Origin of the sequence: Roseburia sp. AM16-25 (assembly GCF_003473825.1) — a bacterium.
Classification (GTDB): domain Bacteria; phylum Bacillota; class Clostridia; order Lachnospirales; family Lachnospiraceae; genus Pararoseburia; species Pararoseburia lenta.
Genome location: NZ_QUCW01000002.1, coordinates 403,701 through 519,043, shown reverse-complemented (window position 1 = coordinate 519,043; position 115,343 = coordinate 403,701). Strand labels below are relative to the sequence as shown.

Here is a 115,343-nt window from a genome sequence, read left to right as displayed (position 1 = left end):
TTGACATCTATAAGGCATGCCGCGGCATGAAATCCATCTTAAATCTGCCATCCTACCGGCAAAAAACCATCGAATCCTTCCTTGGTATCCACCGGGAGGACAAATACTCCGGCGGCGAGTTGATCTCTGTCTACCAGTCCTACTGCAATGAGCCGGATGATGAGGCTCTGACACTTTTGAAACTACATAACTACGAAGATGTGGCTGGCATGGTCGAGATCCTGCCCATCCTATCCTATGCCCACTTAAAGGACATGCAGATAAGGATTACAGATCTCTCCCTGTCCTCCTATACCGATTATCAGGGCATACAAAATCAGGAACTCACTTTTACCGCTTCCACTTCTTTTCGTCTGCCCGCACCCCTACGTCTGCACACGGATGATTATTACATCATCTTAGAAGACGATAGCATCAAAGGCACGATTTCACTTTATCACGAGAAAATGTATCATTTCCTGCCGGATGTAAAGTCCTATGTCTACCTGCCGGAAGAAGACATGGTCATCCCCAAAGAACTGGCATCCCATATTGCCAAAGAAAAAAAGCAGAAAGCCACCCCAGCGACATGTTACATTGCCAAAGTCGACACCTATCTCATGGTGCCGGATGCTTTAGAATGCAGTGATGACATCTATTTCTTTGCCAGAGCATACAAGGATAAGAAATCTTTCATCCCTTACCAGAAATCCTATGTGGATGAGACTTTCATCGCCCGCTACATTTTCTGTCTCCTAAATTGAGTATTCTTAATACAAAAAGATCCTAACCTCCCAAAGGAAGTTAGGATCCTTATTTTATTCCTGACTTTTTTCGTAGTAGAAAGAATATCTACGCTTATAGCCCATGCCCCTGTAATCTGTCACCTGCTCTGTACTGCCGATAAAGAGGATACCGCCATCTTTGAGAGATTTTGCGAATTTCTCGTAAACCTCATTCTTGGCTTCTTCTGTAAAGTAGATCAATACATTGCGGCACACGATCATGTGGCAGTCTCTCGGATACGGATCAGATAATAAGTTGTGTTCTCTGAAATCCACGCACTTCTTGATCTGTTCCGAGATCTGGTATGAATTTCCTACCTTGGTAAAATATTTACGTTTGAACTCATCCGGCACATTGGCAATACTCTTTTCGGAATACAGACCAACCTTGGCTGTCGCGATCACCTGCTTGTCAATATCCGTTGCCGTGATCTTGATCTTGCTCAGATCTAAATGCTTGGATAAAGCCATGACCAGCGAATACGGCTCATCGCCTGTAGAACAGGCTGCTGACCAGATATGCAAATTGGTCCCGAATTTCTTAATGAGTTCCGGTACAAATTCCCGCACCAGTAAATCCCATTGTTCCGGATTACGATAAAACTCTGACACATTGATCGTCAGGAAGTTGACAAACTCCTCAAAGACGACCGGATCTGACTTCAATAACTTGACATAAGCATCATAAGATGCGCATTTGCGCTTTCGCACCAGAGAATCGATACGTCTGCGCATCTGCTTTTCTTTATAGGAACTGAGGTCGATCTTTGTCAGCGAATATACCGCTTTCTTGAAAGATTCATAATCATCCATACTTATATGTCCCCAAGTGGAAAAGAATTATTCTTCTGTCTCTTCCATTTCATTTGCTACTGCATCGATGTCAACGTCAGCGAACTCCGCATCATCAGCAGCCTTGTCTTCTTCCGGTGTTGCAAGAAGTGCTTTCATGCTCAGGCTGATCTTCTTGTCTTCCTCACGGAACTCTACGATCTTTGCTTCTACTTCCTGTCCTACAGAAAGAACATCTGAAGGCTTGTCGATGTGTTCCTTTGCGATCTGTGATACATGAAGAAGTGCATCTACACCAGGAGCAAGTTCAACGAATGCACCGAAGTCTGTCATTCTTGCAACCTTACCAGTTACAATTGTTCCTACTGCAAAACGCTCAGAAGCATCCTTCCATGGGTTCTCATCATCAAACTTCATAGAAAGTGCGATCTTCTTGTCGTTGATATCCTTGATGAATACCTTGACCTGATCTCCTACATGGAATACCTTCTTAGGGTTCTCAACTCTGCCCCAAGACATCTCAGAGATATGTAAAAGTCCGTCTGCTCCACCGAGATCGATGAATGCGCCGAAATCTGTCACGTTCTTGACAGTACCTTCTACAACATCACCAACATGGATTCTTGCGAATAATTCTTCTGCAAGTTTTTCTTTTTCAGCAACCAATAACTGTTTTCTATCACCGATAATACGTCTTCTTCTAGGATTAAACTCTGTAATAACGAATGAGATTTCCTGACCATTGTACTTGTTCAGATCCTTCTCGTAGGTGTCTGATACAAGGCTGGCTGGGATAAAGATCTTTGCTTCGTCGATAACAACGCTAAGACCACCGTTTAATACCTGTGCCACCTTAGCGGTAAGTACTTCATGATTCTCAAATGCTTCTTCCAGACGCTTGTTGCCCTTTTCAGCAGCAAGTCTCTTGTAAGAAAGTGCAACCTGTCCTTCGCCATCGTTTACCTTGATGACCATAGCGTCGATCTTGTCACCAACAGATACAAGCTGTGTCAGGTCAACGTTTGATTCGTTTGTGTATTCGCTACGATGGATGATTCCGTCTGATTTGTATCCAATGTCTACAGCGATCTCATCAGGCTTAACATTGATAACGGTACCTTCAACTACCTCTCCATTTCTTATTGTTTTAAATGATTCTTCTAACATTTGTTCAAAACTCATTTCTGACATATCTTTTGAACCTCCTCAATAATTTTGTTTGGGGTAGAAGCCCCTGCGGTAATACCTACGTTGCTAATGGATTGAAGTACCGACAAATCGAGATCTTCTTTTGTCTGTATATAGTAAGTATCTTGGCATTCTTTTTTGCATATTTCAAATAACTTCTGTGTGTTGGAACTGTGCTTGCCGCCGATCACGATCATGGCATCTACATCTCTTGCGATCATAGCCGCCTCGCTCTGGCGCTCCTCAGTAGCATTACAGATAGTATTCAAAACAAGTATATCATACCCTTTTTTTCGGATAATTTCAACTAATTCTTGAAATTTATTGTAGTTAAATGTCGTTTGTGAGACAATACAGATTTTTTCTCCAGCCAAAGCCAGATCCTCAAGATCCTGCGGCGTAGAAATAACGGCATAAGAATCGTTTGGCATCCAGCCGACGATCCCCTGTACTTCCGGGTGGCTCTCGCTTCCGACGATCAGGACGAAATAGCCTTCTTCGGCATATTTTGCCACATATCTGTGGATCTTTTGCACAAAGGGACAGGTGGCATCTACAATGGTAAAGCCTGCATTTTCCAAGTCTTCCTTGACCTTGCGTCCCACGCCGTGAGACCGGATGATGACTGTCCCCGGTTCCAGCCCATGCAGATCTTCATCCTCCGCAATGACCCGAACACCTTTTTCGGCAAGTTCCTTTACCACTTCTTCATTGTGGATGATAGGACCATAGGTATAGATAGGTCTTTCTTTTGCATCCTCGATCTGCTCATAGACCATATCCACAGCCCTTTTTACACCAAAGCAAAAACCTGCACTCTTTGCCAATGTCACCTTCATGCCATACGCTCCTTTGCAAGGTCTGTGATCTTTGCTACCACTTCCTCGATCGTCATATCCGATGAATCTACCAGAATGGCATCCTCTGCCTGTGCAAGCGGGGAAATCTCGCGATGCATATCCCGGTAATCGCGGTCTTCGATATCCTTCATGATCTCGGTCAGATCACAGGTCTGTCCCTTTTCCTGCAATTCCTGATAACGTCTCTTTGCCCTTGTCTCAACACTTGCGGTCAGATATATCTTAAGCGGTGCATCCGGCAGGACACAGGTGCCGATATCCCTGCCATCCATGATGACATCCTCACGCGCCGCCAAATCCTGTTGCAAAGACAAAAGTTTTTGACGCACACAAGGATAAACGCTTGTTACGGATGCCATATTGCCGACTTCTTCCTTACGGATCTCTGTAGATACATCTTCGCCGCACAAAAGGACCATCTGGTTGCCATCCACATAGCGCAGTGCCACGTCGATCCGGTCGCAGACTGCAGCAACCGCACTTTCTTCTTTTTCATTGACACCGTGGCGCAAAATGTAGAGTGCCATAGCACGGTACATTGCCCCGGTATCGACATAGATAAATCCCAATTCTTTTGCCACTCTCTTTGCGATCGTGCTTTTTCCGGCACCTGCCGGTCCGTCAATTGCAATATTCATACTCATAATCTTTCCACCTTTATTTTATACTGATCCCAGCCAAATATCCCGTTGACCAGGCAATTTGTAAATTGTAACCTCCGGTCAGTGCATCAAGATCCAGCAGTTCTCCGACCAGATATAGATCCTTGATCCGCTTGGATTCCATGGTTGCCGGATCGATATCCTTGACCGAAACACCGCCCTGGGTAATGATGGCTTCCTTAAAGCCCCGCGTACCGGTGATGGTAAAAGGAAATGCCTTAAAAAGTCCGACCAGACGCCTGCGCTCCTCTTTTGTGATTGCATTGACCGGTTTGTCCATGGATATCTGACTCAATTCTATCATAACCGGTATCATTTTTGCAGGTAGTAATTGCTGGAAAACTGCCTTGATATGCTGATTTGGACGTTCCGAAAATTCACGCAGCAAGCGTTCATTCAAAACTTCCTCGGAAAGCGCCGGTTTCAGATCGATATAAGCCTGGTATTCTCTCGGGAAATGCCGGCTCAATACAGAACTGGCAGATAAGACCAGAGGTCCGCTCACACCAAAATGCGTAAAAAGCATCTCACCAAAAGAATCATAAATAACTCTTTTTTCATCCTTGATCTTTAGGGAAACATTTTTTAAGGAAAGTCCCTGCATCCGCAGGATGTATTCTTCTTTCGTCGTCAGCGGCACCAGTGCCGGTCTCGGTGTGACGATTTTGTGCCCACTATTTTTTGCCATAGTATGACCATCGCCGGTCGATCCTGTCGTCGGATAAGACAGTCCGCCGGTCGCAAGGATCAGGCTGTCTGCCATGATCTTATCCCCATCTGTCAAAAGAACACCAGTCGCCTTATCATCCTCTATAAGAAGTTCACGCACCTGGGTATGCAAACGGATGCGCACGTCCTGTTCCTTCATGGCACGCTCCAGCGCACGGATGACATCAGATGCATGATCCGATACCGGAAAGGCACGGTTGCCCCTTTCTATTTTATAGGGCATGCCCTGATTTTCAAAGAAATCCATGACCGCATCATTGGAAAAGGTATAAAAGGCACTGTACAAAAACTTGGGATTGGAAACCACTGCCTGCATGATCTCTTCTAATGGCGAGGCATTGGTAAAATTGCATCTGCCCTTTCCCGTAATGTAGATCTTTTTGCCTAATTTTTCATTCTGCTCTAAGAGGGTCACCTCATGACCGCACATACCTGCCGCATAAGCCGCCATCATTCCGGCAGCGCCACCACCGATCACAAGAACCTTACTCATCCCCATCTCCTATCTTTGCATAGCGCATCTTCAACGAGTCGTCCACCTGGTCGATCTCGTCATTTTCATAGACCTGATACTCGTCCCAGATATCCTCTAAGGCTTCTAAGGTCTCTGCGACCGAATCCTGTTTTTTCATGCAAAGGGCAACGATCAGGGCATTGATCACGCTCAGCGGTGCCACCAGGGAATCCACAATAGATGCCATATCACTGCTGGCGATCAGATTACAGGAGGAATAGAGGTTCATCGGGGAATGTACGCTGTCTGTCAAGGTAATGACCTTGGCACTGCGGTTGTTGGCAAATTCCATCGCCTTTAAGGTACGCATGGAATAGCGCGGAAAACTGATGCCAATGATGACATCAGACTCATTCATATGTATCATCTGTTCAAAGATCTCACTGGAATTGTTGGTCTGCAAAAGGATGACATTATCAAACATCAGATTGAGGTAAAAAGCCAGGAAAGATGCCAGCGGTGCGCAACTGCGAATACCGATCACATAGATCTTTCTTGCATTTAAAATGGTATCAACCGCCTGTTCAAAGACATCCTCATCCATAGACTCCATGGTCTCCCGGATCTTGTCCGCATCAGAGGACAAAACAGAACTGAGTACAGCATTTTTTTCGATCCTGCCATAGGTAACTTCCATACGCTGCACGGAATTTAATTTATTGCGGACAGTCTCCTCCAATGCCTTTTGAAACTCCGGATAACCCTTGTAGCCTAAGAACATGGCAAATCGCACCACGGTAGATTCACTGACGCCGACGGTCTCACCCAATTTTGCTGCCGTAAGAAATGCCGCTTTATCATAATTGTCCGTGATGTAATTTGTCAGAAGTTTCTGACCCTTGCTCATGGACTTGTAGAGTTCGTTCATCTTTGTATTCAGATCACTTTTATTTGACATAATAACGATTCCTTCTAAACATAAAAAATCCACTGGCATGTCGCAAAACACACCAATGGATTTTATTATACTACTTTTCTTTTAAAAATTAAACTGGATAAGCACCATTTTTTGTATCAGCAACAGCCGGATCAACACCTGTCTGCTGTGCTTCACGATACTTGAAGAACTCGGTAGCAACCTTTGGGAAGAGTGCATAGGAAAGAACATCCTCATCCTGCTGCTTCCACTGCTTCATTTCTTCCTCAAACTTAGCCAGTCCCGGCTCTAAAAGATCAGCCGGACGACAAGTGATCGCCTGATCCTTCTCATCGCCAAGAACCTTTTCTACCACTTCCGGATTGAACGGACGAACGGTCTGTCCATACTTTCCGAGAAGCATATCCTTGGTCTCTTTGGTAGCAACCTTGTATCTCTCGCCCATGAGGACATTGAATACAGCCTGTGTACCAACGATCTGGGAAGAAGGTGTTACCAGTGGCGGCTCACCAAGGTCTTTACGAACACGTGGTACTTCTGCAAGTACTTCTTCGTATTTGTCTTCCTTGCCCTGCTCCTTCAACTGGGAGATCAGGTTAGAAAGCATACCACCAGGTACCTGATAACGTAAGGTGTTGATGTTTACGCCAAGTACCTTTGGATTCATAAGACCGGATGCCAATGCTTCCTCTCTCATCGGACGGAAGTAATCAGCGATCTCAGCCAGTTGGTTCTGATCTAATCCGGTATCAAACTCTGTACCCTTGAAGGTCTCAACCATAACTTCTGTTGCCGGCTGACTGGTTCCCAGTGCAAATGGAGAGATTGCGGTATCAATGATATCGCAGCCTGCCTCTACAGCCTTTAAGTAAGTCATAGAAGCAACACCGGAAGTATAGTGTGTATGCAGGTCGATCGGAAGTGAAGTTGCTTCCTTTAAGGTACGGACAAGTTCGTCAGCCTTCTGTGGAACTAAAAGTCCTGCCATATCTTTGATACACAAAGAATCAGCGCCCATATCCTCAACACGCTTTGCCATTTCTTTCCAGTAATCCAGTGTGTAAGCATCACCTAAGGTATAAGAAAGGGCAACCTGTGCATGTCCTTTTTCCTTCTTGCAGGCATCTACTGCTGTCTGTAAGTTGCGGACATCATTCAGACAGTCAAAGATACGAATGATATCAATACCATTAGCGATAGACTTCTGAACGAAATATTCTACAACATCATCCGGATAATGGCTGTATCCTAAGATGTTCTGTCCTCTGAAAAGCATCTGTAACTTCGTATTCTTGAAGCCATCACGAAGTTTTCTCAAACGCTCCCATGGATCCTCTTTCAAGAAACGCAGGGAAGCGTCGAAGGTAGCACCACCCCAGCACTCTACTGCGTGGTATCCAACCTTATCCATTTTATCAATGATTGGTAACATCTGCTCTGTCGTCATTCTGGTAGCGATCAGAGACTGATGTGCATCTCTTAATATTGTTTCTGTAATCTTTACAGGTTTTTTAACTACTTCTGCCATGTCATCCTCCTTATATTATACACCGAAAATAGCCATGAATACACCAGCGGCAACTGCTGTACCGATAACTCCGGCAACGTTTGGTCCCATTGCATGCATCAACAGGAAGTTGGTAGGATCTTCTTCTGCACCGACCTTCTGTGATACACGTGCTGCCATAGGTACTGCCGATACACCTGCGGAACCGATGAGCGGATTGATCTTGCCCTTAGTAAGGAAGCAAAGCAACTTACCAAAGAGTACACCTGCAGCGGTACCAACCGCAAAGGCAACCAGACCCAAAACAACGATCTTGATCGTTGTGATGTTCAGGAAGGCTTCTGCACTTGTAGAAGCACCTACAGAGGTTCCCAGCAAGATAACAACGATATACATAAGAGCATTGGATGCAGTCTCGGTCAACTGACGAACCACGCCTGACTCGCGGAAAAGGTTACCTAACATCAGCATACCAACCAGTGGTGCTGTGGTAGGAAGCAGTAAACATACGATAATGGTTACTACGATCGGGAATAAGATCTTTTCCAACTTGGAAACCGGACGCAGGTTCTCCATATGGATCGCACGTTCCTTTTTCGTTGTAAATAACTTCATGATCGGTGGCTGGATAATCGGCACAAGTGCCATGTAAGAATATGCCGCCACCGCGATCGGTCCCATCAGACTACTCTGTCCTAACTTACCGGCAAGGAAGATAGATGTCGGACCATCGGCACCACCAATGATGGAAACCGCTGCTGCTGCCTGATCACTGAATCCGAGCAGGATAGCCAGAAGATATGCGGTAAAGATACCGAACTGAGCTGCCGCGCCGAGCAGGAAACTGATCGGATTGGCGATCAAAGGACCGAAGTCGGTCATCGCACCAACACCAAGGAAAATAAGGGATGGCAGGATGGACCACTCGTCCAATGTATAAAAGTAATAAAGCAAACCGCCTACACCGTTAGACGTTTCCTCCGGGCTTGCAATAATATCCGGGTAGATATTAACAAGAAGCATACCGAAAGCGATCGGAACCAGAAGTAATGGCTCAAATCCCTTGCGGATAGCCAGATACAAGAACACGCATGCAACTGCGATCATGATAAAGTTCTTGTAGTCCAAATTTGCAAACGCCGTCTGGGATAGAAGGTTACTTAACGTTTCTGTAACGTAACTCATGAATTGTTCCTCCTAATAATACCTGTTGCCTGTTACTCGTTCATTGTTGCAAGCAGATCGCCTGATTCTACAGCCTGTCCTTCTGCTACATCAATTGTTGCAACCACACCATCCTTAGGTGCAACAACAGGAGTCTCCATCTTCATAACTTCAAGAACTAATACGGTATCGCCAGCCTTAACCTTTGTACCAGGAGTTGCCTCCAACTTGAATACCTTTCCGGCTGCGCCTGCTTCGATCTTGATGCTTCCGGCGCCTGTAGCAGCCTTAGGTGCTGCTGCCTTTGGTGCAGGTGCGCTTGCAGCGACCGGTGCTGCTCCTGTGCTTCCCTTTTCTTCTACAGTAACATCATAAACATTTCCATTTACAGTAATTGTATAATTCTTCATTTATAATTCCTCCTAAATTAATATCTTCTCTTGATGGAACGTACTACAAAGTCATCTGTAGAACTTCCTGTGCTTGCAGCGATTGCTGCAGCAATAACTGCGATCAATTCTGTATCATCCGTCTCCTCTGCGGCAACTGGTGCAGCCGGGGCAACCTTGACTGCCGGAGCACTTTCTTCCTTGGAGAACTTCGCCTGAATGACCGGGATCACCTTAAACGCACTGATGACCAGTGAGATCAGGATCAGGATCACAAATACGATGGAGATTGACATGACCGTATTAAGTCCTGCCTTTGCCATCGTCTCTCCCAGAGAATAAACGATCTCAACATTGATCGCTGTCGTCTCCAGACTGTTGGCGTTGATAACATAAGTAAGTTTGATGTCTCGCTTGGTATAAGAGATCGTCTCTACCGCAGAAATCGTCTTTCCTGCCTTCGTCACGCTAAAGTCCTTATATCCAACGAAATCTCCGATCTGTGGCTGTACGTCAATCCACTGTTCCATCAGATCGGCATAGATCTTACCATCATCCTGTGATGCATAGTAAGAATAGTACTGTTCGCTCTCGTTTGCATCGAGTCCTTCCAAAACTCCTGCTGTCTGCTCACATGCGCTTTGTAACTGAGTCTCAGATAAACCGTTCAGATCTACCTGACTCTTACCGCAGGAGCATAACGCGAGCATACATACTAAAGTACTGACCATTAATATGATTTTCTTTTTCATATGCTCACCTTTCTATTTTGTTCCGTGTTTCTTGTATGGGCCATCTACCCTCTTTGTAAAGAGCATCTCAAATCCGGCGATCAGATACTTTCTGGCATCTGCCGGCTCTACAATGCGATCTACATAACCACGTCTTGCCGCATTTGCCACACCGCAATTCGTGTTTGCATATTCCTCAGCCTTTGCAGCGATCACATCTGCGGAAGCATCTGCGTACATGATCTTGGCTGCAAGTTCAGCATCCATCGGTGCAACATCTGCATCAGCAAAAGCAAATACAAGATCTGCGCCGAGTGATTTTGCGTTCATGGTCACATAAGCACTACCAAGTGCCTGTCCACAGAGGAAAGAGATCTTTGGTACTGTGGCATTTGCGAATGCATATACCATCTTGCCAAGTGCCTTTGCCAGATGCTTTTCAGCACATACGGAAGCCTCGTAACCTGTTGTATTGGTAAGTGAAAGTACCGGGATATCAAAAGCATCACAGAAAGAAACGAAATCTGCTGCCTTTTCGCATCCGTCAGACGTAAGTTTGGTTCCAAGATCTACGACTTCATCACCTGCCATAGTCTCCTCACGGTTGCCTACCACGCCAACGGTAATACCGTTTAACTTGATAAAACCGGTAAGCATTTCTTTTGCAAATCCAGCCTTGGTCTCAACAAAGAGATGATTGTCTGAGATCTCCTCTGCAAAAAGTGCAAGATTTTTAACCTTGCCATCTAAGCCTTCTGCGGCACGGTTGAGATCATCCATACATTCCTCAACACAGCCTTCTTCGACATTGCATCCTGGAAGGATGGTAACGAAACGACGGATCTCTTCCATGACCTCTGCCTCATCACCGACAAAATCAACATTGCCAGCCTCTGCATACTGGAAGTCTGCGCTTGCTGTGTCAAGTTTGTCTGCACGATTGCCGGAAATAGCATCTGCAGAATTGACAAATAACTTGGCATCCTTTGTCATAAGTGCGAAATCGCTGACAGAAGTAAGTACGCTGAGTCCACCGCCACAAGAGCCGAAAACACCCATGATCTGTGGGATCACGCCGGATGCGGCAACTGCCTTTGCATAAATGGCTCCGATGCTCTCAAGTGCGTCTACAGATTCCTGTAATCTGACACCTGTGGAATCCAAAAGTCCAATGACCGGTGCTCCCATCTTCATAGCCATATCATACACAGACATGATCTTCTTTGCATGCATCTCACCAATGCTTCCGTTTAATACAGAAGCATCCTGGCTGAATACGAATACCAGATTGCCATCGATCAGACCATGTCCGATCACTACACCATCAGAAGGTGTCTGCTGCTGGTTCAGATCAAAATCTGTGTTTCTTGATGTTACCAGCGCGCCTAATTCGACAAAACTGTGCTCATCAAGTAATTCATTCATCCTCTGAATAGCAGGATTGTTTGTTACATTACTCATGCTACTTTTCCTCCATATATATAAATTCAAAATTTCTCTACCGTAATAATAACGTTTTGTCCTTCCTTTTTCAACCACTTTTGTTAATTATTTCACTATATTTTTACAAAGTTTTTTTGCTATCTTTTGTTAGAAAAACATAGCCCATTTTTTCAGGATCGCCTGGAAGAACCATGGCATATTTTTTACTGCAAGACTATCCTCCAAAAGGATGTCACAGGTATCTATGACCACATCATCCACCAGAAGTTCTGCGTTTCCGATCGCTTGAAGTCCCTTGCCCGTCGCTTCGATACTGCGCGGATAATGTAAGCGGATCGCCATGGTCTCCCAGTCTGCCAGAAGGACTTCCTTTCGCATATCCGTCAGTTGTGGCATGGCAGACTTTTGGGTTTTGAGATCATAGTCCGGGTTCTGGGCTCTTTGGAGCCTTACGCTTTGTAAGCCCTCTGCCGGATCCATGACCTTGCGCATCTGATAATAGGTCGTGGCATATTGGTAGATCTTATTGCAGTCCTGCCATTTGTAGGTCTTATTGTTTGGCCAGCCACTCGCCAGCAAGGCAATGACAAATTTCCGCCCGCCGGAAGAAAGTGAAGTCACATAGCAGTATCCGGCATCCGCGGTAAATCCTGTCTTTCCCGACAGGCAGTCAGGGTTCTGGCTCAAATAGGCGTTGTGGTTGGTACAGGAAAAGTTCCGTGTCCCCGGGATCATACTGCCATCTGCCTGCTCCGTCAGCGACGTAAAAGAATAAGCATTTGTCTGCGTGATCTCTAAAAAGCGCTCCGCCCGGGGTGACTGCCAGCTACAGTAACGCATGATAAGCGCCAGATCATGTGCCGTCGTACCATGGGTATCTTCTCCAACCGAAGCATCCAGACCGTTTGGTGTCAAAAAACAGGTATTGCTGCAGCCCAGTTCTTTTGCCTTTTCATTCATCAGGGCAGAAAAGCCCTCCACACTCCCGCCAATGTGTTCTGCGATCGCCACGGCAGAATCATTATGGGATTCCAACATAAGAGAATACAAAAGGTCTTTGAGGTAATACTGCTCGCCTTCCTCGATATTTAACTGCACATTGGGCATGGATGCCGCATAGGCAGATACCGTGACGATATCATCTTCCTTTCCGTTTTCCAGTGCCAGAATACAGGTCATGATCTTGGTCGTGCTGGCATTGGCACGCTTGCACTCACCCTCTTTTTCATAAAGCACCCTGCCGCTGTCTCCATCTAAAAGTACCGCAGACAAGGCATGGATAGAATTTGCATCGATCGTTTGCTTTTCTGCTGCGCAGATGGTTTGCGGCTGCCATAACAGGATGACAAAAAGGACAATAAAAAAAGACCGCATCTTTTTTATAAAAAGCAAGACAAAATCCTCCCAAACAGACTTTATAAAAAACTATGAGGTCTTCTTTCTTTTATGACATTTTCGGTAGAAAAACTATTCTCCGCCTACATCCAGTTTGATTTCCTGCTCAGCCTCCTGCTTAAAGGTCTCCATCTGGTCGGTCGTCGGCGTCGGCAGTTCATCAATGGAAGATACGCCAAAGGAACGTAGGAATTCTTCCGTGGTTCCAAAAAGCATCGGTCTTCCCGGTGCATCCAGACGTCCAAGTTCGGTCACCAGGGAATATTCCACCAGTTTGCTGACGGCATGATCGCTGGATACGCCTCGGATCTTTTCGATCTCCGATTTGGTGATCGGCTGCTTGTAGGCAATGATGGATAAGGTTTCCAAAAGGACATCCGTCAACACCTGCTTGCGTGGCTGCTTTGCCATGCGGATCAGGTATTCATAGAGTTCCGGCTTCGTGCACATCTGGTAAGAACCGTCCAGTTCCGTCAGTTGCACCCCGCGTCCTTCTTCTGCCCATGTTTCTTTCATATGTTCCAATGCCTTTACGACATCTTTTGTCTCTACTTCCAGTGCCTTTGCGATACGTGACGGTTCCACCGCCTCGCCAAAGGTAAAAAGAATCCCTTCTATGATGGACTCCATCTGTTTTTGATCCATAACGTCACTCCTATTCTATGCCGCGATTTTCGACTCGATCAGAATATCATCAAAGGTATGCTCCTGCGAGATCAGAATCTTTCCCGATTTCATCAATTCCAATATCGCCAAGAAAGTCACGATCACTTCCATCTTACTGCTCTGTTTTTCCAATAACTGACGAAAACTAAAGTTTTTATGCTGGCCGGCGTACTCTGACAAATAGCCCATCTTGTCCTCCAGTGATACTTCTTCCTTGCGGATCTCTCCGAATTTGGAACGGATGGGATCGATCTTGTCCTTCTGTCGTTTCAATACGGATTTAAAAATATCATTCAACTGGTTCAAGGTCAGGTCTGATACCAGTTCCTTGGTATCAATGGGCGGTGTGTATGCCAGAACCTCCTCCGGAACGGTCGGCTCTTTGTAAAAAATATGGGAGGCATCCACCTGGCAATCCTTTAATTCAAACGCCATGCATTTATATAATTTGTATTCCAGCAACTGTTGCACCAATTCTGCCCGCGGATCTTCCTCATCCTCTTCCTCGGTAGGATCTGCCGGGAGCAGCATCTTGGACTTGATATCCAGAAGTGTCGCAGCCATGACCATAAATTCACTAACGACATTCAGATCATGTTTTTGCATCTGTCGGATATATTCCATATATTGATTTGTAATCTCTACGATGGGAATATCATAAATGCTGACTTTATTCTTATCTAGCAGGTGTAAAAGAAGATCCAGAGGTCCTTCAAACACCTGTAACTTGAATTCTAATTCCATATGCCTACCTCTTCACAAAATCCTTTCTATTATACTGGGTTTTCCCATGAATTTCAAGTTTTTGGCATAGGAGACATTTCTTTTTATATACTAGGTAATAATGTAATTTCCTGAGGTATTTTATGAAATCCTATAAATCCCTCTTATGTCTGCTTCTATCGCTTCTTTTGCTCCTGCCTCTTTTTTGTATGCCCGCACTTGCAGAAGAAGCAGACGAGACGCAGGATACTGCCCTGACCTTGTCCTGTCCTTCCGCGGTTTTGATGGAAGCCTCGACCGGCTGTATCCTATACGAAAAGGATGCGGTCGCAAGACTTCCCATGGCAAGTGTGACCAAGGTCATGACCCTGCTTTTGATCTTTGAAGCCATCGAAAACGGACAGATCTCTCCGGAAACCCAGGTCAGCGTTTCGGAACACGCTGCCTCCATGGGCGGATCACAGGTCTTTTTGGAAGCCGGTGAGATACAGACCGTAGAGACACTGATCAAATGTATCAGCATCGCCTCTGCCAACGATGCAGCCGTTGCCATGGCAGAGACTGTCGCCGGCTCGGAAGAAGCCTTTGTTGCCCTTATGAACGAAAAAGCCGCCGCCCTTTCCATGGAAAACACGCATTTTGTAAACTGCTGCGGTCTGGATGACACCGACCATTACTCCTGTGCCAAGGATCTTGCCCTTTTAAGCCGCCAGTTGATCCTGCGTTTTCCAGCCATCTACGACTATTGCCAGATCTGGCAGGAAGATATTACCCATACGACCAAGAAAGGACAGACTCCTTTTACACTGACCAACACCAATAAACTGCTCAAATCCTATCCTTATGCCACAGGTCTTAAGACCGGTTCGACCAGCCTTGCCAAATTCTGTCTGTCCGCCACAGCCAGCAAAGATAATATCGATCTGATCGCTGTGATCATGGCGGCACCGACCTCCAAAGACCGTATTCGGGATGCCCAGTCGCTGTTTGCCTATGGCTTTGCCAACACTGCCATCTATCAGGACAAAACGACCGAAAAGATCCTGCAGATCCCGGTCAAAAAAGGAGTCGCCGATACCCTGCATGCAGTTGCCAAGCAGGATTTTTCCTATCTGGATCAAAAGAAGGCAGATCTCAGCCAGATCACCAGTAAACAAAACCTGCCTGAAAACCTCACGGCTCCCATCAAAAAAGGTGATACCGTCGGCTCCATCGACTATTACCTGGGTGACAAGCAGATCGGATCCATCCCGGTCGTAGCCAAGGAGTCCATTGCAGCTGCCGGTTATGGAGATATTTTACAGGAAATGTTCTGCTATTACTGCTTTGTATCCAAGAGTGTCGGCAGGTAAATGGTGCCCCAGTTGCCACCACCGTCCATATGCCCCCGCTTCGCCCGTTCATAGAGGCGGAGTTTGACATCGACCGGGCTAAGATATGGTTCCTGTTGTAAGAGCAAGGCAATGGCTCCCGTCACAACAGGAACTGACATGGAAGTGCCGGTCTTTTTTACATACCAGCCCTGCTTGCTGCAACTGGTGATATTACTTCCCGGTGCATAGATTTCTGGTTTTTTGACGCAATCCGCTGTCGGTCCGCGCCCGCTGTAATCGCTTGGAGAAAAAGTACCCTGCCGGTAATCTGCACTGCCTACCGTTATGACCTTGGGCTGGGTGCCCGGTATGGTGACACTCCCCTTACCCGGTCCATTGTTGCCTGCCGCGCATACCGTGACAATCCCTTTGTCCCAGGCGGCTTCCACTGCGCCTAACAGGTCTCTCTGCCAGTCTTTGGCAACACTTTTGATCAGACCGACCGAAATATTTAAAATGCGAATGTGGAATTTTTCCTGCATCTGCATACACCAATAAATTGCCGCGATAAAGTCCTCAATACGTCCGTCGCCCTGGTGATTTAGGACCTTTCCTATGATCAGATTGCTATGTGCCGCAATTCCGCGATACCTGCCCTTGGAACGCAGTCCGCTGCCGGAACTGATGCCCGCAATATGGGTGCCATGTCCGTAATCGTCATATAAACCCTGACGTTCCTCTACAAAGTCCCGGAACAAAACAATACGTTTTCCAAAATCAGGGTGTGCCTCCACACCGCTATCTAAAATACAAACACCAACCGGCTGGTCTCTATCCCCCAGCCGATCCATGTTTTCTTCAAATCCTATCCAATGCCTTACCTGATTCATCTGTATTTTTTCGCTTTTTTTCAGTATATGAAAAAAACTCCCATCGGTTCAAACCGATGAGAGTTCCTGGGTTTATAGATTATTTTACATCCTTGATAGAGAAGGAAATTCTTCCCATCTTGTCCTTGCCAAGACATACAACCTTAACAACATCGCCAAGGGTAAGTACATCTTCTACATGCTCGATTCTCTCTTTGGAGATCTTAGAAATGTGAACCATGCCTTCCTTGCCAGGTGCGAACTCGATGAATGCACCGAATTCTTTGATACTTACGACCTTACCGGTAAAGATCTGTCCCTGTTCAAAGTCGGTTGTGATGATCTTGATCATCTCTACGGCTTCGTCCATCTTTTCCTTGTCCGTACCGCAAACAGATACGTTACCTTCATCTGTGATGTCGATCTTAACGCCGGTACGCTCAATGATCTCATTGATGGTCTTCCCACGCTGACCTACAACATCGCCGATCTTTGCCGGATCGATCTGGATCTGGATGATCTTTGGTGCATACTTGCCAACGCTCTCTCTAGGTGCAGAGATTGCCTTTGACATACACTCATCCATGATGAAGAATCTTGCTTCTCTGGTTCTGCGGATCGCTTCTTCTACGATCGGTCTGGTCAGACCATGGATCTTGATATCCATCTGGATGGCTGTAATACCGTCTTTGGTTCCTGTAACCTTAAAGTCCATATCACCAAAGAAATCTTCCAAGCCCTGGATATCGGTAAGTACGATATAATCATCATCTATCTCTCCTGTAACAAGACCACAGGAAATACCTGCAACCATCTTCTTGATCGGTACACCGGCTGCCATAAGTGCCATACAAGATGCACAGGTAGATGCCATAGATGTAGAACCATTGGACTCAAATGTCTCAGAGACCGCACGGATCGCATATGGGAACTCCTCTGTAGAAGGAAGTACCGGGATCAAGGCTCTTTCAGCCAATGCTCCATGTCCGATCTCACGACGTCCCGGTCCACGGGATGGCTTTGTCTCGCCGACAGAGTATGATGGGAAGTTGTAATGATGCATGTAACGCTTTACGGTAATGTTCTCATCCAAACCGTCAACCTTCTGAACTTCAGAAAGCGGCGCTAAAGTAACAACGTCACAGATCTGTGTTTGTCCACGTGTAAACATAGCAGATCCATGTACTCTAGGGATCAGATCTACTTCTGCGGAAAGTGGACGGATCTGGTCGATACGTCTGCCATCCGGACGCTTGTGATCCTTCAAGATCATCTTGCGGACAGTCTTCTTCTGATACTGATATACAGCCTCACCTAAGACTTCCAGCCAATCTTCTTTATCTGCAAATGCTTCTTCAAATTTCTCGGTAACCTGACGGATATTCTCCTCACGTACCTGCTTCTGGTCTGTAAATACAGCCTCTTCCATTTCTTCCGGTGTCACGATCTTGCGCATTTCTGCGAACATCTCTTCCGGAATGGCACAAGAGGTGTAAGAATGTTTGGGCTTACCAACTTCAGCAACCATCTGGTTGATAAATGCGATGATGGTCTGGTTGACATCATGTGCCTTGTAGATAGCCTCGATCATCTTGTCTTCCGGGATCTCATTGGCACCGGCTTCGATCATGATGACCTTCTGTGCTGTAGATGCAACGGTCAGTTTCAGATCTCCGTTGTCCCACTGTGCCTGTGATGGGTTGATGATGAACTCGCCATCGACCATACCTACCTGTGTCATAGCACAAGGTCCGTCAAATGGGATATCGGAAATACAGGTTGAAATTGCTGCACCAAGCATGGCAACAAGTTCCGGACGAGCCTCCGGGTCAACACTCATGACCATGTTGTTCAAAGTAACGTCATTGCGGTAATCCTTTGGGAAAAGCGGACGCATCGGACGGTCGATCACACGTGCGGTAAGCACAGAATTCTCAGATGCCTTGCCCTCTCTCTTATTAAATCCACCAGGGATCTTTCCTACGGAATATAATTTTTCTTCAAATTCCACACTCAGTGGGAAGAAATCAATACCTTCTCTTGGCTTCTCTGATGCTGTAGCCGTTGAAAGTACGGTTGTCTCACCATACTGGATGAATGCTGCACCATTTGCCTGTGCTGCCACACGACCAACATCAACACGCAGGGTTCTTCCTGCAAGTTCCATTGTAAATGTCTTTGTCATTTCTTATCTCCTTATATTATATTTGTTAAGACAGAAACCCGAAACTACTGATAAATCCCAAGCCAGCCTGACACTTATCAGTGGTCTCGGATCATCCTCCTGTCTGATAACCGGTAACTTATGGGCAATCCCATACGAAAAATTGGGCGGAATAGAAAACTACCCCGCCCATGCAAGCAAATTATTTTCTTAAACCTAAACGCTCGATCAAAGAACGATATCTCTCGATATCAACGTCCTTAAGATATGCTAAGAGATTACGTCTCTTACCGATCATCTTTAACATACCACGTCTAGAATGGTGATCCTTTGGGTTTTCCTTTAAATGCTCGGTCAACTCCTGGATTCTTGCTGTAAGAACTGCTACCTGAACTTCCGGTGAACCTGTATCACCAGGTGTTCTAGCGTATTCTTCCATAATTGCTGTTTTCTTTTCCTTTGAAATCATGTTTCTACCTCCTAAAATTTCATACGCCTGTACTCAGCATAAGGTCGGAGTTTCCAAATACCGAATACGGGTAAAATCATACCAAAAGAGTATAACACAGGTTGTATATCCTGTAAAGATATTTATTGTATCAATCTAACAATCTTGTGCAGCAGATCGGTGATCTGTTGAAGGCACTGGAAATAATGATACCGGTACGTTCGGTGCTGGCATGCACGATCTGTCCGCCGCCGATATAAATAGCCACATGGCTGATACTCTTGCCACTGCCGTAAAATACCAGATCTCCCGGCATCAATTCGGAAGTGCTGACTCTGGTACCGTAATTTGCCTGTGCACGGGAAGAATGTGGCAGACTGTAACCGTATTTTGCAAAAATGGAAAGGACAAAACCGGAACAATCCGCACCATTGGTCAGGCTGGTGCCGCCCCAGACATAAGGATTGCCTACAAACTGGGTCGCATAGTTGACAAGATCCACACGGACATCCGATACACCCTGTCCGTATCTTGCCTCTGACATAGTCATGGCATCTGCAAGAGTCGTTGCACATGTCACATAGTCACCGCTGACATAGCCATATTCGCCATCGATATTGACCTGCACCCATCCATCGGTCTCCGATACGATCTCTAACTCCTCGCCCTCCGGCATGGTCGCTAAGATCTCAGATGTGGTATTTGGCTCTAAGCGTACACGCAAAGAGTCAGTATTGACTGTGGCAGTATAACGTGCCACCTCGTTTGCCTTGGTGATCGCTGCATCACCGGTCAGAAGATATTCGGATAAGACATAGCCTTCTACCTCACCGGAAGAAATATGTGTCCAGTCTCCCTCTGTGCCTAAGATCTCACATCCGGCGTTTTCCGGTAACTTGCCTACCATAGAAGCATCGGTTGAGGCTGCTTCTCTGATATTGATATTGCCCTCTACATTGGCTAGTCCTAAATTAGCATAGCCAAAGGTATCTAACTGTGCCGTACCGGTGGTCTCCACATCCGCATCCGATACCTGCGGCATGGCTGCCGCTTCCTCTACATTGACTGCAGCAGATGCCACGATACCTGCAGTCAATCTCTGCGACTGCATCTGTTTGTTGCTATAGCAAAAAGAAAATATAAGGCATCCTGCACATGCCACCGAAATTGCACTAATCAATCGATTCTTCACAATGTCCTCCCAAATCCAAACTGAATTTTCCAAAATTTCCACTAAAAAAACAGCAGCAAACACTGCTGTCTTTTTGCATTATAGCAAGACATATTTCATCTGTCAACAAATTTGTAACAATTATGTAACAAACTAATGATTAAAGTAAGAAAGTGCCGTTTTCTTATCCCTCTCCATCTGTGCAAAGAGTTCCTCTACGGAGTCGAACTTCTTTTCATCACGGATATGGGAAAGAAATACCACACGCGCGTCCTTTTCATAGACATCCTGATCAAAATCCAAAATATGTGTCTCGATCCCCATTTGATTTTCCCCGGTCACCGTCGGCTTGACACCAACATTGGTCACACCGTGATATATATGATGCTCGATCTCGATCTTGGTCACATAAACGCCGTTTTTCGGCAGTAACTTGTCCTCCGGCGGGATCAGATTGATCGTCGGCATCCCCATCTTGCTTCCCAGATGATAGCCATGCACGATCTCGCCCCAGACAAAGTATTCATAGCCCAGAAGTTCGTTGCCCTTTTCTATATTACCGGCAGCGATCTCTTCACGGACATAGGTAGAACTGATATCCCTGTGATCCTTTTGCAGTTTTTCCACGACCTCCAAGGTAAAACCATAGGTCTTGGAAAGTTCCTCCAGCATCTTGGCATTGCCCCGTCCCATCCTGCCAAATGAAAAGTCGGTGCCGCAGACTAAGTATTTCATGTGAAAATTCTCAACCAATAGGCGGATAAATTCTTCCGGTTCCAACTGCATGATCTCCTTTTCAAAAGAACACTGCGCCAGATAATCGATTTTTTCTTCTTCCAGAATATGTGCCCGCTCTGCATTTGTAATCAAGAGTTTGGTCATATCCTTTTTCAGACGGATCCGCGGTGATACATCAAAAGTCAGGACACAGGCTGCCAACCCCTTTTCTTTTTGCCCACGCAGTTTTTCCGTTAAAAGTTCATGCCCCTTATGTATACCGTCAAACTTACCTACCGTGACGGCTGTATTTTCTGAAATCGTCTCATTTACCAGCGAAGTAATTATCTTCATGTCGTCTCCAAAAACATCTTTTTTAGTTTGAACTGATGCTCATTTAAGTGATATATCCCAACAAATCTGCCATCTGACAGATATATGCGTACCGGATCTCCCTCATCGATCGCCTCGTCTGCCCTTGCCTGCATCTGCTCGATCGCGTTGCCGTTTACCAGTCTCTTATCTGCTTCCTCTGATGCATATACCTTGGGATAAGCAGAAAAGACCTGATCGATCGGCAGCAGGATCTGATCCAGCCGGTCTTCCTTTTTGGCTTCCTCGATCTGGGCTAAGGTCAGACTGTCTGCCAAGGCAAAAGAAGCCACCTGCGTACGCACCAGACTCTCCATACAGCCTCCGCATCCCAAAGCCTGTCCGATATCCTGACAAAGGGTACGGATATAAGTTCCCTTGGAACAATGCACTTCCATGGTAACCAGTGGCAGTGCAATATTTTTTATTCGGATCTCATAAATGGTGACCGGTCGGGGCTTTCTCTCCACCTCGATCCCTTTTCTCGCCAGATTACAGAGTTTCTGTCCTCCTACTTTAAGAGCCGAGTACATAGGCGGGACTTGCTCGATCTGCCCCACAAACTGCCCGACTGCCCGCCGGACCGCATCCTCTGTCACAGTAACAGCATGCTCCTCTAAGACCTGCCCTGTCATATCCTGCGTATCGGTAACGACCCCCAGCCGCATGACCGCCTCATAGGTCTTGTCCTTGTCTGTCAAAAGATCACAGACCTTGGTCGCCTTTCCGATACAGACCGGAAGCACCCCTGTGGCATCCGGATCCAGCGTACCGGTATGCCCTATCTTTTTTATACCAAGGATGCCGCGCATCTTCGCGACCACATCGAACGAAGTATACCCGGCTTCCTTGTAAACGTTTATAATTCCACTTTTCATATGCTACCTATTGTGCTAACTGTTCCTTGACATCCGTCACGATACCATCGATCAATGCCCATGGATCATCCCCTTCGACTGTAAAGCCTGCGGCCTTTTTATGTCCGCCGCCATGGTATTTCATAGCGATCTGTGACAGGTCGACCCGGTCTCCCTTGCAGCGTGTGCTGACCTTATAAGCCCCCGGTTCCAGACCATAAAGAAAGATCGCCACCTCGGCTTCCTTCGTCATACGGAGTTGGCTGACAATGCCGTCCAAATGCTTTGGCAGGACTGAAAATTCTGCCATTTCCTCCTGTGTGATCACAGAAGCGATACACTCTGCATCTTCATAGAGCCGGCTCTTTAAGAGTGCCTGCCCTAAGATCTTGTTCTGGGCAAAGGTCTTTTCATAAAAAGTCTTATCTACGATGGTCGGATAATCTATCCCCAGGTCCATCAGACACCCCGCAACTTCCATGGTATGACTGGAAGTACAGGAATACTGAAAGACACCGGTATCATGGATCATGCCTGTGTATATGCACTCGGCGATCTCCTTTGTGATCTTAGCCGGATCCATGCTATCGTAGACAAGTTCACTGGCAGAAGATGCATCTGCCACGATCTTATTCTTATCCGCAAATGCCTGATTACTGACATGGTGGTCAATGCAGATCGTCCTTTTTGCTGTCTCAAAAAATTTGACCGCATCCCCAAGTCTTGTCGCATCCCCACAATCTAAGACAATGCAAAGGTCAAACGACTCCTCGCTATCCTTTGCCTCCAAGATCTTGTCTGCGCCCTGTAAGAACTGAAAGATCCTTGGGATCGGCTCTAAGAACACACAGACCTTAACTTGTGGGTAATAGGTGGCGATGTAATTGTAGGTTGCCAGGCAGGAGCCCACGCAATCTCCATCCGGGCGGATATGTCCGGCGATCGCCACACTTGATACATTTTGCAGTTCCTGATCTAATTGCATAAGATCCTCCTTAGTTGCCCTGATTCAGATCATCGATCATCTTTGACATTCTGACGCCATATTCAATCGACTGATCCAAAATAAACTGAATCTCCGGTGTATTGCGCAAATTGATATTGGATGCCAAGAGTTTGCGGATATAGCCCGCAGAACTGCGCAAGCCCTCCATCGTATCAGCCTGGGCTTTTTCATCGCCCAAGACGCTGATATAGGCTTTTGCCGTCTTTAAATCCGGTGCCACCTCTACAGCCACAACACTGCAAAGGGAACTGACACGCGGATCCTTGATCTCACCGCGGATGATGTTGCTCAATTCGCGGTGAACCTCCTCATTGATCCTTGTATTTTTAATACTTCTTTTTTTCATATCCTACCTCGGTACTTCTACCATAATATATGCTTCGATCACATCATCTTCAGCGATGTCATTAAATCCGTCTAATACAAGACCACATTCAAATCCTGCCTTAACTTCCTTCACGTCATCCTTGAAACGCTTGAGTGATGCCAGATCACCTTCAAAGATCTGCTCGCCCTCACGGGATACGCGGACTTTACATCCACGCTGGAAGTAACCGTCCAAGACATAAGATCCGGCGATATTTCCGACATCAGATGCCTTGAAGATCTGACGTACCTGTGCATGACCGATAACCTTTTCCTCATAAACAGGATCCAGCATACCCTTCATGGCTGCTTCCACATCCTCGATGGCATTGTAGATGACCTTGTAAAGTCTGACGTCTACGCCTTCTCTGTCCGCGGTAGCCTTAGCCATGGCATCCGGTCTGACGTTAAATCCGATGATGATGGCATTGGATGCAGATGCTAAGATAACATCACTTTCATTGATGGCACCAACACCGCCATGAATGATCTTAACCACAACTTCGTCGTTGGAAAGTTTTACCAGAGACTGCTTCACTGCCTCGACAGACCCCTGTACGTCTGCCTTGACGATGATATTGAGTTCCTTCACATTACCGGACTGGATCTGTGAGAAGAGATCGTCTAATGACATTCTGGTCTTAGTATCTTCAATTAACTTATTCTTACTCTCGGAAATAAATGTCTCCGCAAAGTTTCTTGCTTCTTTTTCAGAATCCATGGAAACAAAGATCTCACCTGCATTCGGTACATCACTCAGTCCTAAGATTTCTACCGGTGTAGATGGTGTTGCTACCTTGACTCTGCGTCCGTTTTCATCGATCATGGCACGGACTTTACCATAAGAACTTCCGGCTGCGATCGGATCTCCCACATGCAGGGTACCCTTCTGTACCAAAACGGTTGCAACTGCACCGCGGCCCTTATCCAACTGTGCCTCAATGACAAGACCTCTTGCCGTACGCTTTGGATTTGCCTTTAATTCCAAGACTTCTGCGGTCAAAAGGATCATTTCCAGTAATTCATCGATACCTTCGTGTGTATGTGCAGATACCGGTACGAAGATGGTACTTCCGCCCCAATCTTCCGGGATCAGTTCATACTCGGATAATTCCTGCTTTACACGTTCTACATTTGCGTTTGGCTTATCGATCTTGTTGATTGCAACGATGATCTCAATGCCTGCTGCCTTTGCATGGTTGATCGCCTCAACCGTCTGTGGCATAACGCCATCATCGGCTGCAACAACCAGAATTGCAATATCGGTAGAATTGGCACCACGCATACGCATAGCGGTAAATGCCTCATGTCCCGGTGTATCTAAGAAGGTGATCTTCTGTCCATTGACTGATACCATGTAAGCACCAATGTGCTGTGTGATACCGCCTGCCTCGCGGTCTGTCACCTTAGTGTCACGGATAGCATCCAAAAGGGATGTCTTACCATGGTCAACGTGTCCCATAACGCAGACAACCGGTGGACGGGCAACCATATCTTCTTCTGACTCTTCATCCTCGCGAAGAAGTTCCTCGATCACATCTACCTTGACTTCCGGCTCACAGATGCAGTTGAACTCAAGTGCGATCTCTTCTGCCTGCTCGTAGTCGATATCCTGGTTTACGGTAACCATGATGCCCTTCATAAAGAGTTTCTTAACGATCACAGATGCCTGCACTTTCATCTTGTCAGCCAATTCCTTGATCGTAATATGCTCAGGCAGGGTCAGTGTAATGATCTCGTTCGGATCCTTTTCTGCCGGCTTTGGCTGTGGCGCCTTATTCTTCTTCTTGCCACCGTTCTTCTCCAAGTTTACATAGCGTTCCTGCTTCTTAGAGCCAAACTGATCGTGCTCATGTTTCTTTTTATTGTTGCGGTTGTTGTCGCGGCTTCCCTTTGCATTCATATCTGCAGCTGGCGCAGCCGGAGCAGCATTGTTTCTGCGGTTGTCACCGGCAAATCCACCACCGTTTGGACGGTTGCCGTTTGGTCTGTTGCCACGATTGCCGTCGTTATTGCGCGGTCTGCGGTTGTCGCCTGCGTTTACGCGGCTGCTCGGACGGTCATTTTCTGACATTTGGCGTGGACGGATCGGACGATTACCGTTTGGTCTGTCACCACGGTTGCCATTCTCACGTCTGTCCTGGCGTTCCTGTCTGTCCTGACGTTCCTTGCGCTCCAATCTCTCCTGACGTTCCTTCTCCTCCTGTACGCGGTGGGAAGGTCTGACGGTACGCTCACTCTCCGGACGGATTGTGATTCTTCCCTGTGCCGGACGTCCGGAACCGGAACGGTCACCACGATTGCCATTTTGTCTGTCACCATCCGGTCTTCTTCTCGGACGGTCACCATCACGGCGAGGTCTCTGCTGCTTGCTGTACTGGGCATTAAAGACAGCGGAAATGCTTGATTTCTTCTTCGGACGTGCATTTTCTTCCTTATGCTCTGCCTTCTTTTCCCCGGTCTTTGCCCCTTCTTTTGCAGGTTCTTCTTTTACCGCTGCCTCTTTCTTTGCTTCTGTCTTCTTCTCCGGTGCTTCTTTTACTTCTTTTTTGACCGGTTCTGCCTTTTTAAACTTCTTTTCTACGATCGCGATCGCAGCATCCTCAATGCTGTTTTGGCTCTTTACTTCTATTCCGTTTGCAGCAAGTGTTGCAACAACTTCTTTTGTTTCTACACCTAACTGTTTTGCTAATTCATATACTCTAACTTTTGCCATACTATATCCTCCATTATTCAGTTGTTATACCAATGTGATTTTCTTTTTTACAGCCTGTGCCAGATTTTCATCTGTGATCGCAACGGATGCCCGGAACTCTTTGCCGATTGCATGCCCCAGATTCTCTTTTTTGCCATAAAAAACAAGGTCGCACTCATAAAATTCACACATGTTCGTAAAACTCTTTTTGGTATTGTCAGATGCATCTTCTGCAACCAGCACCAGCCATGCCTTGCCTTCTTTGACAGCCTTTTCCACGGAAAATTCTCCGCTGACTACTTTTCCCGCTTTTGTTGCCATACCAAGCATCGCCAAAGCCTTATCCTGCATTTAGATCATCTCCTCTTCCAATCGTTTTACAATATCTTCTGGTATCTTACACTTCAATGAACGTTCCAATCCCTTATTCTTCATCGCCTTGTGAAAACATTCGATGTCTTTACAAATGTAAGCCCCTCTGCCATTGGCTCTGCCGCTGGCATCCACAAGAAAGGTATCCTCCGGTGTCTTTACCACGCGGACTAAAAGGGATTTGTCTTTCATTTCATTACATCCCACACACTTGCGCTGTGGAATTTTTTTGCCATTCATTTTATTCTTCACTTTCTGATGCTGCATCATCATCGTAGTCATCTTCTACATAATCATCTTCAGACTCGTCATACTCATCATCATAGTATTCATCGTCGTCATAATACTCATCATCATACTCGTTTTCATAATCCAAGAAATCGCCTGCTTCTCTTGCCTGCGTCTCGCTCTTGATGTCGATCTTAAATCCTGTCAGACGGGCTGCAAGTCTTGCATTCTGTCCCTCCTTACCAATGGCAAGTGACAACTGATAATCCGGAACAACAACTTTTGCTGTCTTTTCATCTGCATCTGCGATAACAGAAATGACCTTTGCCGGACTTAAGGCATGCTCAATGAGCATAGCCGGGTTTTCATTCCATTCGATGATGTCGATCTTTTCTCCGCGGAGTTCATCTACGATCGCATTGACACGGCTGCCGTTCATACCGACACATGCGCCAACCGGATCCACATTTTCATCCTCTGCCCATACAGCCATCTTTGTTCTGCTGCCTGCTTCACGCGCGATCGCCTTGATCTCTACAACGCCGTCACGTACTTCTGCGACTTCCTCTTCAAACAGACGCTTTACCAGTTCCGGGTGGGTTCTGGAAACTAAGACCTTCGGTCCTCTTGTCGTATCCTTTACTTCTAAGATCAATACCTTGATACGCTCTGTCGGCTCAAAGTGCTCACCTCTGACCTGCTCATTCTCTGCCAAGAAAGCATCGGTCTTACCAAGATTTACACTGATGTTCTTGCCGATGTAACGCTGTACGATACCGGTCACAACCGTTCTTTCCAACTGATAATACTCGTCAAATACCATCTTTCTTTCTTCTTCACGGATCTTCTGTAAGATCGTGTTCTTTGCACTCTGTGCTGCGATACGTCCAAAGTTGGTTGACTTGATCTCAACATTGACCACATCGCCGATATTGTAAGATCCGTCCATCGCCTGTGCGTCCTCCAAACTGATCTGCTCTACCGGATCTTCCACATCTTCTACAACCGTCTTGGCTGCTAAAACATGATATTCACATGTTTCCGGATTGATGTTCACGGTAATGTTATCATTCTTTCCAAAATGATTTTTGCAGGCAACCTGAAGCGAATTCTCGATCGCTTCCAAAAGGACATCTTTGCTGATATTCTTTTCAGCCTCCAACACATTTAACGCTTCTAACAATTCATTGTTCTTCATTTCTTGTTCATCCTCCTAAAATTCTTGTTATAGTACGCTAAAAATCAAATGCCAGACGGATCAATGCAATGTCTGACTTATTAAATGTAACTTCTTCATCGTCTTCGGATAGGACAGTGACACTATCATCATCATAGGCATGCAGGATACCGTAGAATTCTTTGGAACCGTCGATTGCTTTATAAGTACGGATCTCTACTTCCTGTCCCAGACTGCGTTCAAAATCCCGCGCTTTCTTGAGCGGTCGTCCCAATCCCGGTGAACTCACCTCAAAGGTATAGGCTCCCTCTACATAATCCAGTTCATCCAGCAGGACATTCATCTCTCTGCTGACCGCAACGCAGTCATCAATGGTAATACCTCCCGGTTTGTCAATATATGCCCGAAGGAAATAATCCTGACCTTCCTTGACATATTCCACGTCCACCAATTCAAAGCCTTTTTCGTCCAGAATCGGAAGGATCAATTCTTCTGTCTTCTTTTCGTACTGCTCCCTTTGTGACATGTGTCCACCACCTTTCTTTTTTTAAAAAATTGAGAGTGGACAAAATGTCCACTCTCAATTCTAGCAACATATCTACTTGCGCTCAACAGTTCGTAGGGGAATCGAACCCCTGATTCCGCCGTGAGAGGGCGGCGTCTTAACCGCTTGACCAACGAACCATGATGTCTTGTTACCGCATCGCGACAACAAGACAATGATATATCAAATACTCTTCCTCGTCAAGTACTTTTTTCAATTTTTTTGAAAAAATTGAAATTCAAGAAAATTCTTAGTCTTCATAGCCGTTTGGATTGTTCTTCTGCCATCTCCAGGAGTCTGCACACATTTCCTTGATACCATACTTTGCAGTCCATCCAAGTTCTTCCTTTGCCTTGGTCGCATCGGAATAACAGGTTGCGATATCGCCGGCTCTTCTCGGCTTGATCACATAAGGGATCTTGACGCCGGTCGCCTCCTCAAAGTTCTTTACAATATCCAGAACGCTATAGCCGACACCCGTACCCAGATTGTAGATACAAAGTCCGGCCTTCTCCTCGATCTTCTTTAATGCCTTGACATGACCGATCGCAAGATCGACTACATGGATGTAGTCTCTGACACCGGTACCATCCGGTGTATCATAGTCGTTACCGAAAACGCCAAGTTCTTTCAACTTACCAACTGCCACCTGTGTGATATATGGCATGAGGTTGTTCGGGATACCGTTTGGATTTTCACCCATGGTTCCGCTTGGATGCGCACCGATCGGATTAAAATAACGAAGTAAGATCACATTCCACTCCGGATCTGCCTTTTGCATATCGGTAAGGATCTGCTCCAACATAGACTTTGTCCATCCGTATGGGTTGGTACACTGTCCCTTTGGGCACTCCTCTGTGATCGGGATCTGTGCAGGATTGCCGTAAACTGTTGCAGATGATGAAAAGATGATGTTCTTTACGCCATGCTGTCTCATCACATCCACCAGTGTTAATGTTCCTGCGATATTGTTGTTATAATATTCCCAAGGCTTCTCAACAGATTCACCTACCGCCTTTAAGCCGGCAAAATGAATACATGAGTCGATCTGCTCCTTGTCCATGATCTCATTTAAGATGTCACGATCCAAGATGTCTCCCTTGTAGAAAGTAACCTCTTTGCCTGTGATCGCCTTAACACGATCCAATGACTTTTCACTGGCATTGGATAAGTTATCCAAAACAACCACGTCATATCCTGCCTGCAAAAGTTCTACACAAGTATGACTTCCAATGTAGCCTGCACCACCGGTAACTAAAATTGCCATCTGTCATTCCTCCTAATTAAAATATTCTTCACTCACCAAAGGGCATTATAGCATAAGTGCCTTTATAAAAAAACCTTTATTTGGTTAAAAAATTGACAAAAAAGGACTCCGAATACGTTCGGAGTCCTGCATTATCTTTAGGCAACCTTTGTCTTTGCCAATTCAACTAATTCAGCAAATGCTGCTGCGTCATTTACAGCCATCTCTGCTAACATCTTGCGGTTCATTTCAACACCTGCAAGTTTCAGTCCATACATGAACTTGCTGTAAGAAAGACCATGGATTCTTGCTGCTGCGTTGATACGAGCGATCCAGAGCTGACGCATCTGTCTCTTTCTCTGCTTTCTACCAGCATAAGAACTTGTAAGTGCTCTCATTACTGACTGCTTTGCTACACGATACTGCTTAGATCTAGCACCTCTGTAGCCCTTTGCCATCTTTAATACTCTATTATGCTTCTTCTTAGCGTTCATTCCGCCTTTAATTCTTGCCATTTTGATATCCTCCTTAACCTATTTATTAGCAGTAAGGTAAAACCTTCTTCATATTCTTAACATTTGTAGCATCTGTCATTGCTGCTTTTCTAAGATTTCTCTTTCTCTTAGTTGTCTTCTTGGTTAAGATATGGCTCTTGTAAGCTTTATTTCTCTTTAACTTTCCTGTTCCTGTTGTAGAAAAACGCTTTGCAGCTGCTCTTTTTGTCTTAATTTTTGGCATGTTATTTTCCTCCTTAAATTATCTCTTTTCTGCCAACACCATGCTGATGCTTCTGCCTTCTTGCTTTGGTGCTTTCTCCACTACTGCCATATCTTCGACTTCCTTTGCAAAGTCATCTAAGATATGTTTACTCTGTGCGATATGCGCCATCTCACGACCACGGAAACGAAGTGTGATCTTTACCTTATTGCCCTTGGAAAGGAACTTCTTGGCTGCATTGACCTTTGTGTTCAGATCGTTGGTATCAATATTCGGTGACAGGCGGATCTCTTTGACTTCAACTGTCTTCTGCTTCTTCTTCGCTTCTTTTTCCTTGCGTGCAAGTTCGTAACGATACTTACCGTAATCAATGATCTTGCATACCGGTGGCTTAGCATTCGGGGCAATCTTGACAAGATCAAGTTCTGCTTCCTCTGCCAATTTCATTGCTTCTCTTGCTGACATAATGCCAAGCTGTTCTCCGTTTGAACCAATCAGACGAATTTCTCTGTCTCTGATCTGCTCGTTAATCATTAAATCGCTAATGGTCTTATACCTCCAGATTAAAATAAAAAAAGTGGATAGACAGACTATCCACAATCAAACTCACAACACTTCAAAAAGTCGGAATATAAACGCTGAGTCACCTCTGTGCTCAGGTGAGAGTGGATACTCTACTTTGTTTTCACAACATTGGTACTTTATCACAGATTCTATGGGGCGTCAATACTTTTTTCGGATTTTCTGCTAAATTCGCACAAAAGGAAAACGACAGAAATCCTGTCGTCTTCCCCCTTGTCCTTAGACCTTGCCTGTCTCTTGTTTTAATTCATCACAGGCGACTCTGAATATGTTTCCGAATTCACCAGAAGACTCCCTTCTTCTAGTATGCCATATCAGTCGTCCTTGTCCGGAATCTTCGGAACCGGAATACTCGACTACCGCCGATACCTTAAAATACTCATCTAAACCGATTGCTTTGATCCCCTCCTCGGTGCATATTTTAAGTGGTTCCTAAGTATCCTCTTAAATACTTGTATATACCATACCATGCTTTTGTACCTTGTGCAAGGCAAAAGCACTATATATTGTGTTTTTCGGACAATTTTGTACAATTTAAATCTAAAAATAAAATCTTAGGCTTCATGTTCTTCTTCATCAAAGGCCCAGATCGGTATAAAGCGTCTGCCTTTCCAAACTGTGGTCTCCTCCTTCGCTCCTTCCATTGCCTCACGACAGAATGTCATCTGGGCGCCGATCGCCTGTTTGCCGCGTCGGCTCATCTTTGCATAAGTGCCATCCGGAAGCATGGCATATGCCTTTAAATTATCGCGCAGGAGAACATCTAAGATATGCTTGATCCGATCCTTGATCACATCATCTTCCACCGGAAATACGATCTCCACACGCCGATCCAGATTTCTAGGCATCCAGTCCGCACTTCCCATATATATATCTTCCTGTCCATTATTATAGAAATAAAAGATACGGCTATGTTCCAAAAAAGTCCCCACGATCGAGGTCACATGGATATGTTCGCTTACGCCCGGTATCCCGGTACGAAGGCAGCAGATTCCGCGGATCACCAGGTAGATCTCTACACCGACAGAGGATGCCTCGTATAATTTTTCAATGATCTGCCGGTCGCACAAGGAATTCATCTTGGCAACGATATATGCCTCTTTTCCTTCCTTGGCATGAGCGATCTCCCGATCGATCAGGGCGATAAAGCGGTCACGCAGCCAGATCGGTGCCACGACCAGTTTATTCCATCTTGCCGGCTCCGAATAACCGGATAACATGTTAAAGACAGCCGTTGCGTCTTCTCCATAATTTTCATTGCAGGTAAAGATACCGCAATCTGTGTAAAGTTTGGCGGTCGAGTCATTGTAATTGCCGGTACCAAGATGCACATAACGTGTGATGGCATCCTCTTCCCTGCGGACGACCAGTGCGATCTTACAATGGGTCTTTAAGCCCACCAGTCCATAGATAACATGACAGCCCGCCTTCTCTAACTTTTGTGCCCAGACAATATTGTTTTCCTCGTCAAAACGTGCCTTTAATTCTACCAAGACCGTGACCTGCTTTCCGTTTTCCGCCGCCTTGGCAAGCGCTGCGATGATCGGTGAATTGCCACTGACACGATACAGGGTCTGCTTGATGGCAAGTACATCCGGGTCAACTGCTGCCTGCTTGATAAAATCAACGACCGGATCAAAGGTCTCATAGGGATGGGTCAGGAAAATATCTCCTTTTTTGATCTCGTCAAAAATGCTCTCTCCCGGAAGGATTCTTGGATTTTTCTGCGGTACAAAAAGTTTCTCCCGCAGATCATCACAGCCGGACAGCCCATACATCTTCATCAAGAAGGTAAGATCCAAAGGTCCTGCGATCTCATAGACATCCTTACCGCTAACAGCCAGTTGTTCTTTTAAGACCTGCAAAAGGCGTTTATCCGCCTTATGTTCGATCTCCAGGCGGATCACCTCACCCCACTGCCTTTTGACAAGCTGCTTCTGGATCTCTTTTAAAAGATCGCTCGCCTCATCCTCATCAAAGGACAGATCAGCATTTCGCATGATACGATAAGGATAGGCACACACAAGGTCATAGTTCAAAAAGAGTTGTGCCATATTCTTTTCTATGATCTGTTCCAAGAGTGTAAAAGTATAACGGTCGTCCTCGCCCGGGATCGGCACCAGTCGTGGCAGAACAGACGGCACCTGCACGGTAGCAAATTCCAGTTCCTGCTTACTTCCCTGCTGTAATTTTGAATTTGGATGCTTGGACTTGATGAGTGCCGCAATATTTAAGGACTTGTTGCGCACCAGAGGAAAAGGCCGGGAAGCATCTACCGCCATAGGGGTCAGCACCGGATAGACATGCTCCATAAAGTATTTATCTACATAGGTTGCCTGCTTTTCGTTGAGTTCCTCATAAGCGCCTATGATCCGAATGCCCTCCTTGCGCAGAATCGGCATTAGGGAACGATTGTAGGTGTTGTACTGCTTTTCAACAAGCGCATGGACTTCCTTTCCTATTGCACACAACTGTTCCGTTGGATCCATGCCGGCAATATCTTTTTTGGTATAGCCTGCATGCTCCATGTCCTTTAAGGAAGCAACACGTACCATAAAGAACTCATCCAGATTGGAAGATGTGATGCTGACAAATTTCAGGCGATCCAGAATCGGTATCTCCTTATCCTTTGCCTCGTTTAGTACACGGTGCTCAAATTTGATCCAACTCAATTCTCGGTTATCATAATATTTTGGATTTTTGAATTCTTCTGCCTTGCTCATTTTTTGATCCCCCTCTATTCAAACACGCGCAATTCCCGCAAGATCGGACGGATGGAAAATACACTTTCAAAGAAGTCTGCCTTTTCTTCAAACATGCCTTTTTCCAATGCGATGGAATCCGTCGCCTCAATGGTGATGTGCAAACGATTGCCCCGCACCGCCATCTTGATGTTCTTGAACTTCTGCCTGTGGCTGCGGTCGAGCGCATTAGCCACTTTTAAGATAGCAAGCAGTTTGACGATCGTCATATACTCATCCACGCTAAAACGATCCGCCATGCTGTCATAAGATTCCAGACTTTTACGGTTCAAAGATACGACCGTAGCAACCATCTCACGTTCCTTGTGGGATAGACCCAGGATCTCCGATGACATGATAATGATATAGGAACAATCGGACGCATCCGAGATACTGATGTATTTTCCACAGTCATGCAAGATCGCGACCAGACGCATCAATAATCTTTGCCTTTTATCCAGCCCGTGAAACTTCTTTGTCGCATCAAAGATCTGGGTCGAGATCTTATCCAGTGCCTTTAAGTGCGGCTGGTAACTGCCGTAGCGCTTGGCGATCGACCATGCCGCAGAGATGATATCCTGGTCAAAGTCATGTTCTACCTGCAGATAATGTTTTGGTGCAAAATAGTGATATGCCATACCGTCATTGACAGATACGCCCGGCACATAGACATATTTTGCCGGCAGTTTTTCTGCAATGGCATGATGCAGCATCAAAAAGGGTTCGATCAGTTCCTCATGATCGTTTAAGACATCAAATTCCCGGATGATGCTCTGCAAGGTCTTATCCCGCATATTCTCCAGAAGTTCCATGTAATGCTCCATCCTGATCGGTTCCCTGGTCGCATCATCTACGGCGCGTTCCATCAAAGTCGATACATGGTCGCCTAAGATGATCAAATATTTTAACTTGACATCCTGCATATGCATGGTGACAAAGGCATCCAGTTCCTTATACATCATCTGAGCGATCTGCTCTTTATGGTTGGTCATATAGGATAAACGTTTCATATTCTCGCTCATGATGACCGTTCCCAAACCGATATGCTGTGTCGTTCTGACCTTTCCATGATAAAAGAGAGTGATCTGTAAACTGGCACCGCCGATATCCACGATTGCTGCACTCTCCGATACCATGGCATCAAAATTATCCTGGGATGCCACCGCGCGATAACTCATAAACCTATGCTCGGAATTGCTGAGCGCCAGCACCTTCATACCGGTGCGCAGTTTGATCTGTTCCATGGCAAAGAGGCGGTTGTCTGCCGCCGTAAAGGTAGAGCCGGCATAGATCTGATAGTCCTCCGTCAGCCGATACAGGGCAAGGGTGCGTTTCATATCTTCCAGCACATTGCAGATCCTATCTACAGTCTCCTTTTTCAACTGACCGCTGGCATAGATATCCTGTGCCGTATCGATCGGTGTACGCAGGCAATCCAGTTCCTTCAAGCGTTTCTTTTGTGTGATCTGAAATACTTTCAGAATAATCTCATAAGATCCAATATAGATCGATGCATATAACTTCATAATATCCCCCTTTACATAATCTCCACCTTAACATATCCATGTAAAATCCCCATAAAATTTTTGAAAAATCTAATTTTCCTTTGCAAAAGACTGGTAATTTCCCAAAATGCGGAAAGAAGATGTCTCCTCCTTTAAGCCCCGCAGAGCATTGACGACCGCTTCCTGTCTCAGATTCCCCTCAAAATCGATAAAGAATTGGTAGCCCCAGGAGCCGCCCTTGCTCGGACGGGATTCGATACGGGTCAGGTTGATCCCATTAAAGATAAAATGTGACATGATGCGATACAAGGCACCAGCCTCATCATCCGGGAGTGCAAAGCACAGGCTGACCTTATCCGCAGATTGCAGATAGGTCTTATCCTTTGCCACAATGATAAAGCGTGTCTCATTTTCTTTATTATCCTGAATGGCTTGGTCTAAAACATCCAGATCATAAATACCGGCATTATGTATGCCTGCAATGGCAGCCTGGTTTTTCAGACCGTCCTCTTTGACCTTCTGGGCTGCAAGGGCTGTATTCTTCAATGCCTTGCGCTCCATTTTTGCATGGTCATCCAGATAGTCCGCACACTGCATCAGGGCTTGTGGATGGGAATATACCACGGTAATATCCTCGATCTTTGCCCCCTTGACACCTAAGAGTGCATGGTCGATCTTAATGATCTGTTCGCCCACGATCGTCACGTCATATTCCATCAAAAGATCATAATTTTCCGCCACAATACCGGCGGATGAGTTTTCGATCGGCAGGACCGCATAATCCACGTATCCGCTCTGGATCGCCTCCATAGCATCCCGCCAGGTCGCTACTGCCTCACCCGGACATTCCTTGCCAAAGAACTGTTGCATTGCCATCTGGGCATAAGCCCCTTCGACTCCCTGATAAACGATCCGCTTATCCTTGGCATCCAGAGCATCGATCGCCCGAAATCCCAACGGCTCGATCTGTCCTGCTTCCGCTAACATCTGGTATTGCTTTTTGCGGCTGGTCGACATGATCTGTTCAAAAAGTTCGACCACGCCCTGCTTTAAAAATTCATCCGGCACCAGCCCCGCCAAGGTCTTTAATTTGTCATCCTCGCGTGCCTTGTCATAGACATTTTTATGGTTGGCGATCTTGTATTCTGCCACTTCCGCAGCAAGTCCCATTCTCTGTTCATACAACGATACGATCTGACGGTCAATCGCGTCAATATCACATCGGATCTCACTTAAATCTTTCATGTAATTCCTCTCATAATCATCTCTTTTTATAAATAGGAAAATCCGTGGAATTTCCTAAACTGCTTCATCCTACGCCGTAAAGTCAAAGAAGGATAACTGGTTGGATTCCGGCAGATCCGAAATAATATCCAGATCGGATAAAAGTTCAATGATCGATTTACTTACCTTGCCACGCTCCCGCAGGTCATCCTTGGATAAGAACTTGCCGCCACTGGCTGCAATGGCAAGCGACTCTGCCGCCTTGTCTCCCATGCCGTCGATCGAGTTGAAAGGCGGTAATAATTTACCGTCGACGATCTGGAAATATCTGGCATCTGACTTATACAGATCCAGTGGTAAAAATTCAAAACCTCGCGCATACATTTCCTGTACGATACGCATATCACGGAGAGTTCCTTCTTCTTTTGCCGACAACTTGTCTTTTTTCTTGTATTCTGCAATATAAAATTCCAGTTTATCCTTGCCCTGACACATGAGTTCATAACTGAAGGATGTCGCGCGGATACTAAAGAATGCCGCGTAGTAGGCCAGAGGATAAAAGACCTTACAATAGGCGATACGCCATGCCATCATAACGTATGCCGCCGCATGTGCCTTCGGGAACATATATTTGATCTTTTCACAGGACCAGGTGTACCATTCCGGCACGCCATGATCCAGCATATCCTGTTTCCACTCCGGCCACTGCTTGCATTTGCCCTTGGCAATGATACCCTTTCTGGTCTTTTCCATGATATCAAAGGCTTCCGCACTATCCAGTCCCATATGGATCAAATAGGTCATGATATCATCACGCGTACAGATACAGGTAGAAATCGTAGCCGTACCATTTTCGATCAAAGTCTGGGCATTACCCAGCCAAACGTCCGTACCATGGGACAAGCCGGAAATACGGATCAGATCCGTAAACTCCTGCGGCTTTGCATCCCGGAGCATCCCCATGGCAAAATCGGTACCAAACTCAGGGATACCCAGCGTTCCCATCGGACAGCCGTTCAACTCCTCCGGTGTGACCCCAAGGGCTGAGGTATTTTTAAAGAGTGACATGACCGTCTTATCATCCAGCGGAATCTCCTGCGCATGCAGTCCGGTCAGATCTTCCAACATACGGATCATGGTCGGATCATCGTGTCCCAGAATATCCAGTTTCAAAAGGTTGGCATCGATGGAGTGATAATCAAAGTGGGTCGTAATGATGTCGGATGTCATATCGTTTGCCGGGTGCTGGACCGGTGTAAAGGAAAAAATGTCCTCTCCTACCGGAAGTACGATGATACCGCCCGGATGCTGTCCGGTCGTTCTTCGCACGCCCACACAACCCTGTACGATACGGTCGATCTCACAATTTCTCTTGTGTATGCCACGTTCTTCATAATAATTCTTGATGTAACCAAAAGCGGTCTTATCAGCAAGCGTACCAATCGTACCTGCCTTAAAGGTCTGGCCTTCCCCAAAGATAACCTCGGTGTATTTATGCGCCTTTGACTGATAATCCCCGGAGAAGTTCAGATCGATATCCGGCTCCTTATTTCCCTTAAATCCCAGGAAAGTTTCAAACGGAATATCAAATCCCTCTTTTTTCAGATCCTTGCCACAGACCGGACACTTGCGGTCCGGCATATCACAACCTGCACGCCCGGAATAAGCCTTGACCTCTTCGGAATCAAAATCAACAAAATGACAATATTCACACAGATAATGCGGACTGAGCGGATTTACCTCGGTAATACCTGCCATGGTGGCGACAAAGGAAGATCCTACCGATCCACGGGAACCTACCAGATAGCCGTCCTCATTGGACTTCCACACCAGTTTCTGTGCGATGATATACATCACGGCATAACCATTGCCGATGATAGATTTGAGTTCTCTTTCCAGTCTCTCTTCTACGACAGGCGGCAGATCATCGCCATAGAGCGCATGCGCCCTATCATAGCAGATCTTTCTCAGCATGCCGTCTGAGTTTTCAATGACCGGTGGACATTTGTCCGGTCGCACCGGCGAGATCGGCTCACACATATCGGCGATCCGGTTGGTGTTGGTGATAACGACTTCCTCCGCCTTGGCAGAACCAAGATAGGAAAACTCCTCCAACATCTCCTCGGTAGTACGCAGATACAAAGGTGCCTGATCGTCGGCATCCGAAAAGCCCTTGCCAGCCATAATGATACGGCGATATACTTCATCCTGCGGATCCAGAAAATGCACATCACAGGTTGCAACAACCGGCTTTTTAAAGATTTCTCCTAAGGAGACAATCCTGCGGTTGATATTGCGCAGGTCTTCTTCGCTCTTGATCAGTCCGTCATCCTTACGGAGCATAAAGGCATTGTTTCCGATCGGCTGGATCTCCAGATAATCATAGAAATTCACGATACGCGTGATCTCTTCTTCCGGTCGGCTGTTTAGGATGGCGCGGTATAATTCTCCCGCCTCACATGCCGAGCCGATGATCAGACCCTCCCGATATTTCTGCAACTGGCTCTTTGGGATCTTTGGTCTTCTGTAATAATACTGTAAGTGTGACATGGAGATCAAACGATAGAGATTGATACGTCCAATGTCATTTTTTGCTAAGACGATACAGTGGTAAGACGGCATCTTGCGAATGGTCTCATCAGATGCCATACCGTCCTTGTTGACATCATCCAGTGTCTCAAAGCCACGGTCTTTTAACATTTCCAAGAACTTGACGTAGATCTCTGCGGTACAGCCCGCATCATCTACTGCCCTATGATGGTGTTCCAAAGATACACCCACTGCCTTTGCCACATTGTCCAGTTTGAACTTGCTGAGTGACGGAAGCAGATAACGCGCCAGAGCCACCGTATCCACATAGGTAAAGTCACATGGCAGTCCCAGTCGTTCGCAATTTGCCTTGATAAAACTCATATCAAAGTCTGCATTATGGGCAACCATGATAGCACCCTCGCAAAAATCCATAAAACGTGGCAGGATCTTTGTAATATCCTCCGCATCAATGACATCCTCATCACGGATGCTGGTCAGTTCGGTAATACGGAAAGGAATTGGTTCTTTCGGATTGACAAACTCGGAAAAACGTTCCGTGATCTGCCCGCCAACGACCTTGACCGCTCCGATCTCTATGATGTTATTATTTTTTGCATGAAATCCTGTCGTCTCCAAGTCAAAGACCACATAGGTATCATCCAGACTCTGGTTCTTGGAATCCGTCACAATACCCTTGGTATCATCCACCAGATAGATCTCACAGCCATAGATCACCTTGAAGTCCGTATCCAGATCATGCACGGTATGGTCTGCATCCGGGAAAGCCTGTACGGCTCCATGGTCGGTAATTGCGATCGCCTGATGTCCCCAACCGGCTGCCCGCTTGATGATATCCTTGACATCCGATACCCCATCCATATCACTCATCTTGGTATGGCAGTGTAACTCTACACGCTTATCCGGGGCATGATCATGACGGGAAGTCGTAAAGTCCGGGATACGCATAATGCCAAAGACCGAACTCATGGTAAGGTCATGGTCAAATTTATCGATCATCGGTGCGCCTTTTAACTTGATAAAAGCACCGTTCTTGATTTCCTGACAGACCTCGTCCACCTGATCATTTGCCACAAAGATCTTGCTGACGATCGTATCCGTAAAGTCCGTGATGGCAAACATTAAAATAGTACGCTCATTGCGGATCTCTCGACTTTCAAAACTGATGATCTGTCCGCGGATGGTTACCTCTCCGATCTCACCGGAAATCTCCTGAATTGGAATCGGTTCATCATCAAATTCACGCCCATAAATAACATCCGGATTGTTGGATTTTTTCGCTGCAAAGCCACCGCGTCTGCCACCGCCTTTGCCAAAGGACTTCTTTTCGTTTCCGACATCTTTGCCGGCAGGACTGGCTGGCTTCTCGCTGCCGGTATCCTGCTCGCCTTCCTCTGCATTCAGCAGTTCCTTCTGCTGCTGGCGCATGCGGTTTTGTCTTGTAATCTCCGCGATCTGGTTGTCGATCAGTATCTGTGAATTTTCACGATACTTGCTTGCAACCGGTTCTTTATAGGAAAAATCAATGATGAGTTTCTGCCCGCAGCGCTGACAAAAGATCTTATCTAAGATATCGTGCAGTTCCTGCTCATAGCCATGTGCGATGACCGTATCTTCCAGAGTGACCAGAAGATGATCCTCTGAAAAGGTAAAATCCGCTTTTTTGAATACGCCAAATAAAAGGGCACTATAGGCATTGATCTCCTCTAAAATACTGTCCTTATAAATATCGTATAATTTTTCCGGCGTATATAATGCAGATAATGAAAAAGACTCTATGATATGTATCGTTACATTTTCTTTTGCAAAGCACTGTTTCTTGATCGCATCTTCCATCTTCCAGATACGGCGCTTGGGAACAAGGGAATCACAATGAAGGTAAATACGAATGGCACTTCTGTCCCGGTTCGTACTTACCTTCTGAATCATTGCTCCCTGCATGATCTGCATTAAGTCATTATCTAATTGTAAGGATGGAAAAACTTCCTGAAAACTTTTATCCAATCTGCTTCACTCCAACTAAGGGGCTACTCGCCCCAATGATCTAATTCGTATTTTAATGCCGGGAGTAATTCTTCTTCCGGCATTTTCTTGACTACCTGACCATGTTTGATCAAAAGGACTTCGCCAATGCCCCCCGCAACACCAAGGTCTGCCTCTTTTGCCTCGCCCGGTCCGTTGACCACACAGCCCATGACGGCAACCTTGATATCCAAAGGATAACCTGCCACAAGATTTTCTACGCGGTTCGCCAGTCCGATCAGATCGATCTGTGTACGTCCACAAGTCGGACAGGATACGACCTCAATGCCGCCCTTGCGCAGCCCCAGAGTGCGCAGGATCAACTTGGCAGACTTGATCTCCTCGATCGGATCTCCGGTCAGAGAAACGCGGATGGTATCGCCAATGCCCTGGTGTAAGATCAGTCCCAGACCGATCGATGACTTGATGTTGCCACTGGTCAGTGTCCCCGATTCCGTGATACCGACATGGAGCGGATAATCCGTCTGGCTGGAGATCAGTTCATGTGCCTTGACACACATGAGAACATCAGATGATTTGATGCTGATGACCAGATTATCATAGCCCAGATCCTCGATGATATGCACCTTATCCAGTGCGCTCTCCACAATGCCTTCCGCCGTAACGCCGTGGTATTTTTCTACCAGTTCTTTTTCCAGGGAACCACTGTTTACCCCAACACGAATCGGGATGTTGCGCTCTTTTGCCACATCCACGACTGCCTTGATACGATCCAGTGACCCAATGTTGCCTGGATTGATACGGATCTTGTCCGCACCATGCTCCATGGCTGCGATCGCAAGACGATAGTCAAAATGAATGTCTGCAACGACCGGGATCTCCACCTGCTTTTTTATTTCTTCCAAAGCACATGCCGCTTCCATAGTCGGAACAGCACAACGGATAATATCACAGCCCGCCTGTGTCAACTGCCGGATCTGTGCGACTGTTGCATCGACATCTTCTGTTTTTGTATTGGTCATAGACTGGATCAGTATCGGATTGCCTCCACCGATCACACGATCTCCAATATGGATCTCTTTTGTTATCTTTCGCTCCATCGCAAAAACCTCCTAGACGAACAATTTCTGAATATCGTTAAACATGACGACGACCATCAATACCATAAGCAGCATAAAGCCGACTAGATGGATCCTTCCCTCGATCTCCTCATTCATCTGCCTGCCTCGGATAGCCTCGATCAAAAAGAAGAGAAGCCGTCCGCCATCCAGTGCCGGGATCGGGAGAAGGTTCATCACGCCCAGATTGGCGGATAAGAGGATGGCAATATTGATCATATTCATGGCAACATAAAAAGCACCGGAAGATACGGACTCGTCATAGGTATCGCCGATCGTCTTGACGATCCCAACCGGACCGGACATATCATTTACAGATAACTGCCCTGTCACCAGCATTTTCAGACTCTCAAAAGTCGCATAGATCTGGTATTTCATCTCGTAAAATCCATAGGCAAGTGTCGTCGGTATGTTGCCCTTGATCCTGGTGTAGTCCCCCTGTAAGCCCAAGAGGTATCTGCCCGCTTCCTCGTTATACTGCGGAGTTACCTGAACACTATATTCCTTACCGTCTCTTTCATAAGTCACATCCATGGTCTTTCCCGGATGAAAAAAGGAATAAACACTGATCTCCTGATAGAAATGAACACGGTAACCGTCCAGCGCAAGAATGGTATCTCCAGCCGCAAGTCCCTCTTCTTCTGCGGATGAGCCTTCCATGACACCGGCAAGTTTCGGCACATCATAGCCGATAGCCCCGATCAAAATAACAGACAGAACATATGCCAGAATAAAGTTAAAGAAAGGTCCTGCCGCTACAATCGCCGCCCTCTGCCAAAGGGGCTTATGGTTAAAAGCACGGTCATCCTGACTGTCCTCGTCCTCACCCTCCATCATACAGGCTCCGCCAAAAGGCAGAAGTTTTAAGGAGTATGTTGTCTCTCCCTTGGTAAAATGAAGGAGTGTCGGTCCAAGTCCCAGACAGAATTCATTGACCTTGACATCGCATTTCTTGGCAACCAGAAAATGCCCCAATTCATGAAATATTATGATAAAACTAAAAATGATAATTGCAAGAATAATACTCAATTTACCACCGACTCTCTATATATTCATAGGTTGCTGCTTCTGTATCTAAGATCTCCTCCAAGGTCGGATCTTCCTTGTAGTAAATTTCTTCCATGCTGGCTGCAATGATCTCCGGTATCTCGATAAAGGAGATCTTGCCGTCCAGGAACTTGGCTACCGCACGCTCATTTGCCGCATTAAAGACAGTCGGCACATTGCCGCCGGCATCTAATGCATCATATGCAAGGGACAGACCATAAAATGTCTCGCGATCCGGTCTTTCAAAAGTCAGACTGCCTATCTTGAAAAGATCCAGTTCCTCTGCATAAAGCATACGACGATTTGGATAAAATAATGCATAAAGAATTGGAAGTCGCATATCCGGTGTTCCCATCTGTCCGATCACAGCACCATCTTCATACATGACTGCGGAATGTAAAATACTCTGCGGATGTACGACGACCTCGATCTGGGAAGGCTTTACACCAAAGAGCCACTTTGCCTCCATGACCTCCAGTCCCTTGTTGACCATGGTTGCAGAATCAATGGTGATCTTCTTTCCCATGCTCCAATTCGGGTGCTTTAGGGCATCTTCTAATGTCACATGTTCCAATTCCTCGTATGTCTTTCCACGGAAAGGTCCGCCGGATGCTGTCAGTAAGATCTTTTTGATCTTATTGTGTGCATTGCCCTGCAAAGACTGGAAAATGGCACTGTGTTCACTGTCGACCGGCAAAATAGATACTCCGCATTTTTTTGCCAAAGGCATAATAATATGACCAGCCGTTACCAGGGTCTCTTTATTGGCAAGTGCAATATCCTTTCCTGCCTCGATCGCCGCGATCGTCGGACGGATGCCAAGCATGCCAACGATAGCCGTCACTAAGATCTCGGATGCCGGATGAGTCGCTACTGCCAAAAGTCCGTCCATGCCGGATACAACAGAGATCTCTGTGTCCTTTAAATTTTCTTTTAATTCTTTGGCACACGCCTGGTCCCAGACCGCAACCAAAGTCGGCCGATACTTTCTTGCCTGCTTTTCCAGTAAAGTAATATTGCTGCCAGCCGCAAGGGCTACCACCTGTAAGTCTTCTTTATTTTGATCTACAATATCCAGTGTCTGAGTTCCGATCGAACCCGTGGAACCAAGAATTGCAATATTTTTCATCTTATCTTCTCCTACAAAACTCTTGATGCTAAAAAGAATATGATCGGTGCGGTAATGATCACGCTGTCAAAACGATCCAAAATACCGCCATGTCCCGGGATCAGTTTTCCATAGTCCTTGATATCGTAATTACGTTTGATCGCAGAAGCCGCCAGATCTCCCACCATAGAGATCAACGCTCCAATGGCAGAAACGCCTGCCAAGAGCCAGACTTCTGTCATCGTAATGCCGAGTTGGCTGCGGAAGATCGATACATAAAGTGCAGTTAAAAGTGCGGCTCCAACCACACCGCCCACGGCACCTTCTACAGATTTCTTCGGGCTTAAGACCGGTGACATCTTGTGCTTTCCGAAAAGCATACCCACGCAGTAAGCACAGGTATCACTTCCCCAGGAACAGAGAAAGATCAGCCATACCAGATACTCTCCACCGTCCAACATTCTGGTCTGGTAAATAAAGGAAAGCATCATTGCCACATAAAACAGGGCGAAAAAACAAGCCATGATCTGATCTGCCTTATATTTGGGGTAAGAGAACACATAGACCGCCAAAAGCAGGATCAAAAACAGCATAGGCAGGATCATAGGATCCGTAAAAAAGCCAAAATATAAATTCAGATAAAAAGCAATGGCTGCCAGATAGCCAACGACTGCCGCCAATGACTTTTCCATTTGAAATACACGGTATAACTCAAACATACCAATGAGGGAAATGATCCCCATAACAGAAAGCAGGACATTGCCCCCTGTGATAATTACTACCAGGGCGATCGCAACCAATACGATACCACTGATCAATCTAGTCTTAAACATTGTAAAACCTCTTAAACCTTTCCATATCTTCGATCTCTATTTTCATATGCTTCCACAGCTTTTCTTAATTCCTCTCCATGGAAATCCGGCCATGCGACCGGAGTAAAATAGAATTCTGCATACGCTAACTGCCACAATAAGTAATTGGATAAGCGCTGCTCTCCACTGGTGCGGATCATCAGATCCGGGTCCGGCAGGTCCGCGGTATCCAGATATTTGCTGACAGTATCCTCACTAATGGCATCAGCATCTAATTTATGTTCTTCTACATCCTGATACATCCGCTTGATGCCACGGACGATCTCATCCCGGCTACCGTAATTGATAGCGATGGTCAGGTTGAGTCCGGTATAGGATGCGGATTCTTTTTCCAAAAGGCAGATCTTTTCCTGCATGGATGGATCGAGTCTTGAAATATCCCCGATCACGCGGATACGCATATTATTCTTCTTTGCTGTCTTTAAACAGTTCTTCAAATACTGGTTCAGCAGATTCATCAGGGCTGTAACCTCTTCCTTGGAGCGGTTCCAGTTCTCTGTCGAAAACGCATAGAGAGTCAGGTACTCGATTCCCATATTGTATGCTTCCTCGCAGACAACCTCTACATTTTTTGCTCCTGCGGTGTGTCCTGCCGTCCTCGGCAGACCTTTCGCCTTTGCCCATCTGCCATTTCCATCTAAAATAATGGCAACATGTCTTGGAACACTCATATTGTCTCCTTTCTGCTTGTAAAAAAAGGACACTTACGCAAGTGTCCCCTTTTCGTCAAAAGACTATACCGTTAAGATCTCCTGTGTCTTAGCCTCAATGGCCTTGTCCACTTCAGCAATATACTTGTCTGTAAGCTTTTGTGCCTGATTTTCCAATTCTTTTACTTCATCTTCAGACACATCTGCTTCCTTGCCATATTTCTTAAAGGAATCATTTGCATCTCTACGGATATTGCGGATAGCAACCTTGGCATTTTCGCCATGCTTCTTGACATCCTTTGCCAATTCCTTACGACGTTCCTCTGTCAGTTCCGGGAATACCAGACGGATGACCTTACCATCGTTGGTCGGGTTCAGTCCAAGATCTGCAACTAAGATCGCCTTCTCAATATCCTTTAACAAAGAAGACTCCCAAGGCTGGATCTGGATCATACGTGCTTCCGGCACACTGATATTTGCCACCTGCTGTAATGGTGTTGGTGAACCGTAATAGTCAACTACGACCTTGTCTAAAACATGAGGATTGGCTCTACCAGCACGAATGGTGGTGTACTCCTCAAGCAGATTGTTGTAAGACTTTTGCATCTTATCTTCAAATACTTTTAATTTTTCGTCCATCATTATCCTCCATTATACGGTCACTTTTGTGCCGTTAAAGTCGCCTGAGATTGCTTTTACAATACTATTTTCTTCCTGTAATGCAAAAACATACATTGGCATTTTATTTTCCATACACATGATAGAAGCCGTCAGATCTACCACTGCAAGTTTCTGGTCGATCACATCCTGAATCGGCAGGACATCATAACGCTTGGCATTTGGATTGGTCTTTGGATCACTGTCATACACACCATCCACTGCCTTTGCAAGCAGGATCACATCTGCCTCGATCTCGATCGCACGCAAAACGGTCGCTGTATCTGTAGAGAAATACGGATGTCCCGTACCACCTGCAAAAAATGCTACCTTTCCTGCTTTGAAGCATGCATTGGCTGCATCCTTAGAAAACAAGGTTGTAAAAGCACCACAGGTAAATGGTGTCAGTACCTCGGTATCCATCCCAACATAACGGAAGATCTCAGATACATAGATACAGTTCATGATCGTTGCAAGCATACCGATCTGGTCTGCCTTAGTACGGTCGATCGTCTCTGAAGTACGTCCACGCCAGAAATTACCGCCACCGATCACGATACCGACTTCTGTACCGGCATCTACCAACTGCTTGACCTGCTTGGCCACCTGAATACAGGTTGCCTCATCAAATCCAGTCTTCTTCTCACCTGCTAAGGCTTCGCCACTTAATTTTAATAAAACTCTCTTCATCGTTCTACCTTCTTATCTCTTATGCAAACAAGCCTTCTACATCAACATCTGCATAGCACTGTGAACAGAAACCTTCGATAACAGCACCATTGTTGATCTGAACAGAACGTGACTTGATATTACCCATAACAACTGCGGAAGTATCTACAACAACCGGTCCCTGCACATCGATATCACCCTTTACGGCTCCGGCGATAACGGCTGATGTTGCTGTGATATTGCCAATGATAACAGAACCAACACCGATCTTGGCTGTACCGGATGTATTGACCTCTCCCTCGATCTTGGCTGCATCTGCAAAGAACTCAGAAGATGTGCTGTTTCCATGAACGACACCGGTAACAACCAACTTGCCGTTGCAGGTAATGTTGCCTTCGATGCCACCCTTGACATCTACAGAACCGGTAGACTCGATATCACCCTTGATGGTCATGCCTGCGGTGATCACTGCTGTCTCATCATCAACAGGTGTGCTCGGTGCTACGACCGGATTTGGTGTCACATTGACTGCTGGTGCCACCTCGCGAACTGGCTCATTTACTACTTCTCTTGTTTCCATTGTCACTGTATCCTCCACTGTGTTTTCTTGTTTTGCTGTAGCCGGTGCCGCCTCTTCCGGTGTGCCGTCTACTCTCTTTGTAACCTGCTCCAATAAACCGTCCAGTTTTGACAATTCGGATTGCACATCGATCTCTTCATCCAATGTATCTGTTGCAGTGTCTTCTGTATCTAATTCCTCTGCTCCAGGGACAAGATCGTTGACTGCCTCTGAAAAGTCATCCTTAAAATCCTTGAAAAATCCCATTTTCATTCCTCCGTATATTATTGTTGGATACTGACATGTTGTATGACCGTTGTATCCTCATCAATCGGTAAAAGCATGGCTCCGGATTGCTGTAATGCCTCAATCATTGCCGGTAAAGCCTGTACCGTTGTTGTCTTTGCTGTTGCATCATGTAATAAAACAACCGACGTTTTGTATTTTACCACATCCGACATGACATTTTCAACTAATTCATCTGCAGTAAATGCATGTGATGTTGCATCACCGCTGGAAACATTCCAGTCGAAATAAGTAATCCCCTGATCATTCAGATAAGAAATAAATTCTGACATATCGGTATTGCTGACTTTATTGCTGCTGCCACCCGGAAATCTGTAATATCTGCACTCCACTCCAGTCGTGTCATAGATCAGATTCTGGATGCGCTCAAAGTCATTTTGAAAGGCCTCCTTGGATGCATAAATATCATTGTATTTGTGTGAATAAGAATGCATAGCGATCGTATGTCCCTCGTCTACGATACGCTTGTAGGCTGCCTTTGATGCCTCGTCTTCTTTGCCTGTCACAAAAAAGGTTGCCTTGACGTTATAGTCATCCAGAACATCCAAAATTGCATTGGTATTATCACTTGGTCCGTCATCAAAGGTCAGATAGACCTTATGCAGATCTTCTGCAGTCGCCAAATTTTCTTTGTCTGATGTATTCTGGGTCAGTTTTATATCTGCCGTATCCGATGCACTCTGGTTGACCTTGGCTGATACTGCCGTGGACGAATCGTAGTCCCCGGTCAGGATGTTGATCTGCTTTTGCAGTGATACAACCTTGGCGCAAAGAATACAGGTGATCACGATCGAAAGGATCATCCAGACAGAGATCACGGTAATGATCCCTATTCTGATATGTTGCACACGCTTTCTGCGATTCCTTTGCTCTTTCAGGACTTTATGTTCCTGTTCGCTCATATTAGTTTTCTCCGTCTTCTTTTTCTTCCAGTTTGAACCTGCTGACTACGCCGGTCAGTTCTCTTGCGATGACATCCTCTTTCTCTGCCATCTCAGAAACATTGTCCACATGATCTGCCACAACTACAACCTTTTCCGTCATATTGCCGCTGACCTCTGTGGTATCCTGCGTCGCTTCTGCAATGCTCTGTACTGCGGCAGTGACCTCCTGCATGATCTGCTTGATATTGTCTGACATATTGGAGATATTTTCTGCCGTACGTTCGATGGATGCTGCATCCTCGCCGTATTGCTTTGCCACCTCTACAAAATTGCTGTAATCCGGTGTAACATCATTTACCACAAAGCCCAGCATATTTTGTGCATCCTTGGTCAGGGAATCAAAGGCATTCTGTACCTGTGAGATCGTATTCTGGATCTGTCCGACAGCCTCTGCCGTGCTGGTTGCCAAAGATCCTATCTCTGATGCAACGACGGCAAATCCCTTACCTGCCTCTCCGGCGCGGGCTGCTTCAATAGATGCATTTAAGGATAAGAGGTTGATCTGCTCTGCAATTTCAGAAATGACATTTGCCATTTCCTCGATACTGCTGACAACCTTTGCATTCTCAATACTCTCAGCCAGACGTTCTTCAAATTGCTTTGCCAATGTGCTTGCTGACTCAAAGGACTTGCGGCTGGTCTCGCCGACCTCTTTGGCACGTCCACGGATCTCCTGTGCCATTGCCGTACTGTTCTGCGTCTCTTCGGTCAAAAGATTGACATTAGAAAGCACTTCTTCGGTAGAAGCATTGACTTCCTCTGTCGCAGCACTGGTCGTCATCATCGCATTGTTGACTTCTTCTATATTCTTCTTGATCTCTGCAAAGTTCTCGGATAATTCAGTCGTAGCACTACGCAACTTCGTACTTGCTTCGTCAATATCTGTCGCATGCTCCGCAATATTGCTGATTACGTCTTTGTTGCTGTCATACATGGCATTCAAAGAGCCTCCCATGATGCCAAGTTCATCCTGGGTCTTTACCTGTATCGGATCCACGGTAAAGTCACCTTCTGCCAAAGAACCCGCAAAGGCTTTGACACGGTTCAGTCCCTTGGAAATGGAATTAACACTGAAAATAATAACCAGGGCTACCACGATCAGGGCAACAATACAGATACCAAACAGTTTTGCCAAAAGTTGCATGATCGGCTGGGTCAGTTCAGAGTTCGGCATAGTGATAATCAGTATCCATCCTGTAGCATCCACACGGGAATAATACAGATTGATCTGTCCGTCACTGCCTTTATAACTTGTCTCTCCACTATCACCGGCTAAGATCTTTTCTGCTGCCTTTGCCAGTGCCGGCGCATCCTTGTCCTCTGTGATCACAACGCTATTCTGAATCTTGTCACCCGCTGCACCGCCGATATAGACCCCCTCTGCGGTAAGGAGCATGCCCCTGCCTGCATCGCCTACTTTTATATTGTCAATCAATGTCGTGATCGCATCCAACTGGATATCTACGGTCACACAGCCGATAAACTGATCATTGACTAAGATCGGCATCGCACAGGTCGACATAATACTATCAGAAGTTTCATCATAATAAGGATCGGTAAATACCGGTTCGGTAGACGCCTTGGCAAGTTCGTAATATTCCTGGGCGAAATAATTGTATTCCGCATTGCTGTAATCATAGGTCGTCGCCAACTGGTCGCCATCCTTATATACATAAGGTCCCATATACTCAGCATCTGCCTGGTAAGCATAAGGCTCAAACCAGAGTCCACTGCCGGATACCATATCATTGTCCTGAATCAGTTCTCCTAACATCTTCTCATAGGTATCCATCGATGTCGTCTGGTAGGTAGTCGCTACCACACGAGAGATCGACTGTGCCATAGAAGAAACTGTGTGCAGATCTTCGCCCATGACGCCGCTCTGCGCAGACAACTCCTCCTGCATCCTGCTGTCGATCTGGTCGTTTATGATATCACGACTGGAAAAACCGATGACGGCTGTCAAAAGAAGCATTGCCAGAATCACAACCGGCAAAATAACAACTAACATTTTTGTCCCGATCTTCTTAAATTTCATAGAGACTTCCTCCGTAAAAATATATAATATTTCACGTTTATTCTATCATAATTTTTCAGGATGTATATACTGATTCTGCATAATTTCTACATTTTTCGTCTATTTTCGACAACTAAAAAAATATCAGTCGCATCTCATTTGAGAACTGACCGATATTTTTTGATCTTTTAAAGAAAAAGCACCACGATTGGAATGGTAATGATGGAAAAAAGTGTCGTCATCAAAACGCCCTTGCTGCATATGTCCTCTTCTTCTGTCTTTCCGCCATATTCCCGGACGATCATGGCAATAATACTGCCCGACGGCATGGCAAGCATAAGGATAAAGATAGCAAAAAGCATGGTATCCCTCTTGAGTGGGCGCAGCAGAATGGCGCAAAGAATTGGGATGACCAAAAGTTTGATAGCACTAAAAATATAAAGTTTTACATGCCCGAAGATCTCTTTCCAAGGCATCTGCGCAATGGATATGCCAATGATGATCATGGAAAACGGAATCACGGCATTGCCGACATAATCAAAGAAGGTCACGGCTCCCTGCGGGATGTTTGGATGGAATACAAAAATCAGTATGGCAAAAACAGCAGAGACCGTCCCCGGATTGATCATCTCTTTGACTGCATTTTTCCGCTCCTCTTTTGGCAGACTTCTCTGGGCAAAAGCGATCCCCAGCGTATAGATTAAAATATTATAGATCAGGATATAAAAGGTAATATAGATCACACAGCCATTTCCAAAAATGGAACGTAACACCGGAATGCCCATAAATCCTACATTAGAAAAGATCAGCATCAACTGGTAACGATTTTCCATCTTCCCCACCCGCAAGACTTTAGCGATCGGAAAAGAAAGTCCGATCAAAAGCACAAAATAAAGGAAGATATAGAAAAGATTTTCCAGCAAGAGGTCTTTTTTTGCCACGACTGTCTTATCTAAGACGCCATTGATCAAGAGTGCAGGATTTAGGATGTTGACCAGTAACTTTGACAAACGGTCGGACGTATCCTGCGTCACCCAGTTCACCTTATATGCATAAAATCCGATAAAGATCATGGCAAACAATGCCAGCATCTGTTGTAAAACAACAAAAAAATCCATCTTTTTTCCTACTTTCCTTTCGTCCATGCCCCGCTGTCATCGGAAATACCAAATTTTGCCGGGTCAAATACCGGGCGCTTTTTCTCTTTTTTCTGTACTTCGTAATCTTTTAAAATGGCAGAAGCCTGTTTGGATAACAATAAAATGGCAATGATATTTGCCCATGCCATCAGTCCATAACCGATATCTCCCAACGCCCACATGGCATCTGCGCTGACCAGACACCCCATAAAGGATGCCAGCACAAAGATCATGCGGCATAAGGTGATGGCACGCTCGTTGCCCCCGGTCAGATAACGGATATTCGCCTCAGCCTGGTAACAATAGCCTGTCATGGAGGTAAAGACAAACAAAACGATAATAACCGCTAAAAGTTTACCACTCCAGGAACCATAAGAAGACATCAGGGCGTGCTGGGTCCACTTGATTCCAGCCTCTATGCCTCCGGTCTGGTCTAAGAGCAGGTTTCCCGCGCCGTCCGTCACATCATAAGTACCGGTCAAAAGGATGATCAGTGCCGTAGATGTACCGACCAGAAGGGTATCTACATAGATGGAAAATGCCTGCACCAATCCCTGCTTTGCCGGGTGGGAACACTCTGCCGCTGCCGATACGATGGCGCCACAGCCCATCCCCGCCTCATTGGAATAAATGCCGCGCTTGACACCCCAGGCAATAGCTGATCCCAGGATACCGCCAAACAAAGGCTGTAAACCAAAGGCTGACTGAAAGATCATGGCAAAAGTTGCCGGAACCCTTGTGATATTCATGCCTAGAATGACGATGGCAAGCCCCATATAGATGGCGCACATCAGGGGTGCCAAAAGTTCTGCGATCCTTGCAATGCGCTTGATACTGCCAAAGACAACAATCGCAAGCACAATACAGCAGATGACACCGACAATGACTTTATCAACCGAAAAAGCCTCCTCAAAAACCGTTACCAAAGAGTTGATCTGGACTCCCGGCATCAAAACGCCCGGTCCCAAGAATGCGACCACGGCAAAAAGAATGGCATAAGGCTTGCATTTTAAGCCACGTTCTATGTAATATGCCGGACCGCCGACAAACTCACCACCGGCATGGCGCACTTTATATGCCTGCGCCAGCGTCGATTCCGTAAATGCAGATGCCGCGCCGATAATGGCAATGATCCACATCCAGAAGATCGCGCCCGGACCGCCATAAAAAATTGCCGATGCAACACCGGCAATATTTCCCATCCCTACTCTTGCTCCAACAGTGGTTGCAAATGCCTGAAAAGGCGTGATGCCATTTCCGTCTTCCTCGCCGTTTTTAAGGACACGGCCCATCTCTTTTAAAAGACGCAGTTGCGGAAAACGCATACGCAATGATAAAAAGAGCCCCACGCCCAGACACAGTGCCACCAAAAGCATACTCCAGATGGCATCATCCATCCGGGTAACGATTGCAGAAAATCTATCCATCTTTTTTTATTCCTAACCTAATAATTTTTCGATCATAAGCGGGTCAAAGACGACCTGCTTCTTCTGATCCACCTCAATCTGATACAGGGCATTTGCGGCGATATGTTCTGCCGCCTGTTCCAGATCACGAATACCTGAGGTATTGGCGTAAAGTTCGATCACCTTATCCAGCGCTTCCTCAGACAAGACACATTCCTCCTGCCGCATGCCGATACGATTTAATACTTTTGGCAGTGCAAAACGTGAGAAAATGATCTTCTTTTCTTCGTCGGTGTAGTCCGGGATCTCGATCACGGCAAAGCGCGACATCAATGGTGCACTGATCTGATCTTTGTCGTTTGCCGTTGCGATCGGATAGACGCCATTGGTCGGGATCATACATTCCATGTAATTGTCGGTAAAGCCCAGATTATCCAAAAGGGTCAAAAGCACATCTGCCGGATTGCCGTTGCCCTTGCCGGATGCCGCCTTATCCAACTCGTTGATGATAAATACCAGATTGGATTCTCCTGCCATGGAAAAGGCATCCATGATGATACCCGGTTTTGCGTTGGCATAAATGCGGGAACTTCCGGTCAACTGCTCCGGATCATTGATGGAAGACATATCCAGTGTCGTCCAAGGCATGCGAAGGATCCTTGCCACAGCATAGGCGATCTGGGATTTTCCCGTACCTGCCGGTCCGATCAGAAGCAACCCATAGGCAGGCAGTGTATGGGTACGGTTGATCTGGATGATCGTCTCGATAATTCTTTGTTTTACCCGCTCCATCCCATACAATTCTTCATCCAGAATACGTCTGGCTTCTACCGGATCGATGGCTTCAAAATATTGGTTCTTCCATTGAATATTCATCATAATGGAAAGAGCGCGCTGCGCGTGTCTGCGCTCCTCTGGTGAGACTTCATGGGATTTGGCAACTGCCAGATTTCTCCTTGCCCAAAGCCGGATATGATCCGGCAGGGTCTTGCCCGCACAGGTCATAAAATCCGTGATGCTCTGGATGCTGGTCAGTTTCATATCATCCCCGGACTCATCCATCTCATCATCCTCAGTCAGATCTACCGGTGCCTGACTTGCAAAAAGCCTCTCCATCATAAACTGTAAAAAACCGTCCTCCGCAGATAACTTGGTGCCACCACCAAAAGCCATTTCGCGAATGCGGTAAACTGCATAGCCCTCGGTCGTATTGACTCCCGATAACTGCACCTGTATGTGGTTTTCTCCCAGCCATTTTAAAAGGCTTACAAAACGGGCATCCACGCGCAGAATATCGGCATTTATCGTCATCCCATCCACATCAAAGGCAAAGGCTGTCTGCGTATTCTGGTTCAGAAACGTACCGTTGGAATGATGCTTCCACTCCTGTCTGCTATGATCGAGGATCAGAATCGGATGCTTTTCATCCGCGTACGGTTCATTGGATGAAAAGACCGTATAGGTGCTTTCACGTTTCTTCTCCTCTTTTGGTTTATCTACAAAATCAAACACTGGCATGTGTTTTTCCTCCTTGCTTATCTTATGTCTGCAATAATTATTTTATTATAGCACAAAATAGAAGGATCATGCTCGCTTTGTACCATATCTGCCAAAAATTTTGTAAGTACTATTTTTCAGATATTTTCCATATATCTTCTTTATGATATTTTCTTTGCATGGCAAAAGTATGCTCTGTTCAATATTATTTTCTGAATATTTAACCCACATAAAAATAACCCCTACGAACAGTGTCACCACCATTCGTAAGGGTTAAAATCATTTCAATATTTAAGAAAAGATCCGATTATGCGTTCATCTGTGCAGCAACTTCTGCAGCAAAATCTTCTTCCTTCTTCTCGATTCCTTCGCCTGTCTCGAAACGAACAAATCCTTTGATCTTGATGTTAGCGTTGTTAGCCTTAGCAACTTCATCTACATACTTAGAAACGATCTGCTTGCCATCTTCAGCCTTAACATATACCTGATCAAGAAGTACAACTTCTTTTAATTCCTTGTTGATACGTCCCTTGATCATACCTTCGATAACCTTCTCAGGCTTCTGAGACTCCTTAGGATCGTTAGCGATCTGTGCACGAAGGATCTCTTCTTCGTGAGCAAGATATTCATCACTTACTTCAGATCTGTCTGTGTACTTAGGATTTAATGCTGCAACCTGCATAGCAAGGTTTCTAGCCATTTCCTTTACAGCATCGTTGATAACGTCTGTCTCAACGTCAACAAGAACACCAATCTTACCACCCATGTGAACATAGTCAGCAACAAAACCGTTGTTCTCTTCTACCTGAGCGAAACGACGAATCTTTAAGTTCTCGCCGATAACAGCAATCTGGCTTGCAAGTTCTTCGTTTACAGTCTTTGTTGTATCAAGAGACCATGTCTCAGCCAGAAATCCTTCGATATCTGTAGCCTTTGTATCCATTGCCTGCGCAGCAACCTGTGCTACATAGTTCTGGAACTTCTCGTTCTTAGCAACGAAATCTGTCTCAGAGTTTACTTCTACGGCGACTGCCTTCTTTGCATCATCAGATACCTTTAATGCAACGATACCTTCTGCTGCGATACGACCAGCCTTCTTCTCAGCCTTTGCAAGACCTTTCTTTGCAAGGTACTCTACTGCAGCGTCCATGTCGCCATCAGTCTCGCCAAGTGCCTTCTTACAATCCATCATACCTGCGCCTGTAAGTTCGCGCAGTTCCTTAACCATAGCTGCTGTAATAGCCATTGTCATGTCCTCCAAATAATAAAATTATGCTTCTTCGTTCTCTTCTACTTCTTCTGCGTTATCTACATCAACAGTTCCCTGCTTTGCTTCGATAACAGCATCAGCCATCTTACCAACGATAAGTTTTACGGCACGGATAGCATCGTCGTTACCCGGGATCACATAATCAAGTTCATCCGGATCACAGTTTGTATCTGCAATACCGATAAGTGGAATACCAAGGGCATGTGCTTCCTGTACGCAGATTCTTTCCTTCTTAGGATCTACGATAAAGATAGCATCTGGGATTCTTCCCATATCCTTGATACCACCAAGGTTCTTCTGTAACTTCTCTAATTCCTTCTTGAGGTTTGTAACTTCCTTCTTAGGAAGAACATCAAATGTTCCATCTTCAGCCATTGCTTCGATCTCTTTTAATCTTGCAATTCTGCTCTCGATTGTCTTGAAGTTTGTAAGCATACCTCCAAGCCATCTCTCGTTTACATAGTACATACCGCAACGCTCAGCTTCCTGCTTGATCGCATCCTGTGCCTGCTTCTTTGTACCAACAAAAAGAATTGTTCCACCCTGCTCTGCAATATCAAATACTGCATCGTAAGCTTCATCTACTTTACCTACAGACTTCTGCAAGTCAATGATATAGATACCATTTCTCTCTGTGTAGATGTAAGGAGCCATTTTAGGGTTCCATCTTCTTGTCTGATGTCCGAAATGAACACCTGCCTCTAATAACTGCTTCATTGAAATAACACTCATTTTCTTACCTCCTGGTTATTTACTTCCACATAATTCATCTTGGTAAAAGACCCGTATTTTGGGCACCGATCTACCAATCCTTATGTGTGATTAATTTTGAGCCGTTGACAATTATATCACAGCCCCCATGGCATTGCAAGGACTTTTTCTACTGTGCCTGCTTGGTCGTCAGCAATTCTCCGATCTCAAGAAAAGTGGCTCCCTCCGGGATCTGATAGGTCCCCGGCAAAAGTTGATTGTCCAGATCCTGGTCTGAAAGATAGAGATCAAACGACTTGGCATTATCGACAAGTCCTACCTCCTGCAAATGCTGTGCGATCGTAGCCGATGTATCGCCGGATGCGATCGTAAATTCTATGACATTCTTTTGACCGCCATCTTCTGATGTCGTCGCATCATCCGTATTGCTGTCACTTGCATCGGCATCATCCTTTTGATCCTTTGCTGTCTTTGTATCTTTTTTATCTGCACTGTCGCTATCATCCGCCGGCATTTCCATGCCCAGTGCCTCTGCCTTTTGCATGATCTCATCATCCGAAAGCGTCGGCTTATAAACGGCAAATGCGATCGTAAAGATCAGGGTCGTCAGGATCACGCCAATTCCGGCTCCCCGTAAATAATATTTAAACCTCATGTGCCTGCTCCTCACCAAACAATCCCAAGACCAGTTTGACCTCGCCCAGACCTCTGCCCAACTGCTTGGCGATCTCCACCTCACTCATGCCTTCTTTATACATAGAAAGGATCTGTGCATTCTTCTTGGGTTCCGTCGTCTGTTCTTTTTCATCCTCTGTGACTACCTGTGAACGGAAAGCATCTTCTAAAGAAGTCTGCTTTTCTTCCTGCGACGCCATTTCTTCCTCTAGGGTCTCTGCCTCCGCGTCCATAGAAACACCGGTCACCTGCAACTTGTCATCCAGTGTCTCCTCCATCTGTGCGACCGCAGACTGCATCAGGGTCAGTTCCTTCATGAGTTCTGTCACCCGCTCCTGCTTGTCATTTAGCATATCGTACAAAAAGACGATCTCATCATGCGACTTGTTCATGGATGTAAGCACCGTATCCGAATACTCGCTGATGGCTAAGATCTTTTCATTGGTCTCCTTTTCTCCGCCACGCTCGATCTGTGCCACGGCATCCTCGACCTTATCCTGGATCTTTTCATCGATCTGTGCCGAAGCGTCCTGCATTCTGGCATCCAAGATCACTTTGATCTCCTGCTCGCTCATTTTCTTCATTTCTTCCAGATCTGCTTTCGATAACTTTTCCGAAACAAAAAAACTACCGATCAGGCAGACCATGCCAATCACGATCATGGCAATCTGTAACCCTGTCATTTCCTGTGCTCCTTATATCTTGATATCAAACGAAGGCTGTCCCGTCTTGATGCGCACGACACCATCGCTATCCATGTGTTTTTTCTTTCTGGCTCTCTTTCGCCCCTTGGCATCATAGCCTCTGCCATTGCCCTCGCCGTCTTCATAATTATACTCATGCTGCTGGGATTTTTCCATCTGTTGCACCATAGAACTGGCATTCTGCTCCTCGTGCATGACCGCGACCTGCACATTCTGCTGTTGCAGATTGGCTTTGTTGTCTTCATTCGCCTTTGCCTGAGAAACCTCATGCGTATTCTGAATCATTCCATTGAAATCCACCGGTCGAATTGACATAAGACATCACTCCTTATTACATGTTGTTGATGACGATCTCGCCGTTTTTGCGTTCCAGACAACAGAAAGATCGTTTTTCCTGCATCACGCAGGAGGCATCTGAAATGCTGACCTGCGTTCCCGGATAAATATCCTTTTTGACCACCACTTTTGCATGCGTTCCCGTCATCATCTCACGCTGCAAGGCTTCGTATTCTGTCTGATTTGCCTCCAGTTGCCGCTCGGCTTCATTGACCGTCGCAAGGATCTGTGTAAAGTAGGTTTTATGTTTTGCCTCTAAAGGCTGACCTGTCTTGACATAGGCAACGTACTTTTCCATGACCGGGCGATATTTTTCCAAGGTCTTTTTGTCTTCTGCAATATCCTTTTGCAACTGGTTGAATCGTTCCTTTTTCTCCGGCGGCATACCAACCTCGATCACGGTATGTGCTCCCATGGAAGAACCGATGCTGTTTGCCTCGACCTTTCCACCGGCGCGGATCACACCGCCATTGATAAATCCTTTTTTCTCTGCCACAATGACATCTTCACCGGCAGAAACTTCACTATAAATAATGGAACCGGTCTCCACATAACCACCGGCAAAGACCTTGGCGTTTTCAATGTATTTGGTGATGACATTGCCTTTTGCCTCTAGCAGTCCGCGCTGCATCCCCTGGATACCGCACTGGACGATGATGTCACCACCTGCCTGTAACATGGCATCTTCCACACTGCCGTCAACCACGATATCGCCCCGCGCGGTCACGACAAATCCACCACGTACGCTTCCATGGATATGCACACTTCCGGCATAATTGATATCACCTGTAGAGGTATCTACATCCGCCTGCACTTCATACACATCCGATACAAAGACCTTGCCGCCCGTCAAAGATACATGTCCGGTCACATCGGAAAACAGATGCAGTCCGTCCTCGGAGATAGAAATATTTCTTCCGTATTCCAAGACTTTATTTTTGACCGATCTCGGCGGCAGCGCCTTGCCAAAGACATCCATGCCCGGCTCGCCCTCATCCACCGGATGAAGTGTCGCCAGTTTGTCTCCCTTTTCGACCGCACAGATCGTATTTAAGGCATGATAGTCGACCGAGCCATCCTCATTGTGCTTTGGTTTTAAGGATGGATTGATGTTAAAAAAGTATTCTATCTTTGCGTCATGTCCGTGGCGCGGCTGCTTGCCCTCTGCGACCACGATCTGTGTGCAATAGATGGGATTTGCCAGAAAATCTGCAATATTTTCCTGACAGATGCCAAAGCGTATCCCCATCCCCTTAAGATAAGCAAGGATATCCTGCTCATTTAAGGAAGCGCCGCCCTGTGACGGCGGATAAAAGGTTGCCGTGATCTTCATCTTATCCAAAGAGCAATGCGTATGCATGGTCTCCGCAAACTCCAGTCCGTCTCCACTACCTGCCGGCACCACGCAATCGCTTCCCATAGCGATTGCCTCCGCCAGTTCGCGCTCCTTGTAGCCGCTGATCCCATGATCGTCCAAAAAAGAAGCCAGTTCCTTATAAGAAACTGGCACACCTTCTGCTTTTGGCGCAAAGAGATGGCATACGGCTAATTGCTCTTTCCAAGTAATTCTAAAATACCCATTCCGTTGCTCCATAAAAGCCCCCTATTCAATATTGGTCAGGATCCCCAGATAATTGCCCATGCGCTTGCGCAACTTTGCGATCGCTTTTGTATGTAATTGGGACACTCTGGACTCTGATACCTCAAGTACCATACTGATTTCCTTTAAGGTAAGATCCTCATAATAATACATCAACACAACTTTGCGTTCTTTTTCTGTCAAGGTCTCCAATGCCTCAGAAAGCATCTGCTTTAATTCCTGCTTGGAGATCATTTCCTCCGGCTGGATGAAATGCGAATTGCGATGCGTATCCATCGCCGGTTCTGTGCCTTGCTCGACAAATTCGTTCAAAGACACCACATTGGTCACTTTTAACTGTGACTGCCAGTCTACAAGTTCATCCTCGGATAAGTCAAGTTCTGCGGCGATCTCCTCATCTGTAGCGGTCTTTCCGGTACGCATCTCCACCACCTTGACGGCTTCGTCGATCTTTTTTTGCTTTTGTCTTACCGTTCTCGGTATCCAATCCATCTTTCGAATCTGATCTAAGATAGATCCCCGGATACGCAGGCTGGCATAGGTCTCAAACTTTACATCCTTGCCAAGATCGAACTTGTCGATCGCATCGATCAAGCCAAAAACACCATAACTGACCAGATCGTCAAACTCCACGTTATTGCCCAGATACATGCTAAGACGTCCGGCAACGACTTTTACAAGCGGCGCATATTCGATTATAATCTGCTCTCTTATCTCCGGTGTGGGCTTTTTTTGAAAAGATTCCCACAACTTCTCTCTGTCAACCGTCTTCATCTATGTGTCTGCCCCCGACGTTTATTCTTCTTCCTGGTCTGTCTTATCCTCCGAGTCTGCGCTATCATCCTCTGCCGCTTCCCCGGACTCGCTATCCTCTGTATCTTCTTCCATGACACGGAAGGAACGATCCAGAAGTACCTTGATCCCTGTACCGATCAATGCAAAACATATCACAGCAATGAACAGTCTTTTGGTATAAACAGAAAAGGATACATCCTGGATGGCAGAAACCAAACATGTGATTCCAGCCGCTAATAGAGTTATAATGATCGGAATCTGTTTTGTTTTCATAGGTCCTCCATCAGATGTATTTTTCCTGTCTACCGACAGACTTGATCAAGAACTGTCCTGTCTCACTGTATAATTCTACGGTCCGTCCAAAATTCAATCCGGTATCTTCCGCGATCAGCGGAATCCCCAGTGCCTTTAACTTGGCTCTGGATGCAATGGCATTTTTCTCTCCGATATTGGTTCCCGGCGAACTGGCATTGCTGAGTTCAAACATCTTGGCACCACCGGCGATCTTGGCTACTAATTTGCTGCGGTTTGCTCCCGCCTTTATCATATCATCGTATAACTTTTGTATTCCCGTATCGGCAAATTTGGCAATATTGGAATTATTTCTGATCTGTGTACTATCCGGTAACATGATATGTGCCAGTCCACTGATCTTTGTCGTCGGGTCATACAGGGCAATCCCGATACATGACCCAAGTCCAATGGTGGTAAGCACATCCGGCGACTTACAGATATTCAGATCTGCCATACCGACTTTTATAACTTGTCCCATAGACTCCCCCTATAATGGCAATCCAAGTGAAGATAAGATCTTCTCGTAGGATTCTTCTTCCGGCATCAAAATGAAATAGCCGTTGATCTGCAGTTCATCGCTGAACTCCGTCTTAATCATAAGGGCGTTGTCTCCAAACATACCAAACTGAATGGCTGGCACACTCAAGATGGCTGCTGCCATATCCACCGCTACGAAAGGTACAGTCGGTGTGATCGTAAGCCCGGTCAGACCGGACAAAGCAGAAAGATAAGATCCTGCTATGATGTTACCGACTTCTTTGACTGCGGACAGATCCATTTCGTCAAAATCTTCCATGTAATCATCCGGACGCATCATCAGGCGATTGACAATATGATGTGCAGACTCCATGTCCATCAAAAACATCATGCTGCCATCAATATCACTGCCAACACCAAGCATGATGCCGACGATGACCTCGTCCTCTGCTCCGATCGATGTTCCGATCTCTTCCACCGGCAAAAACTGTACCTGTGGAACACTCATATCAATACGAAGTCCAAGCATATCAGCAACAGCGGTCGTTGCATTGCCTGCACCGATGTTACCGATCTCTGCTAAGACATCACGGTATTTTTCATTTACTTCCTGTAAACTAATCATGTATTCCTCCCGCTTTATGAAGCATCTACTTCATCTAAGATAGATGAGATTTCAAGGATAGAGATCAGTTCATCTCCATTCTTTCCAATGCCGTTGATGTACTGTGTCTTGTCTGACTGCGAGTTCTGTGTATTGCGGTCGATCTCATCCTCTGCAAGAGCAATGACTTCCTTGACCTCATCCACAACGATACCGACCAGTCCCTGCTCCTCTGTCTTTAAGATGATGATACGGGTAATGTCTGTAAAGACATCATCCTCCAGGTTCATCTTGCGACGCAGGCTCATCAGTGGAACGATCTCACCACGCAGGTTGATAACGCCGATATAATGTGCCGGAGCCTTTGGCACACGTGTGATCTTGCACATGCGCACGATATTATCTACATAGGAAATATCCAGACCATACTGCTCATTTCCGATGGATACAACTATATATTGTACGGTTTCTTTTTCTACAACATCTAATCCGTTTTCGTCTTTCATGTCCTTCTACCCCCTATTAAAAGATTGCGTTTACATCAATGATCAGTGCGACTTCGCCATCGCCAAGGATGGTAGCACCATTGATGATCTTATTGTTGTCAATACATTTGCCAAGTGACTTGATAACGATTTCCTGCTGTCCGATGAGATCATCTACGACAAGACCTGCGTAATTGTCGCCCTTGCGGACAATTACAACGGTCAAGTTGTCCGGCTCTTCCTCGGATGGTGCAGAGTCTAACATCTGATCCAGACGGATCAATGGAATGACCATGCCTCTCAAGTGGATTACTTCTTCTGCCTGCACATACTTGATATCGCTGACAGGAATATTCTCGATATTCTGGATAGATCCCAAAGCGATCGCATACTTCTCGTCTCTGACCTCAACCATGAGTGCCTGGATGATGGCAAGTGTCAGTGGCAGGCGGACAATAAAGGTTGTACCGGTTCCCTTGACGCTCTTGACCGTAACATCACCGCCCAAAGCCTCGATATTGGATTTAACGACATCCAGTCCAACACCTCTGCCTGAGATATCTGTGATCTTCTTTGCCATAGAAAAACTTGGCATAAAGAGGAAATCGATGATCTCTTTCTGGGTTAGATTTTCTGCCTGTTCCGGTGTGACAAGACCTCTTTCGATCGCCTTTTCCTTAACCTTTTCTGTATCAATACCGGCACCGTCATCCTTAACCTCAATGATGACATTGTTGCCTTCCTGGAATGCGTTTAAGATGATGCTTCCTGTCTCAGGCTTGCCTGCCTTCTTTCTTTCTTCCGGTGACTCGATACCATGATCTGCAGAATTACGGAGCAAATGCTGCAAAGGATCGCCGATCTGATCGACTACGGTTCGATCCAACTCTGTCTCTTCACCGGACATGTAAAGTTCCATTGGCTTGTTGAGTTTACGGCTCAAATCACGGATCATACGAGGGAACTTGTTGACAACGCTCTCGATTGGAACCATTCGCACTTTCATGACTGACTCATGCAGATTGGTCGTAATACGTTCCAGATACTCGATCTGATCATGGAAGGACTGGTTGTTGCCCTCGCCGTTTTGCTCGGAATCACTCAGAGATACCAGACTGTTCTTTGCGATGATAAGTTCGCTGACCTGATTCATCAGAGCGTCTAACTTTTCAATATCCACACGCACGGTTCTTGCTGTCACCGGCTTGTTGTTGTTTGCCTTAGCAGACTTGGCAGATGTCTTTGTTGCCTTGGCTGCCTTCGGTGCCTCAGCAGGCTTGCCCTCTGTCTTTGTCTCTTCCTGCTTGGTCTCCGGTGCTGCTTCCGGTTCTTCTTCCTGCATAAATTCTTCGTGGCTGGACTCCTTTGCATCCACACCCTCGATCTCGGAAACTGCCTTGATCGCATCTACGATCGGCTGTAATTCCTGACTGGATGCAACAACCAGACTGAAATCCAGATCAAACTTTTCATCCTCAATATCCTGTGAACTTGGGTTGTAAGCAAGAATCTCGCCGAAATCCTCTACTGCCTTAAATACCAAGAAAGCTCTTGCCGCCTTTAAGAGGCAGTCTTTTTGGATATGTACGGTAAATTCATAGATATGGAGTCCGGATTCCTGTGCTTCCTTGATCTTGCTATAGGTCACATCATCCACTTCCATATGAGAAAGTCCATCTGATGCAGCCTCTTCTTTGGCAGGTGCAGCCTTGGTCTCTACTGCTTCCTCTGCCGGTGCTGCTGTGGCACCGCCGTTTAAGTAATCATTTAACTGCTGGATCAGGGCTTCGTTGCCGTTGTCTCCCTCATCCGAAGTAGCCTTGACCGTCTCAAGGTATTCCTCGATCGCATCCAGACAGCTGAATAAGATATCGATCAGGTTGCTGTTGACCTTGATATTGTCATTGCGGATCTCCTGAAATACATTTTCCATATCATGGGTGAGTCGCTGCATCTTCTTGAAGCCCATGGTTCCAGCCATACCCTTTAAAGAGTGTGCTGCACGGAAAATCTCATTGATGACGTCTTTATTCTCCGGCTCTTTTTCCAGGATCATAATATTGTCATTGAGTGCTTGAATATGACCATTTGTTTCGTCGATAAAAATGTCGAGATATTGACTTACATCCATCTTTTAATCCCCCAGTTTCTTAATAATTGCATCTGCTATTTGGTTTATAGGAACTACTTTATCACTCAGACCCTGTTGTTCGATGGATCTGGGCATGCCATAGACAACACATGTGTCCTGACTTTCTGAAATCACATAAATCTTCTTGTGCTTTTTGAGCATCTGGATCCCCTTGGTACCGTCTGCACCCATGCCTGTAAGGACAACGCAGAGGATCTCCTTGTAATCCGAATGGCAAAGGGACTCATACATAAGATCTGCACAAGGCTTGAGGCTGCCGATCGGCGGTTTGTCATTGAGGCTTACCATAGGGCGACCGCTTCTGTCCTTGCCGATCTCCATATGCTTGCCGCCGGGTGCAATGTAGACCCAGCCAGCCCTCAGTACCTCCTGATCTTCTGCCTGCTTGACATGGATGGCACTTGTCTGATCCAGTCGTCTGGCAAGAGAATCCGTAAATCCTGCCGGCATATGCTGTACCAAAACCAGCGGAACCGGAAGATCTGCCGGAAGCATAGGAATCAATACCTGCAATGCCTGCGGACCTCCTGTAGAACAAGCCAGCGCGATCAGGGTATCCTTCCGCATACCGGAAGATGTTGCGGTCGCATCCTTGTCCACATCCCGGTGCACTGTCGTATCTACGGAGCGATCCAGTTTCTGAGATACGCGCTGGGCCATCTCCCGTACACGCTTGGTAGCCTCATAAGGATCCACCGGCTGTGCATGCTTTGGTGCCGGCAGACCACGGGATGCATTGTGCAGTGAACGAAGGAGTTCACTTGCTACCTTATCTGTCATACCATGCAGGCGGTTCTCCCGATATACATAATCATAAGCCCCCAGGCTCATCGCCTGACGGATGGTCTGCATATCTTCCGCAATGGAAGACGTCAAAAAGATGACGCGCGGGCGGTTCTCCAAAGTCTGTAACTGTCGCATAAAGGTAAGTACATCCATGCGCGCCGACAGACCGATGACAACGATCGCATAGGCATTCTCTACTATTTTGTTGTAAGCATCTTGTGTGTTCATGCTCATCTCAGACACTTGAAAATCTTTGTCTGTATTGATTATATCACAGATTTTCCTTCTCATGAGTGCAGAGTCATCAACAATCAATACCTTTTGCATTATATTTCCTGTTCCTTCTTTCTGATCCTACGTTCTTCCTGAAAAACATAGCCGATCAACTGCTCTTTCATGCGTGGATCCTTAAAATAGAATTTCACACGATGCGTATATTTATCCTTGGCATCTGTCTGCTTGGAATCGATCACTTTTGCAACCACATCGATGTCCAAAGATGTTTTTTTGTTCTCCTGCGGCAACTGGAATTCTAAAAGGAGATATTTTACATTGACTAAAGAGTTGCTGGATGTAAACCTTGCGCCACCGCCGCTGATATCTAAGATGGTTCCGATGCCGCGTACCGTCATCTCATTGCCTGCGGCCATTTTTTCTCTCACGGCATCGATCGTGCCCTCCATAGCCGCCTCTTCCGTCACGCCCATAAAGATCATCGGCACCATACAGGTGATCCGATAGTATTCCCGGCGCTGAAATTTTTCCAAAGGACTGGTCAGTACGATCTTTAACAGATAAAAATGCTGTTTTTTGATATGATCTGTCACCGTCCCCTGCGCCTTGTAAAGTCCCATCGGTGCGGAGAAGATAAACTCATAGCGGATGTTCTTTGGTAAAAGCTGCAGCCTGCCGCCGACCATAGGCATTTGCAGTTCTATGCTGTCTTTTGTCACATCAAATATACTTGTATAATAGATGCCCTGTGCTGCGTCTACATCCTCTTTTTCCATCAACTGGGTAATGCGGATATCAACCTTGCAGCCCGGCATTAAGTCTTCCATTCTCATATGATACTCCCGGACGCTCCCTGTCTTTTAAGAACGCCCCATAAAATTATTAAATAATTGCGTGATACCCCAGCGGTAGCGGTTCTTGTCATCGCCGGTCAAAAGATTCTGAGCGATGATCTCAAATGCCTTGGTAGACTTTGCGTTTGGCGCGACCGTCGATACAGTCTTTTGGTTGCGCACCGCCTTTTCCAGGGACGGATCGACCGGTATCATGCCCAGATAATGCAATTTTCCATCCAGAAATTTTTCCACGACAGAATTTAATTTCTGATAAACGGCATTGCCTTCCGCCTCCGAGGTTACCTTATTGGCAACCAGATGCACATTGGTGCCATTGCGGATAAACTTTGGATTTTTGTAAAGTGCCTTCATCAGGGAGTAGGAATCAGTGATGGAACTTGGCTCAGGTGTCGTCACAAGGATCACTTCCGGACTAGCAAGCACAAACTCCAAGACACTGTCCGCCACACCTGCTCCGGTATCTATGATCAAAACATCACATAGATCATTTAAAAGCGACAGGCTGTGCACCAGATAGGAGATCTGTTCTTTTGTCAGATTGTTGAGTCCGACAATGCCGGATCCACCCGAGATAAAACCAATATCCATAGGTCCTGTCGTGATGATCTCACGGATGCTTTTCCCGCCAAAGATCAGATCACTCAGATTGTATTTTGGTACCGTTCCAAACATGACCTCGACATTGGCGAGTCCAAAATCCGCGTCCAGGATAATGACACGCTGCCCCATCTTACGGAACATAATCGCCAGGTTTACCGCCATGTTGGATTTGCCAACGCCCCCCTTGCCACTGGTGATCGTGATCACGCGGGCATTGCCAATATTATTTTGATTTTTTTGTTTGATAACATTTCTTAATTGTTCGGCCTGATCCATATTTATCTGCCTCCCAACAAGAGTTTTACCAGTTTTTGTGTATCGACGACCTCAATGTCATCCGGCACATTCTGGCCTGTTGTCACATAGGAAAGCTGCGCTCCCGTGTGCAACTTGATATTTAATATATTACCATATGCACTGGTTTCGTCCAACTTGGTAAAGATCAGATGGAAATCGCAGAATTCATCATAGATATCTGTGATCTCGATGAGGTCTTTGTACTTTGTGGTCGCACTTAAGACCAGATAGATCTGTCTTTCGTATTGTGCCGGAAGATTTTTCAGCAGACGTTTCATATCTTCTCTCTGCCCATCATTCTTGTGTGAAAATCCTGCGGTATCCACCAGTACCAGATCATAATCTGCAAATTTTTCGATCTCTTTTCCAATATCTTCCGGTGTATAGATAATGGATAAAGGAGTATCCAGGATATTGGCATAGGTGCGCAACTGCTCCGCCGCCGCGATACGATAGGTATCGGCGGTAAGAAGTGCCACCTTTTTTTCCTGCTCTACTTTAAAACGCGATGCGATCTTAGCAATGGTCGTTGTCTTGCCTACACCTGTCGGTCCGATAAAAAATACGACCTTGGGCTTGTTCTTGGTCAGCGAGATCACTTCCGGCTGTCCCAACTTTAAGATCATCTTCTGGTAGACACTGGAGATCAGATAGTCCAGCCCGTTGGTGCTGTGGGACACACGATCCAGATCATCCATGAACTGATTGATGTAGATCTCATCCACTTCATTATCCAATAAAACCTTATATAAGACTTTAAAGAACTGGTGGCTCTGCTCGTCTCTCTCTGATCCTAAATCTTCTACAAATTCCACGGAAGAAAGCGGACGGAATTCCTCTGCCTTTGGCTCGGCTACCATTTGCGCCGCCTGTGATTCACGAAGCGGAGCGATCGGTTTGTGTCCGTTCTTTTCCATGACCTCGTTGACAGCGGCAAATGCCTCTTTTAATGCCATGGTATCACCGGACAAGTCTTTTTGAACCGGTTCTGCCTTTGCTGCACGCAGACTTGCCTTTGGTGTCTCCATACGATTGTTAGCCGTTTCCTGACTTTCCAGATCGCGTAGGGAGATCTCCTCATCTGCAACGGCATCAAAGCCATGGGATGCCGGTCTGGCTGACGGTGCCGGCGGTATGCTAAAGGAAGGCTGTGGCATGACATCATCTTCCAGTGCGGCTGTCACCTCGTACATGCTGCCCTTGAAAATGCCAAGAAAGCCCTTTTGCCGCACTTCCTTTACATTCATGATCACAACCGATGCGCCCATTTCCTCTTTTGCCAGAGCGATCGCTTCTTCTTTTGTTTTTCCCTGAAACTTTTTAATGGTCATCTTATCCTGTCACCATCCCCACTGATTGTAATTCAACATCGGAGTCGATCTCATTATATGAAACCACGATCAGATCCTTTACATAATCTTCTGTCATTTTCTTAAAATACATACGCACGATTGGTGATGTCACAACGATCGGTGTCTTGCCGGTCTCCTCGAACTTTGCGATCTCTGCCTGCAAAGAATCCATAATGGCACGGATGCGTTCCGGATCTAAGGTCAGATATGCTCCCTGCTCCGTCTGCTTGATGGATGCCATGATATCCTGCTCTACCTTTGGATCCAGCGTAATGCAGGAGGTCACTTCATTCGGCACAAAGTAACGGCTGGAGATTGCACGTTTTAAGCCCTGACGGACATATTCTGTCAGGACATCGGTATCTCTGGTTGTCGCTGCATGGTCAGCAAGCACTTCAAAAATAGAAAGCAGGTCGCGGATGGAAATCCCCTCTTTTAAGAGATTCTGCAGGACCTTCTGGATCTCGCCAAGACCCAGCAGTTTTGGTGTAAGTTCGTCCACCAGTGCCGGATTGCTCTCTTTGAGATTGTTGACCAGATTCTGCACATCCTGACGGCTCAAAAGTTCTGCGATGTGGCTGCGGATCACCTCTGTCAGATGTGTTGCAATGATAGACGGCGGATCGACTACGGTATAGCCCAGACTTTCCGCACGTTCCCTCTGGCTGTCTGTGATCCAGATCGCCGGCAGATGGAAGGACGGCTCAAAAGTCGGAATTCCGTTGATCTCCTCCTCCACAAAACCCGGATTCATCGCCATATAGTGGTCAAAAAGGATTTCGCCCTCTGCCACCTGAATACCTTTAATCTTGATGATATATTGATTCGGATTGAGTTGGATGTTATCGCGCAGACGGATGATCGGCACAACCGTACCAAGTTCCAGCGCGATCTGTCTTCGGATCATAACGACACGATCCAGAAGATCCCCGCCCTGATTGACATCCGCAAGCGGTATGATTCCATAGCCAAATTCCAGTTCAATCGGATCCACCTGCAAAAGGGAAACGACATTCTCCGGTCTGCGGATCTCCTCTGCCTCGGACTCCTCTGCCGCGACTTCTTCCTCGATGCTCTCCTCGCCGATACTCTTGGAGATCGAATAGCCGGAGATCAAAAATGCTGCACCAAAGGCACCGAACAAGACCGGGTTCAGCGGTGTTACCAGACCCAAAAAGATCATAGATGCACCAACAATATAAAGTACCTTTGGAATACCAAATAACTGTTTGATCAAAACGCCGCTGAAATCGGCTTCTTTGGATCCCTTGGTAACTAAGATACCGGTTGCCAATGAGATCAAAAGCGATGGAATCTGGGAGCAAAGTCCGTCACCGATCGTCAACAGACCATATTGCTGGATGGCACTCGTAAAATCCATACCACTTCGCATGACTCCCATTAAGGTTCCTCCGATCAGATTGATAAAAGTGATCAAAAGACCTGCTGTCGCATCTCCCTTGACATACTTTGTCGCACCATCCATAGAGCCAAAGAAGGAGGATTCATCCTGTAACTTCTGTCTTCTCTCGCGTGCTTCCTTTTCGGTAATGGCTCCGGTATTTAAGTCTGCATCGATCGCCATCTGTTTACCCGGCATAGCATCCAGCGTAAATCTGGCAGAAACCTCAGCAACACGTTCAGAACCCTTATTGATAACCATGAACTGCACAATGATAAGGACAATAAAGATGATGGCACCGATCACCAGATCGCCTCCACCAACGAACTGTCCGAACGTCTCAACGACATTTCCCGGCGAACCCGTACTTAGGATCAGACGGGTAGATGAAACGTTTAGGGAAATACGAAAGATCGTCGTAAACAAAAGCAGGGTCGGGAAAAAGGACATATCCAAAACTTCCCGCACAAACAAGACATTCATCAGAACGATCAATGCGACGGAAATATTGAGCGCCAGCATAACATCCAATAATATAGAAGGAATCGGAACAATGAAGAAAATAATTGCCGCCAATAGATATGCTGCAACGCCGATATCGGTTTTTTTAACACCGGATAGATCCATTCCGTTTCCTCCTTTCCATCGTATATCTCATCTCACCTTATCTTAAACTATTTATCTTTTACTGTAAACCAGCGCAAGGATCTCTGCCACTGCCTGATACAACTCCGGTGGAATCTGCTCTCCCACCTCGACCGTCGCATAAAGCGCTCTGGCAAGCGGTTTGTTTTCCATGATCTCCACACCGTTTTCCTTGGCGGTTTCTTTGATCTTTGCCGCCAGATAATCCTCACCTTTTGCGACCACCGTCGGTGCATTTTCAATCTCTGCATCATAGCGGATGGCTACCGCAATATGGGTCGGGTTGGTGATGACGACATCCGCCTTGGGAACATCCTGCATCATACGACGCTGGGATGCTTCACGCATCCTTTGCCTCTGCTGCCCCTTGATTTGCGGATCACCTTCGGTATTTTTATATTCATCCTTGACTTCCTGTTTGGTCATCTTCATGTCTTCGTTAAAACGATGGCGCTGGTAAATATAATCAGCCAGCCCTACCACCAGATAGCAAAGACTGATACGGAGTCCTGTATCTATGATGATATCGCCGATCAAAGAGATCGCCTGGTTGAGCGGTATCTCGTATAAGATGAATAAATTATTTGCCTGTCCCTTGATGCAGGTATATGCCACATAAAAGACCAGTACGATCTTTAGGATGGACATCAAAAGGTTAAAAAGCGAATCTTTGGAAAAAATACGCTTGAAGCCATTGACCGGATTAAACTTATCCAGTTTGGGCTCTAAAGGCTTGGTCGATACCTGCCAGCCGACCTGTACGATACTGATCACAATGGCAACCACAAGGCCTGCCGCCAAAAAAGGGGCTGCCAGACGGAGCAGCTGCAGATAGCCCTGGTTCAAAAGTCCGCTCGCCGCCTGTACAGTCATGCCATCCCGCTGGGTATCGACGACATCCGGTATCATCCCATAAAAGAGGTGAAAGACACTGATAAAGCCCTCACCCAGATAGGACACAAAGATACGCAGAGACAGGAATAAAGCGATCAGCATTGCCGCCGAGTTTAATTCCTGGCTTCGAGCAACTTTACCCTCTTCACGGGCATCTTTTAATTTTTTTGAAGTCGCCGGCTCTGTCTTTTCTCCGCCCGGTCCGTCCTGCGCGAACCATTGCAGGTCATAAGACAGAAGTAACACTTTGTCTTCCTTCAAGTTAATACATTCCTTCTATAAATGACACTGTCATGACTTTGATCTCTTTAAAAATAAAATTGGCAATGTCCGGTAATAAAAACGTCGTGATGAACAAAACTGCCAGACCAAGCAGGAGTTTCAACTGGACACCAACGGCGAACATATTCATCTGTGGTGCCACCTTTGCCATGATACCCAAGATACTGTTGAGAATCATCATGCAGGCAAAGACAGGCAAAACAATACGAAATCCAATGGCAAAAAGATCCGTACAATACTGCACCATGGAGGCAAGCAAGGAGTCCATCTGAAACTGCGCTCCTCCCAGCGGAAACAACTGAAACGAATCGATCAGCGCACGCAGGATATACTGATGCATATTGGAAACGATCAAAAGCAAGAGGATAAAGTAAGAATATAAATTTCCCGTGATACTGACCTGGCTGCCTGTCGTCGGGTCAAATACCATAGCCATGGAAAGCCCGATATCCATATCAATGATCGTACCTGCAAATAAAATAATGGAATTACAAATATATGCCGCGAAACCGATCAGCAATCCTGTAATTCCCTCTTTGAGCACCAATATGGCATAACCGACTTCCGAGGTGTATGCTGTATGTTCTACCGGAACGGCATAAAAAACAAGAATTGCCACAAATGCAGATAATCCGATCTTTACCCTCCCCGGTACTTCCTTCGCGCCAAAAAAAGGTGCTACAAACACAAAGCAGGAAATCCGTACCAATATCAGTAAAAAATATTCAAATGTACTTATATCAAATGTATATTGTAACATACCAAAACTAGCCTAAAAACGTGCTGAAGTTTGTCCACAATTCCGTCATGTAATCTGTCAATGTTGTCAATATAAAAGCACCAAAGATCAGCATTCCCAGGAATACGGCAACGATCTTTGGTACAAAGGTCAGCGTCTGTTCCTGAATGGAGGTAACGGTCTGAAAAATACTGACGATCAGACCGACGATCAAAGAGATCAAAAGCAGCGGTGCCGCACATATGATGATATTGTAGATCGCATCTCTGACAATATCCAATACCTGTCCTTCTGTCACAAAAATCACGCTCTCTTTCTATTTATCAGTAAAATGTCTTGACCAGTCCGCCAATGACAAGATTCCATCCATCTGCCAGCACAAATAAAAGTATCTTAAACGGCAGGGAGATGGTCGTCGGCGGCAGCATCATCATACCCATGGACATCAACACGGACGAAACGACCATGTCGATCACGATAAACGGGATATAGATCACAACACCGATAATAAAGGCTGCACGCAGTTCGCTTAAGATAAAACTCGGAACCAATACAACAAATGGGATATCATCATAATCTTCATAGGTCGTATCTGAGATCTCACAAAAGAGTTTGAGATCCTTTTCCTCCGTCTGTCCGTACATGAAATTACGGATCGGCTCCACGGCACGATCCAGTGCCTCTTCCTGTGTGATCTCTCCATTGTCCAGCGGTGTAATGGCATTTTCATTGATCTGCGTAAAGGTCGGCCACATGATAAAGAATGTCAAAAACAATGCCAGCCCGATCAAAATCTGGTTGGGTGGCGATGTCTGCGTACCGATCGCGGATCGAACAAAATGCAGGACAATGATGATCCTGGTAAAAGAGGTCAACATGATCAGTATGGACGGTGCTAAAGCCAGAATCGTTATGACCAGTAAAATACGCACATTTGCGGATAAAGATCCGGAATCTGAATCCAGGGTCAATGATACCCCGCCCTTGCCTGTGACCCAGTCACTGGAATTTGGTGCATTGTCCGTTGCTCCGTAGGAAGACGCATAGACTGTACTGCCACTGGCATACCAGACGCTGACACAGATGGCAAAGGTTGCCAGGATCAGACTAAAGATACAATATCCTTTTTTTAATTTGTTTTTCATATTCATGTCTACTTCTTCGGTAAATGTTCTTTGAACTTTTGTAAGGCATCGGCAAAATCGCCCTTAGCCGTCGGGATCGTCATATTCTGGGAAGGCATTTCTTTTAACTGCTCTCCGCTGAGTTGTCCCAAGACTGTGATCTCGTCCTTGCCGATGGCAATGACATAATAGGTGTCCTTGCCTGCCTGTATCAACTGTATGTACTTATTGGTCGTCAGTTTCAAGGTCTCAACAACCGAAAGGTTCTTGCTGATGCTCTGGCTTTTCTGGTAACCAGCAATCCATCGAGTCACATAGTAAGTCAATGCCAGAACGATTAAAAAACAAAAAAGTACAATGATCAGTTGAAAGATATTCTCACCTGTCGATGATAGTAAAATCATTCTTAACCAATAACCTTCTTTACGGCTTCAAGAACACGCTCTGCCTGGAACGGCTTTACGATAAAGTCCTTGGCACCTGACTGAATTGCCTCGATAACCATTGCCTGCTGACCCATTGCAGAACACATGATAACGCAGGCATTTGGATCCTTTGCACGGATTGCCTTTAAGGATTCGATACCATCCATCTCCGGCATGGTAATATCCATAAGCACCAGATCCGGCTTCAACTCCGTGTACTTGTCAACTGCTACCTTACCGTTTTCAGCTTCGCCTACAACGTTGTAACCATTCTTTGTCAAGATATCCTTGATCATCATTCTCATAAACGCAGCATCATCACTAATTAAAATATTTTTTGCCATCTCTTACTCTCCTTTTTATCTCTTATTTCATTATCTCGGTAATACGAATACCGAAAGATTCTTCAATGACTACTACTTCACCTTTTGCAACGTATTTACCATTGACCAATACGTCGATCGGTTCGCCGGCGATCTTGTTTAATTCTATGATCGTTCCCGGTGCAAAATCCAAAATATCCTGAATGGATTTGTGTGTCCTGCCTAACTCGACAGTCACTTCCAATGGAACGTCCATGATCAGATCTATATTTTCCGGCTGGTATGGTGCCTGATAATTGCCGGCAAAAGGTTGGAATTGTGCAGGCTGCACATTGACCTGCTGTTGTGGTGGATATGGTTGCTGCATATATGGCTGTTGCATATATGGCTGTTGCATATATGGCTGTCCGCCTGACGTTCCCATATCCGGCATTGGTTGCGGCGGTGGGGTCTGCCCTAGCATGGCTTGTTCCTGCATCTGCCCCTGCGCTTGCGGTGGGGTCTGTGGTGCCGCCTGTGGCTGTGATGCCGGTTCCGGCTGCGGTGTCGGCATGTCATCATCCACGGTCGATGCCGTATCGCTCTCCATATTCGACATGATGTTACTGCACATCTCCTTGGCAAGTGATACCGGATACAACTGCATAATCTCACTATCCACCAAATCACCAATCAGCATTTTAAAGGTAATCTTAACGAATCTTCCCTCCAGAAAATCTTCGATTTCTCCTCCATCGGTTGTATCCTGCAGATCCATCAAGGTTGAGGATGGTGGGCTGATATCAATCATGGTATTTAGCATGGATGACATCGATGTTGCAGAAGATCCCATCATCTGGTTCATAGCTTCACTGATTGCACTCAAATGCAGCTCTGTAATCTCACCATCTGTGTTTGAGCCATCGCCTCCCATCATCAGATCCGTAATGATTTTTACGTCATTTTCCCGTAAGACTAAGATATTGCTTCCATCTAATCCTTTGGTATAAGCGATTCGTACCAAAACACATGGTTTTTCATATTTATCTACAATCTCATCCCACGTTCCCATGGAAACAACGGGCGTTGAAATTTCGACTTTTTTATTTACTAAGGAAAACAGTGTTGTCGCTGCCGTTCCCATGCTGATATTGGCAATCTCACCAATGGTATCAACTTCATCCGGTGTGAGTTCTTCACCTGCTGCCGCGTCAGACGTGTCAGCATCCGGTATCCCACCACTCAGGAGGGCGTTGATCTCTTCCTGGGATAATACGCCGTCACTCATTTATTCCTGCTCCTCTCTTATGACTGATGTTATTCTAACTGCATAATCTTCTCCGGTTGCGCCGGGAAGTGCAGTAAATTTCTTGATATCTCCGACATAGACATCCAATTCCTGATTGACCTTGGTATTCAGGCGGATGATGTCTCCCACCTGCAAACCCGAAAAATCGTTAACGGAGATCACGCTTTTGCCAAGGATCGCCTTGACCGGAACGATCGCTTTTGCGATCAAAGACTCGATGGTGTCTGCATACTCCATCTCCACCCGCTCCTGCATGTTGGAATACCAGAACTTGGTGTTTAACTTGTCCATGACAGGCTCTAGGGTAATATACGGAAGACAGATGTTCATAAAACCTTCCACATCCCCGATCTTGATGCTGATCGTCACAATCGCGATCATTTCCGATGGAGAAATGATCTGCGCAAACTGGGAGTTGGTCTCAATACGCTCCAAGCGCGGATGTACATCCAAAACATTGGTCCAAGGCTCACGCAATAACTGTACGCAGGCAGTCATGATACGTTCAATGATCAGAAGTTCGATCTCGGAAAACTCTCGTACTTTATCAAGCGGTTCTCCCTCGCCTCCTAACATACGATCCACGATCGCATATCCCAACTTGGATGCCATTTCTACAATGATATTTCCCTCTAAGGGTTCAAAGTTGACAATACCAAGCAAGACCGGATTGGAAAGGGAATTGGAAAATTCCATATAGGTAACTGCCTCCGAATTCATCACCTCTACCTGTATGTTCTTGCGCAAGTAGACCGGAAGGTTGGTAGACAGTAATCTGCCATAATGTTCAAAAATAATCTCAAGGGTTCGTAAATGTTCTTTGGAAAACTTGGATGGTCTGGAGAAGTCATAGTTCTTGACCTGCTTCTCGCTGCTTGCCTTGATCTCTTCAGCATCTACTTCACCACTGCTCAGTGCCTGTAATAAGTTGTCTATTTCATTTTGGGAAAGTATATCGCTCAAGTATTCTCACCACCCACTGCAAATTTCTCCTTTTTACTGATATTGTGCCGTTGGGAATCCTACCGCTACAATAAAATCAGACCCAAACATCTTTTGAAGATCTTTCAAGATCTCATCCTGAACTGCTGACTGATTATTCTTGATCTCGTCTATCGTATATTGTGAAACAATGTTGTTGATGTCGCCCTTGATCAGATTGACCTTTTCTTCGACCTGTGGCTTAAGATCCTTATAATCACTGTTCTTGGTATCCATGGAGATAGATACGGTGAGCATAGCGAAATGATCCTTGCCGTCCCCATCTTGCTTAAGGTTGATGGTCTGTTCATCATCAATATTATAAACCTCGATCTGGTCGATTGGGATATTGGCGTTGCTGGTCGCACTGCCGGACTCCAGATCCAGATCAATGGCGCTGCATACCTTAGTGATCAGTTCATTTGCTTTTTGTGTCTCCGGCAAAATCGTGATCGTCAGGATCACGGTGAGTACCAAATTGACAACCACGAGTGCTAATGTAATAACAGTAATAAGATTTTTCTTCATGATTGACCTCTCTAATTATTTAAAGATTCTGAATTAAGCGAATTGTAGATCTTGATCTCTACCCTTCGGTTCTTTGCTCGTCCTTCTGCTGTCGAATTGTCTGCGATCGGCACGTAAGATCCTCTGCCGGATGACTTGATATGTGCCGGATCCAGTGTCGTATTGTCCCGGATATAATTTGCCACATTCAAGGCACGATACATGGAAAGGATATCATTGTCACTATACTGCTCTCCTGCCGCCGGTGGCACATTATCCGTGTGGCCTTCGATCTCGATCAGATTATTGGTGTAGTTATTAAGGATCACGGCGATCTTTTCCATGACCGGAAGAACTTCCTCCCGGATAGTCGCCTCACCGGAATTAAAGAGCAGGGCTCCGTTTAAATTGATCAGCGTGTAGTATTCATTGAACTCTACATCCACCTGATTCTCAAGACCATAGGATTGCAAAAGACGGCTGACCTGTTCTGCCATCTGCTCACTTTCCGTAAGCCCGGCATTTTCCAGTGTCTCCTGCGCTTCTTCTGTCGTCACCGTCGTATCCGGATTCGTAACCGAATCATCCGGTTCCTCGTCTCCCTTAGGAAGGGCTGAGGATGAATTGAAATAAATATCAAACTTTTCCAGCATGCTCACACCGGAAGATATCAATTCGCCATCTCCGATCGTCGAACCGCCCGACGGTAAAATACTAAAGGTACTCTGCAAAGACTGCACGACCATTTCAAACTTTTCTGTATCGACTGTTGACATAGAAAAGAGCAATACAAAGAAGCATAACAGCAAGTTCATCAGATCACTAAAGGTCGACATCCACGCTGGGGAGCCCTTTGGTGGATCCTCCTGTTTTGGTTTTGCCATTATGCCTCACCTCCGTCTTCACTACCGGCATTATCTCGGTCAGATGGTGCTAGGAATGACTTGAGCTTTTCTTCGATAACACGAGGGTTCTCTCCTGCCTGAATAGACAAAAGACCTTCTACGGTAATCTCTCGCATCATGATTTCCATATCATTGTTTACTTTTAATTTTGCTGCTGTCGGACCTGCCAGCCAGTTTGCAATCAAGGAACCATACAATGTTGTCAAAAGCGCTACCGCCATATTCGGTCCGATTGAAGATGAATCTGTTAAGTTCTTCAACATATTTACCAGACCAATCAACGTACCAATCATACCCCAGGCTGGACCAAGTTCTGCCCATTTCTCCCAGAAGCCAATGACCTTTTTATGTCTTGCTTCCAGATTAATCAAATCTGTTTCCAAAATACCACGCACAAGATCCGGATCCGTACCATCAACAACCAGATTGATACCTTTTTTTAAGAATTCATCATCCATATCGTGTGTCGCTTCTTCCAATGCCAGAAGGCCTTCTTTTCGAGATATATTGGATAAATTGATAATATTGGATATGACTTCCGATGCATCACCTACGGATGGTTCTTTCATCGCCAGTCCAATACTCTTTAGGCCGCCGATAAAATCCGCCAGCTTATGGGATGCCAAGGTACCCGCCAAGGAACCACCAATCGTAATAATAACAGATGGAAGATCCATAAAGTCCTCGACAATATTACCGCCGGACGACAAAATACCAAAGACAACCATGACCGCGCCTAAGATCAGACCGACTAACGATGCTATATCCAAACTATTCACCGCCTTACATATAAAATACTATATCTTGTGTTTTTTACACAAAAACCCATAGTTTCACGTTTATTTAATCTTACTAAATTTTATCTATCTTGTCTACTTGTAATTCCATTTATTTATCATATTTCTACACAAATTGCGATAATTTAAATAAAAAAAAGCCCACTTTATAGCAGGCTATTTTTTATACATTATCGTTTCAGATTAACCAGTTCTTCCAGCAATGTATCCGAAGTTGTAATAATTCGTGAATTTGCCTGGAAACCTCTCTGTGTCGTAATCATATCTGTAAACTGCTCAGAAAGATCAACATTAGACATTTCCAGCTGTCCTGTTGTCATGCTGCCGCCATCTGCTGTAACCTCAACACCAATACCATCGAAATCACCGGAGTTTAATGTTGTTCCATAACAGTTATTACCAAGACTTTCCAGACCGGATGCATTTGCAAACTGCGCTACCGGAATCTGTCCCAAAAGAACAGTATTACCGTTATCATAAGAACCATAAATCTTTCCGGTTCCATCAATTGATACTCCTGTTAACTGTCCGAGTTTCTTACCCGTGCCGTCTGTTGCCTTATCCGCAGATCCCTTTTCAAATTCTGCGGTAGAACTTCCACCATGGTTCTGGTTTAAAAGATGGCTGAAGTCAATGGAAATATCCTCAAAGTTATCACCCAGAAGTGACATATTTAATGAAACAGATGTCGTTCCTGCGGAATCGATAAAACGGAAAGTTCCGTCGCTGGTATTAAACTGCAAAGTATAATTTGTCGTATCATAGGTCAGGTTCAACATACCGGTTGTCGTATCTACTGCCAGTGTTCCGGATGCTGCCGTATCTGCATCGATACCATAGATATCTGCAATGGAACGGAAGGTCTGGTTGCCGGCGCCATCCGTAAAGTTGTAGCCCAGTTCACCGCCTACGGTGACCGGTGCGCCGTCTGCACCTGTGACCATGGTATAGGTCGTACCATTTTCCGTATAGGTAATGCTTGCCGGATTGGTAGAGTTGTCCAAGGTATAATTCTTGCTTACGGAGAAGGATTTTACCGCTGTGGTGTCGTTACCGAAGATCTGGTCAAGGGCATCACTGCCGGCTGCGTCCACCCCCTGCTTATCCAGCCACTCAGCAAGGATATCATTGTTATCACTGTCATAAATATTGGTCAGTTCCACGGAATATGTACCGGCATCCGTATCAACTGCCTTGTATGCAAATTTTGCAGTATAAGAATATCCCAGATTATCAAAGAAGGATAAGGTACGGACATAACCTGCATCGCTGGTCACGTTGGTATCGTTCTTATCGATCAATCCGGAAACGTTTGCCTTTGTTGTTGCCTCAGGTGAGCTTGTCATATTATCTGCCTGCATGATACGAAGGGCAGATACGGTATCCTTGCGGATATCCCCTGTCAGAGGATCTACCTGCCAGCCCATAACGGTATAACCGGTTGATGTCATGGCAAGGTTTCCCGCACCATCTAAGTAAAAAGATCCTGCTCTTGTAAAGAGATTTTCTGTTCCATTATTTACGATAAAGAAATTGGTAGAACTTCCGTTGGTCAGGCGGATATCCAGGGCATCGCCTGTGGATTGTGCTGCACCGGGAGAAGTGATGCTGACCTTTGTGGCTGCGGTAGAAACACCAAGACCTATCTGCATGGCATTTTTACCACCGGTCGTTGCCGTGGCTGCCGTAGCCCCTGATGTTGTCTGATACATAATATCAGCAAACGTCGTAGAAGACGCTTTAAAGCCAACTGTGTTGACATTTGAGATGTTATTACCAATAACATCCATCTTGGTCTGATGTGTTTTCAGTCCTGACACACCAGAATACAATGCTCTCATCATAATAAATGACCTCCTAATCGCTGTCTTGCCGTATCTGTCAGTCAACGGCATTAGCCTCCATAAGGTCCGGCTAAATAATTACAGCTCCGTCTATATTTGTAAATACATTTTCGTCAGACTCTGTCTGATCCATTGCGGTTACTACTGTCTGATTCGGGACATTTACAATAAATGCCAAAGAATCAACGATAACCAAGGATTCTTTTATTCCTTTTTCACTGGCTTTTGCCACTCCTGCTTCCAAGCGCTGGCTCTGGTCTGCGGATAAAGCGATATCTCTTTGTTCCAGGCGCATATTGGCATGCTTGGAAAACTTGAGTTCTGATGTCGACTCTGCCGTGCCACCCATCTGCTGTCGTAAGACATCTTCAAAGGAAAGTCCTGTGGTCTTTTCTTTTGTCTTATTATCCTGCGTCTTGAGATACTGACCGGTGACCTGCTCGATCGAGGTAAAGGAATTGTTGATCGGATTCATTTGCATCACGCTCCTTACTCTGTTGCAGTAGTTGTATCATCGGATGTGGTCGTATCATCTGTACTGTCCTTACCGGCTTCTGCTTCTGCATCTTTGAGTGCCTGTAAACGTTCTTCCAGTTTCTCCAGTGACTTGACCGTGTCAGCAGAAACAAATGATTTCTGTGAATCTGTCATTGCATCATAGAACTGTCTTGCTTCCTTGATCTTGTCCTCATCCGCTGTCGTAAGTGTGTAGACCGTCGGCAGTTTCTTGATCATATCTGCAAAAGTCTGTGCACTGAGCACGCCTTCATAATAATCGTCATCGCAAACACTATCCAGTGTATCGATACTGTATAATTTGTTGTTCACAGATAAGAACATCTTATTGTCTTCCGTCATCACATAATCTACTTTTCCGGAAATGTACTGATCGTCATCCAGTAAGATAACATACTTTCCGACCAGTGAGTTTGCCTCGATCGTAGACATCTGACTCTGTACGGACTGTACGGCTTCGATCTGTGAAAAAGATGCAAGTTCGGATACATACTCTGTATTGCTTGTCGGTTCCAGTGGATCCTGATACTGCATTTCAGCAACCAGTAACTTTAAAAACATCTCCTTGTCATAGGTGTTGGACTTGCTGTCCGTGTCTGTCTTTTTTGACTGACTTGCGCTGCTATCGACCACTTTACCATCTTTAATCTCCTGTACAAGTGCCATAAATCTCCTCCTTTCTCATATTCCTATGCGGTGTAATTGACGGTGTTACCCTGATCCCGCATCATCTTTGTTACTAATTCTTCCTCTTGTGTCATGAGTCCCTGTAGATCATCCAGATCATTCATATTCAGGTTTCTCATCTTTTTCGGACGTTGATTCTGTCCTTCCTGTCCCTGTTCCTGATTCTGCTGACCGGCTTCCAGATTTCTCTCAAATTCATGGGTTCCCACGGAAATCTCTACAGACTGTACCTTGGTCTGTGACTGGTTCATCTGCTCTTTTAACTGGAACATCTGATTTTCCAAGGCTTCCTTGACCTGCTCATTCTGTGTGTAGATATGAGCCCTGACCTGACCATTTTCCTCGGTCACTTCCATCAAGACCTTTCCCAGCCCCTCCGGGTGCAAAAGCATCTCAACCGTCGTCTTATCGCCATCCATCGTTGTGCGGCTTGCCTCAACGATCTGGTCGATGATGGACTGAACGGAAACGCTTTCTCCTGTAGGCAGTTCTACGGTCGGTTCCATGTGCGAGGCAAATTCCGTAATCGGACTTTCTGCCTGCATCGGTGTCAGATCCTGGGTCGGATGGATCTCAGTTTTTGTCTGCTGTTTTAAAAAAGCATCTGTGTCCTGATCTGTGGCATCTTCCTGCCCCTGATCGGTCTGCTTTTCGGTCGTCACATCCTTGGAACCTGCTGTTACAAGTTCGTCTGTCTCGTCCGTCTTAGTCGGTTCGATCGTTTCCTCTGTCGGGATCTCTACCTGCTCGGTCGCCTCTTCGGCTACCACCGTATCTTTGACGTCCTCTGTCTTTTGCATGGTTTCTTCTGCCCCCTCTGTTGCCTTGGCAGGTTCATGCAGATTGTCTGTCGTTCCTGCTTCCTCCACATCGGTCGTTACCAGTTCTGCCATCTGCTGTAAGTCTTCCATAGATATTCCAAGATCTTCCTGCAGTCCACCAGCCAGATCATTCACTTTTAAAACGATCTGTGGGAAAGCATCGCTTACAAGAAGACTTGCGGAATCCTCACTGCCGGACAACTTTGTTACCAATGCTGCCAGATTCGACTGATCTGTCAGATCAAGAAATTGTAATCCCAGATCTTCCATGGCTTTTTCAATCTGCTCATCTGTCACATCCAATTCGTCCTTGATAGCATCTTTGACATCCTTTGCAAAAGCATCGGTCTTGTCTTTGACGTCCTTTGTCTGGGCCATGCCTTTATCATCCTGCTTTGCAAGTGATACATCAGACCGCTTGTTCTCCATCTGCGGAGCACGTTCAATCTTACCGGCATTGTCTGCACTTTGTACTACCTGTGGTGCTATTGCAGAACTTTTTTGCATCTGCATCATCTGCCGGAAATCTCCACCGGATGCGTCTTTTGCACTCGTCTGCTTGGCATTTGCCACCGTAGCCGTCGGCATCAGGATATTTGCTATTCCTGTGCTTGTCATGGCATCTTCCTCCTTCCATATGCAGTTATCAATGTACCTGTCTCATAAGATGAGACTATATATTCTTAAGGCTCCATCAACTTGGTCACAGCCGCAGCCGTATCCGCATTCATGGCTCCCAGAATATCACCTCTGGATTGGGCATCCATAGCCCAAAGTATCTTGCCTACCAATGGCAGATCATCTGTCATTGTATCAAAAATAGCAGCTGCCTGTTTGGCTTTCATGGAAGAATACGTCGATGCATAAGACTTGATCTGTTCATCTTCCTGCAACTGTTCTACCACCTGCTTGTATATCTCTTCTGCCTTTTCCGGCTCGATACTCTCATAATATTCCTTATATGCACTTATATCGGGTGCATTGTCCGAAAAAACAACCTCTTGATAGAATTTTTCTTTTTCTTCTTCAAAAGCGGCTTCGTTTTCTTTATAGTTCTGCAGTTCCTGTGACTGCGCCTCTAAATCTGCCACATGGGCATCCGAGTCATCCTTGCTTGCCTTGACATCCGCCAGTTCCTTTTCCAGTTCCTTGATGCGTTTTACCGCATCCTCAACAGAATCATAGGCATAGGCTTCGTCCTCTTTTGCATATTCCTGCACATCCGGCAGGATCTTATTGATCACAGGTACATCCTTTAGAACCGGATATAAGACGGTCGAGCCAAAACCGCCGACATCCATCTTTACCAGCAATCCCAAGATCAAAAGCCACAATAATACGATAAAGACAGCCACAACGCCGATCAGGACTTTGCCGCCTAAGGTTTCTTCTTCCTCTTCGCCGTTTTCTTCTTTCTTTTCTTTCTTACGGGCGCGCTTTGCTTCCTTTGCCGCCTGTCTCTTTGCCTTCTTGTCTTCCTTTTCGTCTGCCATTCTTTTACTCCTGTTCTTCTTTGCTGTGATAGGTGTAACTTACCAGTTCATCCGTCATCTTGCCTTCTTCTGCCGCCAATTCTTCTTTGAAGGCTTCAAATGCTTTTTCCTTGAGGTTTTCATGGGTCTTTCTCTCTTTCATGACCTCATTCAAACGCTTTCTTGCCATCTCCAGATTTCGCTGTGCCGTGTGTACCGCGATCATCTGGTCGCGGATCATGGATTTAACGGAATCGCTTGCCCGCTTACAGGTCTGGATCTCTACGATGTCAAGTTTTGCACTTGTTAGTTCTTTTAATCTGGCTTCATAACCGGCTTTGCGGACAAAAAGTTTTTGCAGTTTTTCCTGTTCCTCCAAAAGCCTTGCATTGGCGATACCGTAAGCCACTTTTTCCTGTTCTTCCATCTTTTCTTTGATTTCCAGAATATTCTGCATGCGATATCTGAATTTTGCCATCTGCCGTCACTTCCTATATCTATGCACTCTCGCCGAACATCTGCTCCAGTGCGCCAACTACCTCGTCAAAATCAAACTTATCCTCTGTACTCTGGCAAAGGAAAGCATTGACCTGATCTATCTTTTCGATCGCATAATCGATATTGTTGTTGGATCCTGCCTTGTAAGCCCCGATATTAATCAGATCTTCCGCTTCCTGATAGGTTGCCATGACATTCTTTAATTTGCCCGCCATGGTCTTATGTTCCTTGGTCGCAATCGAACTCATGACACGGGAAATGCTTGCTAAGACATCGATCGCCGGATAATGGTTTTTCTGTGCCAGTTTTCTGGAAAGGACAATATGTCCGTCCAAAATACCACGCGCCGTATCCGTAATCGGTTCATTGAAATCATCGCCGTCAACAAGCACCGTATAAAGACCGGTGATCGATCCCTTATCGGAATTGCCGGCACGCTCTAAGAGTTTTGGCATCTCCGAATAAACGCTCGGCGGATAACCTCTTGTTACCGGCGGTTCTCCTGCCGCAAGACCGATTTCTCTTTGCGCCATGGAAAAACGGGTCAGCGAATCCATCATCAAAAGGACATCCTTGCCCTGGTCGCGGAAATATTCTGCGATCGCTGTTGCCGTCTTTGCCGCACATTTACGGATGGACGCCGTTTTGTCTGATGTCGCCACCACAACGACACTGCGCTTCATGCCTTCCGATCCCAAGTCCCTCTCGATGAACTCACGTACCTCACGGCCACGCTCGCCGATCAGGGCGATCACATTGATATCTGCCTTGGTGTTTCGTGCAAACATACCCATCAGGGTAGATTTTCCAACACCGGATCCTGCAAAGATACCGATTCTCTGTCCTTTGCCGACCGTGATCAGTCCGTCCACTGCCTTTACGCCCAGCGGCAATACCTGTGAAATGATCTCACGGTTCATAGGCTCCGGCGGCGTTGCGTCGACCGGATAACGCTGGGGCAGATAGAGGTCCTCTGCATCCGTCGGTCGTCCGATGCCGTCTAGGGTGTGCCCTAGAAGTTCGTCCCCGACCGGAATGGAAAGCGGTGCCTTGGTATTTTCAACAACCGCACCAATACCGATGCCATCGACACTGTCAAAGGGTGTCAGAAGCAGATGCTTATCACGAAATCCAACCACCTGTGCCATGACAGCCTGCGAACGGTCGCCTCCTACAAAAATACGGCATAGATCGTTCAACTTAGCATCCGGTCCGACAGACTCAATTGTGAGCCCCACCACTTTCGTGACGCGGCCCAGACAGTCAAAATATGTTTCATTTGTAAGTGCTAAATATTTGTTACGATCAATTTCCACCTTATATCTCCATTAACTAAGGGATTTTATATCCTTGATCAGATTGCGCATCTGGGTATCCATGCCACAATCAAAAAGTCCACCATCGGTCTCGATCATGCATTGCGTCTCATCCAAAAGCGGATCTAAGACAATATCTAAAGTCATGTCCTGCCCTACTTTTGCCTGTAACTCCTCTTTATGCGCACGTAAAAATTCCAGATTGGCTTCGCCGACACGGATCATAAACTCCTTACTGCCTTCTATGTTGGCAAGTGCCTGATCGACGGCATGCCAGATGATCTCTTTTTTATCTCCAAACTGCACCAGAAAAACTTTTTCTACCACATCACAGACCACATCCACCAACTCGTGCTCCATGTTCTTTTGTTTCTGGTCGTAGTCCGCCTGCAACTGCTCTTTTTCTGCCTGCATCCGGCTTTCTAATTCCCGCTGTCTGGCAGCGGCTTCCTGTAAGCCCTGCTCATAGCCCTCTTTTTGTCCTTCGGCTTCGGCATGGGACCGCATGGCATCTGCCTGTTCTCCTGCCTCTGCCAGGATAGCATCTGCCTGCTCTCTCGCCTCAGAAAGAATGGCATCCGCCTCTTCTTTTGCCTGTGCGACATAGTCTATCTCCGGCTCCGCTTCCTCTGCCTCCTCCGGCATCTGCTGGCCAAGACATTCTGTATCTTCATCCAGTGACTCCCCGTCCATAGGTACAAAGGCATCCTCAGAATTCAGTGCCTGCATCTGACGTTTTTTTTCTTCGCGTCGTCTCTCCTCGATCTTTTCTCCGACCAGTTCATTGGAGTCGATGACGCAGGTCTTTTGTTCTTCCTGTGGTGCCATCTGCACACGATATAATATATTAGACAACGAGTTCGTCACCTCCACCTCTGGAGATTACGATCTCAGCAGAATCCTCTAACTTGCGGATAATACCAACGATCTTCTGCTGTGCTTCCTCGACATCCTTCATACGGACAGGACCCATGAATTCCATATCTTCCTTGATCATGGTAGCCATACGTGAAGACATATTCTTGAAGATTGCAGCCTGCACTTCTTCGTTGGCACCCTTTAGGGCAACACTCAGATCACTGTTATCCACATCACGCATAACACGCTGAATGGCTCTGTCGTCCAGAAGCAGGATATCTTCGAATACAAACATCTTCTTGCGGATCTCGTCGGCAAGTTCCGGTTCTTCGATCTCGAGGGACTCCATGATACGCTTTTCTGTACCACGGTCTACGGTATTTAAGATTGCTACGATGGCATCCACGCCACCCGCGATCGTGTAATCCTGATTGATGAGGGATGATAACTTTCGCTCCAAGACGCGCTCCACCTCCTTGATGACTTCCGGTGAAGTACGATCCATGGTCGCGATACGTTTTGCCACATCTGCCTGCTTGTCCGGATCCAAAGCACCCAAGATCATGGATGCCTGTCCCGGTGACAGGTAAGATAAGATCATGGCTATGGTCTGTGGATGTTCATCCTGGATAAAGTTGAGCACCTGTGAAGGCTCTGTCTTTCGTATAAACTCAAACGGTCTTACCTGCAAAGAAGCCGTCAACTTGGTGATGACACGTGTTGCCTCATCAGCACCCAGTGCCTTCTCCAAAAGTTCTTTGGCATAACCGATACCACCTTCTGCGATATACTGCTGTGCCAGACAGACCTGATAAAATTCGTTGATCACGTCCTCTTTTAATTTTGGAGATACACTCTGTGTATTGGCAATCTCTAAGGTAAGTTCTTCGATTTCATCTTCTTTTAAATGTTTAAAAATGTCCGCAGATTTTTCTGGTCCTAATGTGATCAATAAGATTGCCGCTTTTTGCACACCGGATAATTCTTCATTTGCCATAATTAACCCCAATCATCATTTAACCAGTTGCGGAGCAAGGATGCTACCGCCTCCGGATTTTCATCTACAAATTTTTCTATCAGAACTCTCGCCTCAGACTTTTCATTGAAACCGATATCATCCAACTGGTCTTCCTGTGCCTCCAATAAAGATTCCACGGTAACTTCCTCGGCAAGGGCTTCTTCCTGCTGTGGGCGCATACTTCTGAATACCACAAAAGCAAGCATTGCAAAGATCAGCACTGCCAAGATGATCTGTAAATAATCCGTCCAGTCTCTGCCACTGCCCTCAGAATACTGGAACATCGGGATCTCATAGGCAACAATGGAAATATTGTCGGTAGAGATACCGGTCGCTTTGGATACCATATCATAAAAATCCTGATCCACATCCGTCTTTACACGGTCAGAATTCTGTGCCACAAATTCATCGAAGGTCATATTATCAAGCGTTCCGTCTGCCTTTAACTTGTCCTCGTTGTAGATCACCCGGTTGGTTGCAACAACAGTCAGGGAAGAATTGTCCAGATCGATCGTTCCGACTGCCTTTTCCGTTGTCGTGATCGTCTCGCTCGGCAGATAGTCCTCTGTAATGTCCGAAGTCGTAGAGGAAGTGATCGTACCGTCTTCCAAGACATAGGTCGTATCATCATCATTGGTATCGGTACCCGGTGTACCGCCGGCACCCGAGGTCGATTCGGAGGTAGACTCGGTACGGCTGTCCAGATAGCCCTGTGTCTGTCCGTCGTCAACATAGTAATGATAGTCCTCAACCTTTTGTTGATCGAAATTCATATCCAGATTCATACCCACTTCTACATTGTCATAGACATTGGTACCCAAGATAACGCTCTTGACCGCACTTGTCACATTGGCTTCTGCCTTTTGCTGGACTGTCAGATTGGAAGATGCCTTTCCCGCAGTCGAGGATTCATCTCCGCCGGAGAAAAGCGTATTGCCGTCTCCATCAATGATCTCGATATTTTCAGTCGACTTGTTGCCCAAAGCCGTTGCCACATAACGGGCGATACCTGCCGCCTGCTCCTCGCTCATATCATCACTCAGTTGCAGATTGATGCTGGCATATGCCTCCTCATCCTTGGAAAGGATGGTGCCGTCATCTGATGGCAGGGACAAGGTCACATATGCCTTGGATACATTGGAAATGGTCTCCAGATCATCCGCCATCTTTTCCTCTAAATATAACTGGTACTTTTTGTTCTTGTCCGCCTCAGTCGTACTAAAACTTCCATCGATGGCATCACTGATGCTGTAGCCGTCCGATGGGATGTCATTGCTTCCCAGGAGGATGGTCGCATTGGCACGGTCTTCCTGCTTGACCGTGTAGGTAAGACCGTCATCCGAAACTTCATAAGTGATACTGTTACTGTCTAAAAGATCCTTGACAGAAGATGCCTGTTTTGCCGAATCACAAGTGATCAGATTGACCATGGTCGGTCTTGTCATGACAAATCCCAAGATGGAAAATGCCACGGCAACGACAGCCGCGATACTGATAATCAGCACCTTTTGTCTGGTGCTAAAATTCTTCCACCACTCCACTATTCGATTTAATATCTGTTGTATTCTCTCAGGCATGACTTACTTCCTTCTATTCTTTAGATCTGCATATTCATAATCGTATTGTAACCGGAAATGAACTGGTTACGGACCGCAACTGTATATTGCAGTGCCAGATTCGCCTTCCGCTCTGCGATCAAAAGATCGTGCACATTGTCCGATTCTCCCAAAGCAAAGGATACCGCCTCAGCAGAGGCATTGTTCTGCAGACTGTTGGTATCATCCACCATTTTCATGGCATTGCTCAAAATAGTGTCAAAACTGCCGTCCGTAGCCGAAGTCTGGTTTGCCTGCCGGACCGAAGATTGATTGTTGGTTGTCTTGTAAAGCCCGTTTAAGGCTGCTGCTGATGTAACGTCCATTATTTTCTCCTAATGCATTATGACTGACCGATGTTAAGTCCCGCCTGTACCATAGACTTCATGGCATTAAAAGCGGTCGTGTTTGCCTCATAGGCGCGGCTGCTGTCGATCAGATTGGTCATCTCGGTTACCGTATTGACATTTGGATAAGAGACATAGCCATTCTCATCCGCATCCGGATGGGACGGATCATACTCCATGGTAAAATCAGTCTCATAATCCTCTGTCACGGAAGCGACCTTGACACCATTGCCCTGAAACTTCTTGGTATCAGATAAGATATCTGAAAACGACGGTGTGATCTCCTTTTCCTGAAAAGTGACGATCTTACGCCTGTAAGGCGTCCCGTCCTCGGTCCTTGTTGTATTTACATTTGCGATATTCTCTGCGATCGTATCCATACGGAAACGCTGTGCGCTCATGCCGGATGCGCAGATGTCAAATGATTGAAATAATCCCATGGTCTACCTCCTTATGGTGTCTGCATTGCCGTGTTCATGCGGGTAAATTCATTGCTGACCGCAGACGTCAATGTCTGATAGCGTAACTGTTCCGATGCCAGTTCCACATTTTCTGTATCAATATCTACATTGTTGCCATCCAAGCGGTAGGAATAAGACGCATAATCAGTATAAGTCCTGCCTTCCAACTTGTTTAAGGACACATTGTCCACGGCTTTTTGCAGGGTATCATACTTAGAACTTTTGAGTTCTCTCTTTAAGACATCTTCAAATGCAACATCCTGTCTCTTGTAGCCGGGCGTGTCAACATTAGCGATATTGTTGCCGATCACCGTCTCGCGCGTCCAACTGGCATCTGCTGCCCGATCTAGCACATTGATATAACTAAAGGCATTTGAATTGATCATACTCCTACCTCCTTTTGGTACATACTTAGCCTAATCTTATTATATTATAAATTATATCTATGAAAACACAAGTGTTTTTTACATGATATTGTGTCATTTTCTAAAGGGCGACACAAGTATTTGTAAAAAAAGAAAAGGAACCTACGGTCGTCCATAAGTCCCTTTTACTATCATCCATCCTTGCTCTATGCAGTTTAACTATTGCGTCTGACCTTGTCCAACTCATCAAACACAGCATCATTTAATACCTTGATGTAGGTTCCCTTCATACCGGATGACCGGGATTCGATCACGCCGGCGCTCTCAAACTTGCGGAGTGCATTGACAATCACTGATCTTGTGATTCCTACACGATCTGCAATCTTGGAGGCTACCAGGATTCCTTCCTCTCCCTCCAGTTCATCAAAGATATGAATGATGGCTTCCAATTCAGAAAATGAAAGCGTACTGATCGCTGACTTCACGATCTGTATCTTGCGGTTCTCCTCTGCATTCTCTTCATTGACAGACCGCATCATTTCCAGTCCGACAACGGTCGTTCCATACTCGCATAAAATGATATCGTCGATATCATATGGCTTGTCATAACGATATACAAAAAGTGTTCCCAATCGCTCACCCGCAATATCCAGCGGTGCGATGATGGCAGAATAACGATTGATATCTGCCCCCTCAAAGCCCAGAGTCTGTAAGTTAACATTCTCCTTGGTGGATAAGATGCCGAGCAGACGCTCGTTCAACATCGGATCAATAAAACCGCCTACCTCATCAACAATGAGTTCGGTGATGTCCGGTGTAGACTTGCTGTGGCTGACACCTAAGACCTTGCCCTTTTTACTGATAACCAGGATACAGGAATCCAGGATCTCGGTCAGAACCTGACAGATATCGTTAAATACTACTTTTGAGGAATTGTTATTATGCAATAATTTGCCGATCTTCCTCGTCTTATCTAATAATTGAACGCTCATGTTCTTCCTCCTCGCGCAACATACTACATTTCCTAATAACTAAAGAGATTTTAGCACAATAGCATAACAATTACAAGAGTATTCTGAAAACTCCATATACTTATACAAATTGTGTCACACGAGAGAATATTTTAAATTAAGCCTCGTCTTTATCCGCTGTCTCGACATGCCGACATTCCTCATTGGCACATACGAGTTTGCTGCCCTTGCGTACCATATAGGAACCGCACTCCGGACATGGCTTTGCCACCGGACGTGCCCATGACATGAAATCACAGTTTGGATTGTCCTCACATCCGTAAAATCTTCTTCCCTTTTTGGACTTTTTCATAACGATGTCTTTGCCACACTTCGGACATGCCACACCGATCTTTTCCAGATACGGCTTGGTATTGCGGCAATCCGGGAATCCCGGGCAGGCTAAGAACTTGCCATGCGGTCCGTATTTTACAACCATATTTCTGCCACATTCCTCGCAGACAACATCCGTTACTTCATCCTCGATCTTGACCTTTTGTAACTGGCTTTCCGCGATCTCAACAGCTTCCTCCAGATCCGGATAGAAGTTGCTGATGACTGACTTCCAGTTGACGGTTCCCTCTTCTACCTCATCCAAAAGTCCTTCCATATTGGCGGTAAAGTGTTCATCCACGATGGACGGGAAAGATTCTTTCATAATGCCGTTGACCACTTCACCAAGTTCTGTCACAAAGATATTCTTTGCTTCCTTTGTGATATAGCGACGCTTCAAAAGGGTCGAAATGATCGGCGAATAAGTACTTGGTCGTCCAATGCCAAGTTCCTCTAAGGTGTGTACCAGCGATGCCTCTGTAAAATGTGGTGCCGGCTGGGTAAAATGCTGCTTTTCTTCAAAGGACGAAAATCCCAATTTTGTATCTTCATGTAATCCGTGCGCACTGAGTTTCTTGTCGTCCTTCTCCTCATCGGAAGCCGTATATACTAACATAAAGCCGTCAAAAACGCGCTTGGAATCTGCTACGGTAAAACGATAATCGCCTGCTGCGATCTTTACATTGACAGTCTCATAGACAGCACTGCTCATCTGGCTTGCCACAAAACGCTTCCAGATCAACTGGTAGAGACGGAACTGGTCTCTGGATAAGGAGTCCTTGATCTCGGACGGCAGTCTTGTGATATCGGAAGGACGGATCGCCTCATGGGCATCCTGTACTTTTGTCCCGTTTGCCTTTGCCTTGGCAGCCCCTTCCTGCAAATAATCCTCTCCATAATTCTGTGAGATAAAGTCAACCGCTGCGCTCTTTGCCTCATCCGATACACGGGTGGAATCCGTACGCAGATAGGTGATCAGACCAACTGTGCCGTTGCCCTTGACGTCCACACCTTCGTATAACTGCTGGGCGATGCGCATGGTCTTCTGGATAGAAAAGTTCAGTGCCTTGGAAGCCTCCTGCTGTAAGGTAGAGGTCGTAAATGGCAGAGGTGCCTTTTTCTCTCGCTTGCCCGTCTTTACAGACTCTACCCGGTAACTTGCCGACTGCAGTTGGTCCATGATCTTGTCTAAGGACGCCTTGTCGCCGATATCCAGTTTGCCATTCTTGTCGCCATAGAACCTTGCCACAAATTGCTTCTTGGCATCCAGATTATCCAAAACGACATCTAGGGTATAATACTCCTGTGGGATAAATGCCTCGATCTCCGCCTCACGGTCGCAGATAATACGCAGTGCTACCGACTGCACACGTCCGGCTGAAAGCCCTCTTTTGACCTTTGCCCAAAGCAGGGGACTGATCTTGTAGCCCACCATACGGTCTAACATTCTTCTTGCCTGCTGTGCATCCACCAGATTCATATCGATCTGACGCGGATTCTTCAAAGAATTTTTGACCGCCGTCTTTGTGATCTCATTAAAGGTGATACGCTCTACATCTTTGCCCTCTAATTTCAAGGCTTTTGTCAAGTGCCAAGAAATGGCTTCTCCCTCGCGGTCCGGGTCAGTTGCCAGATAGATGCGGTCTGCTTTTTTTGCTTCTTTTCTAAGTCCTGCTAAAAGTTCCCCTTTTCCTCGGATCGTGATGTATTTTGGTTCATAGTCATTGGACGGGTCAAAGCCCAGTTGTGACTTTGGAAGATCTCTGACATGTCCATTGGATGCCATGACCTCATAATTTTTCCCCAAAAATTTCTTGATGGTTTTTACTTTTGCCGGTGATTCCACGATCACAAGATATTTTGCCATTACTCTCTCCTTATATGTAATCCGCTATCGTAAGCGGACGTATTGATTCTTAAAACATTCCTGTAACATCTTCTTGTCACACAAGCGCATGATGACAGACAATAGATACAGGAGTTCCAATCCACTCTCCGCAAGCACCGTCTCAATGCTTTTGGGATAGAAATCAAAGCAACTATACACCAACAATTCATCTTTTTCAAGGATAATTTCATTTGCCTCAAAGGCATTGCCACAGGTCAGATCGCTAAAATGTGACTCCTCGATTTCCTCAATAAAGCCACTCAGCGATGTGATGATCCCCGCTCCCTGTGCGATCAGACGGTTGCATCCAGCACTCATGGCATCCGTGATCCGCCCGGGGATCACATAGATATCCTTGCCCTGTTCCAAGGCAAAATCCGTCGTGATCAAAGACCCGCTCTTTTCCTTTGCCTCTACAACGACCACATATTTTGCGATTCCACTGATCAGGCGGTTGCGCGGCGGGAACTGCTTGGCGATCGGCTGGCTGCCCATGGCATATTCCGACAAAAGGCAGCCGTTTTCCATGATGCGTCCATACAGGCTTCTGTTTTCTGTCGGATAACACACATCCACGCCACAGCCGAAGACCGCCATGGTCTTTTGTCCCGCCTGCAGACAGCCCTCATGGGCATAGGCATCAATCCCTCTTGCCATACCGCTGATCACCACATAGCCCTGCTTTCCCAAAAGATACGCCAGTTCCTGCGCCATCTTTTTGCCATAGGCACTACAACGTCTGGCACCGACGATGGCAACGATCTTTTTTGTCTGCGGGATCTGTCCCTTGACATACATGCCATAGGGCGCATCAAAGACCTCTTTTAAATAGTAGGGATATTCCGTGTCCTCAAGTGTCACAAAAGATGCCCCTGTCTGTAAAAATGTCTGATATGCCGTGTCAAGATCTGCCTTTTTCCTTTCCCTTAAAAAGATGTCCGCCTGCCTGGCGTCTAAAAGTCCGTCCTGGCGCAGGCATTTTTCGGACAGATCATATATGGCATGTGCACTCTTGTATCTTTCTAATAGGTTGCGCTTTGTCCGGTTGCTCAAGCCCTGCAGACACATCCACCAATATTTATATTTCATATCCCACTCTCCCAATAATTCTTTTGAATTCCACGATAACAGACCGCCTCCTGCAAATGGCTGACCGTGATCTTCTCACTGCCCTCCATATCCGCTATAGTCCTTGCGACACGCAGAAGTTTGTGATAGGTTCTTGCCGTTAATGCCAACTGCTCAAAGACAAGTTCCATATAGGCTTCCTCCTCCGTGCCCAATGCACAATACTCCTCCATCTTTTCTGCCGGGATCTGGCTGTTGAAACGGATTGATGTCCCTGCAAAACGTTCTCTTTGTAAGGCATGGATCCGACAGACCCTCTGGCGTATGGCAGCGGAAGACTCCTCACTATGATCGCTTTTTTGCAGATCATGAAAACCGACGCCCGCCGCCTCCACGCACAGATCGATGCGGTCTAAGAGGGGCTGGCTGAGTTTGCTATGGTAGCGCAACAAAGATTGTCTGGAGCAATGACATTTTGCCAGATCCGGGTAATAACCGCAGTTGCAGGGGTTCATGGCTGCCACAAGGACAAAATCCGCTGGAAAGCAATAATTTCCGATGACGCGCGCCACACATACCTGCTTGTCCTCCAGCGGCTGACGCAGGACTTCCAGCGTACTCTTTTTAAACTCTGTTAACTCATCTAAAAAAAGGACACCGCCATGCGCTAAAGAGATCTCCCCCGGATGCACCATACTGCCGCCACCGATCAGCCCCTGTTCCGTGATCGTATGATGGGGACTGCGGAAAGGGCGTTTTTGTATCAGCTGATCCATCCCCTTTAGGGCACCACACACACTGTAGATCTTGGATACTTCTAATTGTTCTTCCTGACTCATGGGCGGCAGGATGGTCGGGATGCATTTGGCGATCATGGTCTTGCCTGCCCCCGGCGGTCCTACCATAAGCATATTGTGCATACCGGAAATGGCAACCTCGCAGGCTCTTTTTAAGAGTCTCTGCCCATGGATCTGGGCAAAATCATAGGCCTTTTCCATAGTCTCTTTCTTGATCTCTTCCTTATTTTCTTCCTTATCTACGCTAACCTCTGCATCCCCACGCAGACAGGCTAATACCTCCTGCAAATGGGACAGACCAATCACCTGCATGCCCGGCACCAAGGATGCCTCCTTGACATTTTCTTTGGCAACGATACAGGTCTTTAAGCCTGCCTCCTTGGCACAGATGACCATGGGAAGAACTCCATTTATCCCAATGATCCTCCCTTCCAAAGAGATCTCCCCCGCAAAAAACATATCCTCTAATATGTCCGTCGGAAATACCTCCATGGCAGCCAGCACCGCAACGGCAACCGGCAGATCAAATCCGGATCCAGACTTTCTTATATTTGCCGGTGCCAGGTTGACCGTGATCCGCTTAATGGGCAGTTCGTATTGACAATTTTTCAGGGCGGTGCGCACCCGCTCCTTGGACTCACGAACTTCTGACGCTAACAGCCCCACCATTTCAAACATGGGCATACCATTGCTGATATCCGCCTCCACTGACACCAGACAGGCATCAATGCCGGACAAAACAGCCGTATGAACTACACTATACATAGACTCCTCCCTTTGTATTCTTCTCACTTGGAAAAACACCGCGAATCACGGTATAACGAAAAAAGATGAAATTATCATAACATAAATTTCACCTTTTTCAAGAAATAATTATGAATTTTTCAAAAGAGCCCCGCGTAATTTTTCCAAGGCTCTTTTTTCTATCCTCGATACATAAGAACGGGAAATCCCTAACTGTCCAGCGATCTCTTTTTGCGTCGCCGCACTTAGTCTGCCAATGCCATAGCGCTTGCAGATGATCTCCTGTTCTCTGGCGTTTAAGACCTGTGGCAGGATGTCACGCAGGCGAAGCAGATCATTTTGCTGATCCATCATGGCTGCGATATCCATAGGCTCCTGCTCTAAGATATCATACAAACTGATCTGGTTGCCTTCCTTATCGCTTCCGATCGGTTCAAAGAGGGAAACATCCTTTGCCTGTTTCCTACGCCCGCGGAAATACATCAGCAACTCATTATCGATGCACCTTGCTGCATAGGTGACCAGTTTGTATCCCTTGGTCCCGTCGTAGGTATCGACTGCTTTCAACAGTCCGATCGTCCCAATGGATACCAGATCCTCGGGATCTTCGCCCGAACCATAGTATTTCTTAGCGACATGTGCGACTAAACGCATATTGTGCTCGATCAGACTGGACTTTGCCGTCAGATCTCCATCCGCCATCTGTCGCAAAAGTTTTGCTTCCTCTTCTGTGCTCAGGGGGGATAAAAATGTTTTCATGTCGCCTCAGAAAATCATTTTTTATATTGTATGTGCGCATCCCCCTGCAAGTGCCTTTCCACTCCAAAATTTAGCGGATCAATCCGGTTAAGCCAATCTTTTTATGCACCTTGCGCAAGGTCTTATTGGCAAAATATGCTGCTTTCGCATCATTTTCCTTGATACAGCCGTCAATGTAAGCCTTATCCTTTAAGAGTTCCTCATAACGCTTTTGCAGTGGTGCCAATTCATCTGCAACCGTCTCACCGACTGCCAGTTTGAAGTCTCCATAACCTTTTCCGGAAAATTCTGCACTGATCTCGTCATAGGTCTTTCCGGTAATGCAGCCGTAGATCTCCATCAGGTTGCTGATGCCCGGCTTGTCCTCTCCATAGCGGACTTCTGCCTCTGAATCAGTCACGGCACGTTTGAACTTTCGGATAATGGTGTCCTTGTCGTCCAAAAGCAAAATAGTCGCATTGACATTTTCATCGGACTTTGACATCTTCTTGGTCGGATCCTGCAAACTCATGACCTTGGCACTGTTCTGTCCAAAATATGCCTCAGGAATGGTAAATACCTCACCATATAAATTATTGAAACGTTCTGCAATATCCCTGGTGATTTCCAGATGCTGTTTCTGATCAACACCGACTGGTACAACATCTGCCTGATACAAAAGGATATCTGCTGCCATCAGTACCGGATAGGTATAAAGTCCGGCATTGATGTTGTCCGCATGTTTGGCTGCCTTATCCTTAAACTGGGTCATACGGTTCAACTCGCCCATATAGGTAAAGCAGTCCAGAACCCATGCCAACTGTGCATGTGCCGGCACATGGGACTGATAATAGATGCAGTTCTTCTCCGGATCAAGACCGGCTGCCACATAGAGGGCATATAATTTTCTGGCATTCTGACGAAATTCTGTCGGATTCTGACGTACCGTCAAAGAATGCAGATCCATGACACCATAAAAACATTCGTAATCATCGCAAAGGCTGACCCAGTTCTTGAGTGCTCCCAAGTAGTTGCCCAAAGTCAAAGTTCCTGTTGCCTGCATTCCACTGTATAATACCTTTTTCTCTTTTTCCATTTTGTCCTTCCTCTCTTTTCTATAAAATCTATGCATTATGCAAAACTTGATGTCTCACATAAGAAAATGTTTCTTCCTCGCCCTTTTCTGCTAGCATGACAAGCAGTTTTTCCAATAATTCCGCTGTCTTTGGATGCATGATGTATTTATGGCATCCCTTCTTATAATACTCCAGTGCACTGGCATCCGTATAGGCATCTTTCATATAATTGCGGCTGGCAGCAATCCGGTCGACAAACATCTCAACGACATACTGTGTCGGCATTTCCATACCGACCATGCCTTCCCCGGGATTTAGGCTATAGTCGATCCAGTATTCAAAATGATGTTTGTTGCGTCCTTTGTGATGCAGCCATGCCATCGATACGCCTGTGGCTTCCCGCTCCGCATTGTTGGGACTGCGGTCGCCCTGATAGTAGCGGCAGCCGACTAAAAACTCGACCGGGGCATACTTGGACAGATCATGCAAAAGTCCCTGTTTATATAAACCTAATTTAAAACAATAGCCCATGACCAGATGTCTGTGATGGGTGATCGTCTTAAAGTGCTCTAACGCTTTCATTATACTCCTTTCCCTGCTCCGCGCAAGAAATCAAAATACTGATGGATTGCGGTGCCACCTCCACATGTCCCTGCTCCTCTAAAGCGACCGGCTCAAAGGTCTGCCCTATATGATCAGCCGTATTCATGACCTGCATCCAGCGTTTTTCCTGCGACAGACGCGGCAAGGCGATCCTTGCTCTTTCATAATGAAAATTATATGCCACATAGACATCTTCTGCTTCCCCTGCATAGGCTCCGGCATAAAGGATGCCAATGGCTTTTTGCTCATCCCCGACCTGCATGAGCCATGGTTCTGCACCATGATAAGACAGATCCGGCATGCCCAGATGCTTGTAATCGTTAAAACACATGGCATTTTCCTGTCGCAGCACGCGGTGTTCTTTTCGGAAAGCGATCAGATTTTTTACAAAAATGCCTAACGCCTTGGCATCCGAAGACCGGTTCTGATACTGTACCCAGCCAATGCGATTGTCCTGACAATAAGGATTGTTATTGCCCTCCTGGGAATTGAGGCACTCATCCCCGCCCACAAGAAGCGGTACTGCCTGTGATAAAAAGGTCATACATAATCCGTTTTTGACCTGTTGGAAGCGCATCTTCTGGATCTGTTTGTTCTTGGTCGCACCCTCTGCGCCGTAATTAAAACTACAATTAAAATTGTTACCGTCTCGGTTTTCCTCGCCGTTGTCCCGGTTGTGCTTTTCCCCATAACTGTAGGAATCCAGCAGGGTAAAACCTGTCGTATTCGCCATATAATTGACAAATCCATAGGAGACATTCTGTCTGCGCAAATAATTGGTAAACTGCACCATAGACCCCTGCATGTGATTTTGTAATTGACGGCCTACATATTGAAAATCATCTTTATACAAAAAGATGTGTTTTTTCCCTTTTTGTTCCTGCAAGATCTCCTCCGGCAGGTTTTCGCAAAAGATCTTGGTATGACGGAAACGATAGGATCCTGCGATCCGCTTGATCGGGATATTACAGCCCAGCAGGTGGAAACCATCCACGCCATAATATCTTACCCAATACCAGAGACAATCCAGCATCATGTCCTGGGAAACCTCTGATGCAAATGCCATTTCCAGAATCACTTCCATGCCCGCTTCGTGGATCTTTTGGATCATAACCCGGCACCGCTCTACGGCATGTCGGCCGCCAAAATAGGATGCCTTTGGTGCAAAATAATAAGCATTGCCATAGCCCCAGTAATTGGTCTTATCCAATGTCTGCCACCGGGTGTGGCTGATTCCCTTTTCGTCCAGAAGCGTTTTCTTTTCACAAAAGACTTCTTCAAATTCGTAGATGGGCTGAAATTCTATGGATGTCACTCCAAGTCTCTGCAGATAAGGAAGTCCGGCGATCAGTCCGGCATCATTGCCCTTTTCGGATGCCTTATAGCCATGCTGCATGGTAAAGCCACGCATATGTAACTTATACATGACCATATCCCCCGCCTCAATAAAATGCCGGGGTGCTGCAATCTCCTGCCCACCGGATACAAAGCCGCCATATAGACCGTCATCTGCTCCGATGCGCGATGCATCCTTCCACTTTTCACGCCCTACAATGCTTCTGGCATAGGCATCAACAAAAAAGTGCTCCCCACACCGGATCCGATAACAGCAGCGTTCCCAATGCTTACCCAAGATCTCTACCGAATAGACCTGTCCGATCCGATATGCCTCGGACAAATCTATTGTTTGGATCAGTTTCTTGGATCTACGGTCATACAAACAGATGGCGCAAGGCTGGTCCTCTCTTACAAAAAAGGTAAACATCATGCCGTCTGCTGTTTCTTTTGTACCATAACTTTCAAAATCTCCGATTCTTATTTTCATATGCCCCTTCTTACGCTTGCTTAAAACTCTCAAAAATCTCTATTCATTATACTTGAAATGTTGCTTTTTTCCAAATCCTTTCGTATAATCTTGTTTGTTTCTATAAGATATCATACAAAAAACAAGAAAAGGAGACGGTTATGGCAAAAGACGAAGTTTTTCCGGTAGATGAAAATGATGATGATGTGGTAGTGACCATCGAAATGGATGACGGTTCTGAGGTGACCTGTGAGATCCTGACCATCTTTGATGTCAAGGATCAGGATTACATCGCCCTTCTTCCTTATGAGGAAAACGGCAAGGAAGTCACAGACGATACTGTTTATATCTATCGTTATCACGAAGCAGAAGATGGTACACCTGCCTTAGAAAATATCCAATCTGATGAGGAGTACGAGGCTGTGGAAGAACGCTTCGACGAACTCTTAGATGAGGCTGAATTTGACGACATGGACTAAGTTATGTCTGCACCTTTTCTATTTCCTTTAGGAAACGGGAAGGGTGCATTTTTTTGCCCTGTTCCTGCCGGATGGCAAGCAGATAGAGGTTTTCTTTTGCCCGGGTCATCCCCACATAAAAAAGTCTGCGCTCCTCCTCGATCTTTTCCCTGCTATCCGCCTTTTTGGACGGCAGGATGGTCTCGTTGCAATCTAAAATAAAAACTGTATCAAACTCTAAGCCCTTGGCTCCGTGCAGGGTGTATAGTCCTACCTTTCCCTCTTTATCCAGAGATTTTTCCTGATTGATGCGGTCTATGGCGTCTCTTTCTATCTCCCACTGCTCTATGATCTGCCCGGTCGTTTTCGCATTTTTTGCTGTCTCTTTTAATAGACCAATGCTCTCCTGCCACTTTTGGTATTCCGCATCATCCCTCGCCTGCTTTTTAAGAAAAGCCTCATAGCCCAGCCTTTTGCAGATGAAGGTGATCGCCGCCGGACCGGACAGGCTGCGCATGAAGTTGATGTCCCCTTCCAGTTTTTCTATTGTCCTCTGCATTCCGGGCTGATCCTGATAAAAATGCTTCCATGCCTCAAAGGTCGTCCATTCCCGCGTCACACTTGCCCGCTGTAAAAAACGATCCGGCCGATTCATGATGCGGAACAGATCCGGGCGGTGCAAAAGCGGGGAGCCCAAACGCAGATAGGCGATCAGGTCTAACATAACAAAGTGCTTGTAGGGATTTGGCACAGCATCCTTGACATAAAAAGGAATCTTTTCATCCTGCAATGCCTCGATGACGGATCCAATCTGGGCGTGATTGCGATATAAGACCGCCATATCTTCCCAGTTTTTCCCTCCTGTTCTCTGCTGCTTTAGTATTTGCATCAGGTATGCGGTCTCCGCCTTTTTATCCGCAAGCGACACGACCTCTAAATTGCCCTTCCCCTCCTTCTGTCCCAGAATCTCTTTTGTAAAACGAATTTCATTGTGGGAGATCAGGGCAAGGGATGCCTGTAAGATTCGGGCTTTGCACCGGTAATTATCCCGTAATTGTAAGATCTTTACCCCCGGATAATAGTTTTCAAAAGAAAACATGAGATCCGGTCTGGCACCGCGAAATCCATAAATGGACTGGTCATCATCCCCGACAGCAAAAAGGTTGTTGTCCGGCAGTGCTAAAAGACGGATGATCTCAAATTGCAGGGCATTCATATCCTGCACTTCATCCAGCAAAAGATAGGAAAAACGCTTCTGCCATTTGGAAAGGAAGGATGGATCTTTGTAAAGAAGTTCCCTGGTCTTTACCAAAAGGTCATCATAATCCAAAAGGTGATAAACCTCTTTTCTCGCTTCATAATGTTCATACAATTTTATGATCTTTTCATTGGGAAAATAAGGGGATGCATACTCGGCTAAAGCGACCATGGTATTTTTGATATAGGAGATCTCCTGTTCCATATGCAAAAGATCGTCTTCTGCACAGGACATCTTCACCACATAAGCCGTCTCTTTTAAGATTGCCTGCTTGCTCTTATGATCCAGCAGGCGATATGTCCGAAAGCCCGGTTCCCGCCTGAGCATGCCGTAAAAAACAGAATGGAACGTTCCAAAGACGACCGGGTACTCCTGCCCCATCAGTCCTATGAAACGTTCCTTCATTTCCAGTGCTGCGGCCTTGGTAAAAGTGATCACAAGGATCTGTTCCGGTGGAACGCCTCCTTTTGTAATAAGATGTTGGATACGTCTGGTAAGCACATAGGTCTTGCCACTGCCCGGACCGGCCAGGGTCAGACAGGGACCGCTACCATGACATACTGCTTCCTCTTGCGATGGACTCAGCATATGGACTCCTTACTACTCTTCTTTACTTTTCCTCAGACCTTATATAGATTTTAGATTTCTCTCTGCAACTTTTCGATCGCTACACGGATCCTTGCTAATGATTCCTCTTTGCCGATGACTTCCATGATCTCGGTTGCGCCACCCGGAGTCATCTGTTTGCCGGAAACCGCTGTACGGATCGGCCATAATACATAACCATTTTTGTAGCCCTTCTCCGCTACGAAATCACGGATGCATGCATAGATTGCATCATTGGAATAATCATCCAATGCTTCCAATACCGGAAGGATCTCCTGCAAGACCGTAAGGGAAGATTCCGGGCTTGTCTTCATTTTCTTGTGAGCGTACATGGAAATATCGTATTCCGGTACTGCCTCAAAGAAATCGATATGATCTGCGATATCCGGGAATACCTCGATCCTTGTCTTTACCATGGCTGCGATCTTCTTAAGATCATAGTCCTTGGTGATGACCTGACGGATATACGGCTCAGCCATCTCGTAGAACTTGTCAAAATCCATGGCTTTCAAATACTCGCCATTCATCCAGCGCAGTTTTACCGTATCAAAAACAGCCGGGGACTTGCTCATATGGTGATAATCAAATACCTTTACCAGTTCCTCTAAAGAGAAGATCTCCTGATTGTCTACCGGGCTCCAGCCCAAAAGTGCCACAAAGTTGATGATGGCTTCGGTCAAAAATCCCTGGTCTAAAAGATCCTCATAAGAAGAATGACCGCTTCGCTTGCTGAGTTTCTGATGTTCCTCATTGGTGATCAGCGGACAGTGCACATAGATTGGCACTTCCCAGCCAAATGCCTCATACAGGCGGTTATACTTCGGAGAAGATGATAAATACTCATTTCCGCGAACTACATGGGTGATCCCCATCAGATGATCGTCTACAACATTGGCAAAATTGTAGGTTGGATAGCCGTCCGACTTGATCAGGATCATGTCGTCCAATTCTGCATTGTCTACGGTAATGTCGCCATAGATCTCATCTTCAAAAGTGGTTGTGCCTGTTCTCGGGTTGTTCTGACGGATGACATATGGCTTACCGGCAGCCAGATTGGCCTCGATCTCTTCCTTTGATAAGGACAGGCAATGCTTGTCATAAATGGAGATCTCTTTGCCGGCAACCGTCTGCTTTAAACTGTCTAATCTCTCCTGATCGCAGAAACAGTAATATGCCTCGCCCTTGTCGATCAGTTCCTTGGCATACTTTAAATAAATACCCTGTGCCTGACGTTCGCTCTGGACATATGGTCCAACGCCGCCATCCTTGTCCGGCCCCTCGTCATGGATCAGTCCGGTACTTTTCAAGGTACGATAGATGATATCTACCGCTCCCTCTACATATCTCTCCTGATCTGTATCTTCAATACGGAGAATAAAATCTCCGCCCTCATGCTTTGCGATCAAATATGCATATAATGCGGTACGAAGATTGCCCACATGCATGCGTCCTGTCGGACTCGGTGCAAATCTTGTTCTTACTTTGCTCATTTTAAAACCTTCCTCATCTAACAATTTCTATCTAATACATCATAGGAAAGTTGGCAGGTTTTGTCAAACAGGAGATGGCAAAACCTGCAATTTATTTTATCCGATCTGCACTTGGATCTCTGCGCTGAAATCTCCTCCGATACTTTCTGTCCATCTTTATAACGGATCGCTGTGAGTATTCCCGGATGGTATGGGAGTTCAAACAATACAGCATTTGGCATTTCCTGACTGCATGTTACGCCATCGACTCTTTTTCGGGCAACCGCTTGTCCATTACATACCAGTTCTACTTCCTCTGCTTGGGAAAATACCAGCACTTCTACCATCTGCCCTTCTCTTACATCAATCTAGCACCTTTTCTTAATTATTTCATATGCTAAAGAATGAATCATGCAGAAAGGATTTGCGAATGAAGCAAAGACAAAATCAAGATCATCCCTCCTGCCGTGCAAAGATGCATCCCGGCAGTCTGGAGAACTTCGCTGTTGCCATGGGCTACGTTCCCTGGCAATATCTGTCCAACTTGTACGAACCAGATAAGGCACTGAAGGTCGGTACCATCTTTCCGGAACTCAACAAACCATTTGACGGAAGGAGAATACGCTCATGATGCAAAATCGCAGTCAGGAACAACTGCTCTATTGGATCGACATGGTCAGCATGATGCTCGTGGATCTGACCGAGTATTTAGATACGCATCCTTTCGACGAGGCGGCAATGGATCATTTTAACCATTACCAGTCTCTCTATCAAAAGGCCCTAAAAGAATACGCTGAGGTCTACGAGCCACTGACACTGTCTACAGCACATCCGGAGAATATGTGGACTTGGGGACTGTCAAAAAATCCATGGGAAAGGAGTGCCAACTAATGTTTCAATACGAGAAAAGATTACAATATCCCATTCATATCAAGCAGACAAACCCGCAGGCTGCCGCCATCATCATCAGCCAGTATGGTGGTCCCGACGGCGAACTCGGAGCCTCCCTCCGTTATCTGTCCCAGCGATATACCATGCCTTATCGTGAGGTTGCGGGGCTTTTGACTGATATCGCGGTAGAAGAACTCGGCCATCTGGAAATGGTCTCCACCATCGTCTACCAGTTGACTGACGGTCTGTCCCCGGAGGAGATCAAGGCCAGCGGTTATGATAAATACTTTGTAGACCATACCTTAGGTGTCTATCCGCAGGCTGCCTCCGGCACACCATTTTCCGCAGATACCTTCCAATCGACCGGCGATACCATTGCCGATCTATACGAAGACATGGCGGCGGAGCAAAAAGCCCGCACCACCTATGATAATATTCTTCGTATGGTAAAAGATCCCGATATTGTAGATCCGATCCGCTTCCTTCGTGCCCGTGAGATCGTTCACTTCCAGCGTTTCGGTGAAGCCATGCGCATCGTCTGCGATCATCTGGACTCCAAAAACTACTATATGTTCAATCCGTCTTTCGACTCTTAATTGGTCTTGGCATCCTGTGGAGGCTGCATATTGCCGCCTCCCTGGGCAGGACCGCCCTGTCCCATCTGTGGCATATCGCCATTCTGGCTCATATCACCCTGTGGTCCGCCACCCATATCGCTGTTCATATCCTGTCCGTCCATAGGTCCGCCGCCCATGGTACCAACGCTTCCTCCGGCAGAGATCACCATAGAATCTACCGTAAAGGTCTGGTCTTCTGTGCCGTCCACAGTCACAGTGTAAGTCTCTCCACTGGTCCATGCCATATTTTGAAAATGATGTATTGTAAATGCCATATTTGGATAAAAGATTCTCGAACCATTTTGGCATGGCATCTGAGATCTTTACTTCCATCAGATAATAGCCCGGTGTCAGCAAAAGTGTCGTGTTCTCGTCACTTTGCAGAGTCAGATTATCGGTGCGGCTGCGGATCGCCACATCAAAGGTAACGCGGAAATCCGGGTCGTCCTTTCCAAACATTGCCAGCCTGTCATAAGCGATATTGCGCTTTGGTCGGATCCCATAATGGGTAAAAAAGTAATCCACTTCCCGATAGATCTGACCGGTTTCTTTTGGCGCATCTCCTTCTTCCAGATACTTTTTGGCTTCTTCCCTAGATAAGGGGATCCGTCTTTTATTGACCAGTCCGTTATATTTTTTCTTGATCTCAAAAAAATAGGTAGAATCCTCTGCCATATAGACATCCAGTTCCTTTTTAAAGACCTCATAGGTCTTTTGATCCAGCAGATATTTCTTTTCGTAACGGTTAAAGACTTTTTGGATCATATGCCCTACCTCCTTATCTGCTTTTATTCTAAAAAGGCAAAGTGATGACTATGTGAAGATGACCTGAAAACTAAAAGAAGTCTTACGACAACAGGTTTTCTGCTGTCATAAGACTTCTCATTTTCTGCTATTTTTCTACATCTGATAAAAATTCAGATTTTCACGGAGTTCCGGTGTGATCGTACCACCCTCGCGTTTATACTTTTCATATAAGCCTTGCAGGCGTTTGTAATTTCTGGCATTGTTTGTTTCCAATTTACCTATCGCATCCGCAAACATAGGATTGGTCTTTAGGTCTGCACGATATGCCTTGGAAAACGGACAATAGGTAAACATGATCTGGCGCACATAACGGTTGAGACGGAAGCCGCCCTTTGCCTCATATTTGATCCAGTTCTGATAATCCTTGACAAAGATCTCCCGGAAATTGTTCTTTGCCCTGGCCAAAGCCCCCTTGATCTGGTCTTTGGTCTCTGCGGACAATTCCCGGTTCTTGCGGTAGAACTGCAGATAATCATAGTAATCGCTTGTCAGCGACCGTTCGCGGATATCATTCCAGCGCACACCCTGGATCTTTCGGCACATCTCCCAGCGGTATCTGCCACAATTTTCTAAGATAGCCTCCTGTAGATCCACTGCGGTAAAGATCGGTATCATAAAGCGCGCCGGTGTATCGTTCCTGACACTTGCCGTCTCCTGCCACATCATGGCTCTGGTGCCGGCATTTGGCATGAGGATGACATCCGGCAGGATCTCCTCCATGACCATCTCATTTTTGATGAGATCACTTGTCCCGGTCCTTGGCAGCATCGGACGGTAAAAGAGGGAATAATCTATCTTTCGTACCGTGTTAAAGGCATCCTCGATCCGATCTGCCGTCACGACCATTTTATCTAAGCTGTTAAAGAGATCTTTTTCGCAAAGAACCGGTGAGAACATGGTGATATTACCATAGGTCACACGGTTGACGGATGTAAACATATTTTCCAGTTCATAGCGTGCCTTTGCCTTTTGATCCTGCTTTCTCCTTGCCACTTCCTCTTTTGTCCACTCGCCCCGGCGCAGACCATCATTGAGATAAGCCGTATAGTCCATATCAAACTCGTTCTTGGACGGCTCCTTTTCTCCCTCGTAGACTGCCCGCAGCCAACGGAAAATGGTAAAGACATGGTCGGAAGCACACATATCCAGATGGGCTGACAACTGGTAAAGTTCGCTGGTCTTGTCCTCGCCTAAAAAGCCCTGATCAATATAGGCAAAATTGAAAAACATCTCCATGACCGGCGTGATCTTTTTCCTGCCCTCCACTGCCTGTAAAAAGCAGTCCCAGTACAGTTCATAAAAGACTTTTCCCACCTGCTTGCGCAGACGATAGGCTGCCTCATCCTTATTGTCTGCATCTTTGACTTTTTCGTATGCCACAAAGAGTTCCTGCATTTCCTGATACTTGTCTCCCTCGTATCCGGCAAACTGCAAGATATACTCCAGATCTGTCTTGCACTCCTGGTCCACAGCCGTCTCTTTTTCTGTATTGGACGCATATTCTTTTGCGCAGGAAACCAGCAGTTCCTCCTGAAAAATGCCCAGTTCCTTGGCATAGCCCAACTGCTTTTCGATCAGTTTCTTGATCTCACCATCATCCCCGCCTCTTGCCTTTACTCCGCTTTGCAGTAAAAGGGAAGCATGAAAAAGATCGCTTCGTACTTGACTAAAGAGAGCATCCCGGTTGTTGCGCAGATAATTTGTCATCTCCCGGATACCTCTGGCGATTCGATGCATCTGGGCGGATGCCTCCATGATCGAGCCAATGCAAAGATCCTCGTCCGTCTCCATAAGGTTCAGATATGCATCCAGTGCCCCACGGATCAGGCTGTTGCTATTGTTGATCTCCCAGTTTTCTGCCTTATGCTGCATCTCCAGTGGCGTGATATTTGCCACATCCAGAGATTGCTTTGCCTCGACCTTACTGCGGGCACACAAATAAACATACTCCTCATACAAAGTATCCGAAAGATTTTGAAACTGCCGGACCTTGTGATACATGTCCGCATAGGCACAGAACAACTGGTGCCTTTGCAAGAGGGCACTGCGCAAAAAGATCCTGCGCATCTTTGGCTCTGCCGCCAGAAACTGCTTGAGATCATTGACCCCCTCACAAGGAAAGACATAAAGTGTAACATCCGTACTGGCATAATAGTCACAGATAAACCAGTCCTGCTCCAAAATACCTATGATAGCATTTGGTCCCAGTGTCGTCTCCTCAAATTCGTGTCGTAAGGTAACATTTCCCTCCTGTACGATATACCAGGCACTTACCTTATCTTTTCTCTTTGCTACATTCTCCCCTGCTTTCAGATGAATGACTTCCATCCTCCGCTCCTTTCCACAGTCCAAACCACAAACTACTCCTGCTTCAGACCGCACAATTTATCCACGGAGGAAATGATCTCTATAATCTCCGGTACATAATGTTCATGTTCCGTCATCAGACGATCGATCTCATTTCTCTCACTCTGCACGATCTTCCGGTTATCCTCGATGTGTCCCCTGATCTTTTGTCTTCGTTTTACCAGATTGTGTTTGATCTCCACCATCTCGTCTTCATCTATGAGTGCTTTGGTCTGATCCAGCCAGATCTTTCGATCATACAGATCGATCCTTTGTAAAAGTCGGATGAGGCGGCCGTTGAAATATTCCAGATCGTCATTGTTGCGCAGGAATTTTTCCTTCTCTTTGACAGCCGTCACATACTGTTCCCAAGTGTAATTGAGTTCGGTCGAATTGTGTACGCCGTACTTATCCTTTGTATATTCCACCGCTTTTGTCACATTGGCATATTTCATGCATACGACATTTAAGAGGTTGATCGCCTGATTTTCATTGCGGGTCGCCTGCCGCATCTGTTTTTGCAGATAAATGCTGCGGAAATAAATGATAAAGCCGCCCAGAGCACCCACGATAAAAAGTACCAAAAAGGCAACCGTCATATCCATCTTTGTCGCAAACTGTATGACAAATAAGAGGATCAAAAGCGTTGCATAAAGCAAAAATACTAAGAGAGATGCCCGCTTGATGATCTTGCGTTCCTGGGTAATGTCCTCGCGCTCGATCTCCCACTGGTTCTTCTGTGCCTCTAGGATATTTTTGTCCCGCCGCACCTTGTCCTGATAACGCTCGTTTTCCAACATCCGGTGGATGGTCTGCGGTACATCATCCTCATTCTGCTCCATCAAAAGGAACTGGCTGTCCGAAATATTGTAAGAGGCATTCTCATAAGCCTGACGCGCAGCATTCAACTGCTCGATATTGGATGCCGCTTCCCGGATTGCCTGTCTGGTCTCATCCGGCAGCCCCTCAATGGTCTGGATATCCGTCAGATAGGAAGTGACAACACGGTATTCTGCCTTTTCTTCCTCGATCTCTTTGGTCAAGGCAATGATCTGCTCGCAGGAATCCAAAATGTAGTGTTCCAACTTCTTGGGATCATTCCAGTTGTCGATGGTCTCGATCTCCTGATATACCTTGGCAAAAGCCTCATCGATCTCCTGTTCTTTTTTTCGTTTCTTTCCAAAAAATAACATGCCTTTCTCCCAGCTGCTGTCTTTTTAAATGCGACACAAGTGATTGTAATCGACTTTCCAACTGCTCAAAATAGATCCGATCACCTGTGATCTGCCCGTTTCGGTCGCAAGTGCCTTTTGTATTTTTTCATCGAAAACATGGATCTCTTCGAGGGTACTGAGCATGGTGACTTCCTCGCAGATCTCATCTACCATATCCTGCGGGATAAAGTATTTGTCTACCAGTTCGTCGAAATGCTTCTGATCCTTGTTGCAGCGCAGTGCCGCCAGCATAGACCGGAGCGACTGCGTTTTGTGGTTGCGCTTGTAAGCCTCCTCAAAGCAGAGGGATGCCTCGCCAAAGAAAAACAACCTTCCGTAGGCAACGCCCAAGTTATGCCAGATATCTCCTTCAAAAGCGGTCGGTCCATGTGTGACCGCCGGGTCATCTAACATCTTTTCATATTCAAAAATAGCATCCACAATCTTATCTTTTTCCATCAGGCGGTCTGCCCGCATTTTCTGGCACTCTGTCGGACTCTTGTTCTCAAAAGACGCTATCGCCTGCAGCAGGTCACGGATCTCCACACTGGTCAGATAACCACTGTAATTTAGAATCTGTCCGATAAAAATATGCAACGGTGCCTGATTGGATAGGGTATCCAATAACTGCTTTTCCAGATCACGTGCCCCCAGTTCCCCGCCGATCCACAGACAGAGTTCCTTGGATGCAAATTCTGCATTTAAAAGATAAACATTGTGTGCAATATAATAACTCAATTCTTCCAAAGAATAGACATTCAGCGCGCCATCCTCGATAAAATAAGGATTGGCTGCTATGGATTGTCTACATAAAATCAATTCACCCATCGGATGCCTCCTTATTCTTCCAGACAGACGGTATGCTCCCATGTACGGTTGGACGATGGTGCGATCTCCCCAAAGCCTAAGTCACGGATCGTGATCTTGATCTTACGGTCAGAGATCGGTTCTGCCGTAATACGAAGCCTGCTGGTCCTGCGTTCTCTTTCTACCATGTCCGTCAATTCCAAAAGTTCTACGTGAGCCTCCCTGCTCTCCGGCCGCTGGATCCAGACCTCGATCTCCGGTGTTCCGTCCAAAATGACCTCACATTCGCCCACCTCATCAAACCAGGACTGTCCAGCTGTGATCAGAGTAAAAAACTGCATTTCATTGCCCACCAAGACCTTGAGGTAGAGATTTAACTTGAGTTCATTGTCTCCGATATAGACAAAAGGCCAATCCTGCTTCCCATCCTTGATAAAGCCTGCATAACAGGCGCCCTTGGAGTAAAGATTCTTTCCCACAAAGACCTTTCTGGTATGGCAAAGATACTGCAAAGATGCCTTCATCCAGTCTCCGTCAAAACCATCTCCGATCAGATAAACCGCCGAAACGACCTGTCCGTCGATCACATCCTGGGCGATCTTTTGAAACTCGCCGTCCTTTTGGTCTAAGAGTTTGCCATGATTTTTCTGATCTAAGTTGATGACCTGAGGTGTCGTATGCATATTACGCCGCAAGCGGCAGGACACCATATCCGACTCAGTATAGTCAAACATGACTACATCATGTAAAAAGGTCTCCGGTCCCTGGCTCAGTGCATAATAGTAAAAACTTTCCCTGCGGTCGATCAGAAGCAGTTTGTCTGTCTCGATCCCCAGTTTTACCATGATAGCCGAAAAGAGTTCCATGTATTCCACACTGACCTTGTCCAGACAGATGACAAGTTTTGTTAAAGGCATCATGGCTTGGGCGCTTCCTGCCAAAGAGAGGACACGCTTTAAAAAGATGGCAAGCAGATCACTCGCCGCGTACTTTTCATGCTCCAAAAAGACTTCTTCCCCAGTTCTCGCCTTATCAAGAAGATCTTCTACGCCAAGCGCTTCCCCGGATTTAACACGCACTTTTGCTTCGCGTCCGAAGAACCACTGACCAACGCCCTTTTTCTTGGCAAGGGCGGTCGGGATCTGATAGGACTCGCTGCCCATGATCGTGCTGATCGTCTGTGGCTCTTTCATATGCTGTTGGTAAATGCTGATCATGGTATATTTTTCACTGATATCCATACCAAGATACAAGCCCACATTCTCCTGTTCCATAAGTGCCTCTTATACTGTCGTAAATAGTTCCTTTGTCACCTGATCCAAGCCCTGATACTGCTTCATCAGTTCCAACAACTGCCCGTCTTCATGATAGAGGTAGGCATTTTGCATGGCATTCAATAGATCGTAGCGATCCAGATTGCCCTCCTGCAGATCACTGGAAATGGTCAGGTCATCCGCACATACCGGCAGGTCAGCTACCGCATCTGCATACAGGGCATAATGAATGGTCTCTCCGAAAAAGACAACGAACTGCTTGACGAAGATTCCCTCGTACATCTCGATCATTTCTTCCGTGATCGGCTGCCCATCATCAAAACGATAGGTGATGGTGATCCGCTCTCCCGGATTGCCCCGGTATTCCACAAAATGTTTGTCATACAGATGATACTTGATGATCAGTTTATGATCGACATTCTTGTAGAACTGGAAATAGACATTCCGCAAGATGTAATACTGCAAGAGTTGATCCAAAAGGGCAAACTCTTTTTCATCCAAGGTATCCTTGCCGGATAGATATTTCATGTATGCCAGATTGCAACTTTCCTTTAACTCGATGCCTTTTGCAAAATAATAGGAAAGATAGTCAAACAACTTGTCTGGCACATGTTCCTTTGAGAGCATATATGCATGCGCCCAGTAATTCAGATAAGCCTCGATCAGCATGCGGTCTTTGCCACGCGCCAGATAGGAATCATAAATAGCCGCCGTTTCCTCCATGCAGTTTTCCGCATACAAGGTCTGGAATAAAATATTTTCTTCCAGCGCCACCACGGACATTTCTTCTGCTTTTGCCGCCTGCCAGAGATAGATCATATCCGGGCTTGGTCCCACATAGTTTTCTGCCAGATAGGATACCGTTGCCGGTGAAGTCTGCTTCTGTCCCAATAAATAGCCACACAAAGAAAGTAAAAATTCATCTTCTGCAAATTCAGTCGTCAACAGCCTTTCGGTGCACATCTGTAAGAGCAGGCGGTCATCCACCTGCAATCCGTAATAGTCCTGCATGAGGGCATAGGCTCTCTCATAGTCCTGCCGCTGGATGAATAAGGAGATCACAAAACCTCTGGTCCTTGCATCCAACTGCCCAAAGTCCACATGCTTTGCAAAATGTTCTTCTAAGACTTCTTCCCTGCAATGATCCTGTAAAAAGCCAATAAATGCACTGTATTTTTCCTGTTTATAACGCTTGGAAACCAGCGAAGAATCCAAAAATACCTGCATGCGTTTTACATCATCCAAGGTATAGTCTTCCGCTTCTTTTTTCTCCGCAAAATCCGCAAGGATAAAAGGAAGGGAAAGCGGTGACAAGTGTTCCAGCCTCTTGATAAAACGCTCCGGGTACATAAGCCTTTGTAGGGTGTATGCCTTGTGATCGCTGATCAGGGTGCCATTCCCCGTCTCGAGCAGTAACCGGTACTGTCCCGGCAGGATCGGAATACATGCCTGATGGTCTTGTACCGGGATCACGATCGGCATTTCATACTGCTCCTGATAGATAAATGCACGGGTGATGTCCGGATAAAGGCAGACCAGTTTTTTCATAAAGACCATGCCCGAGATCAGATGCGCCATCTCCTCATCGACTACGCCCATCTCCAGAACATTCTGATAGATGATCGCCAGATTGTCATTCATGCGATTGGCTTTCATCTGCTCGATCGCAAAAGTTTCGATGTTGCGCAGATACTGCTCATAAAGCCCCGGTGCCTTGCGTCTTTCCGAAATGATATTGGCATAAAGAAGTGCCTTCTTTTGATATGGCAGATTGCAACTATAGCGGAAGTACATAGTCACCATCTGCGGCAGTTCTTCCGTACTGTTGTCCGGCATGGAAAGCATATAAGCCTCATACAAGCCGCTCAGACGCAGATCCAGACGGATTGCCTCGCGATACCAGTCCAGATACTTTTCCTGAAACATCTGGTTGCGCAACAAATAAGATACCAGAAC

General features: G+C 46.1%; 113 protein-coding genes and 1 tRNA gene (2 of these 114 cut by a window edge). 6 read left to right on the top strand and 108 right to left on the bottom strand.

Annotated features, from left to right (window positions below; all coding sequences use genetic code 11):
* Positions 1-743 carry the 3' portion of a ribonuclease H-like domain-containing protein gene (locus DW183_RS06400; protein ID WP_118281145.1) on the top strand. 346 nt of this gene lie to the left of the window's left edge, so only the last 743 of its 1,089 coding nucleotides appear in the window; its start codon lies beyond the left edge, outside the window; the stop codon is at positions 741-743.
* A gap of 54 nt (positions 744-797) precedes the next feature.
* Here the strand turns inward: DW183_RS06400 and DW183_RS06395 are convergent, their stop codons facing one another.
* From DW183_RS06395 to DW183_RS06330, 14 genes are all read right to left on the bottom strand, one after another.
* Positions 798-1,577, bottom strand: a complete 780-nt coding sequence (locus DW183_RS06395) for a CheR family methyltransferase (RefSeq protein ID WP_118281144.1) — start codon at positions 1,575-1,577, stop codon at positions 798-800.
* A 27-nt stretch (positions 1,578-1,604) separates the two neighbouring features.
* Positions 1,605-2,747, bottom strand: a complete 1,143-nt coding sequence (gene rpsA / locus DW183_RS06390; protein WP_118281143.1) for a 30S ribosomal protein S1 — start codon at positions 2,745-2,747, stop codon at positions 1,605-1,607.
* Positions 2,735-3,583 (bottom strand): 4-hydroxy-3-methylbut-2-enyl diphosphate reductase, encoded by an 849-nt coding sequence (gene ispH, locus DW183_RS06385; protein WP_118281142.1) that lies wholly within the window; start codon positions 3,581-3,583, stop codon positions 2,735-2,737. Before ispH ends, rpsA begins: the two co-directional genes overlap by 13 nt.
* Complete coding sequence (gene cmk / locus DW183_RS06380; RefSeq protein ID WP_118281141.1) at positions 3,580-4,248, bottom strand: (d)CMP kinase; 669 nt, start codon at positions 4,246-4,248, stop codon at positions 3,580-3,582. Before cmk ends, ispH begins: the two co-directional genes overlap by 4 nt.
* 13 nt (positions 4,249-4,261) lie before the next feature.
* Positions 4,262-5,488, bottom strand: coding sequence for an NAD(P)/FAD-dependent oxidoreductase (locus tag DW183_RS06375; protein WP_118281140.1), 1,227 nt, complete (start codon positions 5,486-5,488; stop codon positions 4,262-4,264).
* Complete coding sequence (locus DW183_RS06370; RefSeq protein WP_118281139.1) at positions 5,481-6,407, bottom strand: MurR/RpiR family transcriptional regulator; 927 nt, start codon at positions 6,405-6,407, stop codon at positions 5,481-5,483. The genes DW183_RS06375 and DW183_RS06370 overlap by 8 nt, the downstream gene beginning before the upstream one ends.
* 88 nt (positions 6,408-6,495) lie before the next feature.
* The gene (locus DW183_RS06365) at positions 6,496-7,914 is read right to left on the bottom strand and encodes an oxaloacetate decarboxylase subunit alpha (protein WP_118281138.1); all 1,419 of its coding nucleotides are present in this window, start codon (positions 7,912-7,914) and stop codon (positions 6,496-6,498) included.
* A 15-nt stretch (positions 7,915-7,929) separates the two neighbouring features.
* Complete coding sequence (locus DW183_RS06360; protein WP_118281137.1) at positions 7,930-9,078, bottom strand: sodium ion-translocating decarboxylase subunit beta; 1,149 nt, start codon at positions 9,076-9,078, stop codon at positions 7,930-7,932.
* A 32-nt stretch (positions 9,079-9,110) separates the two neighbouring features.
* Entirely contained in the window at positions 9,111-9,467 is a 357-nt protein-coding gene (locus tag DW183_RS06355) for a biotin/lipoyl-containing protein (protein ID WP_118281136.1), read from the bottom strand.
* Between the two features lie 17 nt (positions 9,468-9,484).
* Positions 9,485-10,198, bottom strand: coding sequence for an OadG family protein (locus DW183_RS06350; RefSeq protein ID WP_118281135.1), 714 nt, complete (start codon positions 10,196-10,198; stop codon positions 9,485-9,487).
* Positions 10,199-10,210: 12 nt separating this feature from the next.
* Positions 10,211-11,638: an acyl-CoA carboxylase subunit beta gene (locus tag DW183_RS06345; protein ID WP_118281134.1), complete on the bottom strand. Its 1,428-nt coding sequence runs from the start codon at positions 11,636-11,638 to the stop codon at positions 10,211-10,213.
* A 129-nt stretch (positions 11,639-11,767) separates the two neighbouring features.
* Positions 11,768-13,012 (bottom strand): D-alanyl-D-alanine carboxypeptidase family protein, encoded by a 1,245-nt coding sequence (locus tag DW183_RS06340; RefSeq protein WP_243069525.1) that lies wholly within the window; start codon positions 13,010-13,012, stop codon positions 11,768-11,770.
* Between the two features lie 75 nt (positions 13,013-13,087).
* Positions 13,088-13,660, bottom strand: coding sequence for an SMC-Scp complex subunit ScpB (gene scpB, locus DW183_RS06335; protein ID WP_118281133.1), 573 nt, complete (start codon positions 13,658-13,660; stop codon positions 13,088-13,090).
* A gap of 15 nt (positions 13,661-13,675) precedes the next feature.
* A complete protein-coding gene (locus DW183_RS06330; protein WP_118281132.1) occupies positions 13,676-14,425 on the bottom strand; it encodes a segregation and condensation protein A in 750 nt (249 codons plus the stop codon).
* A gap of 122 nt (positions 14,426-14,547) precedes the next feature.
* Here DW183_RS06330 and DW183_RS06325 point away from each other — a divergent pair, with 122 nt between their 5' ends.
* A complete protein-coding gene (locus DW183_RS06325) occupies positions 14,548-15,756 on the top strand; it encodes a D-alanyl-D-alanine carboxypeptidase family protein (RefSeq protein ID WP_118281131.1) in 1,209 nt (402 codons plus the stop codon).
* Here the strand turns inward: DW183_RS06325 and DW183_RS06320 are convergent.
* From DW183_RS06320 to DW183_RS05905, 84 genes are all read right to left on the bottom strand, one after another.
* On the bottom strand, positions 15,723-16,607 hold the full coding sequence (locus tag DW183_RS06320) for a S8 family peptidase (RefSeq protein ID WP_118281130.1): 885 nt from the start codon (positions 16,605-16,607) through the stop codon (positions 15,723-15,725). The genes DW183_RS06325 and DW183_RS06320 overlap by 34 nt on opposite strands.
* A gap of 79 nt (positions 16,608-16,686) precedes the next feature.
* Positions 16,687-18,771 carry a polyribonucleotide nucleotidyltransferase gene (locus DW183_RS06315; protein WP_118281129.1) on the bottom strand — a complete coding sequence of 695 codons (2,085 nt, stop codon included), beginning with the start codon at positions 18,769-18,771 and terminating at the stop codon, positions 16,687-16,689.
* Between the two features lie 181 nt (positions 18,772-18,952).
* Entirely contained in the window at positions 18,953-19,219 is a 267-nt protein-coding gene (gene rpsO / locus DW183_RS06310; RefSeq protein ID WP_118281128.1) for a 30S ribosomal protein S15, read from the bottom strand.
* Positions 19,220-19,349: 130 nt separating this feature from the next.
* Positions 19,350-20,390: a C40 family peptidase gene (locus DW183_RS06305; protein WP_243069524.1), complete on the bottom strand. Its 1,041-nt coding sequence runs from the start codon at positions 20,388-20,390 to the stop codon at positions 19,350-19,352.
* A 132-nt stretch (positions 20,391-20,522) separates the two neighbouring features.
* Complete coding sequence (locus tag DW183_RS06300; RefSeq protein ID WP_118281127.1) at positions 20,523-21,440, bottom strand: bifunctional riboflavin kinase/FAD synthetase; 918 nt, start codon at positions 21,438-21,440, stop codon at positions 20,523-20,525.
* Positions 21,437-22,336 carry a tRNA pseudouridine(55) synthase TruB gene (gene truB, locus DW183_RS06295; protein WP_118281126.1) on the bottom strand — a complete coding sequence of 300 codons (900 nt, stop codon included), beginning with the start codon at positions 22,334-22,336 and terminating at the stop codon, positions 21,437-21,439. The genes DW183_RS06300 and truB overlap by 4 nt, the downstream gene beginning before the upstream one ends.
* A gap of 7 nt (positions 22,337-22,343) precedes the next feature.
* Positions 22,344-23,300: a DHH family phosphoesterase gene (locus DW183_RS06290; protein WP_118281125.1), complete on the bottom strand. Its 957-nt coding sequence runs from the start codon at positions 23,298-23,300 to the stop codon at positions 22,344-22,346.
* A 10-nt stretch (positions 23,301-23,310) separates the two neighbouring features.
* Positions 23,311-23,667 carry a 30S ribosome-binding factor RbfA gene (gene rbfA / locus DW183_RS06285; RefSeq protein ID WP_118281124.1) on the bottom strand — a complete coding sequence of 119 codons (357 nt, stop codon included), beginning with the start codon at positions 23,665-23,667 and terminating at the stop codon, positions 23,311-23,313.
* A gap of 3 nt (positions 23,668-23,670) precedes the next feature.
* Entirely contained in the window at positions 23,671-26,403 is a 2,733-nt protein-coding gene (gene infB / locus DW183_RS06280; protein ID WP_118281123.1) for a translation initiation factor IF-2, read from the bottom strand.
* Positions 26,404-26,427: 24 nt separating this feature from the next.
* Positions 26,428-26,733 carry a L7Ae/L30e/S12e/Gadd45 family ribosomal protein gene (locus DW183_RS06275; protein WP_118281122.1) on the bottom strand — a complete coding sequence of 102 codons (306 nt, stop codon included), beginning with the start codon at positions 26,731-26,733 and terminating at the stop codon, positions 26,428-26,430.
* A complete protein-coding gene (rnpM, locus tag DW183_RS06270; RefSeq protein ID WP_118281368.1) occupies positions 26,734-26,994 on the bottom strand; it encodes an RNase P modulator RnpM in 261 nt (86 codons plus the stop codon).
* A 1-nt stretch (position 26,995) separates the two neighbouring features.
* The gene (gene nusA, locus DW183_RS06265; protein WP_118281121.1) at positions 26,996-28,180 is read right to left on the bottom strand and encodes a transcription termination factor NusA; all 1,185 of its coding nucleotides are present in this window, start codon (positions 28,178-28,180) and stop codon (positions 26,996-26,998) included.
* Positions 28,181-28,217: 37 nt separating this feature from the next.
* The gene (gene rimP / locus DW183_RS06260) at positions 28,218-28,685 is read right to left on the bottom strand and encodes a ribosome maturation factor RimP (RefSeq protein ID WP_118281120.1); all 468 of its coding nucleotides are present in this window, start codon (positions 28,683-28,685) and stop codon (positions 28,218-28,220) included.
* An 86-nt stretch (positions 28,686-28,771) separates the two neighbouring features.
* Positions 28,772-28,843 (bottom strand) — tRNA-Glu (locus tag DW183_RS06255).
* A 110-nt stretch (positions 28,844-28,953) separates the two neighbouring features.
* On the bottom strand, positions 28,954-29,970 hold the full coding sequence (galE, locus tag DW183_RS06250) for a UDP-glucose 4-epimerase GalE (protein ID WP_118281119.1): 1,017 nt from the start codon (positions 29,968-29,970) through the stop codon (positions 28,954-28,956).
* A gap of 137 nt (positions 29,971-30,107) precedes the next feature.
* A complete protein-coding gene (gene rplT, locus DW183_RS06245) occupies positions 30,108-30,464 on the bottom strand; it encodes a 50S ribosomal protein L20 (RefSeq protein ID WP_118281118.1) in 357 nt (118 codons plus the stop codon).
* A 25-nt stretch (positions 30,465-30,489) separates the two neighbouring features.
* Positions 30,490-30,687, bottom strand: coding sequence for a 50S ribosomal protein L35 (gene rpmI / locus DW183_RS06240; protein ID WP_118281117.1), 198 nt, complete (start codon positions 30,685-30,687; stop codon positions 30,490-30,492).
* 18 nt (positions 30,688-30,705) lie between these two features.
* Complete coding sequence (infC, locus tag DW183_RS06235) at positions 30,706-31,200, bottom strand: translation initiation factor IF-3 (protein WP_118281116.1); 495 nt, start codon at positions 31,198-31,200, stop codon at positions 30,706-30,708.
* A gap of 602 nt (positions 31,201-31,802) precedes the next feature.
* On the bottom strand, positions 31,803-33,971 hold the full coding sequence (locus DW183_RS06230) for an RNA degradosome polyphosphate kinase (RefSeq protein ID WP_118281115.1): 2,169 nt from the start codon (positions 33,969-33,971) through the stop codon (positions 31,803-31,805).
* A 14-nt stretch (positions 33,972-33,985) separates the two neighbouring features.
* A complete protein-coding gene (locus tag DW183_RS06225; protein ID WP_118281114.1) occupies positions 33,986-35,515 on the bottom strand; it encodes a Ppx/GppA phosphatase family protein in 1,530 nt (509 codons plus the stop codon).
* Between the two features lie 69 nt (positions 35,516-35,584).
* Positions 35,585-36,739: a prephenate dehydratase gene (gene pheA, locus DW183_RS06220; RefSeq protein WP_118281113.1), complete on the bottom strand. Its 1,155-nt coding sequence runs from the start codon at positions 36,737-36,739 to the stop codon at positions 35,585-35,587.
* A gap of 69 nt (positions 36,740-36,808) precedes the next feature.
* Entirely contained in the window at positions 36,809-41,272 is a 4,464-nt protein-coding gene (locus DW183_RS06215) for a PolC-type DNA polymerase III (RefSeq protein WP_118281112.1), read from the bottom strand.
* 23 nt (positions 41,273-41,295) lie between these two features.
* A complete protein-coding gene (gene ispG / locus DW183_RS06210) occupies positions 41,296-42,351 on the bottom strand; it encodes a flavodoxin-dependent (E)-4-hydroxy-3-methylbut-2-enyl-diphosphate synthase (protein ID WP_118281111.1) in 1,056 nt (351 codons plus the stop codon).
* Between the two features lie 12 nt (positions 42,352-42,363).
* On the bottom strand, positions 42,364-43,398 hold the full coding sequence (rseP, locus tag DW183_RS06205; RefSeq protein ID WP_118281110.1) for an RIP metalloprotease RseP: 1,035 nt from the start codon (positions 43,396-43,398) through the stop codon (positions 42,364-42,366).
* Position 43,399: 1 nt separating this feature from the next.
* Positions 43,400-44,545, bottom strand: a complete 1,146-nt coding sequence (gene dxr / locus DW183_RS06200; RefSeq protein WP_118281109.1) for a 1-deoxy-D-xylulose-5-phosphate reductoisomerase — start codon at positions 44,543-44,545, stop codon at positions 43,400-43,402.
* Positions 44,546-44,556: 11 nt separating this feature from the next.
* A complete protein-coding gene (locus DW183_RS06195) occupies positions 44,557-45,357 on the bottom strand; it encodes a phosphatidate cytidylyltransferase (protein WP_118281108.1) in 801 nt (266 codons plus the stop codon).
* 11 nt (positions 45,358-45,368) lie between these two features.
* Positions 45,369-46,100 (bottom strand): isoprenyl transferase, encoded by a 732-nt coding sequence (locus DW183_RS06190; protein WP_256386587.1) that lies wholly within the window; start codon positions 46,098-46,100, stop codon positions 45,369-45,371.
* Between the two features lie 30 nt (positions 46,101-46,130).
* A complete protein-coding gene (gene frr / locus DW183_RS06185) occupies positions 46,131-46,685 on the bottom strand; it encodes a ribosome recycling factor (protein ID WP_118281106.1) in 555 nt (184 codons plus the stop codon).
* Positions 46,686-46,697: 12 nt separating this feature from the next.
* The gene (gene pyrH, locus DW183_RS06180; protein ID WP_118281105.1) at positions 46,698-47,393 is read right to left on the bottom strand and encodes a UMP kinase; all 696 of its coding nucleotides are present in this window, start codon (positions 47,391-47,393) and stop codon (positions 46,698-46,700) included.
* 19 nt (positions 47,394-47,412) lie between these two features.
* The gene (locus DW183_RS06175; protein WP_118281104.1) at positions 47,413-48,198 is read right to left on the bottom strand and encodes a polymer-forming cytoskeletal protein; all 786 of its coding nucleotides are present in this window, start codon (positions 48,196-48,198) and stop codon (positions 47,413-47,415) included.
* Positions 48,199-48,215: 17 nt separating this feature from the next.
* Positions 48,216-49,139, bottom strand: a complete 924-nt coding sequence (locus tag DW183_RS06170) for a polysaccharide deacetylase family protein (protein WP_118281103.1) — start codon at positions 49,137-49,139, stop codon at positions 48,216-48,218.
* A gap of 1 nt (position 49,140) precedes the next feature.
* On the bottom strand, positions 49,141-51,219 hold the full coding sequence (locus tag DW183_RS06165; RefSeq protein WP_118281102.1) for a methyl-accepting chemotaxis protein: 2,079 nt from the start codon (positions 51,217-51,219) through the stop codon (positions 49,141-49,143).
* Positions 51,220-51,386: 167 nt separating this feature from the next.
* On the bottom strand, positions 51,387-52,316 hold the full coding sequence (locus DW183_RS06160; protein ID WP_158573029.1) for an AEC family transporter: 930 nt from the start codon (positions 52,314-52,316) through the stop codon (positions 51,387-51,389).
* An 8-nt stretch (positions 52,317-52,324) separates the two neighbouring features.
* Positions 52,325-53,764 carry an alanine/glycine:cation symporter family protein gene (locus DW183_RS06155; RefSeq protein WP_118281100.1) on the bottom strand — a complete coding sequence of 480 codons (1,440 nt, stop codon included), beginning with the start codon at positions 53,762-53,764 and terminating at the stop codon, positions 52,325-52,327.
* A 12-nt stretch (positions 53,765-53,776) separates the two neighbouring features.
* A complete protein-coding gene (locus DW183_RS06150) occupies positions 53,777-55,261 on the bottom strand; it encodes an AAA family ATPase (protein ID WP_118281099.1) in 1,485 nt (494 codons plus the stop codon).
* A 286-nt stretch (positions 55,262-55,547) separates the two neighbouring features.
* The gene (gene tsf, locus DW183_RS06145; RefSeq protein WP_118281098.1) at positions 55,548-56,486 is read right to left on the bottom strand and encodes a translation elongation factor Ts; all 939 of its coding nucleotides are present in this window, start codon (positions 56,484-56,486) and stop codon (positions 55,548-55,550) included.
* Between the two features lie 24 nt (positions 56,487-56,510).
* On the bottom strand, positions 56,511-57,242 hold the full coding sequence (rpsB, locus tag DW183_RS06140) for a 30S ribosomal protein S2 (protein ID WP_118281097.1): 732 nt from the start codon (positions 57,240-57,242) through the stop codon (positions 56,511-56,513).
* A gap of 148 nt (positions 57,243-57,390) precedes the next feature.
* Complete coding sequence (locus DW183_RS06135; protein ID WP_118281096.1) at positions 57,391-57,876, bottom strand: endolytic transglycosylase MltG; 486 nt, start codon at positions 57,874-57,876, stop codon at positions 57,391-57,393.
* A complete protein-coding gene (locus tag DW183_RS06130; RefSeq protein WP_118281095.1) occupies positions 57,866-58,579 on the bottom strand; it encodes a DUF6115 domain-containing protein in 714 nt (237 codons plus the stop codon). The genes DW183_RS06135 and DW183_RS06130 overlap by 11 nt, the downstream gene beginning before the upstream one ends.
* 12 nt (positions 58,580-58,591) lie before the next feature.
* A complete protein-coding gene (locus DW183_RS06125; RefSeq protein WP_118281094.1) occupies positions 58,592-58,915 on the bottom strand; it encodes a hypothetical protein in 324 nt (107 codons plus the stop codon).
* Positions 58,916-58,931: 16 nt separating this feature from the next.
* On the bottom strand, positions 58,932-60,530 hold the full coding sequence (locus DW183_RS06120; RefSeq protein ID WP_118281093.1) for a FapA family protein: 1,599 nt from the start codon (positions 60,528-60,530) through the stop codon (positions 58,932-58,934).
* 9 nt (positions 60,531-60,539) lie between these two features.
* Positions 60,540-61,310, bottom strand: a complete 771-nt coding sequence (locus DW183_RS06115) for a FliA/WhiG family RNA polymerase sigma factor (RefSeq protein WP_118281092.1) — start codon at positions 61,308-61,310, stop codon at positions 60,540-60,542.
* A gap of 21 nt (positions 61,311-61,331) precedes the next feature.
* The gene (locus DW183_RS06110) at positions 61,332-61,604 is read right to left on the bottom strand and encodes a hypothetical protein (RefSeq protein ID WP_118281091.1); all 273 of its coding nucleotides are present in this window, start codon (positions 61,602-61,604) and stop codon (positions 61,332-61,334) included.
* A 10-nt stretch (positions 61,605-61,614) separates the two neighbouring features.
* On the bottom strand, positions 61,615-62,103 hold the full coding sequence (locus DW183_RS06105; RefSeq protein WP_118281090.1) for a chemotaxis protein CheD: 489 nt from the start codon (positions 62,101-62,103) through the stop codon (positions 61,615-61,617).
* Between the two features lie 9 nt (positions 62,104-62,112).
* Positions 62,113-62,727 carry a chemotaxis protein CheC gene (locus DW183_RS06100; RefSeq protein ID WP_118281089.1) on the bottom strand — a complete coding sequence of 205 codons (615 nt, stop codon included), beginning with the start codon at positions 62,725-62,727 and terminating at the stop codon, positions 62,113-62,115.
* A gap of 14 nt (positions 62,728-62,741) precedes the next feature.
* A complete protein-coding gene (locus tag DW183_RS06095; protein WP_118281088.1) occupies positions 62,742-63,212 on the bottom strand; it encodes a chemotaxis protein CheW in 471 nt (156 codons plus the stop codon).
* 16 nt (positions 63,213-63,228) lie between these two features.
* Positions 63,229-65,322 carry a chemotaxis protein CheA gene (locus tag DW183_RS06090; protein WP_118281087.1) on the bottom strand — a complete coding sequence of 698 codons (2,094 nt, stop codon included), beginning with the start codon at positions 65,320-65,322 and terminating at the stop codon, positions 63,229-63,231.
* 3 nt (positions 65,323-65,325) lie between these two features.
* Entirely contained in the window at positions 65,326-66,456 is a 1,131-nt protein-coding gene (gene cheB / locus DW183_RS06085; RefSeq protein ID WP_118281086.1) for a chemotaxis-specific protein-glutamate methyltransferase CheB, read from the bottom strand.
* Positions 66,456-67,196 (bottom strand): flagellar brake protein, encoded by a 741-nt coding sequence (locus tag DW183_RS06080; RefSeq protein WP_118281085.1) that lies wholly within the window; start codon positions 67,194-67,196, stop codon positions 66,456-66,458. Before DW183_RS06080 ends, cheB begins: the two co-directional genes overlap by 1 nt.
* A gap of 27 nt (positions 67,197-67,223) precedes the next feature.
* Positions 67,224-68,096 carry a MinD/ParA family protein gene (locus DW183_RS06075; protein ID WP_118281084.1) on the bottom strand — a complete coding sequence of 291 codons (873 nt, stop codon included), beginning with the start codon at positions 68,094-68,096 and terminating at the stop codon, positions 67,224-67,226.
* A gap of 2 nt (positions 68,097-68,098) precedes the next feature.
* Positions 68,099-69,448 carry a flagellar biosynthesis protein FlhF gene (flhF, locus tag DW183_RS06070; RefSeq protein ID WP_118281083.1) on the bottom strand — a complete coding sequence of 450 codons (1,350 nt, stop codon included), beginning with the start codon at positions 69,446-69,448 and terminating at the stop codon, positions 68,099-68,101.
* A gap of 1 nt (position 69,449) precedes the next feature.
* On the bottom strand, positions 69,450-71,498 hold the full coding sequence (flhA, locus tag DW183_RS06065; protein WP_118281082.1) for a flagellar biosynthesis protein FlhA: 2,049 nt from the start codon (positions 71,496-71,498) through the stop codon (positions 69,450-69,452).
* A 51-nt stretch (positions 71,499-71,549) separates the two neighbouring features.
* Positions 71,550-72,671 carry a flagellar biosynthesis protein FlhB gene (flhB, locus tag DW183_RS06060; protein ID WP_243069523.1) on the bottom strand — a complete coding sequence of 374 codons (1,122 nt, stop codon included), beginning with the start codon at positions 72,669-72,671 and terminating at the stop codon, positions 71,550-71,552.
* Between the two features lies 1 nt (position 72,672).
* Positions 72,673-73,452 carry a flagellar biosynthetic protein FliR gene (gene fliR / locus DW183_RS06055; protein ID WP_118281081.1) on the bottom strand — a complete coding sequence of 260 codons (780 nt, stop codon included), beginning with the start codon at positions 73,450-73,452 and terminating at the stop codon, positions 72,673-72,675.
* A gap of 7 nt (positions 73,453-73,459) precedes the next feature.
* Complete coding sequence (gene fliQ / locus DW183_RS06050) at positions 73,460-73,729, bottom strand: flagellar biosynthesis protein FliQ (RefSeq protein WP_118281366.1); 270 nt, start codon at positions 73,727-73,729, stop codon at positions 73,460-73,462.
* Between the two features lie 25 nt (positions 73,730-73,754).
* Positions 73,755-74,576, bottom strand: coding sequence for a flagellar type III secretion system pore protein FliP (gene fliP / locus DW183_RS06045; protein WP_199649408.1), 822 nt, complete (start codon positions 74,574-74,576; stop codon positions 73,755-73,757).
* A gap of 8 nt (positions 74,577-74,584) precedes the next feature.
* Positions 74,585-74,959: a flagellar biosynthetic protein FliO gene (locus tag DW183_RS06040; RefSeq protein WP_118281079.1), complete on the bottom strand. Its 375-nt coding sequence runs from the start codon at positions 74,957-74,959 to the stop codon at positions 74,585-74,587.
* A 2-nt stretch (positions 74,960-74,961) separates the two neighbouring features.
* Positions 74,962-75,324, bottom strand: a complete 363-nt coding sequence (locus DW183_RS06035; RefSeq protein ID WP_118281078.1) for a response regulator — start codon at positions 75,322-75,324, stop codon at positions 74,962-74,964.
* Positions 75,325-75,346: 22 nt separating this feature from the next.
* Positions 75,347-76,570: a flagellar motor switch phosphatase FliY gene (gene fliY, locus DW183_RS06030; protein ID WP_118281077.1), complete on the bottom strand. Its 1,224-nt coding sequence runs from the start codon at positions 76,568-76,570 to the stop codon at positions 75,347-75,349.
* Entirely contained in the window at positions 76,571-77,554 is a 984-nt protein-coding gene (fliM, locus tag DW183_RS06025; protein WP_118281076.1) for a flagellar motor switch protein FliM, read from the bottom strand. It abuts the gene before it with no gap.
* A gap of 33 nt (positions 77,555-77,587) precedes the next feature.
* Complete coding sequence (locus DW183_RS06020; RefSeq protein ID WP_118281075.1) at positions 77,588-78,100, bottom strand: flagellar basal body-associated FliL family protein; 513 nt, start codon at positions 78,098-78,100, stop codon at positions 77,588-77,590.
* An 11-nt stretch (positions 78,101-78,111) separates the two neighbouring features.
* Positions 78,112-78,963 carry an OmpA/MotB family protein gene (locus DW183_RS06015; protein ID WP_118281074.1) on the bottom strand — a complete coding sequence of 284 codons (852 nt, stop codon included), beginning with the start codon at positions 78,961-78,963 and terminating at the stop codon, positions 78,112-78,114.
* Positions 78,963-79,754, bottom strand: coding sequence for a motility protein A (locus DW183_RS06010; protein WP_118281073.1), 792 nt, complete (start codon positions 79,752-79,754; stop codon positions 78,963-78,965). Before DW183_RS06010 ends, DW183_RS06015 begins: the two co-directional genes overlap by 1 nt.
* 197 nt (positions 79,755-79,951) lie before the next feature.
* Positions 79,952-81,625 (bottom strand): flagellar hook protein FlgE, encoded by a 1,674-nt coding sequence (locus DW183_RS12745; protein ID WP_118281072.1) that lies wholly within the window; start codon positions 81,623-81,625, stop codon positions 79,952-79,954.
* Positions 81,626-81,695: 70 nt separating this feature from the next.
* Positions 81,696-82,100: a TIGR02530 family flagellar biosynthesis protein gene (locus tag DW183_RS06000; protein WP_118281071.1), complete on the bottom strand. Its 405-nt coding sequence runs from the start codon at positions 82,098-82,100 to the stop codon at positions 81,696-81,698.
* A gap of 14 nt (positions 82,101-82,114) precedes the next feature.
* On the bottom strand, positions 82,115-82,807 hold the full coding sequence (locus DW183_RS05995; RefSeq protein ID WP_118281070.1) for a flagellar hook assembly protein FlgD: 693 nt from the start codon (positions 82,805-82,807) through the stop codon (positions 82,115-82,117).
* Positions 82,808-82,830: 23 nt separating this feature from the next.
* On the bottom strand, positions 82,831-84,267 hold the full coding sequence (locus DW183_RS05990; protein ID WP_118281069.1) for a flagellar hook-length control protein FliK: 1,437 nt from the start codon (positions 84,265-84,267) through the stop codon (positions 82,831-82,833).
* 65 nt (positions 84,268-84,332) lie between these two features.
* Positions 84,333-85,142: a MotE family protein gene (locus tag DW183_RS05985; protein ID WP_118281068.1), complete on the bottom strand. Its 810-nt coding sequence runs from the start codon at positions 85,140-85,142 to the stop codon at positions 84,333-84,335.
* A 4-nt stretch (positions 85,143-85,146) separates the two neighbouring features.
* Positions 85,147-85,599 (bottom strand): flagellar export protein FliJ, encoded by a 453-nt coding sequence (fliJ, locus tag DW183_RS05980; protein WP_118281067.1) that lies wholly within the window; start codon positions 85,597-85,599, stop codon positions 85,147-85,149.
* 19 nt (positions 85,600-85,618) lie between these two features.
* On the bottom strand, positions 85,619-86,929 hold the full coding sequence (fliI, locus tag DW183_RS05975) for a flagellar protein export ATPase FliI (RefSeq protein WP_442969792.1): 1,311 nt from the start codon (positions 86,927-86,929) through the stop codon (positions 85,619-85,621).
* 18 nt (positions 86,930-86,947) lie between these two features.
* Positions 86,948-87,790, bottom strand: coding sequence for a FliH/SctL family protein (locus DW183_RS05970; RefSeq protein ID WP_243069522.1), 843 nt, complete (start codon positions 87,788-87,790; stop codon positions 86,948-86,950).
* The gene (fliG, locus tag DW183_RS05965) at positions 87,783-88,790 is read right to left on the bottom strand and encodes a flagellar motor switch protein FliG (protein WP_118281065.1); all 1,008 of its coding nucleotides are present in this window, start codon (positions 88,788-88,790) and stop codon (positions 87,783-87,785) included. The genes DW183_RS05970 and fliG overlap by 8 nt, the downstream gene beginning before the upstream one ends.
* Positions 88,791-88,792: 2 nt before the next feature.
* A complete protein-coding gene (locus DW183_RS05960; protein ID WP_118281064.1) occupies positions 88,793-90,388 on the bottom strand; it encodes a flagellar M-ring protein FliF C-terminal domain-containing protein in 1,596 nt (531 codons plus the stop codon).
* A gap of 20 nt (positions 90,389-90,408) precedes the next feature.
* On the bottom strand, positions 90,409-90,732 hold the full coding sequence (fliE, locus tag DW183_RS05955) for a flagellar hook-basal body complex protein FliE (protein WP_118281063.1): 324 nt from the start codon (positions 90,730-90,732) through the stop codon (positions 90,409-90,411).
* A gap of 17 nt (positions 90,733-90,749) precedes the next feature.
* Positions 90,750-91,193: a flagellar basal body rod protein FlgC gene (gene flgC / locus DW183_RS05950; protein WP_118281062.1), complete on the bottom strand. Its 444-nt coding sequence runs from the start codon at positions 91,191-91,193 to the stop codon at positions 90,750-90,752.
* 11 nt (positions 91,194-91,204) lie between these two features.
* Positions 91,205-91,600 carry a flagellar basal body rod protein FlgB gene (gene flgB, locus DW183_RS05945; RefSeq protein WP_118281061.1) on the bottom strand — a complete coding sequence of 132 codons (396 nt, stop codon included), beginning with the start codon at positions 91,598-91,600 and terminating at the stop codon, positions 91,205-91,207.
* Between the two features lie 194 nt (positions 91,601-91,794).
* Complete coding sequence (gene codY, locus DW183_RS05940) at positions 91,795-92,571, bottom strand: GTP-sensing pleiotropic transcriptional regulator CodY (protein ID WP_118281060.1); 777 nt, start codon at positions 92,569-92,571, stop codon at positions 91,795-91,797.
* A gap of 136 nt (positions 92,572-92,707) precedes the next feature.
* Positions 92,708-94,789, bottom strand: coding sequence for a type I DNA topoisomerase (gene topA / locus DW183_RS05935; RefSeq protein ID WP_118281059.1), 2,082 nt, complete (start codon positions 94,787-94,789; stop codon positions 92,708-92,710).
* A gap of 24 nt (positions 94,790-94,813) precedes the next feature.
* Positions 94,814-95,899 carry a DNA-processing protein DprA gene (gene dprA / locus DW183_RS05930; RefSeq protein WP_118281058.1) on the bottom strand — a complete coding sequence of 362 codons (1,086 nt, stop codon included), beginning with the start codon at positions 95,897-95,899 and terminating at the stop codon, positions 94,814-94,816.
* Entirely contained in the window at positions 95,896-97,440 is a 1,545-nt protein-coding gene (locus DW183_RS05925; RefSeq protein ID WP_118281057.1) for a YifB family Mg chelatase-like AAA ATPase, read from the bottom strand. The genes dprA and DW183_RS05925 overlap by 4 nt, the downstream gene beginning before the upstream one ends.
* Positions 97,441-97,548: 108 nt before the next feature.
* Positions 97,549-98,178: an RNA polymerase sporulation sigma factor SigK gene (gene sigK / locus DW183_RS05920; RefSeq protein WP_118281056.1), complete on the bottom strand. Its 630-nt coding sequence runs from the start codon at positions 98,176-98,178 to the stop codon at positions 97,549-97,551.
* Between the two features lie 70 nt (positions 98,179-98,248).
* A complete protein-coding gene (trpS, locus tag DW183_RS05915; protein WP_118281055.1) occupies positions 98,249-99,253 on the bottom strand; it encodes a tryptophan--tRNA ligase in 1,005 nt (334 codons plus the stop codon).
* A 28-nt stretch (positions 99,254-99,281) separates the two neighbouring features.
* A complete protein-coding gene (locus tag DW183_RS05910) occupies positions 99,282-99,815 on the bottom strand; it encodes a DUF5662 family protein (RefSeq protein WP_118281054.1) in 534 nt (177 codons plus the stop codon).
* Complete coding sequence (locus tag DW183_RS05905; RefSeq protein WP_118281053.1) at positions 99,793-101,661, bottom strand: alpha-amylase family glycosyl hydrolase; 1,869 nt, start codon at positions 101,659-101,661, stop codon at positions 99,793-99,795. The genes DW183_RS05910 and DW183_RS05905 overlap by 23 nt, the downstream gene beginning before the upstream one ends.
* A gap of 140 nt (positions 101,662-101,801) precedes the next feature.
* Between DW183_RS05905 and DW183_RS05900 the strand changes: the two genes are divergently transcribed.
* Positions 101,802-102,119 carry a DUF1292 domain-containing protein gene (locus DW183_RS05900; RefSeq protein WP_118281052.1) on the top strand — a complete coding sequence of 106 codons (318 nt, stop codon included), beginning with the start codon at positions 101,802-101,804 and terminating at the stop codon, positions 102,117-102,119.
* Between the two features lies 1 nt (position 102,120).
* Here the strand turns inward: DW183_RS05900 and DW183_RS05895 are convergent, their stop codons facing one another.
* Genes DW183_RS05895 through DW183_RS05885 form a run of 3 tightly spaced genes read right to left on the bottom strand, consistent with a single transcriptional unit; the run spans position 102,121 to position 105,778 of the window.
* On the bottom strand, positions 102,121-103,944 hold the full coding sequence (locus tag DW183_RS05895; RefSeq protein ID WP_118281051.1) for an ATP-dependent helicase: 1,824 nt from the start codon (positions 103,942-103,944) through the stop codon (positions 102,121-102,123).
* A gap of 50 nt (positions 103,945-103,994) precedes the next feature.
* The gene (gene gltX / locus DW183_RS05890; protein WP_118281050.1) at positions 103,995-105,452 is read right to left on the bottom strand and encodes a glutamate--tRNA ligase; all 1,458 of its coding nucleotides are present in this window, start codon (positions 105,450-105,452) and stop codon (positions 103,995-103,997) included.
* A 17-nt stretch (positions 105,453-105,469) separates the two neighbouring features.
* A complete protein-coding gene (locus DW183_RS05885) occupies positions 105,470-105,778 on the bottom strand; it encodes a DUF4982 domain-containing protein (protein WP_118281049.1) in 309 nt (102 codons plus the stop codon).
* A gap of 83 nt (positions 105,779-105,861) precedes the next feature.
* Here DW183_RS05885 and DW183_RS05880 point away from each other — a divergent pair, with 83 nt between their 5' ends.
* Genes DW183_RS05880 through DW183_RS05870 form a run of 3 tightly spaced genes read left to right on the top strand, consistent with a single transcriptional unit; the run spans position 105,862 to position 106,918 of the window.
* Entirely contained in the window at positions 105,862-106,062 is a 201-nt protein-coding gene (locus DW183_RS05880) for a spore coat associated protein CotJA (RefSeq protein WP_330416318.1), read from the top strand.
* The gene (locus tag DW183_RS05875; protein ID WP_243069521.1) at positions 106,059-106,322 is read left to right on the top strand and encodes a spore coat protein CotJB; all 264 of its coding nucleotides are present in this window, start codon (positions 106,059-106,061) and stop codon (positions 106,320-106,322) included. Before DW183_RS05880 ends, DW183_RS05875 begins: the two co-directional genes overlap by 4 nt.
* Positions 106,322-106,918 carry a manganese catalase family protein gene (locus DW183_RS05870; protein ID WP_118281047.1) on the top strand — a complete coding sequence of 199 codons (597 nt, stop codon included), beginning with the start codon at positions 106,322-106,324 and terminating at the stop codon, positions 106,916-106,918. The genes DW183_RS05875 and DW183_RS05870 overlap by 1 nt, the downstream gene beginning before the upstream one ends.
* On the opposite strand, the gene DW183_RS12735 is transcribed toward DW183_RS05870, so the two are convergent.
* From DW183_RS12735 to DW183_RS05840, 7 genes are all read right to left on the bottom strand, one after another.
* Positions 106,915-107,046, bottom strand: a complete 132-nt coding sequence (locus tag DW183_RS12735; RefSeq protein ID WP_256386581.1) for a hypothetical protein — start codon at positions 107,044-107,046, stop codon at positions 106,915-106,917. The genes DW183_RS05870 and DW183_RS12735 overlap by 4 nt on opposite strands.
* The gene (locus tag DW183_RS05865; protein WP_118281046.1) at positions 107,012-107,704 is read right to left on the bottom strand and encodes a polyphosphate polymerase domain-containing protein; all 693 of its coding nucleotides are present in this window, start codon (positions 107,702-107,704) and stop codon (positions 107,012-107,014) included. Before DW183_RS05865 ends, DW183_RS12735 begins: the two co-directional genes overlap by 35 nt.
* Before the next feature lie 135 nt (positions 107,705-107,839).
* Positions 107,840-110,074, bottom strand: coding sequence for a cyclic nucleotide-binding domain-containing protein (locus tag DW183_RS05860; RefSeq protein WP_118281045.1), 2,235 nt, complete (start codon positions 110,072-110,074; stop codon positions 107,840-107,842).
* A gap of 32 nt (positions 110,075-110,106) precedes the next feature.
* The gene (locus tag DW183_RS05855; RefSeq protein ID WP_118281044.1) at positions 110,107-111,285 is read right to left on the bottom strand and encodes a hypothetical protein; all 1,179 of its coding nucleotides are present in this window, start codon (positions 111,283-111,285) and stop codon (positions 110,107-110,109) included.
* A 24-nt stretch (positions 111,286-111,309) separates the two neighbouring features.
* Complete coding sequence (locus DW183_RS05850) at positions 111,310-112,134, bottom strand: hypothetical protein (protein ID WP_118281043.1); 825 nt, start codon at positions 112,132-112,134, stop codon at positions 111,310-111,312.
* An 11-nt stretch (positions 112,135-112,145) separates the two neighbouring features.
* Entirely contained in the window at positions 112,146-113,387 is a 1,242-nt protein-coding gene (locus DW183_RS05845) for a DUF5716 family protein (RefSeq protein ID WP_118281042.1), read from the bottom strand.
* A 9-nt stretch (positions 113,388-113,396) separates the two neighbouring features.
* Positions 113,397-115,343, bottom strand: the 3' portion of a protein-coding gene (locus DW183_RS05840; protein ID WP_147403369.1) for a DUF5717 family protein. It continues 1,590 nt past the right edge of the window; 1,947 of the gene's 3,537 nt are visible here — the last part of the coding sequence; its start codon lies beyond the right edge, outside the window; it ends in the stop codon at positions 113,397-113,399.

Bases quoted from the DNA above. Each gene is read 5' to 3' on its own strand.
- DW183_RS06395 (WP_118281144.1), bottom strand. From the start codon at position 1,577: ATGGATGATTATGAATCTTTCAAGAAAGCGGTATATTCGCTGACAAAG.
- rpsA (WP_118281143.1), bottom strand. From the start codon at position 2,747: ATGTCAGAAATGAGTTTTGAACAAATGTTAGAAGAATCATTTAAAACA.
- ispH (WP_118281142.1), bottom strand. From the start codon at position 3,583: ATGAAGGTGACATTGGCAAAGAGTGCAGGTTTTTGCTTTGGTGTAAAA.
- cmk (WP_118281141.1), bottom strand. From the start codon at position 4,248: ATGAGTATGAATATTGCAATTGACGGACCGGCAGGTGCCGGAAAAAGC.
- DW183_RS06375 (WP_118281140.1), bottom strand. From the start codon at position 5,488: ATGAGTAAGGTTCTTGTGATCGGTGGTGGCGCTGCCGGAATGATGGCG.
- DW183_RS06370 (WP_118281139.1), bottom strand. From the start codon at position 6,407: ATGTCAAATAAAAGTGATCTGAATACAAAGATGAACGAACTCTACAAG.
- DW183_RS06365 (WP_118281138.1), bottom strand. From the start codon at position 7,914: ATGGCAGAAGTAGTTAAAAAACCTGTAAAGATTACAGAAACAATATTA.
- DW183_RS06360 (WP_118281137.1), bottom strand. From the start codon at position 9,078: ATGAGTTACGTTACAGAAACGTTAAGTAACCTTCTATCCCAGACGGCG.
- DW183_RS06355 (WP_118281136.1), bottom strand. From the start codon at position 9,467: ATGAAGAATTATACAATTACTGTAAATGGAAATGTTTATGATGTTACT.
- DW183_RS06350 (WP_118281135.1), bottom strand. From the start codon at position 10,198: ATGAAAAAGAAAATCATATTAATGGTCAGTACTTTAGTATGTATGCTC.
- DW183_RS06345 (WP_118281134.1), bottom strand. From the start codon at position 11,638: ATGAGTAATGTAACAAACAATCCTGCTATTCAGAGGATGAATGAATTA.
- scpB (WP_118281133.1), bottom strand. From the start codon at position 13,660: ATGGATCAAAAACAGATGGAGTCCATCATAGAAGGGATTCTTTTTACC.
- DW183_RS06330 (WP_118281132.1), bottom strand. From the start codon at position 14,425: ATGGAATTAGAATTCAAGTTACAGGTGTTTGAAGGACCTCTGGATCTT.
- DW183_RS06325 (WP_118281131.1), top strand. From the start codon at position 14,548: ATGAAATCCTATAAATCCCTCTTATGTCTGCTTCTATCGCTTCTTTTG.
- DW183_RS06320 (WP_118281130.1), bottom strand. From the start codon at position 16,607: ATGAATCAGGTAAGGCATTGGATAGGATTTGAAGAAAACATGGATCGG.
- DW183_RS06315 (WP_118281129.1), bottom strand. From the start codon at position 18,771: ATGACAAAGACATTTACAATGGAACTTGCAGGAAGAACCCTGCGTGTT.
- rpsO (WP_118281128.1), bottom strand. From the start codon at position 19,219: ATGATTTCAAAGGAAAAGAAAACAGCAATTATGGAAGAATACGCTAGA.
- DW183_RS06300 (WP_118281127.1), bottom strand. From the start codon at position 21,440: ATGAAGATAATTACTTCGCTGGTAAATGAGACGATTTCAGAAAATACA.
- truB (WP_118281126.1), bottom strand. From the start codon at position 22,336: ATGAAAAGTGGAATTATAAACGTTTACAAGGAAGCCGGGTATACTTCG.
- DW183_RS06290 (WP_118281125.1), bottom strand. From the start codon at position 23,300: ATGCAATTAGATCAGGAACTGCAAAATGTATCAAGTGTGGCGATCGCC.
- rbfA (WP_118281124.1), bottom strand. From the start codon at position 23,667: ATGAAAAAAAGAAGTATTAAAAATACAAGGATCAATGAGGAGGTTCAC.
- infB (WP_118281123.1), bottom strand. From the start codon at position 26,403: ATGGCAAAAGTTAGAGTATATGAATTAGCAAAACAGTTAGGTGTAGAA.
- DW183_RS06275 (WP_118281122.1), bottom strand. From the start codon at position 26,733: ATGCAGGATAAGGCTTTGGCGATGCTTGGTATGGCAACAAAAGCGGGA.
- rnpM (WP_118281368.1), bottom strand. From the start codon at position 26,994: ATGAATGGCAAAAAAATTCCACAGCGCAAGTGTGTGGGATGTAATGAA.
- nusA (WP_118281121.1), bottom strand. From the start codon at position 28,180: ATGAAGAACAATGAATTGTTAGAAGCGTTAAATGTGTTGGAGGCTGAA.
- rimP (WP_118281120.1), bottom strand. From the start codon at position 28,685: ATGTCACAAAGGGAGCAGTACGAAAAGAAGACAGAAGAATTGATCCTT.
- galE (WP_118281119.1), bottom strand. From the start codon at position 29,970: ATGGCAATTTTAGTTACCGGTGGTGCAGGCTACATTGGAAGTCATACT.
- rplT (WP_118281118.1), bottom strand. From the start codon at position 30,464: ATGGCAAGAATTAAAGGCGGAATGAACGCTAAGAAGAAGCATAATAGA.
- rpmI (WP_118281117.1), bottom strand. From the start codon at position 30,687: ATGCCAAAAATTAAGACAAAAAGAGCAGCTGCAAAGCGTTTTTCTACA.
- infC (WP_118281116.1), bottom strand. From the start codon at position 31,200: ATGATTAACGAGCAGATCAGAGACAGAGAAATTCGTCTGATTGGTTCA.
- DW183_RS06230 (WP_118281115.1), bottom strand. From the start codon at position 33,971: ATGAGCAAGGCAGAAGAATTCAAAAATCCAAAATATTATGATAACCGA.
- DW183_RS06225 (WP_118281114.1), bottom strand. From the start codon at position 35,515: ATGAAGTTATATGCATCGATCTATATTGGATCTTATGAGATTATTCTG.
- pheA (WP_118281113.1), bottom strand. From the start codon at position 36,739: ATGAAAGATTTAAGTGAGATCCGATGTGATATTGACGCGATTGACCGT.
- ispG (WP_118281111.1), bottom strand. From the start codon at position 42,351: ATGGAGCGAAAGATAACAAAAGAGATCCATATTGGAGATCGTGTGATC.
- dxr (WP_118281109.1), bottom strand. From the start codon at position 44,545: ATGAAAAATATTGCAATTCTTGGTTCCACGGGTTCGATCGGAACTCAG.
- DW183_RS06195 (WP_118281108.1), bottom strand. From the start codon at position 45,357: ATGTTTAAGACTAGATTGATCAGTGGTATCGTATTGGTTGCGATCGCC.
- frr (WP_118281106.1), bottom strand. From the start codon at position 46,685: ATGGACGAAAAATTAAAAGTATTTGAAGATAAGATGCAAAAGTCTTAC.
- pyrH (WP_118281105.1), bottom strand. From the start codon at position 47,393: ATGAAGAGAGTTTTATTAAAATTAAGTGGCGAAGCCTTAGCAGGTGAG.
- DW183_RS06175 (WP_118281104.1), bottom strand. From the start codon at position 48,198: ATGGGATTTTTCAAGGATTTTAAGGATGACTTTTCAGAGGCAGTCAAC.
- DW183_RS06170 (WP_118281103.1), bottom strand. From the start codon at position 49,139: ATGAGCGAACAGGAACATAAAGTCCTGAAAGAGCAAAGGAATCGCAGA.
- DW183_RS06165 (WP_118281102.1), bottom strand. From the start codon at position 51,219: ATGAAATTTAAGAAGATCGGGACAAAAATGTTAGTTGTTATTTTGCCG.
- DW183_RS06160 (WP_158573029.1), bottom strand. From the start codon at position 52,316: ATGGATTTTTTTGTTGTTTTACAACAGATGCTGGCATTGTTTGCCATG.
- DW183_RS06155 (WP_118281100.1), bottom strand. From the start codon at position 53,764: ATGGATAGATTTTCTGCAATCGTTACCCGGATGGATGATGCCATCTGG.
- DW183_RS06150 (WP_118281099.1), bottom strand. From the start codon at position 55,261: ATGCCAGTGTTTGATTTTGTAGATAAACCAAAAGAGGAGAAGAAACGT.
- tsf (WP_118281098.1), bottom strand. From the start codon at position 56,486: ATGGCTATTACAGCAGCTATGGTTAAGGAACTGCGCGAACTTACAGGC.
- rpsB (WP_118281097.1), bottom strand. From the start codon at position 57,242: ATGAGTGTTATTTCAATGAAGCAGTTATTAGAGGCAGGTGTTCATTTC.
- DW183_RS06135 (WP_118281096.1), bottom strand. From the start codon at position 57,876: ATGAGGTTTAAATATTATTTACGGGGAGCCGGAATTGGCGTGATCCTG.
- DW183_RS06130 (WP_118281095.1), bottom strand. From the start codon at position 58,579: ATGACAGGGTTACAGATTGCCATGATCGTGATTGGCATGGTCTGCCTG.
- DW183_RS06125 (WP_118281094.1), bottom strand. From the start codon at position 58,915: ATGTCAATTCGACCGGTGGATTTCAATGGAATGATTCAGAATACGCAT.
- DW183_RS06120 (WP_118281093.1), bottom strand. From the start codon at position 60,530: ATGGAGCAACGGAATGGGTATTTTAGAATTACTTGGAAAGAGCAATTA.
- DW183_RS06115 (WP_118281092.1), bottom strand. From the start codon at position 61,310: ATGAAGACGGTTGACAGAGAGAAGTTGTGGGAATCTTTTCAAAAAAAG.
- DW183_RS06110 (WP_118281091.1), bottom strand. From the start codon at position 61,604: ATGAAAACAAAACAGATTCCGATCATTATAACTCTATTAGCGGCTGGA.
- DW183_RS06105 (WP_118281090.1), bottom strand. From the start codon at position 62,103: ATGGGACAAGTTATAAAAGTCGGTATGGCAGATCTGAATATCTGTAAG.
- DW183_RS06100 (WP_118281089.1), bottom strand. From the start codon at position 62,727: ATGATTAGTTTACAGGAAGTAAATGAAAAATACCGTGATGTCTTAGCA.
- DW183_RS06095 (WP_118281088.1), bottom strand. From the start codon at position 63,212: ATGAAAGACGAAAACGGATTAGATGTTGTAGAAAAAGAAACCGTACAA.
- DW183_RS06090 (WP_118281087.1), bottom strand. From the start codon at position 65,322: ATGGATGTAAGTCAATATCTCGACATTTTTATCGACGAAACAAATGGT.
- cheB (WP_118281086.1), bottom strand. From the start codon at position 66,456: ATGCAAAAGGTATTGATTGTTGATGACTCTGCACTCATGAGAAGGAAA.
- DW183_RS06080 (WP_118281085.1), bottom strand. From the start codon at position 67,196: ATGAGAATGGAAGACTTAATGCCGGGCTGCAAGGTTGATATCCGCATT.
- DW183_RS06075 (WP_118281084.1), bottom strand. From the start codon at position 68,096: ATGGATCAGGCCGAACAATTAAGAAATGTTATCAAACAAAAAAATCAA.
- flhF (WP_118281083.1), bottom strand. From the start codon at position 69,448: ATGACCATTAAAAAGTTTCAGGGAAAAACAAAAGAAGAAGCGATCGCT.
- flhA (WP_118281082.1), bottom strand. From the start codon at position 71,498: ATGGATCTATCCGGTGTTAAAAAAACCGATATCGGCGTTGCAGCATAT.
- fliR (WP_118281081.1), bottom strand. From the start codon at position 73,452: ATGTTACAATATACATTTGATATAAGTACATTTGAATATTTTTTACTG.
- fliP (WP_199649408.1), bottom strand. From the start codon at position 74,576: ATGAAAAACAAATTAAAAAAAGGATATTGTATCTTTAGTCTGATCCTG.
- DW183_RS06040 (WP_118281079.1), bottom strand. From the start codon at position 74,959: ATGATTTTACTATCATCGACAGGTGAGAATATCTTTCAACTGATCATT.
- DW183_RS06035 (WP_118281078.1), bottom strand. From the start codon at position 75,324: ATGGCAAAAAATATTTTAATTAGTGATGATGCTGCGTTTATGAGAATG.
- fliY (WP_118281077.1), bottom strand. From the start codon at position 76,570: ATGAGTGACGGCGTATTATCCCAGGAAGAGATCAACGCCCTCCTGAGT.
- DW183_RS06020 (WP_118281075.1), bottom strand. From the start codon at position 78,100: ATGAAGAAAAATCTTATTACTGTTATTACATTAGCACTCGTGGTTGTC.
- DW183_RS06015 (WP_118281074.1), bottom strand. From the start codon at position 78,963: ATGGCAAAACCAAAACAGGAGGATCCACCAAAGGGCTCCCCAGCGTGG.
- DW183_RS12745 (WP_118281072.1), bottom strand. From the start codon at position 81,625: ATGATGAGAGCATTGTATTCTGGTGTGTCAGGACTGAAAACACATCAG.
- DW183_RS06000 (WP_118281071.1), bottom strand. From the start codon at position 82,100: ATGAATCCGATCAACAATTCCTTTACCTCGATCGAGCAGGTCACCGGT.
- DW183_RS05995 (WP_118281070.1), bottom strand. From the start codon at position 82,807: ATGGCACTTGTACAGGAGATTAAAGATGGTAAAGTGGTCGATAGCAGC.
- DW183_RS05990 (WP_118281069.1), bottom strand. From the start codon at position 84,267: ATGACAAGCACAGGAATAGCAAATATCCTGATGCCGACGGCTACGGTG.
- DW183_RS05985 (WP_118281068.1), bottom strand. From the start codon at position 85,142: ATGGCAGACGAAAAGGAAGACAAGAAGGCAAAGAGACAGGCGGCAAAG.
- fliJ (WP_118281067.1), bottom strand. From the start codon at position 85,599: ATGGCAAAATTCAGATATCGCATGCAGAATATTCTGGAAATCAAAGAA.
- fliG (WP_118281065.1), bottom strand. From the start codon at position 88,790: ATGGCAAATGAAGAATTATCCGGTGTGCAAAAAGCGGCAATCTTATTG.
- DW183_RS05960 (WP_118281064.1), bottom strand. From the start codon at position 90,388: ATGCCTGAGAGAATACAACAGATATTAAATCGAATAGTGGAGTGGTGG.
- fliE (WP_118281063.1), bottom strand. From the start codon at position 90,732: ATGGACGTTACATCAGCAGCAGCCTTAAACGGGCTTTACAAGACAACC.
- flgC (WP_118281062.1), bottom strand. From the start codon at position 91,193: ATGGGATTATTTCAATCATTTGACATCTGCGCATCCGGCATGAGCGCA.
- flgB (WP_118281061.1), bottom strand. From the start codon at position 91,600: ATGATCAATTCAAATGCCTTTAGTTATATCAATGTGCTAGATCGGGCA.
- codY (WP_118281060.1), bottom strand. From the start codon at position 92,571: ATGAGCGTTCAATTATTAGATAAGACGAGGAAGATCGGCAAATTATTG.
- topA (WP_118281059.1), bottom strand. From the start codon at position 94,789: ATGGCAAAATATCTTGTGATCGTGGAATCACCGGCAAAAGTAAAAACC.
- dprA (WP_118281058.1), bottom strand. From the start codon at position 95,899: ATGAAATATAAATATTGGTGGATGTGTCTGCAGGGCTTGAGCAACCGG.
- DW183_RS05925 (WP_118281057.1), bottom strand. From the start codon at position 97,440: ATGTATAGTGTAGTTCATACGGCTGTTTTGTCCGGCATTGATGCCTGT.
- sigK (WP_118281056.1), bottom strand. From the start codon at position 98,178: ATGAAAACATTTTTATCCCCCCTGAGCACAGAAGAGGAAGCAAAACTT.
- trpS (WP_118281055.1), bottom strand. From the start codon at position 99,253: ATGGAAAAAGAGAAAAAGGTATTATACAGTGGAATGCAGGCAACAGGA.
- DW183_RS05910 (WP_118281054.1), bottom strand. From the start codon at position 99,815: ATGAAAGCGTTAGAGCACTTTAAGACGATCACCCATCACAGACATCTG.
- DW183_RS05905 (WP_118281053.1), bottom strand. From the start codon at position 101,661: ATGAAAATAAGAATCGGAGATTTTGAAAGTTATGGTACAAAAGAAACA.
- DW183_RS05900 (WP_118281052.1), top strand. From the start codon at position 101,802: ATGGCAAAAGACGAAGTTTTTCCGGTAGATGAAAATGATGATGATGTG.
- DW183_RS05895 (WP_118281051.1), bottom strand. From the start codon at position 103,944: ATGCTGAGTCCATCGCAAGAGGAAGCAGTATGTCATGGTAGCGGTCCC.
- gltX (WP_118281050.1), bottom strand. From the start codon at position 105,452: ATGAGCAAAGTAAGAACAAGATTTGCACCGAGTCCGACAGGACGCATG.
- DW183_RS05885 (WP_118281049.1), bottom strand. From the start codon at position 105,778: ATGGTAGAAGTGCTGGTATTTTCCCAAGCAGAGGAAGTAGAACTGGTA.
- DW183_RS05880 (WP_330416318.1), top strand. From the start codon at position 105,862: ATGAAGCAAAGACAAAATCAAGATCATCCCTCCTGCCGTGCAAAGATG.
- DW183_RS05875 (WP_243069521.1), top strand. From the start codon at position 106,059: ATGATGCAAAATCGCAGTCAGGAACAACTGCTCTATTGGATCGACATG.
- DW183_RS05870 (WP_118281047.1), top strand. From the start codon at position 106,322: ATGTTTCAATACGAGAAAAGATTACAATATCCCATTCATATCAAGCAG.
- DW183_RS12735 (WP_256386581.1), bottom strand. From the start codon at position 107,046: ATGAACAGCGATATGGGTGGCGGACCACAGGGTGATATGAGCCAGAAT.
- DW183_RS05865 (WP_118281046.1), bottom strand. From the start codon at position 107,704: ATGATCCAAAAAGTCTTTAACCGTTACGAAAAGAAATATCTGCTGGAT.
- DW183_RS05860 (WP_118281045.1), bottom strand. From the start codon at position 110,074: ATGGAAGTCATTCATCTGAAAGCAGGGGAGAATGTAGCAAAGAGAAAA.
- DW183_RS05855 (WP_118281044.1), bottom strand. From the start codon at position 111,285: ATGTTATTTTTTGGAAAGAAACGAAAAAAAGAACAGGAGATCGATGAG.
- DW183_RS05850 (WP_118281043.1), bottom strand. From the start codon at position 112,134: ATGGGTGAATTGATTTTATGTAGACAATCCATAGCAGCCAATCCTTAT.
- DW183_RS05845 (WP_118281042.1), bottom strand. From the start codon at position 113,387: ATGGAACAGGAGAATGTGGGCTTGTATCTTGGTATGGATATCAGTGAA.